The 106,730-nt window shown below is 68.5% G+C and carries 108 protein-coding genes (1 of these 108 cut by a window edge); 59 read left to right on the forward strand and 49 right to left on the reverse strand.

Features of this window, described 5'->3' with window-relative positions; genetic code table 11:
- Both ON33_RS07640 and uvrA read left to right on the forward strand, forming a co-directional pair.
- On the forward strand, window positions 1–537 hold the 3' portion of the coding sequence (locus tag ON33_RS07640; protein ID WP_063710955.1) for a sigma 54 modulation/S30EA ribosomal C-terminal domain-containing protein. Its footprint begins 291 nt before the window's first position; 537 of the gene's 828 nt are visible here — the last part of the coding sequence; the start codon falls outside the window, past its left edge; its stop codon occupies window positions 535–537.
- A gap of 207 nt (window positions 538–744) precedes the next feature.
- On the forward strand, window positions 745–3,744 hold the full coding sequence (gene uvrA, locus ON33_RS07645; protein ID WP_051151755.1) for an excinuclease ABC subunit UvrA: 3,000 nt from the start codon (window positions 745–747) through the stop codon (window positions 3,742–3,744).
- Between the two features lie 45 nt (window positions 3,745–3,789).
- Here the strand turns inward: uvrA and ON33_RS41010 are convergent, their stop codons facing one another.
- Complete coding sequence (locus ON33_RS41010) at window positions 3,790–3,936, reverse strand: hypothetical protein (protein WP_157184445.1); 147 nt, start codon at window positions 3,934–3,936, stop codon at window positions 3,790–3,792.
- A 196-nt stretch (window positions 3,937–4,132) separates the two neighbouring features.
- On the opposite strand from ON33_RS41010, the gene ON33_RS07650 reads away from it, so the two are divergent.
- Complete coding sequence (locus ON33_RS07650) at window positions 4,133–4,504, forward strand: RidA family protein (protein ID WP_373281019.1); 372 nt, start codon at window positions 4,133–4,135, stop codon at window positions 4,502–4,504.
- A 65-nt stretch (window positions 4,505–4,569) separates the two neighbouring features.
- Here ON33_RS07650 and ON33_RS07655 read toward each other — a convergent pair whose 3' ends face one another.
- The 5 genes from ON33_RS07655 to ON33_RS07675 all read right to left on the reverse strand — a co-directional run bounded on the left by ON33_RS07655 (window position 4,570) and on the right by ON33_RS07675 (window position 11,449).
- On the reverse strand, window positions 4,570–6,492 hold the full coding sequence (locus ON33_RS07655) for an ATP-binding cassette domain-containing protein (protein ID WP_051151756.1): 1,923 nt from the start codon (window positions 6,490–6,492) through the stop codon (window positions 4,570–4,572).
- A gap of 37 nt (window positions 6,493–6,529) precedes the next feature.
- Entirely contained in the window at window positions 6,530–7,669 is a 1,140-nt protein-coding gene (locus ON33_RS07660; protein ID WP_051151780.1) for a type III polyketide synthase, read from the reverse strand.
- A 160-nt stretch (window positions 7,670–7,829) separates the two neighbouring features.
- Window positions 7,830–9,338 (reverse strand): fatty acid desaturase, encoded by a 1,509-nt coding sequence (locus ON33_RS07665; protein ID WP_083868701.1) that lies wholly within the window; start codon window positions 9,336–9,338, stop codon window positions 7,830–7,832.
- Window positions 9,339–9,612: 274 nt separating this feature from the next.
- On the reverse strand, window positions 9,613–10,443 hold the full coding sequence (locus ON33_RS07670) for an LppX_LprAFG lipoprotein (protein ID WP_040856892.1): 831 nt from the start codon (window positions 10,441–10,443) through the stop codon (window positions 9,613–9,615).
- A gap of 304 nt (window positions 10,444–10,747) precedes the next feature.
- Window positions 10,748–11,449: an alpha/beta fold hydrolase gene (locus ON33_RS07675; protein ID WP_040856894.1), complete on the reverse strand. Its 702-nt coding sequence runs from the start codon at window positions 11,447–11,449 to the stop codon at window positions 10,748–10,750.
- A 126-nt stretch (window positions 11,450–11,575) separates the two neighbouring features.
- Here ON33_RS07675 and ON33_RS07680 point away from each other — a divergent pair, with 126 nt between their 5' ends.
- Both ON33_RS07680 and ON33_RS07685 read left to right on the forward strand, forming a co-directional pair.
- Complete coding sequence (locus tag ON33_RS07680) at window positions 11,576–12,412, forward strand: class I SAM-dependent methyltransferase (protein WP_040856896.1); 837 nt, start codon at window positions 11,576–11,578, stop codon at window positions 12,410–12,412.
- Between the two features lie 6 nt (window positions 12,413–12,418).
- Entirely contained in the window at window positions 12,419–13,042 is a 624-nt protein-coding gene (locus tag ON33_RS07685) for a TetR/AcrR family transcriptional regulator (RefSeq protein ID WP_040856898.1), read from the forward strand.
- Between the two features lie 30 nt (window positions 13,043–13,072).
- Here ON33_RS07685 and ON33_RS42685 read toward each other — a convergent pair whose 3' ends face one another.
- The gene (locus ON33_RS42685; RefSeq protein ID WP_040856900.1) at window positions 13,073–13,441 is read right to left on the reverse strand and encodes a DUF1844 domain-containing protein; all 369 of its coding nucleotides are present in this window, start codon (window positions 13,439–13,441) and stop codon (window positions 13,073–13,075) included.
- A 344-nt stretch (window positions 13,442–13,785) separates the two neighbouring features.
- On the opposite strand from ON33_RS42685, the gene infC reads away from it, so the two are divergent.
- The 4 genes from infC (at window position 13,786) to ON33_RS07710 (ending at window position 16,096) form a co-directional block, all read left to right on the forward strand.
- Window positions 13,786–14,502 carry a translation initiation factor IF-3 gene (infC, locus tag ON33_RS07695; protein WP_083868729.1) on the forward strand — a complete coding sequence of 239 codons (717 nt, stop codon included), beginning with the start codon at window positions 13,786–13,788 and terminating at the stop codon, window positions 14,500–14,502.
- Between the two features lie 64 nt (window positions 14,503–14,566).
- Window positions 14,567–14,761: a 50S ribosomal protein L35 gene (rpmI, locus tag ON33_RS07700; protein WP_040856904.1), complete on the forward strand. Its 195-nt coding sequence runs from the start codon at window positions 14,567–14,569 to the stop codon at window positions 14,759–14,761.
- Window positions 14,762–14,880: 119 nt separating this feature from the next.
- The gene (gene rplT, locus ON33_RS07705) at window positions 14,881–15,261 is read left to right on the forward strand and encodes a 50S ribosomal protein L20 (RefSeq protein ID WP_040807291.1); all 381 of its coding nucleotides are present in this window, start codon (window positions 14,881–14,883) and stop codon (window positions 15,259–15,261) included.
- Window positions 15,262–15,271: 10 nt separating this feature from the next.
- Complete coding sequence (locus tag ON33_RS07710; protein WP_051151757.1) at window positions 15,272–16,096, forward strand: TrmH family RNA methyltransferase; 825 nt, start codon at window positions 15,272–15,274, stop codon at window positions 16,094–16,096.
- A 38-nt stretch (window positions 16,097–16,134) separates the two neighbouring features.
- On the opposite strand, the gene ON33_RS07715 is transcribed toward ON33_RS07710, so the two are convergent.
- A complete protein-coding gene (locus ON33_RS07715; RefSeq protein ID WP_040856908.1) occupies window positions 16,135–16,710 on the reverse strand; it encodes a TetR/AcrR family transcriptional regulator in 576 nt (191 codons plus the stop codon).
- A 104-nt stretch (window positions 16,711–16,814) separates the two neighbouring features.
- Between ON33_RS07715 and ON33_RS07720 the strand changes: the two genes are divergently transcribed.
- Together ON33_RS07720 and ON33_RS07725 are read left to right on the forward strand one after the other, a co-directional pair.
- Window positions 16,815–18,269 carry an MFS transporter gene (locus ON33_RS07720; protein ID WP_051151782.1) on the forward strand — a complete coding sequence of 485 codons (1,455 nt, stop codon included), beginning with the start codon at window positions 16,815–16,817 and terminating at the stop codon, window positions 18,267–18,269.
- A gap of 27 nt (window positions 18,270–18,296) precedes the next feature.
- Window positions 18,297–18,821, forward strand: a complete 525-nt coding sequence (locus tag ON33_RS07725; RefSeq protein WP_040856909.1) for a DoxX family protein — start codon at window positions 18,297–18,299, stop codon at window positions 18,819–18,821.
- An 86-nt stretch (window positions 18,822–18,907) separates the two neighbouring features.
- Here the strand turns inward: ON33_RS07725 and lipB are convergent, their stop codons facing one another.
- On the reverse strand, window positions 18,908–19,579 hold the full coding sequence (gene lipB, locus ON33_RS07730; RefSeq protein WP_245550346.1) for a lipoyl(octanoyl) transferase LipB: 672 nt from the start codon (window positions 19,577–19,579) through the stop codon (window positions 18,908–18,910).
- A 118-nt stretch (window positions 19,580–19,697) separates the two neighbouring features.
- Here lipB and ON33_RS07735 point away from each other — a divergent pair, with 118 nt between their 5' ends.
- The 3 genes from ON33_RS07735 (at window position 19,698) to pheT (ending at window position 24,213) form a co-directional block, all read left to right on the forward strand.
- Window positions 19,698–20,507, forward strand: coding sequence for an ion channel (locus tag ON33_RS07735; RefSeq protein ID WP_051151758.1), 810 nt, complete (start codon window positions 19,698–19,700; stop codon window positions 20,505–20,507).
- A gap of 113 nt (window positions 20,508–20,620) precedes the next feature.
- On the forward strand, window positions 20,621–21,679 hold the full coding sequence (gene pheS, locus ON33_RS07740) for a phenylalanine--tRNA ligase subunit alpha (RefSeq protein ID WP_040856911.1): 1,059 nt from the start codon (window positions 20,621–20,623) through the stop codon (window positions 21,677–21,679).
- Window positions 21,680–21,711: 32 nt separating this feature from the next.
- Window positions 21,712–24,213, forward strand: a complete 2,502-nt coding sequence (pheT, locus tag ON33_RS07745) for a phenylalanine--tRNA ligase subunit beta (RefSeq protein WP_040856914.1) — start codon at window positions 21,712–21,714, stop codon at window positions 24,211–24,213.
- 49 nt (window positions 24,214–24,262) lie between these two features.
- On the opposite strand, the gene ON33_RS07750 is transcribed toward pheT, so the two are convergent.
- Window positions 24,263–24,796 (reverse strand): hypothetical protein, encoded by a 534-nt coding sequence (locus ON33_RS07750; protein WP_040856916.1) that lies wholly within the window; start codon window positions 24,794–24,796, stop codon window positions 24,263–24,265.
- A 33-nt stretch (window positions 24,797–24,829) separates the two neighbouring features.
- On the opposite strand from ON33_RS07750, the gene ON33_RS07755 reads away from it, so the two are divergent.
- A complete protein-coding gene (locus ON33_RS07755) occupies window positions 24,830–25,213 on the forward strand; it encodes a hypothetical protein (RefSeq protein WP_040856918.1) in 384 nt (127 codons plus the stop codon).
- Between the two features lie 433 nt (window positions 25,214–25,646).
- Here the strand turns inward: ON33_RS07755 and ON33_RS39440 are convergent, their stop codons facing one another.
- From ON33_RS39440 to ON33_RS38040, 3 genes are read right to left on the reverse strand one after another with little or no spacing between them, the layout of a single operon-like run.
- On the reverse strand, window positions 25,647–25,991 hold the full coding sequence (locus tag ON33_RS39440) for an HNH endonuclease signature motif containing protein (protein ID WP_281033191.1): 345 nt from the start codon (window positions 25,989–25,991) through the stop codon (window positions 25,647–25,649).
- Window positions 25,988–26,704 carry a DUF222 domain-containing protein gene (locus ON33_RS39445; RefSeq protein WP_281033194.1) on the reverse strand — a complete coding sequence of 239 codons (717 nt, stop codon included), beginning with the start codon at window positions 26,702–26,704 and terminating at the stop codon, window positions 25,988–25,990. Before ON33_RS39445 ends, ON33_RS39440 begins: the two co-directional genes overlap by 4 nt.
- A 12-nt stretch (window positions 26,705–26,716) precedes the next feature.
- The gene (locus tag ON33_RS38040) at window positions 26,717–27,097 is read right to left on the reverse strand and encodes a hypothetical protein (protein WP_157184447.1); all 381 of its coding nucleotides are present in this window, start codon (window positions 27,095–27,097) and stop codon (window positions 26,717–26,719) included.
- Between the two features lie 184 nt (window positions 27,098–27,281).
- Between ON33_RS38040 and ON33_RS07765 the strand changes: the two genes are divergently transcribed.
- A complete protein-coding gene (locus tag ON33_RS07765) occupies window positions 27,282–28,067 on the forward strand; it encodes an alpha/beta hydrolase (RefSeq protein ID WP_040856920.1) in 786 nt (261 codons plus the stop codon).
- Here the strand turns inward: ON33_RS07765 and rho are convergent.
- Window positions 28,054–29,244 carry a transcription termination factor Rho gene (gene rho, locus ON33_RS07770; protein ID WP_083868707.1) on the reverse strand — a complete coding sequence of 397 codons (1,191 nt, stop codon included), beginning with the start codon at window positions 29,242–29,244 and terminating at the stop codon, window positions 28,054–28,056. The two genes, ON33_RS07765 and rho, sit on opposite strands and share 14 nt — an antisense overlap.
- Before the next feature lie 56 nt (window positions 29,245–29,300).
- On the opposite strand from rho, the gene ON33_RS39030 reads away from it, so the two are divergent.
- The 4 genes from ON33_RS39030 (at window position 29,301) to ON33_RS43150 (ending at window position 33,309) form a co-directional block, all read left to right on the forward strand.
- Window positions 29,301–30,083 (forward strand): hypothetical protein, encoded by a 783-nt coding sequence (locus tag ON33_RS39030; protein WP_245550348.1) that lies wholly within the window; start codon window positions 29,301–29,303, stop codon window positions 30,081–30,083.
- A 36-nt stretch (window positions 30,084–30,119) separates the two neighbouring features.
- Window positions 30,120–31,172 (forward strand): hypothetical protein, encoded by a 1,053-nt coding sequence (locus ON33_RS07785; RefSeq protein WP_040857092.1) that lies wholly within the window; start codon window positions 30,120–30,122, stop codon window positions 31,170–31,172.
- 127 nt (window positions 31,173–31,299) lie between these two features.
- Window positions 31,300–31,728: a hypothetical protein gene (locus ON33_RS07790; RefSeq protein ID WP_040856922.1), complete on the forward strand. Its 429-nt coding sequence runs from the start codon at window positions 31,300–31,302 to the stop codon at window positions 31,726–31,728.
- A 99-nt stretch (window positions 31,729–31,827) separates the two neighbouring features.
- Complete coding sequence (locus ON33_RS43150) at window positions 31,828–33,309, forward strand: type III PLP-dependent enzyme domain-containing protein (protein ID WP_051151763.1); 1,482 nt, start codon at window positions 31,828–31,830, stop codon at window positions 33,307–33,309.
- A gap of 196 nt (window positions 33,310–33,505) precedes the next feature.
- On the opposite strand, the gene ON33_RS07800 is transcribed toward ON33_RS43150, so the two are convergent.
- The 9 genes from ON33_RS07800 to ON33_RS07840 form a co-directional block, all read right to left on the reverse strand.
- Entirely contained in the window at window positions 33,506–34,576 is a 1,071-nt protein-coding gene (locus ON33_RS07800) for a GlxA family transcriptional regulator (RefSeq protein ID WP_051151785.1), read from the reverse strand.
- 38 nt (window positions 34,577–34,614) lie between these two features.
- Complete coding sequence (locus tag ON33_RS07805) at window positions 34,615–35,490, reverse strand: alpha/beta fold hydrolase (protein WP_051151764.1); 876 nt, start codon at window positions 35,488–35,490, stop codon at window positions 34,615–34,617.
- Window positions 35,491–35,610: 120 nt separating this feature from the next.
- A complete protein-coding gene (locus ON33_RS07810) occupies window positions 35,611–37,167 on the reverse strand; it encodes an FAD-dependent monooxygenase (protein ID WP_245550350.1) in 1,557 nt (518 codons plus the stop codon).
- A gap of 249 nt (window positions 37,168–37,416) precedes the next feature.
- Window positions 37,417–39,048 (reverse strand): AMP-binding protein, encoded by a 1,632-nt coding sequence (locus tag ON33_RS07815; protein WP_040856923.1) that lies wholly within the window; start codon window positions 39,046–39,048, stop codon window positions 37,417–37,419.
- The gene (locus ON33_RS07820) at window positions 39,038–39,976 is read right to left on the reverse strand and encodes an SDR family NAD(P)-dependent oxidoreductase (protein ID WP_281033192.1); all 939 of its coding nucleotides are present in this window, start codon (window positions 39,974–39,976) and stop codon (window positions 39,038–39,040) included. The genes ON33_RS07815 and ON33_RS07820 overlap by 11 nt, the downstream gene beginning before the upstream one ends.
- The gene (locus tag ON33_RS41015; RefSeq protein WP_169336787.1) at window positions 39,976–40,671 is read right to left on the reverse strand and encodes a TetR/AcrR family transcriptional regulator; all 696 of its coding nucleotides are present in this window, start codon (window positions 40,669–40,671) and stop codon (window positions 39,976–39,978) included. The genes ON33_RS07820 and ON33_RS41015 overlap by 1 nt, the downstream gene beginning before the upstream one ends.
- 46 nt (window positions 40,672–40,717) lie before the next feature.
- A complete protein-coding gene (locus ON33_RS41020) occupies window positions 40,718–41,281 on the reverse strand; it encodes a hypothetical protein (protein ID WP_040856924.1) in 564 nt (187 codons plus the stop codon).
- A 21-nt stretch (window positions 41,282–41,302) separates the two neighbouring features.
- Window positions 41,303–41,713, reverse strand: coding sequence for a hypothetical protein (locus ON33_RS07835; RefSeq protein WP_040856926.1), 411 nt, complete (start codon window positions 41,711–41,713; stop codon window positions 41,303–41,305).
- Between the two features lie 39 nt (window positions 41,714–41,752).
- Window positions 41,753–42,241, reverse strand: a complete 489-nt coding sequence (locus ON33_RS07840) for a nitroreductase/quinone reductase family protein (RefSeq protein ID WP_051151766.1) — start codon at window positions 42,239–42,241, stop codon at window positions 41,753–41,755.
- A gap of 145 nt (window positions 42,242–42,386) precedes the next feature.
- Between ON33_RS07840 and ON33_RS07845 the strand changes: the two genes are divergently transcribed.
- Window positions 42,387–43,265, forward strand: coding sequence for an RNA polymerase sigma-70 factor (locus tag ON33_RS07845; protein ID WP_040857109.1), 879 nt, complete (start codon window positions 42,387–42,389; stop codon window positions 43,263–43,265).
- Window positions 43,266–43,319: 54 nt separating this feature from the next.
- On the opposite strand, the gene ON33_RS07850 is transcribed toward ON33_RS07845, so the two are convergent.
- Window positions 43,320–45,053, reverse strand: a complete 1,734-nt coding sequence (locus tag ON33_RS07850; RefSeq protein WP_040856928.1) for an LCP family protein — start codon at window positions 45,051–45,053, stop codon at window positions 43,320–43,322.
- An 88-nt stretch (window positions 45,054–45,141) separates the two neighbouring features.
- Between ON33_RS07850 and argC the strand changes: the two genes are divergently transcribed.
- From argC to ON33_RS40510, 7 genes are all read left to right on the forward strand, one after another.
- Window positions 45,142–46,203, forward strand: a complete 1,062-nt coding sequence (argC, locus tag ON33_RS07855; RefSeq protein ID WP_040856930.1) for an N-acetyl-gamma-glutamyl-phosphate reductase — start codon at window positions 45,142–45,144, stop codon at window positions 46,201–46,203.
- Window positions 46,200–47,408, forward strand: a complete 1,209-nt coding sequence (argJ, locus tag ON33_RS07860) for a bifunctional glutamate N-acetyltransferase/amino-acid acetyltransferase ArgJ (protein WP_040856932.1) — start codon at window positions 46,200–46,202, stop codon at window positions 47,406–47,408. The genes argC and argJ overlap by 4 nt, the downstream gene beginning before the upstream one ends.
- A complete protein-coding gene (argB, locus tag ON33_RS07865) occupies window positions 47,405–48,304 on the forward strand; it encodes an acetylglutamate kinase (protein ID WP_040856934.1) in 900 nt (299 codons plus the stop codon). The genes argJ and argB overlap by 4 nt, the downstream gene beginning before the upstream one ends.
- Window positions 48,301–49,494, forward strand: coding sequence for an acetylornithine transaminase (locus ON33_RS07870; RefSeq protein ID WP_040856936.1), 1,194 nt, complete (start codon window positions 48,301–48,303; stop codon window positions 49,492–49,494). Before argB ends, ON33_RS07870 begins: the two co-directional genes overlap by 4 nt.
- A complete protein-coding gene (argF, locus tag ON33_RS07875) occupies window positions 49,491–50,435 on the forward strand; it encodes an ornithine carbamoyltransferase (RefSeq protein ID WP_040856938.1) in 945 nt (314 codons plus the stop codon). The genes ON33_RS07870 and argF overlap by 4 nt, the downstream gene beginning before the upstream one ends.
- Window positions 50,432–50,962, forward strand: a complete 531-nt coding sequence (locus ON33_RS07880; RefSeq protein ID WP_051151767.1) for an arginine repressor — start codon at window positions 50,432–50,434, stop codon at window positions 50,960–50,962. Before argF ends, ON33_RS07880 begins: the two co-directional genes overlap by 4 nt.
- 90 nt (window positions 50,963–51,052) lie before the next feature.
- Complete coding sequence (locus ON33_RS40510) at window positions 51,053–51,709, forward strand: hypothetical protein (protein ID WP_157184448.1); 657 nt, start codon at window positions 51,053–51,055, stop codon at window positions 51,707–51,709.
- 56 nt (window positions 51,710–51,765) lie between these two features.
- On the opposite strand, the gene ON33_RS07890 is transcribed toward ON33_RS40510, so the two are convergent.
- The 3 genes from ON33_RS07890 to ON33_RS07895 form a co-directional block, all read right to left on the reverse strand.
- Window positions 51,766–52,068 (reverse strand): hypothetical protein, encoded by a 303-nt coding sequence (locus ON33_RS07890; RefSeq protein ID WP_040856942.1) that lies wholly within the window; start codon window positions 52,066–52,068, stop codon window positions 51,766–51,768.
- A 196-nt stretch (window positions 52,069–52,264) separates the two neighbouring features.
- Entirely contained in the window at window positions 52,265–52,423 is a 159-nt protein-coding gene (locus ON33_RS41025) for a hypothetical protein (protein WP_157184449.1), read from the reverse strand.
- A 128-nt stretch (window positions 52,424–52,551) separates the two neighbouring features.
- Complete coding sequence (locus tag ON33_RS07895) at window positions 52,552–53,319, reverse strand: trans-aconitate 2-methyltransferase (RefSeq protein WP_040856944.1); 768 nt, start codon at window positions 53,317–53,319, stop codon at window positions 52,552–52,554.
- A gap of 254 nt (window positions 53,320–53,573) precedes the next feature.
- On the opposite strand from ON33_RS07895, the gene ON33_RS07900 reads away from it, so the two are divergent.
- Genes ON33_RS07900 through argH form a run of 3 tightly spaced genes read left to right on the forward strand, consistent with a single transcriptional unit; the run spans window position 53,574 to window position 57,149 of the window.
- Window positions 53,574–54,776 (forward strand): argininosuccinate synthase, encoded by a 1,203-nt coding sequence (locus ON33_RS07900; RefSeq protein WP_040856946.1) that lies wholly within the window; start codon window positions 53,574–53,576, stop codon window positions 54,774–54,776.
- Between the two features lie 40 nt (window positions 54,777–54,816).
- On the forward strand, window positions 54,817–55,731 hold the full coding sequence (locus ON33_RS07905; RefSeq protein ID WP_040856948.1) for a class I SAM-dependent methyltransferase: 915 nt from the start codon (window positions 54,817–54,819) through the stop codon (window positions 55,729–55,731).
- The gene (gene argH, locus ON33_RS07910) at window positions 55,728–57,149 is read left to right on the forward strand and encodes an argininosuccinate lyase (protein WP_040856950.1); all 1,422 of its coding nucleotides are present in this window, start codon (window positions 55,728–55,730) and stop codon (window positions 57,147–57,149) included. The genes ON33_RS07905 and argH overlap by 4 nt, the downstream gene beginning before the upstream one ends.
- Before the next feature lie 60 nt (window positions 57,150–57,209).
- Here the strand turns inward: argH and ON33_RS07915 are convergent, their stop codons facing one another.
- The 4 genes from ON33_RS07915 to ON33_RS41030 form a co-directional block, all read right to left on the reverse strand.
- Window positions 57,210–57,392, reverse strand: a complete 183-nt coding sequence (locus ON33_RS07915; protein ID WP_040856952.1) for a hypothetical protein — start codon at window positions 57,390–57,392, stop codon at window positions 57,210–57,212.
- A gap of 197 nt (window positions 57,393–57,589) precedes the next feature.
- Window positions 57,590–58,063 carry a peroxiredoxin family protein gene (locus ON33_RS07920; RefSeq protein ID WP_040856954.1) on the reverse strand — a complete coding sequence of 158 codons (474 nt, stop codon included), beginning with the start codon at window positions 58,061–58,063 and terminating at the stop codon, window positions 57,590–57,592.
- A gap of 53 nt (window positions 58,064–58,116) precedes the next feature.
- Window positions 58,117–58,656, reverse strand: a complete 540-nt coding sequence (locus ON33_RS07925; protein WP_040857113.1) for an RNA polymerase sigma factor — start codon at window positions 58,654–58,656, stop codon at window positions 58,117–58,119.
- A 169-nt stretch (window positions 58,657–58,825) separates the two neighbouring features.
- Complete coding sequence (locus tag ON33_RS41030) at window positions 58,826–59,053, reverse strand: hypothetical protein (protein WP_157184450.1); 228 nt, start codon at window positions 59,051–59,053, stop codon at window positions 58,826–58,828.
- 63 nt (window positions 59,054–59,116) lie between these two features.
- On the opposite strand from ON33_RS41030, the gene ON33_RS07930 reads away from it, so the two are divergent.
- The gene (locus ON33_RS07930; RefSeq protein ID WP_040856956.1) at window positions 59,117–59,440 is read left to right on the forward strand and encodes a DMT family transporter; all 324 of its coding nucleotides are present in this window, start codon (window positions 59,117–59,119) and stop codon (window positions 59,438–59,440) included.
- A 51-nt stretch (window positions 59,441–59,491) separates the two neighbouring features.
- Here ON33_RS07930 and ilvA read toward each other — a convergent pair whose 3' ends face one another.
- A complete protein-coding gene (ilvA, locus tag ON33_RS07935) occupies window positions 59,492–60,706 on the reverse strand; it encodes a threonine ammonia-lyase (protein WP_373281020.1) in 1,215 nt (404 codons plus the stop codon).
- A gap of 206 nt (window positions 60,707–60,912) precedes the next feature.
- Here ilvA and ON33_RS07940 point away from each other — a divergent pair, with 206 nt between their 5' ends.
- The 3 genes from ON33_RS07940 to ON33_RS07950 all read left to right on the forward strand — a co-directional run bounded on the left by ON33_RS07940 (window position 60,913) and on the right by ON33_RS07950 (window position 64,305).
- On the forward strand, window positions 60,913–62,403 hold the full coding sequence (locus tag ON33_RS07940; RefSeq protein WP_040856960.1) for an NCS1 family nucleobase:cation symporter-1: 1,491 nt from the start codon (window positions 60,913–60,915) through the stop codon (window positions 62,401–62,403).
- 187 nt (window positions 62,404–62,590) lie between these two features.
- Window positions 62,591–63,049 carry an RrF2 family transcriptional regulator gene (locus ON33_RS07945; protein WP_040856961.1) on the forward strand — a complete coding sequence of 153 codons (459 nt, stop codon included), beginning with the start codon at window positions 62,591–62,593 and terminating at the stop codon, window positions 63,047–63,049.
- Between the two features lie 8 nt (window positions 63,050–63,057).
- The gene (locus ON33_RS07950) at window positions 63,058–64,305 is read left to right on the forward strand and encodes a globin domain-containing protein (protein WP_040856963.1); all 1,248 of its coding nucleotides are present in this window, start codon (window positions 63,058–63,060) and stop codon (window positions 64,303–64,305) included.
- 39 nt (window positions 64,306–64,344) lie between these two features.
- Here the strand turns inward: ON33_RS07950 and idi are convergent, their stop codons facing one another.
- The 5 genes from idi to ON33_RS07970 all read right to left on the reverse strand — a co-directional run bounded on the left by idi (window position 64,345) and on the right by ON33_RS07970 (window position 68,927).
- Complete coding sequence (idi, locus tag ON33_RS07955; RefSeq protein ID WP_245550352.1) at window positions 64,345–64,911, reverse strand: isopentenyl-diphosphate Delta-isomerase; 567 nt, start codon at window positions 64,909–64,911, stop codon at window positions 64,345–64,347.
- Window positions 64,908–65,780 (reverse strand): geranyl diphosphate 2-C-methyltransferase, encoded by an 873-nt coding sequence (locus ON33_RS07960; protein ID WP_040856965.1) that lies wholly within the window; start codon window positions 65,778–65,780, stop codon window positions 64,908–64,910. The genes idi and ON33_RS07960 overlap by 4 nt, the downstream gene beginning before the upstream one ends.
- A gap of 65 nt (window positions 65,781–65,845) precedes the next feature.
- Window positions 65,846–66,367, reverse strand: coding sequence for a terpene synthase family protein (locus ON33_RS43155; protein WP_245550354.1), 522 nt, complete (start codon window positions 66,365–66,367; stop codon window positions 65,846–65,848).
- Window positions 66,262–67,395: a hypothetical protein gene (locus tag ON33_RS43160; protein WP_245550355.1), complete on the reverse strand. Its 1,134-nt coding sequence runs from the start codon at window positions 67,393–67,395 to the stop codon at window positions 66,262–66,264. The genes ON33_RS43155 and ON33_RS43160 overlap by 106 nt, the downstream gene beginning before the upstream one ends.
- 236 nt (window positions 67,396–67,631) lie before the next feature.
- Window positions 67,632–68,927 carry a family 2B encapsulin nanocompartment shell protein gene (locus ON33_RS07970; RefSeq protein WP_040856966.1) on the reverse strand — a complete coding sequence of 432 codons (1,296 nt, stop codon included), beginning with the start codon at window positions 68,925–68,927 and terminating at the stop codon, window positions 67,632–67,634.
- Between the two features lie 456 nt (window positions 68,928–69,383).
- Between ON33_RS07970 and ON33_RS07975 the strand changes: the two genes are divergently transcribed.
- From ON33_RS07975 to ON33_RS07990, 4 genes are all read left to right on the forward strand, one after another.
- Window positions 69,384–72,347 (forward strand): AMP-binding protein, encoded by a 2,964-nt coding sequence (locus tag ON33_RS07975; protein ID WP_051151769.1) that lies wholly within the window; start codon window positions 69,384–69,386, stop codon window positions 72,345–72,347.
- A gap of 112 nt (window positions 72,348–72,459) precedes the next feature.
- Window positions 72,460–73,092, forward strand: coding sequence for a TetR/AcrR family transcriptional regulator (locus tag ON33_RS07980; protein WP_051151770.1), 633 nt, complete (start codon window positions 72,460–72,462; stop codon window positions 73,090–73,092).
- A gap of 86 nt (window positions 73,093–73,178) precedes the next feature.
- Complete coding sequence (locus ON33_RS07985; RefSeq protein ID WP_040856972.1) at window positions 73,179–74,051, forward strand: sterol desaturase family protein; 873 nt, start codon at window positions 73,179–73,181, stop codon at window positions 74,049–74,051.
- A gap of 230 nt (window positions 74,052–74,281) precedes the next feature.
- Window positions 74,282–75,463, forward strand: a complete 1,182-nt coding sequence (locus tag ON33_RS07990; protein ID WP_040856973.1) for an alanine--tRNA ligase-related protein — start codon at window positions 74,282–74,284, stop codon at window positions 75,461–75,463.
- Window positions 75,464–75,477: 14 nt separating this feature from the next.
- On the opposite strand, the gene ON33_RS07995 is transcribed toward ON33_RS07990, so the two are convergent.
- Window positions 75,478–76,953: an MFS transporter gene (locus ON33_RS07995; protein WP_040856974.1), complete on the reverse strand. Its 1,476-nt coding sequence runs from the start codon at window positions 76,951–76,953 to the stop codon at window positions 75,478–75,480.
- 143 nt (window positions 76,954–77,096) lie between these two features.
- On the opposite strand from ON33_RS07995, the gene ON33_RS08000 reads away from it, so the two are divergent.
- Window positions 77,097–77,543, forward strand: coding sequence for a MarR family winged helix-turn-helix transcriptional regulator (locus ON33_RS08000; RefSeq protein ID WP_085996696.1), 447 nt, complete (start codon window positions 77,097–77,099; stop codon window positions 77,541–77,543).
- Window positions 77,544–77,586: 43 nt separating this feature from the next.
- Here the strand turns inward: ON33_RS08000 and rffA are convergent, their stop codons facing one another.
- Together rffA and ON33_RS08010 are read right to left on the reverse strand one after the other, a co-directional pair.
- Window positions 77,587–78,726 carry a dTDP-4-amino-4,6-dideoxygalactose transaminase gene (rffA, locus tag ON33_RS08005; RefSeq protein WP_040856976.1) on the reverse strand — a complete coding sequence of 380 codons (1,140 nt, stop codon included), beginning with the start codon at window positions 78,724–78,726 and terminating at the stop codon, window positions 77,587–77,589.
- Complete coding sequence (locus ON33_RS08010; protein WP_051151789.1) at window positions 78,716–79,759, reverse strand: glycosyltransferase; 1,044 nt, start codon at window positions 79,757–79,759, stop codon at window positions 78,716–78,718. Before ON33_RS08010 ends, rffA begins: the two co-directional genes overlap by 11 nt.
- A 352-nt stretch (window positions 79,760–80,111) precedes the next feature.
- Between ON33_RS08010 and ON33_RS08015 the strand changes: the two genes are divergently transcribed.
- Genes ON33_RS08015 through ON33_RS08025 form a run of 3 tightly spaced genes read left to right on the forward strand, consistent with a single transcriptional unit; the run spans window position 80,112 to window position 83,063 of the window.
- Entirely contained in the window at window positions 80,112–82,346 is a 2,235-nt protein-coding gene (locus ON33_RS08015) for a membrane protein (protein WP_040857119.1), read from the forward strand.
- The gene (locus ON33_RS08020) at window positions 82,343–82,831 is read left to right on the forward strand and encodes a GtrA family protein (RefSeq protein ID WP_040856977.1); all 489 of its coding nucleotides are present in this window, start codon (window positions 82,343–82,345) and stop codon (window positions 82,829–82,831) included. The genes ON33_RS08015 and ON33_RS08020 overlap by 4 nt, the downstream gene beginning before the upstream one ends.
- A 10-nt stretch (window positions 82,832–82,841) precedes the next feature.
- The gene (locus ON33_RS08025; RefSeq protein ID WP_040857121.1) at window positions 82,842–83,063 is read left to right on the forward strand and encodes a Trm112 family protein; all 222 of its coding nucleotides are present in this window, start codon (window positions 82,842–82,844) and stop codon (window positions 83,061–83,063) included.
- 363 nt (window positions 83,064–83,426) lie between these two features.
- Here the strand turns inward: ON33_RS08025 and ON33_RS08030 are convergent, their stop codons facing one another.
- Window positions 83,427–83,660, reverse strand: a complete 234-nt coding sequence (locus tag ON33_RS08030) for a hypothetical protein (RefSeq protein ID WP_040856978.1) — start codon at window positions 83,658–83,660, stop codon at window positions 83,427–83,429.
- 130 nt (window positions 83,661–83,790) lie between these two features.
- Here ON33_RS08030 and ON33_RS08035 point away from each other — a divergent pair, with 130 nt between their 5' ends.
- Together ON33_RS08035 and ON33_RS08040 are read left to right on the forward strand one after the other, a co-directional pair.
- Complete coding sequence (locus ON33_RS08035) at window positions 83,791–84,690, forward strand: helix-turn-helix domain-containing protein (protein WP_281033193.1); 900 nt, start codon at window positions 83,791–83,793, stop codon at window positions 84,688–84,690.
- Between the two features lie 24 nt (window positions 84,691–84,714).
- Window positions 84,715–85,545 (forward strand): SAM-dependent methyltransferase, encoded by an 831-nt coding sequence (locus ON33_RS08040; RefSeq protein ID WP_051151771.1) that lies wholly within the window; start codon window positions 84,715–84,717, stop codon window positions 85,543–85,545.
- Window positions 85,546–85,595: 50 nt separating this feature from the next.
- Here ON33_RS08040 and ON33_RS08045 read toward each other — a convergent pair whose 3' ends face one another.
- The 3 genes from ON33_RS08045 to ON33_RS08055 are packed head-to-tail and all read right to left on the reverse strand — an operon-like array spanning window position 85,596 to window position 87,743.
- Window positions 85,596–86,207, reverse strand: coding sequence for a TetR/AcrR family transcriptional regulator (locus ON33_RS08045; RefSeq protein WP_040856979.1), 612 nt, complete (start codon window positions 86,205–86,207; stop codon window positions 85,596–85,598).
- Window positions 86,208–86,223: 16 nt separating this feature from the next.
- A complete protein-coding gene (locus ON33_RS08050; protein WP_083868720.1) occupies window positions 86,224–87,012 on the reverse strand; it encodes an ABC transporter permease in 789 nt (262 codons plus the stop codon).
- On the reverse strand, window positions 87,009–87,743 hold the full coding sequence (locus ON33_RS08055) for an ABC transporter ATP-binding protein (protein ID WP_040857129.1): 735 nt from the start codon (window positions 87,741–87,743) through the stop codon (window positions 87,009–87,011). The genes ON33_RS08050 and ON33_RS08055 overlap by 4 nt, the downstream gene beginning before the upstream one ends.
- A 205-nt stretch (window positions 87,744–87,948) precedes the next feature.
- On the opposite strand from ON33_RS08055, the gene ON33_RS08060 reads away from it, so the two are divergent.
- A complete protein-coding gene (locus ON33_RS08060) occupies window positions 87,949–89,007 on the forward strand; it encodes an NAD-dependent epimerase/dehydratase family protein (RefSeq protein ID WP_040857131.1) in 1,059 nt (352 codons plus the stop codon).
- A gap of 15 nt (window positions 89,008–89,022) precedes the next feature.
- Here the strand turns inward: ON33_RS08060 and ON33_RS08065 are convergent, their stop codons facing one another.
- On the reverse strand, window positions 89,023–90,408 hold the full coding sequence (locus ON33_RS08065; protein ID WP_245550362.1) for a hypothetical protein: 1,386 nt from the start codon (window positions 90,406–90,408) through the stop codon (window positions 89,023–89,025).
- 125 nt (window positions 90,409–90,533) lie between these two features.
- On the opposite strand from ON33_RS08065, the gene ON33_RS08070 reads away from it, so the two are divergent.
- The 4 genes from ON33_RS08070 to ON33_RS08085 are packed head-to-tail and all read left to right on the forward strand — an operon-like array spanning window position 90,534 to window position 93,641.
- Complete coding sequence (locus ON33_RS08070) at window positions 90,534–91,199, forward strand: glycosyltransferase family 2 protein (protein ID WP_040856980.1); 666 nt, start codon at window positions 90,534–90,536, stop codon at window positions 91,197–91,199.
- Window positions 91,196–91,885 carry a TIGR04282 family arsenosugar biosynthesis glycosyltransferase gene (locus ON33_RS08075; protein ID WP_083868722.1) on the forward strand — a complete coding sequence of 230 codons (690 nt, stop codon included), beginning with the start codon at window positions 91,196–91,198 and terminating at the stop codon, window positions 91,883–91,885. The genes ON33_RS08070 and ON33_RS08075 overlap by 4 nt, the downstream gene beginning before the upstream one ends.
- Window positions 91,886–91,908: 23 nt before the next feature.
- Window positions 91,909–93,192 carry a molybdopterin-dependent oxidoreductase gene (locus ON33_RS08080; protein WP_245550367.1) on the forward strand — a complete coding sequence of 428 codons (1,284 nt, stop codon included), beginning with the start codon at window positions 91,909–91,911 and terminating at the stop codon, window positions 93,190–93,192.
- Entirely contained in the window at window positions 93,189–93,641 is a 453-nt protein-coding gene (locus tag ON33_RS08085; protein WP_051151772.1) for a hypothetical protein, read from the forward strand. Before ON33_RS08080 ends, ON33_RS08085 begins: the two co-directional genes overlap by 4 nt.
- Here the strand turns inward: ON33_RS08085 and ON33_RS08090 are convergent.
- A complete protein-coding gene (locus ON33_RS08090; RefSeq protein WP_040856982.1) occupies window positions 93,568–94,599 on the reverse strand; it encodes a sensor histidine kinase in 1,032 nt (343 codons plus the stop codon). The genes ON33_RS08085 and ON33_RS08090 overlap by 74 nt on opposite strands.
- Entirely contained in the window at window positions 94,589–95,290 is a 702-nt protein-coding gene (locus ON33_RS08095) for a response regulator transcription factor (protein ID WP_040856984.1), read from the reverse strand. Before ON33_RS08095 ends, ON33_RS08090 begins: the two co-directional genes overlap by 11 nt.
- A 309-nt stretch (window positions 95,291–95,599) precedes the next feature.
- Here ON33_RS08095 and ON33_RS08105 point away from each other — a divergent pair, with 309 nt between their 5' ends.
- On the forward strand, window positions 95,600–96,808 hold the full coding sequence (locus ON33_RS08105) for a low temperature requirement protein A (protein WP_245550369.1): 1,209 nt from the start codon (window positions 95,600–95,602) through the stop codon (window positions 96,806–96,808).
- Window positions 96,809–96,814: 6 nt separating this feature from the next.
- On the opposite strand, the gene ON33_RS08110 is transcribed toward ON33_RS08105, so the two are convergent.
- Window positions 96,815–97,534, reverse strand: coding sequence for a DsbA family oxidoreductase (locus tag ON33_RS08110; protein ID WP_040856988.1), 720 nt, complete (start codon window positions 97,532–97,534; stop codon window positions 96,815–96,817).
- Between the two features lie 177 nt (window positions 97,535–97,711).
- Between ON33_RS08110 and ON33_RS08115 the strand changes: the two genes are divergently transcribed.
- From ON33_RS08115 to ON33_RS08135, 5 genes are all read left to right on the forward strand, one after another.
- A complete protein-coding gene (locus ON33_RS08115; protein ID WP_040856990.1) occupies window positions 97,712–98,899 on the forward strand; it encodes an NAD(P)/FAD-dependent oxidoreductase in 1,188 nt (395 codons plus the stop codon).
- Between the two features lie 120 nt (window positions 98,900–99,019).
- Window positions 99,020–99,943, forward strand: coding sequence for an RNA polymerase sigma-70 factor (locus tag ON33_RS08120; protein WP_051151774.1), 924 nt, complete (start codon window positions 99,020–99,022; stop codon window positions 99,941–99,943).
- A 123-nt stretch (window positions 99,944–100,066) separates the two neighbouring features.
- Window positions 100,067–100,360, forward strand: a complete 294-nt coding sequence (locus ON33_RS08125) for a DUF3761 domain-containing protein (protein ID WP_083868724.1) — start codon at window positions 100,067–100,069, stop codon at window positions 100,358–100,360.
- A gap of 136 nt (window positions 100,361–100,496) precedes the next feature.
- On the forward strand, window positions 100,497–101,120 hold the full coding sequence (locus tag ON33_RS08130; RefSeq protein WP_040856992.1) for a DNA-3-methyladenine glycosylase: 624 nt from the start codon (window positions 100,497–100,499) through the stop codon (window positions 101,118–101,120).
- Window positions 101,121–101,232: 112 nt separating this feature from the next.
- On the forward strand, window positions 101,233–101,808 hold the full coding sequence (locus ON33_RS08135) for a Clp protease N-terminal domain-containing protein (RefSeq protein ID WP_051151775.1): 576 nt from the start codon (window positions 101,233–101,235) through the stop codon (window positions 101,806–101,808).
- Window positions 101,809–101,818: 10 nt separating this feature from the next.
- On the opposite strand, the gene ON33_RS08140 is transcribed toward ON33_RS08135, so the two are convergent.
- The gene (locus ON33_RS08140) at window positions 101,819–103,426 is read right to left on the reverse strand and encodes a 2-isopropylmalate synthase (RefSeq protein ID WP_051151776.1); all 1,608 of its coding nucleotides are present in this window, start codon (window positions 103,424–103,426) and stop codon (window positions 101,819–101,821) included.
- A 213-nt stretch (window positions 103,427–103,639) separates the two neighbouring features.
- Here ON33_RS08140 and ON33_RS08145 point away from each other — a divergent pair, with 213 nt between their 5' ends.
- The 3 genes from ON33_RS08145 (at window position 103,640) to tyrS (ending at window position 106,340) form a co-directional block, all read left to right on the forward strand.
- Window positions 103,640–104,314 carry a FadR/GntR family transcriptional regulator gene (locus ON33_RS08145; protein ID WP_040856993.1) on the forward strand — a complete coding sequence of 225 codons (675 nt, stop codon included), beginning with the start codon at window positions 103,640–103,642 and terminating at the stop codon, window positions 104,312–104,314.
- A gap of 103 nt (window positions 104,315–104,417) precedes the next feature.
- Window positions 104,418–104,840, forward strand: a complete 423-nt coding sequence (locus ON33_RS08150; RefSeq protein WP_040856994.1) for a DoxX family protein — start codon at window positions 104,418–104,420, stop codon at window positions 104,838–104,840.
- A gap of 210 nt (window positions 104,841–105,050) precedes the next feature.
- Window positions 105,051–106,340 carry a tyrosine--tRNA ligase gene (tyrS, locus tag ON33_RS08155; protein ID WP_373281021.1) on the forward strand — a complete coding sequence of 430 codons (1,290 nt, stop codon included), beginning with the start codon at window positions 105,051–105,053 and terminating at the stop codon, window positions 106,338–106,340.
- The last annotated feature ends 390 nt before the right edge of the window (window positions 106,341–106,730 follow it).

Genomic DNA, 106,730 nt, shown 5'->3' on the forward strand with positions numbered 1-106,730 from the left:
CTGGGCTGCCCGCCGGACGAATTGTCCAGGCCCTGGCCGGATCCCGCGCGGCCCTCACTGTCCGCGGTGACCGAGCCGCGGCCGATCGTGCGGCGCAAGGACTGCCGACTACAGGTGGCCACACCCGCCGCGGCGGCGCGGGTGCTCGATGCCATGGACTATGACGCGCACCTGTTCATCGACGCCGGGACCGGATCCGAGGCGGTGGTCTGCTGGACCGGCCCGCTCGGAGTGCGGACCGTCGGGCGGATACGCGACGGCGTGCCGGTCCTGCTGGAGGACGAAGCGGTGACCCGGCTGTGCCTGGGCGGGCTGCCCTATCTGTTCTTCACCGATGCCGACACCCGGCGGGGCCGGCTGCTCTACCGCCGCTTCGACGGCGATCTTGCCCTGGTCGCCGCAGTCGGCGCCGAGGACCGCGCGCGCGATCGGGACCGGGATCGCGGCCGGCAGCCCCGGGCCGTCGCGAGCTGTGGGCGCAGGACGCTTCCCGCAAAATTGCCCGAGGTGGCGACTGATTTCGTGAGTCGAAGGTAACTCAGCGGGTCCGTCCGGAATCGGTTCGGGACCCAGCCGGCGGCACGGGTTGCCAGGTCGACGGCTCTCTGCCGGCCGCTGAAGGCGCGGGGAGGGAGGCGGGGACAGTGACCAGCGTTTCAGCACGCGCAGACGAACTTGTCGGTGGGTGCCCCTAGCATGGCGTCGGGGGTATGCCTGGATGCTGAAACGTTGGAAGGATGGCCAGTGGCGGATCGCCTGACGGTGCGCGGAGCCCGGGAGCACAACCTCAAGGGGGTCGATCTCGACCTACCTCGCGACAGTCTCATCGTTTTCACTGGTCTGTCCGGGTCCGGTAAGTCGTCGCTCGCCTTCGACACGATTTTCGCCGAGGGCCAGCGGCGGTACGTGGAATCGCTGTCCGCGTACGCGCGCCAGTTCCTCGGGCAGATGGACAAGCCGGATGTGGATTTCATCGAGGGTCTGTCCCCGGCGGTGTCCATCGACCAGAAGTCGACCAACCGCAATCCGCGGTCCACGGTCGGCACCATCACCGAGGTCTACGACTATCTGCGTCTGCTGTTCGCGCGCGCGGGCACCCCGCACTGCCCGGTCTGCGGTCATCTGATCGCCAAGCAGACGCCGCAGCAGATCGTGGACCAGGTGCTGGCCATGCAGGAGGGCACCAAGTTCCAGGTGCTCGCGCCCGTGGTGCGCACCCGCAAGGGCGAATTCGTGGACCTGTTCGAGTCGCTGAACTCGCAGGGCTATTCGCGTGTCCGAGTCGACGGCGTGGTGTATCCGCTGACCGATCCGCCCAAGCTGAAGAAGCAGGAGAAGCACGACGTCGAGGTGGTCGTGGACCGTCTCGCCGTGAAGCCGAGCTCCAAACAGCGCCTGACCGATTCGATCGAGACCGCGCTGCGGCTGGCCGACGGCATCGTGGTGCTGGACTTCGTGGAGCGTGACGAGCACGCCCACGATCGGGAGCGGCGCTTCTCCGAGCGGCTGGCCTGCCCGAACGGGCACCCCCTGGACATCGAGGATCTGGAACCGCGGTCGTTCTCCTTCAACTCGCCCTATGGCGCCTGCCCGGACTGCACCGGTCTGGGTATCCGCAAGGAGGTCGACCCGGATCTGGTTGTGCCGGACCCGGATCTGAGCCTCAATGACGGCGCGATCGCGCCGTGGTCGCGCGGGCAGACCGCCGAGTACTTCACCCGCCTGCTGTCGGGTCTGGCCGAGGCCATCGGTTTCTCCATGGACACGCCGTGGAGCCAGCTGCCGCTCAAGGCACGGAAGGCCGTGCTGGAGGGCAGCTCCGAGCAAGTGCACGTCTCCTACACCAACCGCTACGGCCGGAAGCGTTCGTACTACGCCGATTTCGAGGGCGTGATGCCGTTCCTGCAGCGGCGCATGGACGCTACCGAGTCGGAGGCGATGAAGGAGCACTACGACGGGTACATGCGGGACATCCCGTGCCCGGTGTGCAGCGGCGCGCGACTGCGGCCCGAGATTCTGGCGGTCACGCTGTCGGCGGGTCCGGAACAGAAATCCATTGCGGATCTGTCGGATCTGTCGATCGGGGACGCGGCGAAGTTCCTCAATACGCTGACCCTCGACGATCGGCAGGCGGCCATCGCCGCGCAGGTGATCAAGGAGATCCAGGCGCGCCTGGGCTTCCTGCTCGATGTCGGCCTGCAGTATCTGACGCTGTCGCGGGCCGCGGCCACGCTGTCCGGCGGTGAGGCGCAGCGTATCCGGCTGGCCACCCAGATCGGGTCCGGCCTGGTGGGCGTGCTGTACGTGCTGGACGAGCCGTCCATCGGCCTGCACCAGCGGGACAATCGCCGGCTCATCGAAACCCTCACGCGCCTCAAGAGTCTCGGCAATACCCTCATCGTGGTCGAGCACGACGAGGACACCATTCACGCCTCGGACTGGGTGGTCGACATCGGCCCGCTGGCCGGTGAGCACGGCGGCCAGGTGGTCTACTCGGGTCCGTACGAGGGCCTGCTGAAGGACAAGGGATCGCTCACAGGCGCTTACCTTTCCGGCCGCGAGCAGATCGAGGTGCCGCTGGTGCGCCGGCCGATCGACAAGAAGAAGCAGCTCACGGTGGTCGGCGCGGTCGAGCACAATCTCCGGGATATCGACGTGAGCTTCCCGCTCGGCGTGTTGACCGCGATCACCGGCGTCTCGGGTTCGGGTAAGTCCACGCTGGTCAACGACATTCTGGCGACCGTCCTCCAGAACAAGCTGAACGGTGCGCGCCAGGTGCCGGGCCGCCACACGCGAGTGAACGGTCTCGACCATCTGGACAAGCTGGTCCAGGTCGACCAGTCGCCGATCGGTCGCACGCCGCGCTCGAATCCAGCAACGTACACAGGCGTTTTCGACAAGATCCGCACCCTGTTCGCGGCCACGACCGAGGCCAAGGTGCGCGGTTACCAGCCCGGCCGGTTCTCCTTCAACGTGAAGGGCGGCCGCTGCGAGGCGTGCTCGGGTGACGGCACGCTGAAGATCGAAATGAACTTCCTCCCGGACGTGTACGTCCCGTGCGAGGTGTGTCACGGTGCGCGCTACAACCGCGAGACCCTCGAGGTGCACTACAAGGGCAAGACCATCGCCGAGGTGCTGGACATGCCAATCGAGGAGGCCGCGGAGTTCTTCGAGCCGGTGACCTCGATCCACCGCTATCTCAAGACCCTGGTGGACGTCGGTCTCGGCTATGTACGCCTGGGTCAGTCGGCGCCGACGCTGTCCGGTGGTGAGGCGCAGCGCGTCAAGCTGGCCGCCGAACTGCAGAAGCGTTCCACCGGCCGCACCATCTACATTCTCGACGAGCCGACCACGGGTCTGCACTTCGAAGACATCCGCAAGCTGCTGTCCGTCATCAATGGCCTGGTCGACAAGGGCAATACGGTCATCGTCATCGAGCACAACCTCGATGTCATCAAGACCTCGGACTGGGTCATCGACATGGGCCCCGAGGGCGGCTCCGGCGGCGGCACCGTCATCGCCCAGGGTCCGCCGGAAGACATTGCGGCCGTTCCGGAAAGCTACACCGGTCAGTTCCTGAAGCACGTTCTCGCCGCCCAGCCCGCCTCCCTCGCCGAACCGAAACCGGCCAAGAAGGCAGCGAAGAAGGCCCCCGCCAAGAAGGCCGCCCCGAAGACCGACGCCCAGGCCACCGCCGCCAAGAAGGCCGCCGCCGCCCGCCGCAAGGCCGCCGCCTTGCGCTGACACCGAGATTCGCGGTGGCCCCACCGCATGGCTGTGAGGCCACCGTCATGCGGGCGGTGCGCCGTCGAATTGACGTTTCGGGCCCGTCGGTTCGTCGCAGGTTGGCAGCTTCGGGACCGCTGACGCATCGACGGCATTGTCGAAGTCGAAATGCGGGTTCTCGAGGCGGAAGTCCTCGCGGTTGAACTCCATGACGATCCTCCTGTGCCGATTCCCATTCTCAAAATAGCGGCGCGAACGGAATGCCATTGTTCAGAAAGCGGAAGGGCTGGTCATGGGTGTTGTGGCGGATCGGTTGGCGGAGTTGGGGATCCGGTTGCCACCGGTTGTGAAGCCACCGCCCGGTCTGAATGTTCCGTTTGCGTGGGTTCGGGTTTCGGGGCGTCGCGTGCTGGTGTCCGGGCACGGTGCGCTGACCGCGGATGGTCGAGCCGCCGGGCCGTTCGGCAAGGTGCCGAGTGTCGTGTCACCGGCCGAGGCGAGCGAATCCGCGCGCGGTGCGGCGCTGGCGATGATCGCCGCCCTGGAGGTCGAGCTCGGTGATCTGGATCGGATCTCGGCGTGGCTCATGGTCAATGGCATGGTGAACGCCGATCACGGCTTCGCGGGCACGACCACCGTCATCAACGGCTTCTCCGATGTCATCCTCGAGGTCTTCGGCGCCGAGATCGGCCGGCACGCCCGTACGGCCGTCGGCTTCACCACGCTGCCGCTCGGCTACTGCGTCACCGTCGCCGCGGAAGTGGAGATCGACGGCTGAGCGCAGCCGAAAGGCCCCGCACCGGAATCGGTACGGGGCCTTCGTATTTCGTGGTTACCGAGCTGTTACTCCGCGGTCGCGAGCGGCGGGCTGAGTTCCTTGACCTCGGCGATGCGGCCGAAGTCGAGTTTCACGATCTGGTCGGCGCAGTCGAAGTACCGGTCGTCGTGGGTGATCACGATGACGGTCTTGCCGCGTTCCTTGAGCTTCACCAGGATCTCCCGATAGAAGACGTCGCGGAACTTGGGTTCCTGATCCGCGGCCCACTCGTCGAACATGTAGATCGGGCGATCCTCGAGTAGTGCGGTCAACAGCGCCAGGCGCTTCCGCTGCCCCTGGGACAGCGCGATCGTCGACAGCCGGCCGTTCTCCACGGTGACCTTGTGATCGATCTGCAGTTCCTTCAGGTACTTCCGGACCTCGTCGTCGACGCCCTCGTCGAAGCCCAGGTAGTCCTCGAACAGGTGGAAGTCGGTGAAGACCGCCGACGAGTTCTGCCGGAACCACTCGATGTTCTCGTGGTCGATCGTCTCGCCATTGAGCGACAGGTGGCCGTGCTGCGGGACGTAGAGGCCCGTGATCAGCTTGGCCAGCGTCGATTTGCCGCTGCCGTTGCCGCCCACGATGAAGCTGATCTGGCCGGGCGAGAAGGTCAGGTCCAGCGGTCCGAGGTGGAAGCCCGACCCGTCGGCCTGGGGCGGGGCCATGGGCGCGCCCACCGGGACGGGGTGGCCGCCGTGGTCGATGAACCGGTGGCCGTTGACATCCGGCCGATCGGTCCCGCGCGGGCCGTGGCCGGGCGGCGGGCCGGCGGGTCGTCCACCCGGATGCGCTCCGGGCCGTCCGCCCGTGGGCGCGCCGGGTGCGCCGGGGCGCTGGCCCCCGCCCGGGTGCGGCCGCGCACCGCCACCCGGGTGAGGTCCGGTGCCCGGCGGCGGTCCACCCGGTACGGGCGGGAACGCCGGCGGCGCTTCGGTCAGATAGTTGTAGCTGACGTCATTGAGCTCCAGCCGCGCTGCCGTGGCGGCGGGCCGCTCGGTGTAGGGCAGCGTCGATTCGTCGTGCGCGGTCTGGATGGACAGGTTCAGCGAGCGAATCTTGGCCAGCGCCACATCGCCGCGCAGCAGGTCGGGAATGCGGTGCATGAAGTTCTGCATGGGCATCGAGAGGAACGTAGTGACCAGGACATAGCCGACCATGACGTTCTGCGGCAGGTCCAGCGCCCGCGCCAGGCCGAACAGGATCAGGGCCATGGTGCCCAGCTGCAGCAGCTGGCCGAAGCCCTGGGCGAAGGTGAACTTCGAGCCGGCGTCGACGTTCTGCACCCGCAGCTTCTCGGCCGAGCCGAGCAGCTGCCGGTCCATGAAGTCGCGTCGCCGCCCGCGGTGCAGCTTCAGCTCCTTGATGCCGAGCGACACCTCCTGGAAGGACCGCAGCAGGCCGTCCTCGTTCTCGCGGGCGTCCTGGTACAGGTGTCGCACCTTCTTGAGAACCGTTTCGACACAGGCGATTCCGAGCAGGGTGCCCGCGACGGTGGTGGCGAAGATCGGGCCGGACACGATCGCGAGGAACACGAAGCAGCCGATGATGGTCGCCAGGTCGATGCAGATGCTCGGAATAGCGGTGACCGCCTGTGACAGTGACCGCACGTCCTCGGTCAGGGTCGCGATGAGGCGGTGCTGCCCGAGCCGCTCGAGGTGTTCGAGCGGCGCGGACACGATGCGGGCGCTCAGGTCCGCGCGCAGGCGGTAGATGGCCTCCTGCGCGAGCCGGATCAGCAGCACCTGCGAGATCACGCCGCTGATCAGGATGATCAGCGCGGTCGCGACGAACGCCTGGACCGTGACGCCCGGATGCGGTTCCGGTGACACCACTCCCCGAATCAATGTCACCAGGTAGGTATTGGCCGCACCGCAGACCAGACCGGAGGCGATGACGCCGGCGATCCGCATCCACGAGATGGAGATGAGGAATCTGAAGAGTTGCATGGCTGCTGGGCTCTCTGGACGAAAAACTGATGCCCGGTCAGGGGCGGATGATGTCGAAGACGACGCCTTCGAGGGTGACGCCCGGTGCGAAGGAGAACGCCACACCGGTCGAGATCGGCTGCGTGGCCTGCTGCGCGATCATCTGCTCGAGCACGAAGATCAGTGAGACGCTGAGCATGTTGCCGTACTCGGCGAGCACGTCCCAGCTGGTCGCCGCCTGCTCGGAGCCGATGCCGAGCGAGCGCACCGATTCCTCGATGATCTTCGGGCCACCCGGGTGGATCGCCCACAGGTCGACGTCGGTCTTGGTCAGGCCGTTGCGCTCCAGCACGCCGGTCACCACCGGGTCCACCCCGCGCAGAATGTACTGCGGCAGGTTCTCCGACAGCTCGCAGGTGATGCCATTGTCGTTGACGCCCAGGACGATTCCGTCCTCCGCGTCGTCGAACAGGTAGCTGAAGCTGTCGCGGATGACGACCGCGCCGGCGGGCAGCGGCTGCTGCGGCTGGCTGGCGCCGATGACCACCGCGCCGCAGCCGTCGCCGAAGAGGCTGTGGATGATGACATCGTTGATGTTGTCGTCGAACACGGCGTTCACCGAGCTGAGTTCGATGCAGACGACCAGTGCCTTCTTGTCCGGGTGCGCCCGGACGTAATCCACCGCGGCGCGCACGGAGTTCATGGCCGCGGCGCAGCCCATGAAGTTCACGATGACGCGGTTGACGGCGGGGGACAGGCCCAGCTGCTTGACCACGGCCACGTCCACGCCGGGCGCGATGAACCCGGTGCTGGTGGCGAAGACCAGCATGCCGATCTCCGAGGCCGGGTCCTCCAGATGGGCGATGGCGCGTCCGGCCACGTCCACGGCCAACGGCACCGCGTGCTCGTAGAAGGTGTTCATCCGGTCCCGGATGGTGCCGACTTCCTTGCTGTAGGACAGGAATTCGGGGTCGACCGGGTCCACCGCGAGGTGGCGGGTGGTGATGCGGGTCTTCTGGTAGATCCGCGGGATCCGGGCCTGCTGCACCGGATCGGCGAACAGTCCCGCCACCTGGGCGGCGGCGTCGGCCTGCGAGAAGATCCGGGCCGGCGAACCGGTCGCGATGGACTCGATCACGCCGACGGCGGTCGGCGGGGTCGGCGGCAGTGGGGCCGGTGCGAAGCCTTCCCGGTGCAGGAAGGCCGGACCGTGCTCGCCCCCCGCGAGCCGGGCAGCCGCCGAAGGGCGGGCGCCCTCTTCATCGATGGTGATAGACACGAAATACTCCCCTCGTTTCGAGATGACGACCCGCGGTGCGGCCGGCGCATGTGCGAACGCACCGCGGTATGGAATCGGTTCAGACGGTTCCGATTCCGGTGAAGCCCTGAACCGTGTAGACGGCGCAGGTCTTCAGGGCAAGTGGTGAGAAGTGCTCCTTGACGAACCCCCACTTGCGCTCCACCGCGTCGTCGGACGGCGCGAGAATGTAGGTGCGGATCTGCTTGGGGAAGCGGTCGGTGAAGAAGCTCTTGGCCGGCAGCCACTCCACCCCGAACTTCGCGGACTCCTCGCGCAGCACGTCCTCGGTCGCGATGTTCGCGAAACCACTGCGCTGGTAGGGCAATACGTGATGGACCCGGTGTGAGCTCAGGCCCGCGGACAGGAAGCAGTCGACGTAGCGGTTGCCGACCACCTTGAGGTCGTAGGCCTGCTCGATCTGGTTGACGCCCCAGTCCTCGGAGTTCGACTCGATCTCCTCGGTCTCCAATTCGAAGTCGTGGCTGGCCACCACCAGGAAGGTGGAGATCCACAGCGTGATCACGAATTGCAGTGCCCAGGCCCAGAAGTCGCCCATCACGGTGAACACGATCAGCTCGCCCAGCAGCAGGAACCGCACGCCGAAGGAACCGATGAAGTGCGGCAGCGCGCCGCCCCAGGTGCCGTACATGTCCTTGATGCCCACCTTGCGGGTGAGGCGGCAGACGTCGAGCAGGCGGATGGTCATGCCGGTGATGGTGTGACCGAACTTGTGCAGGGTGTGGATCGGCACCCGGTACAGCCGCGGGATCCGCATCATCATGGTGAAGACGTTCTTCTTGATGTCGACTTCACTCTGGGTGTGCGGGTGGTGCAGCAGCGCGTGGCCATCCGCGGTCACGAAAGCCAGTGCGACGTAATTGAAGTCGAAGGCGTTCGTGTAGATCTTGTTCATGCCCTTCTGGGCGCGGTGGATGGCGTAGTGCCCGAAGCCGGCCAGCGAGCTGCGCAGCAGCACCATGGCTATCACGAACACCGGCAGCGGCATCCAGCTGCGCTCGAACAGCCGCAGGCCCTGCACCGCGAAGTACAGCACCGCCAGCGTGGCCACCACGATGTTGAAGTAGGTGTCCATGCGCCGGATACGGGCGGCCAGCTCGGGTTCCTTGAGCCGCGCCTTCACCTGGTGTAGCAGGTCGTCCTTGTTGTCGAAGGTGAACTTCGGGGTGTCGCGCCAGCTGTCGAAGCCCTCGTTGAAGAGGAAGGCGGGCGCGTTGGCCTTGGGGTGGATGTCCTCGGGCAGGGCGTCGCGATCCAGCGCGTACTTCTTCAGGATGCGGCCGATGGCCTCCGGATTCTTGTGGTACGAACCGACGATCGAGGTGATGTCGCGATTCTTGGTCCGGCCGATGAAGAACTCACCGCCCGGATGCTTGGAAATCCAGTCGCTGAGGTCGTAGGCTTTGCCGTTGTAGACCCAGACATTCGACACCGGCGGCGGGCCGTCGAGCGGGGGCCGGCGGAACTCGCCTTCAGGCTCTTGGCCTTCGATCGTCGCTTCGGCTTCCGTGCGGTCGATCGGCTCGGCCTCGGGTCGTTCGATCGTCATAGCATCCCTCCACACGCAGGCACGACGTTTGAACTTTCAGACGAAATCGTCGGTGCCGCGCCTTGCATTTCACTGAACAATCTCTTAAGCAGTGCAGCCTTGGTTAGCTGCGGACCAACCAGCTCGCGGATGAGCTGGAATTCGTTGTGAGCAATGGCATTTCGAACCGTGCGCTGAAATGCGAAAGCCGGTCCGGGGTAGGCGGACGACAGCCGTTGCCGCCGTTGCTTTTTCCCGAACCGGCTCCGAACTCACATGACAGGGGTACGCGTGATCAGCTGCCGGGCTTGGTGACGTGCACCGGCTTCGCCCAGTCGGACAGGGTAACCGTGACGGTGCCCGCGTCCTTGGTCACCACGGCGCGCACCAGGTTGGGTCCGGTGCCCGGCGAGGCGGCGGTGGACGGCAGCGTGGTGCCCGAGCCGCTCGGCGGGGCAACGTCCTTGATGTACAGGGTGATCGGGAAGGAGCCGCCGTCCTTGCCGATCTGCGGGACGATCGGGTCGAAGGTCGCGGCGTCGATGGTGCCGGTGACCTTCACGACGTCGACGCCGTCGATCTTCTCGCGGTCCACGGCCTTCGCGTCCTTGACCTGGCCGATGGCGAAGGCCAGGCCCTTGTCCTTGTCCAGGAGAACGCCCGGGTCGTAGACCTTCTCGGCGGGGCCGACGGGCGAGTACTTGCTACCGTCGCCCGTGTAGAGGGTCTTGTCGACGACCATGAACTTGGTGTCGGTGAAGTCGGCGTCCGGCTTGACCTTGACCTTGGCCTCACCGATGGCCTGGCCCTGGCCCTGCGGCTGGTTGGTGACGTCGGCCTTGAGGCTCTCGACCGGGAGGGTCGGGAGGTTCTTCACATCCATCACCACGTGCACCGACTGCAGGGTCTGGGTGGTCTTGGACGACTCGGCGACGATCTGCGCGCCGTCGGGCAGCTGCGACGGCGGGGCCGCCTGCGAGGTGGTGGCCTTGCTGTCCGAGCTGGAGGACGAGGAGCAGCCCGACACCAGCGCGGCGGCCGCCGCGGCGGCGATCACGATGGGTAGGACGGTGTTCCGGACGCGGCGTCCGGACGCGCGCTTGCCGTGGGACATCAGTTCATTCATGTACAACCCCCGAAGAGTCCATTCGATCTCGTGGTGAGGACAGCCTTGCCGCTGTCCGTCGTAGTATGCAGGACTTCGCCCCCGTTCGCGTCGAACGCGGGCGATACTCCGGCATCCAACCAGCACCACCTTCGTGATGCCAAAGCTTTTGATCATCCAGCCGCGCAGGCGATTCGCCTGCAACTCAGGAATGTCCCACGTGGCGGCGAGTGTTAACGGCTTCGCTGAGCTGAGAGCAAGCCGAGTGGCCGCCAATTCGTAGGCGTTCCGTCGCTGGGTATTTGCCGCTCGGTCGCTGCGGGTTTCAGCGGCGCGCTGCCGCGTGGATCAGCTCCGCCAGTTCTGCGGGCTTCGACCACATCGGCCAGTGCCCGGTCGGCAGATCCAGGTACTCCGCGTCGAGGTTGCGTAGCTCCCGGAACAGCGGCGGCTCGCCGGCGTCACGGAGCTGCCGGACCACCTCCGAGGGGAAGCTGCAACAGATTACGGTGGTCGGAACCTCGAGTCGCGCAACCGAATCGGAGAGCGTGACCGGGCGTCCCGCCACCCCGGCCGGGACCGGCACCGCCCGCTCGCGGAAGCGCGCCAGCATCGCCTCGTCCAGGCCGGCCAGGCTGTTGCCCATCGCCTCCACCTCTGCCCAGGTGTCCGGGATCGGAAACTCCGCCGCGTCGCCCAGGGCGGGATTGAGGACGAACCCGTCCGGCATGGGCGCGCTGTCTGCGTAGACGACGCGCGAAAAGAGTTCCGGCGCCAGATCTGTCGCCATGTACCCGGCCGCGCCACCGCCCGAATGGGCGACGAGGACATCGCCCTCGCCGGCCGCCGCCACGATCGCGCGCGCCTGTGTCTCCAGGGTTGCCGAGAGCCGCTGCGGGTCCGCCGGATCCAGGCCCGGCAGGGTCAGCGCCTCGACCTCGTCCCCGAGTGACCGCAACTGCCCGGCCACTTCCTCCCACGCCCAGGCGCCCAGCCAGAAGCCGGGAACCAGCAGTATCCGTGCCATGTCCCGAGGATTGCACAGCCCACCGACAGTCGAAACCCATGTACCCCTGGGCTCTTGACGGCAACGCACAATGGGGCGCATTATGAACGCACGTTCATGAACATTCGTTCATAATAGGAGTCGATCATGACCGAAATCGTCAATCTCGCCCAGTCCGATGCCTGGAACGGCTACGAGGGCGAACACTGGGCCGGCAACCATGACCGCTACGACGCGGTGAACCACGGCTTCAACCAACCCCTGCTGTCCGCCGCACGTATCACCGACGGCGACCATGTTCTCGACATCGGTTGCGGCAATGGCCAATTGACTCGCGCCGCCGCCCGCCGCTCCGGCACCGGCTCCGCCACCGGCGTCGACCTGTCCGGCCCGATGCTCGGCCGCGCCCGCATCCTCGCGGCGAACGAGGCCGTCGCCAACGTCACCTTCACCCAGGGCGACGCCCAGGTTTTCCCGTTCCCCGACAACGCTTTCGACGTCGCTCTCAGTCGCTTCGGCATCATGTTCTTCGCCGACCCGGTGGCCGCCTTCGCGAATATCGCCCGTGCCCTCCGCCCCGGTGGCCGCCTGGCCTTCGTCACCATGCCGCCCATGCCCGGCACCGATCTGGGCGCCGTATTCAGCGCCGCCGCACAGCATCTCGCCGACTTCGAGATCACCCACACTCACGGCCCGCTCGCCGACCCCGATACCATCCGGGACCTGCTGGCCGCCGCCGGTTTCCGCGACATCGACGTCGAATATCGTGAGGCCGAGGGCATCTGGGGCCGCGACATCGACGACGCCGCCGATTTCATCATCGAGTGGGGCCCACTGCGCTACCACCGTTCCCTGGCCGGCTTCGCCACCGACGACGCGGTCCGCACCGCCATCGCGAACGCCCTGGCCCCCTTCGCCACCCCCGGCGGCGTCCGCCTCCCCAACTCGGCCTACCTCGTCACCGCGACGACCCCGCTACCGTAAACACCCATGTCCCCGAGAAAGGCGGCAGCGCTGCGCGGCGCCGATGACGACCGCAATCTCCGCGACCACCTCGTCGCCACCGCGCAACGCCTGCTCGCCGACCAGGGCGCGGCCGGTCTCACCGTGCGCGGCATCGCCCGCGCCGCGGGCGTGGCCGACGGTGTCCTCTACAACCACTTCCCGGACAAGGACGCGTTGCTGGCCGCCGCTCTCGGCGCTCATGTCGGCGCCGCCCACGCCGATCTCGGGCCGCTGCCCGCACCGGGCACCGGAACCGTGCACGAGAACCTGGCCGTGTATCTACGCGCCGGCCTGGCCCTGCATCGCGCCGTCCTCCCGGTCTTCGCCGGCCTGCTGGCCAGCCCGTCCGTGCTGACCCGCTTCGCCGAATCCGAAGCCCGCGGCGATGATTGGCGAGCTCTGCTCGCCGCCTACCTCCGCGCCGAACGCGACCGCGGCCGCCTCGCCCCGGCCGCCGACACCGCCGCCGCGACCGCCATGCTCGTCGGCATCTGCCACGACGTGGTGCTCACCGCGGTCCTCCCCGGCGCGCCACATGGCCACGCCGAGGTGGACGTCGACGCGGTGATCACGACTCTGCTCGCTGGAATAGCCCTGCCCGGCAACTGATCTCGCCGAAGGGTCGGCGCCGCGTGCAGCTCAGTACACCGGGCCGGTGTACTTCTCGCCCGGGCCCGCGCCGGGGGCGTCGGGGTAGGCGGAGGCTTCGCGGAAGGCGCGCTGGAGCGACTGGAGACCTTCGCGGATGGGGCCGGCGTGGGGGCCGAGGTATTCGACGGAGGCGGTGACGAGGCCGGCGAGGGCGGTGATGACGCGGCGGGCCTCGTCGAGGTCGAGGTGGGGGCTGCTGGCGGGATCGGGTTCGCCGAGGCCGAGCTTCTCGGCGGCGGAGCTCATCAACATGACGGCGGCACGGCTGATCACCTCGACAGCGGGGATGTCGGCCAGTTCGCGGACGACCTCGCCCTCGATGAGGGACGATTCGTCGTTCATGATTGCCTCGCTCATGGGTTATAGCATCCCATCGCGCGGGTCGGCGCTGGTCGCGGGGGCCGCCGATTCGGAGCCCACGGCTATGAGTGCTAGACTCTTCGCGACGACCGTCCCGGACTGGTTCCTGCAACCGAATCGGGGCATCAAGTGGAGCCCGACTCCCACCGTCGATCGACCCGTTTTTCAATGAACACCGCGGTCAGATCAGACGGTCCGGTCGCCCATCATTTGCCTGATGGGTTCTGCACGTGGGTTCGCCCTGCGTGTGGTGCGATGCGAGTTGTTTGCGTCGTGGATCGGTCGACTCGGGCCCCGTGGTGGTGAAATACCAGCACGGGGCTTTTGTGTTGGAATTGGGGTTGCAGTTATTGCTTGCGGTCGTTGACGAACCGCTTGACCTAGGAGGCCCCATCAGCACTGAGACCCGCATCAACGATCGCATCCGCGTTCCCGAGGTCCGACTCATCGGACCGGGTGGCGAGCAGGTTGGGATCGTGCGTGTTGAAGATGCACTACGCGTCGCTCAGGAAGCTGACCTCGACCTGGTCGAGGTCGCGCCGGATGCACGCCCGCCGGTGTGCAAGATCATGGACTACGGCAAGTTCAAGTACGAGACCGCGCAGAAGGCGCGCGAGTCCCGGAAGAACCAGGTCCAGACCGTGATCAAGGAGCAGAAGCTCCGGCCGAAGATCGATGACCACGACTACGCCACCAAGCGCGGCCATGTGATGCGCTTCCTCGAGGCCGGGTCGAAGGTCAAGGTCACCATCATGTTCCGTGGTCGCGAGCAGTCGCGTCCGGAACTCGGCTTCCGGCTCTTGCAGCGACTGGCCGCCGACGTCGCCGACCTCGGTTTCGTCGAAACTTCGGCCAAGCAGGACGGCCGGAACATGACCATGGTCCTCGCGCCGCACAAGGGCGCGAAGACGCGGGTGAAGGCGCAGAACGACGCGAGCTCGACACAGCAGCGTAATAGTGTGCCCGCGGCTGCGGCTCCGGCCGAAGCGCCGGCTGCCGGAGCGGCCCCGGCCGAGACCGCAGCCCCGGCTGCCGAACCGGCCACCCCGCAGCAGTAATAACGAGAAGCTCCGAAGGCGCGTGGTACACGCGCGCCTTCGGCACGACAGATATGAGGAATCCATGCCGAAGATGAAGAGCCACAGCGGCGCCTCGAAGCGATTCAAGGTGTCGGGCAGCGGCAAGCTGCTGCGTCAGCAGGCGAACCGTCGCCACCTGCTCGAGCACAAGCCGTCCACCCGGACTCGTCGTCTGGACGGCGTGGAGGTCGTCGCGAAGGCGGACGTCGCTCGCGTCAAGAAGCTGCTCGCCAAGTAATTCGGCTGAGCCAGCCGATCGCGATCCGTTCGCGGAACGCATCACCGACCAACCTCGGGCGCCGATATCCGGGTTCACGCGAAAGACCCAGCGCCCCTCAATCGATCAAGGACTGACAAGTGGCACGCGTCAAAAGGGCCGTCAACGCTCAGAAGAAGCGCCGTTCCGTTCTCGAGGCCTCCAAGGGCTACCGCGGTCAGCGGTCGCGCCTGTACCGCAAGGCCAAGGAACAGCAGCTGCACTCGCTCACCTACGCCTACCGGGATCGCCGGGCGCGGAAGGGTGACTTCCGTCAGCTGTGGATCACTCGTATCAACGCCGCCGCGCGTCTGAACGATATGACCTACAACCGCTTCATGCAGGGCCTGAAGGCCGCCGGCATCGAGGTGGACCGCAAGATCCTGGCCGAGCTCGCCGTCTCCGACGCCGAGGCCTTCGCCCAGCTGGTCGCCGCCGCCAAGGCCGCGCTGCCCGCCGACGTCAACGCCCCGGCCGCCTGATTCGGCCTGCGTGACGACGCAACACTCGAAACGACCCGCGGACGTGCTCTCCGAGCACAACCCGCGGGTCGTTTCTGCGGTCAAGCTCCATCGCGCGCCGGTGCGCCGCAAGACCGGCCTGTTCCTGGCCGAGGGCGCGAATTCGGTGGAGGCCGCACTGGACACCGGGCGGATCGAGGAGCTGTTCTACTCCTCCAAGGCCGCCGAACGCGAGCACGAGCTGGTGGCGGGCGCTGCCGCGCAACGGGTGCGGACCACGCTGGTCAGTGACCGTGCCGCGGAGTTGCTGGGGGAGACCGTGACCCCGCCCGGCCTGATCGCGGTGTGCCGCCAGGTGGATGTGCCGCTGCCGGAGATCATCGACGCCGCCCCCCGCATGCTGGCCGTCCCGGTCGAGATGGCCGACCCCGGCAACGCCGGCACCCTGATCCGGGTGGCCGACGCGGTCGGCGCGGATGGCGTTGTGCTGGCCGGTGACTCGGTCGATCCGCACAACGGCAAATGCGTGCGCGCCTGCGCCGGAAGCCTTTTCCACGTTCCGGTGGCCCGCTCCCGCGATATCGACGCCACCCTCGACGCCCTCGAGCAGGCCGGGATCGCCGTGCTGGCGACCACCGCCAAGGGCGAGGTCGACCTGGACGATGCCGACGAGATCCTGCGCGGCCCGGTCGCCTGGCTGTTCGGCAACGAGGCGCACGGCCTGGACAAGGCCATCGCCGCCCGCGCCACCCACCGGGTCCGCATTCCCATTCACGGCCGCGCCGAGAGCCTGAATCTCGCTGCCGCGGCGGCCATTTGCCTCTACGCGAGCTCCAGGGTCCAGCACGCCGAGTGACGCTGACCGAATCTGCCCGGGAGCCGCTCCGGGTCTGATCAGATGCCGTCCTCACTGAGATTGGCGAGGATCTCGGTGGCCCACGGCGGGGTGCCGGCGTCGTCGATATCGGTGACCTGGAGCGCAGTCAGGTCGATGAGTAGCATGCCGGTGCCGAAGAAGCGGCGGACCTCGTAGGTCGTCGCACCGGTGAGCTCCTTGGCCAGGTTGTAGAGGCGTCCGAAGTGATCGCGGATGTTCTCGCCGATGGCCGGTTCGCTCGCCGCCGCGATGCCCTGGAGGAAGACCCTGGGCAGATCGCGGTCGGTGAGGAAATGGTCGCCGAAGTGGCTGCCGAGGGAATCGAGGCGGTCTTTGGGGGAGGCGTCGGGTGCGGCCTCGGTGGCCCCGGTGCGGAAGAGCTCCTCGATGCGTCCGCACACCTGGTCCAGCACTGCCAGGAACAGCTGCTGCTTGGTGCCGAACAGTCGGATCACATAGGGCTGCGAAACCCCCGCCCGGCGCGCGATGTCGTCGGTTTTTGTTGCGGCGTAACCGGATTCAGCGAAGGCGGAGGTTGCCGCCGCGAGGACTTCCGCGCTGCGTTCGGTCGCCGTCATCCGGGTCCTGGTCATGGCTGTCGTGCCTCCTCGTCGTTGCGATCCAGTGTGCCATTGACATGTTATCAGTCGATGCATACTCTCTAGTTATCAGTCGATAACAACAAGGATTGGTCATCATGGCTGAAACACTCGAAACCCCATCTCTCACCGACAAGGTCGTCGATGTCGCCCGGCAGCGGCCGCTGGGCGCGGTCCTGGCGGCCGTGGGCATCCCGATGTTCATGGTCACGCTGGACAATCTCGTGGTCACCAACGCGCTGCCGGTGATCCGCACCGAACTGCACGCGTCGCTCACCGACCTGCAGTGGTTCGTGAACGCCTACACACTGTCCTTCGCCTCGCTGCTGCTCACCGCCGCGGCGCTCGGTGACCGGATCGGCCGCCGGCGGATGTTCGTCATGGGCATCGCGCTGTTCACGGCGGCCTCGGCGGCGTGCGCGCTGGCCACCGAGCCGTGGATGCTCATCGCCTCACGGGCGGTGCAGGGCTTCGGCGGGGCGGCGGTGATGCCGCTGTCGCTGACCCTGCTGTCGGCGGCGGTGCCGGAGCGGATGCGCAGTGCGGCGATCGGCATCTGGGGCGGCATCTCCGGGCTCGGCGTGGCGCTCGGACCCGTGGTCGGCGGCGCGGTCGTCGACGGACTCAGCTGGCAGTGGATCTTCTGGATCAACGTTCCGATCGGCATCGTCGCCGCTCCGCTGGCCGCCCGCATCCTGAACGAATCCTTCGGTGGTGCAAGGAAATTGGACCCGTTCGGCCTGCTGCTCTCGGCGGGCGGCGTGCTCGCGGTGGTGTGGGGCGTGATCCACGGCGCGGACGACGGGTGGACCTCGGCCAAGGTGCTGACCGGCCTGATCGGCGGCGCGGCATTGCTGGCGGCGTTCGTGCTGTGGGAGAAGCGCTCGGTCGATCCCATGCTGCCGCTGCGGCTGTTCCGTTCGCGCAGCTTCACCGCGGTCAATACCGTGCTCTTCACCTTCTCCCTCGGCGTCTTCGGCTCGATCTTCCTGCTGGCCCAGTACTTCCAGGTGGTGCAGGGATACACGCCGCTGCAGTCCGGTATCCGGACGCTGCCGTGGACCATGGCTCCGATGGTGGTGGCGCCGCTCGCCGGTCTGATCGTCGATCGGGTGGGTGTGCGGCCGCTGATCGCGATCGGTCAGGTGTTCCTGTCGGCGGCGCTGCTGTGGATGGCTCTGATCGTGACCGCCGACGTCTCCTACGGGTCCTTCGTCCTGCCCTTCGTGCTGGGCGGCATCGGCATGGGCCTGACCTTCGCGCCCACCGCCACCGCCGTGATGGCCAGCGCGGCCCCGGCCGATCAGGGCATGGCCTCCGGCACCAACAACACCATCCGTGAGGTGGGTGTCGCCATGGGCGTCGCGGTGCTGGCTTCGGTGTTCGCCTCGCACGGCTCGTATCTGAGCCCGCAGGAATACGTGGACGGCCTCATTCCGGCGGTCAAGGTCGGCGCGGCAATCGTCGCGGTCGGCGCGCTGGTCGCATTGCTGCTGCCCGGTCGCCAGGCGATCGCCGAATCATCCACCGGTGCATCGACTTTCGCGCACTGACCGGCCTGTCCCAACCGAGGTGCCCTCATGTACGAGACCCTGCTCCTGCTGTCCGTCCCCACTCTGACCCTCCGCCTCCTGGGCGCGCTGGGCGTCGCCCGCTTCGCCACCTGGCAGGCGTCCGCCGCCCACGGCCTCGCCTTCATGCTCGTCATGACCGGCACCGCCCACTTCGTCCCCGACTCGGTGACGGTCATGCCCCACCACAGCGACCTGGTCGCCATGGTCCCGTCCTTCGTCCCGTTCCCCGATTTCACCGTCTACGCCACCGGCGTCCTGGAGTACCTGGGCGCCTTCGGCCTGGTCCTCGTCCCGGCCCGCCGCCTGGCGGGTCTGGCCCTGGCCCTGATGTTCGTCCTGCTGCTGCCCGCGAACATCCACGCGGCCGTGGACCACGTTCCCTTCAACGGTCAGCCGGCCACACCGCTGTGGTTCCGCATCCCCGAACAACTGGTCTACATCGGCGTCGCGTTGTTCGCCGCTCTCGGATCGGCGTCGACGATCCGATCCGCCCCTCGAACGGCGTCTCTGGCGCCCGGTGCGCCGGAGTAACGCCGAAACGAACCGCGTTGCGCCCCTTTCGGACCGGTCCGAAAGGGGCGCAACGCGGTTCGGGTGCGCTCGGGAGGCGGCGCCGGCTACGGCGCCGGGCTCGGAGCAGCGGCGGCCTCGAAGGCGGTGGCGACGGTGGCGACCACCTGCTCCATCGTCGGCGGCTCTTGCCCCGCGAGTTCCCGCTCGACGGAGGTCATGTCGACATCGGGCATGCCGCAGGCGACGGCGAGCTTCCACGGGGTGAGGTCGCCGGTGACATTGATGGCGAAACCGTGGGTGGAAACGTTGCGGCCGACGCGCATCCCGATGGACGTGATCTTGCGGCCGGTGTCGCGGGTCCAGACCCCGGTGAGGAGTTCCGAACCGGCCGGGGTGTCGCGACGCTCGGCGGGGATGCCGAGGTCGGCCAGGGCCGTCACGATCCGGAGTTCGACATCGCGGATCAGATCGACGACGCCCTCGCCGGGCTGCAGCTTGACGATGAGATAGCCGACCAGCTGGCCGGGCGCGTGATAGGTGAGCTGGCCGCCGCGGTTGGTGGTGAAGACCGGGATGCCGGTCTCGGGCGCGGGCAGGTGTGCTTCCGGGGTGCGGCGGCCGATCGTGAAAGTCTGCTCGTGGCTGAGCAGCCAGAGCGTGTCGGGCCGCTGGTCGGCGACCCGCTCCTCCCACATCTGCTGCATGCGGTCCATCGCCGCCGAGTACTCGATGAGGCGGTCGGTGTCGTCGATGAGGGTCAGGGGCCGGGACTTCACGAGTTCATTCGTACCACCGCTGCCCGCCGTGTCAGGGCCCCGGCCGGCAATGCGATCCTGCTGTATGTCGACGTCGCTTCCTCGACGTCCAGCCGATCCGACATGAGATGGTCAGCCCATGCCCGAGACCGATACCGCGGTCGTGATGTTCGTCCGCCACCCGAGCCGGCGTGTGCTCTGGGAGCGGGCGACCACCGTCCCCTTCACCATCCTGGCCGTTGCCTTCCTGGTCTCCTACGTGTGGCAGGTGCTCGACCACGGCCGTACCCCGTCGCTGGATGCCTGGCTTACCCGGGTCGATATCGGGATCTGGCTGCTGTTCTCCGCCGACTTCCTGTTCCGTCTGCGCATTTCGACCGATCGAAGGCGGTTCCTGCGCAACAACTGGCTGGACCTGTCGATCGTGCTGGTGCCGCCGCTGCGCCCGCTGCGACTGCTGCGTGCGGCCCTGCTGATCATCGACGCGGTCGACCGTCACACCCGGTTCCAGGCGCGGGTGCGTTTGTCGATGTTCGTCGGGGTGAGTTCGTTCCTGCTCGTATTGCTGTGCAGCGTCGCGATGTTCGACGCCGAACGGGATGCCCTGGGTAGCAATATCCACACCCTCGGTGAGGCGGCCTGGTGGTCGGTGGTGTCGGTCACCACGGTCGGGTACGGCGACTTCTACCCGGTGACGGTCGAGGGCAAGCTGATCGCGGTGGTGCTGATGACCGTCGGAATCGGCTTGATCTCCTTCGTCATCGGTACCGTCACCAGCTGGGTCATCGACCAGCTGCGCACGGTGGACGAGGGCGTCGAACGGGCCGACCGCGAACTCGACGAGCTGATCGGCGAGGTGCGGTCGTTGCGCGCCGACATCGCCGAGCTGCGTGCCGAGCTGGGTACACCGCGCCAGGAAGGGGCCCGCGAGCTGGGAAAATCCGGGTGAGGTGGCCTGATTACAAGGATTACGATGCGACCAGCAAGAATGGGTACGCAATACCGATGCTGACAAAGAGTATCCGCCCGACCCGTAACCAGCCTGGGGAGTGACGAACCATCGTGGCCGATGACAACAGTGCCGAGCAGACCGCCGCGTTGAGCGAGGAGTCGCTCTCCGCCGCCGCGGAAGCTGCTGAGAAGGCGTTCGCCTCCGCCTCGACCCTGGACGAGCTTGCCGCCGCCAAGACCGAGTACATGGGTGGCAAGTCGCCGATCTCGCTGGCGCAGCGGTCGCTGGGTACGCTGCCCAAGGAGGAGAAGGCCGAGGCCGGCAAACGCGTGAATGTCGCGCGCGGCCGGGTGTCGCAGGCCTACGAGACCCGTCAGGCCGAGCTGCTCGCCGAGCGCGACGCGGCGGTCCTGGTCGCCGAGACCATCGACGTCACCCTCCCCGCCCGCCGGCACGCCGAGGGTGCGCGGCACCCCATCTCGGTGCTCTCCGAGCGGGTCGCGGATGTGTTCGTGGCCATGGGCTGGGAGGTCGCCGAGGGTCCCGAGGTCGAGACCGAGCACTTCAACTTCGACGCCCTCAACTTCCTGCCGGACCACCCGGCCCGCACCATGCAGGACACCTTCCACATCGCGCCGGAGGGTTCGCGGCAGGTGCTGCGCACACACACCTCGCCTGTTCAGGTGCGCTCCATGCTGTCTCGCGAGCTGCCGATCTACGTGGTGTGCCCGGGGCGGACCTTCCGCACCGACGAGCTGGACGCCACCCACACCCCGGTGTTCTCGCAGATCGAGGGTCTGGCCATCGACAAGGGCCTGACCATGGCGCACCTCAAGGGCACCCTGGACTCGTTCGCGCGGGCCCTGTTCGGTCCCAACACCACCACGCGCATGCGGCCCAGCTTCTTCCCCTTCACCGAGCCGTCCGCCGAGGTGGACGTGTGGTTCGAGGACAAGAAGGGCGGCCCCGGCTGGGTCGAGTGGGGCGGCTGCGGCATGGTGAACCCGAAGGTGTTGATCGCCAGCGGCATCGATCCGGAGGTGTACAGCGGCTTCGCGTTCGGCATGGGTCTGGAGCGGACCCTGCAGTTCCGCAACGGCCTGCCGGACATGCGCGACATCGTCGAGGGCGATGTGCGCTTCACGCTGCCGTTCGGCATCCAGTCCTGACCTGACCCCGATACGAGGAAGCGAAACGTCAAGTGCGAGTAGCGCAGTCCTGGCTGACGGAAATGCTGCAGCGCACCACCCTCGGGTGGTCGGTGACGCCGGAGGAGCTCGACGCGGGGTTCGTCCGGGTCGGTCTGGAAGTCGAAGAGGTCGACCCGCTGGCGCCGGTCACCGGTGACATCGAGCACCCGCTGGTGGTGGGTCGCGTCGCCGAGATCACCGAGCTGACCGAGTTCAAGAAGCCGATCCGCTTCTGCAAGGTCGACGTCGGCAATCCCGAGCTGCAGGAGATCGTCTGCGGCGCACGGAATTTCGCCGTCGGCGACCTAGTGGTCGTAGTGCTGCCCGGTGGCGTGCTGCCGGGCGGCTTCCAGATCGCGTCGCGGAAGACCTACGGCCACACCAGCAATGGCATGATCTGCTCGGTCGCCGAACTGGGGATCGGCAAGGACCACAGCGGCATCCTGGTGCTGGAGCCCGGCACCGCCGAGCCTGGCACGGACGCCAATGAGCTGCTGGGCCTGGACGATACGGTCATCGAGCTGGCCATCACCCCCGACCGCGGCTACGCCTTCTCGGTGCGCGGCCTGGCGCGGGAACTGGCCTGCGGTTTCGACCTGGAGTACGGCGACCCGGCCGGGCGGCTGCTGCCGGACGACGAGGCCGAGGCGTGGTCGGTGAAGATCGAGCCCGAGTCGCTGTGCACCCGCTTCGCGGTGCGCCGGGTGACCGGGATCGACCCGAAGGCCGTGAGCCCGTGGTGGCTGCAGCGTCGCCTGCTGCTGTCGGGCGTGCGCCCGATCTCCCCGGCCGTCGATGTCACCAACTACGTGATGCTCGAGCTGGGTCAGCCGCTGCACGCCTTCGACGCCGCCAAGGTGCAGGGTGGTTTCGTGGTGCGTCGCGCCCACAAGGGCGAGACCCTGCGCACCCTCGACGACGCCGAGCGCACCCTCGATGCCGAGGATGTGGTGATCGCCGACGACACCGGCGTCATCTCGCTGGCGGGCACCATGGGTGGCGCCAGCACCGAGGTGTCGGACGGCTCGACCGACATCCTGCTCGAGGCCGCGACCTGGAACCCGGTCGCCATCGCCCGCACCGCGCGCCGCCACAAGCTGTCCTCGGAGGCCAGCCGTCGTTTCGAGCGCATCGTGGACCCCGAGGTCAACCTGGCCGCCCTGGATCGCGCGGCCACCCTGCTGGCCGAGATCGCCGGTGGCACAGTCGAATCAGTGCTGACCGACGTGCGCGTGCCCACCCCGGCGCGGCAGCCGATCACCATGGACATCGACCTGGCCGACCGCACCGCGGGCGTGCACTACGCGCCCGGCGCCGCCACCCGCCGCCTGCAGCAGGTGGGTTGCGCCATCGAGGTCGGCGTCAGCGAGTCCGGGCACGGACAGCTGGTCGTGACCCCGCCGAGCTGGCGGCCCGACCTCACCCAGCCCGCCGACCTGGTGGAGGAGGTGCTGCGCCTGGAGGGTCTGGACAAGATCCCATCGGTGCTGCCCACCGCACCGGCCGGCCGGGGCCTCAGTGCCCAGCAGCGTCGCCGTCGCGCGGTCAGCAAGGCGCTGGCGTTCGAGGGTTGCGTGGAGGTGCCGGCGCCGGTCTTCATGCCCGGCGGTGTCTTCGACACCTGGGGCCTGGACGCCGACGACCAGCGTCGCAACACGCTGCGCGTGCTCAACCCGCTCGATGTCGAGCGCGCCGAGCTGTCCTCCACGTTGCTGCCCGGTCTGCTGGAGATCGCGGCCCGCAATATCTCTCGCGGTGAGCGGGATCTCGCCCTGTACGGCATCGGGCAGGTCACGCTCCCGACCGAGCAGACCGTGCCGGTGGGTCCGCTGCCCGTCGACCGCCGTCCCACCGACGACGAGATCGGCGTGCTGCTGCGGTCGCTGCCGGAGCAGCCGATTCACATCAGCGCCGTGCTCACCGGTCGCCGCGAGCCCCGTGGTCCGTGGGGTGCCGGTCGCGCGGTCGAGGCGAGCGATGCCTTCGCTCTCGTGGACGCGGTCGCCGACGCCTCTGGCCTGGTGATCGAACGTCGTGCCGCGCAATACCTTCCGTGGCACCCGGGCCGTTGCGCCGAACTCGTCGTCGACGGTGTCGTCGTCGGCCACGCCGGTGAACTCCACCCCGCCGTCCTGGAGCGCTCGGCCCTGCCCCCGCGCACCTGCGCGGTGGAAATCGATCTCGACGCGCTGCCGCTCCGCGAAATCCGGCCCACCCCCGTGGTTTCCGCGTTCCCCGCGGTGCTGCAGGACGTGTCGGTCAGCGTCGACAAGGCTGTCCCGGCCACTGCTGTCGAAGACGCTCTTCGTACCGGCGCAGGCGACCTGCTCGAAAACATCTCACTGTTCGATGTTTACGAGGGCGCCCAGGCCGGCGAGGGCCGCAAGTCCCTGACCTACGCCCTCCGTTTCCGCGCCATCGACCGAACCCTCACCGAGGACGAGGCCAGCGCCGCCCGCGATGCCGCGGTAGCGGCCGCCTCCACAGCGGTGGGAGCGGTCATCCGCGCCTGACCTGAAGCGGCAAGACAACGGAGGTTCCCGAAAAAGGGGGCCTCCGTTGTCATTTCCCGGTATGAGCCGGCCTCTTCCCAAGGTCAACGGTAGTGATCGCGTTGTTCCGAGTGATTGCGGCGGTTGTTCCACTCCGGCTCAGATCTTCCAGTAGCTGCCTCAGGATGTTGAGTGCTTCCTGTTCCTGCGCGATCCGGCTTGCCAGCCGGCTGCGCTCCTCGTCGTCCTCTTCGCCGATGAGTTCGGTTTTGAGATGCGCGATGGCGATTTTCCTTTCGGCGATGTCTACGCGCAGAGCGCGACGGATTGACGGCAGCTCCGCGATCGCGTCGGCTTCCTCGGTCTCGATCGTGCGTTGGAGGACGTGTGTTTGCTCGTCTCGCACGGTCCGCAGGCGCTCCTTGGCCTGGTCGAGGCGGTGCCAACCGTTGACAAACCCGGTGACGACGGAAGGGAGATACGCACCGAGCTTTTGAGGGTGCTTCGCCAAGGTTCGGATCGCGATGCCGAGAGCAGGCAGCGATGCGATCTCGGCAATTGCGCGGAGGGCATCCGGATTGCCCGTGCCGGAGGGAGATTCCACGTCGTCTGGTCCATCGGACGGGATCGGCGACCAGTGGCGTTCACTGTCGCTATTGATCAGCTCGAGTACTTGGATTTCGTCGAGACCTCCGAGGCCTACGGGGAAGGCGTTCCTACCCAGTGCAACGGTCCACTGCTGCTGTGGAGCGAAGTAGGCATGGATAATGGCTGCGACGCCAGGGAGCCCAGGCAGGCCCGGGTCGATCGTCGCAATCCTGAGAGCTGGAGTTCGCTCGTCTTCAGTCGCTGCAGCTACCGTGATCTCGCCGGTCTGGACAAGAGGGTGTTGTTGCGAAGCATGGACGAACTGTGCGGTTACCTTTCGTGGGAGCCTCAGGTGTACGAGTGGCGCGGCGTCAGGGCGGTGCTCGATCACAAGCCGACCGTGGCGGCCCTTGCCGGTGTCGTCAGGCATTAGCGCAAAGAGGTCCACAGGCCCCCTCAGATGAGTTCGATTGTGTCTCAAAAGGTTCCACGGCGGATCCGGGTTGTCCACTCCATCCTGTTGCTTTCCGAATCGACAGGTGGCCGGGCTTGGGGACGCGCCTTCACCTCCAAGCCCGCTCCGCCAGCGGCTACCGGGTCGAGTCTGCCACTGCAGCCACCCCGATGACTCTCATTAGGCGACGCAACAGTGATGATCGAACCGGTGGCGTCGCCTATGGTTCTGACCCGCGACGCAACCGACGCCTCGGCTGTCTTTGTGGATCTGTCGGATCGTCGGTGGCGCCACCGTTGTGTGCCACCGATCGGGCGTCGTGACTTCATAGGAGCTCGGCCAGAAGCCCCATCACTGGTCTGTCCGCCCGCCCGACCGGTGGCACGCCAGCAGGACACGAGCAGCCGGGAGTTCATGCGGCCCGTGAACCCCACCCCAGGCAACTCGATTCGATCGCAGCAGCGACCCGCTCCCCGACGTGATGCCTGTCGTTCACGCGCGGGATACCGGTGGGGTCGAGACTTGTCGGGGCGATCCACCCGGTGCGTCCCCTGTATGGGGAATCTTTGCCCATCACAACGGTTTTCCAGCCCTCGGCACTGTCGTTGACCAGTGCGTGGCAGTGGTCGCAGGCCAGGGTCAGGTTGTCCAGGTCGGTGGGCCCGCCCTGGACCCAGTCGGTGACGTGATGCACCGCGCACATCGAAGCCGGGGTCTCACAACCCGGACGGGTGCAGCCCTTGTCGCGGGCGATCAACGCAACCGCTGCGCCGGGCTAGCCAACCGCTCGCAACGACCCAGATAGAACGGCAGCCCGTTCGAGTCCAGGACCGCCAGGACCGGTTTGGTGCCCGCCGCCATCTTCAGGGCTTCGTTGATCGAGACATGACCACCGGAGGCGGTGGTCGCCACCCCCGCGCCGCGCTCCAGGTCGTCGAGGGACATGGTCACGATCGCCTGGACCGGCAGGCCACGGTGGGAGCCGAGTTCGGCGGGGCCGGCACCGGGCTGCAGCACCGCGTACACAGCGTCGTGGGTGCGCTGACCCGCGTCACGACGATCACGACACGCGGCAGCGTCCAATACCTTCGAATCGACGGCCTTGGTGGTGGCGATGCTGTCGACATCGTCGATGTTGCACATGCCCGGACGGGCGAGCTTGGCGAACACGGCATCGAGCAGCGCACGCAACTCCGGGGTGAGCCAGCCCTCGATCCACGACATCCCATCCACCCCCGGACGACCCAATATCAGGCCCCGACGGCGACGACGATCGGCGTCGGAGACGACCTTCCCGTCGGGGTCGATACGGGCGAGGATGTCACGCCCGATCTTGGGCAAATCATCGGGCCACCCGACACGCGAATGGCCGACCAGGATGGCCTCGGCCTCGACACGGCTTTCGGTGGGGATGCTGGTGGGCAGGTGGTTCATCACGTCGATGATGTTGCGCACATGATCGCGGGAGATATCTCGCCCGCCTCAAAGGCCTCGGCGGTCCTGGCGAGGGTGGCCGGACGCAGGTGCCCGGTCGGTTCGAAGAATTCCCCGCACTGCAGGGCGATCTTCACCCGCACCGACGCGGTCGTACCTCGACAAACCCAGGGTCTGACGCAGGAACGGTACGACATCCTTCGCCGCACTGCCCTTGGGCGGGGAGCGGTTGCAGGCTTCGATGATCAGCCGTGAATCCAATGCGGACAGCTGCCTTTTGCAGGTCTCCAGGCGCTGCATCAACTCCACCACATCACCATCGGCGAACGTGTCGAGATTTGCGTGGAGGACGGAATTCGACAGGGCCTCGACGACGGTAGCCAGTTCGGCGATACCGCACGTGTCCAGTGTCACCCCCATCGAATTCATGCCCCCATTCTATCGCATTCACATGCCAACAATAGGCGAATTACTATGTGAATCAAGGGGTTTCGGATCTCTGACCTCGTATATTATGTCGAGCCAGGAGGGTTGGGGGCTGAGCGGCCAGCTGAGGTGGTCGAGGCGAGGGGTGGTGGGTCTCGAAGTGGGGGTCAGGGGGTATGAAAGAACCATGTGGCATCCGGCGACCCCTATCCTCAATGCGCTCAGTTATCAACCGGGTGACCGGCGGATTCTGGAGACTCCGGAGACGTATGGCCTCGATTATCAGGAGCTGTCGCTGCGGACCGCGGATGGCGAGACCATCGAGGCCTGGTTCGTGCCGGCGGTGGGGGAGTCGCTGGGGCACATGCTGTTCGCGCACGGGAACGGCGGGAACATAGGGGATCGGTCGCCGATGCTGGGCATGCTCGCGGCGGTCGGGTTCGATGTGATGGTCTTCGACTATCGGGGGTATGGGCGCAGTACCGGGCGGCCCAGTGAGCGGGGGACGTATCTGGACGTGCGGGCGGCTCGGGAGGCGTTGCTCGCGCGGCCCGGGGTGGATGCCAACCGGTTGGTGTATCTGGGAAAGTCGCTCGGCGGCGGAGTCATGCTCGAGCTGGCGAATGCCTTTCCGCCCGCCGCGCTGCTGCTCATGTCGACGTTCACCGGGATGCGCGATGCGGGGACCACGGTGTACCCATTCCTGCCGAAGCTGTTCGTGCCCAACGCTTATCCCAGCCTGAAGCGCATCCACACCCTCGGCTGCCCGGTCATGATCATGCACGGCGACGCCGACGAACTCCTGCCGGTGCAGATGGGCCGCGACCTGTACGCCGCCGCGCCCGAGCCCAAGCAGCTGGTGGTCTATCCGGGCGGCCTGCACAACAACCTGATCGCATTCCCGGGCTGGGCGGAGACGGTGGCGAGCTGGGCGGCGGGGGTGCTGCCGCCCAAGCGGCTCACTTCAGGATGATGTTGGCGAGGAATTCGGCATTGCTGCCGGTCTTGCGCAATCCGTCGAGGAGCAGGTCGAGGGCGCGCTGATCGTCCAGTTCGGCCAGGGTACGGCGCAGCCGGTCCACGGCCAGCCGCTCGTCGGGGGCGAACAGCAGTTCGTCGCGCCGGGTGCTGGACTTGGCGATATCCACGGCCGGGAAGAGGTGGCGGCTCGCCAATCCGCGATCGAGTTTGAGCTCGGCATTGCCGGTTCCCTTGTACTCCTCGAAGATGACTGTGTCGGCGAGCGAGCCGGTTTCGACCAGCGCGCTCGCCACGATGGTCAGCGATCCGCCGTCCTCGATATTGCGGGCCGCGCCCAGGAACCGCTTCGGCGGCAGCAGCGCGGTGGAATCCACTCCGCCGGAGAGGATTCGGCCCGAGGCCGGTCCGGTCATGTTGTAGGCGCGGGCGAGCCGGGTGAGGGAATCGAGCAGGACGACGACGTCCCTGCCCTCCTCGACCAGCCGCTGTGCGCGCTCGATGGCCAGTTCGGCCAGGGCGGTCTGTTCGGCGGGGGAGTGGTCGAAGGTGGCGGCGACGACCTCGGCGGGAACGCCGCGCGAGAGGTCGGTGACCTCCTCGGGGCGCTCGCCGACCAGCACCAGCATCAGGTGCGCCTCCGGGTGGTTGGCGGCGATGCTGTGCGCGATCGCTTGCAGCACAGAGGTTTTGCCAGCCTTGGGCGGCGCTACGATCAGGGCGCGCTGTCCTTTGCCGATCGGCATGACGAGATCGGTGACGCGGGTGGTGAGCTTGTTCGGCGCGGTTTCCAGCCGCAGCCGCTCATTGGGATGGATCGGGGTCAGGTCCTGGAAGTGCGGCCGGGTGCCGAGTTCGGCGAGGGGCCGGCCATTGACGGTGTCGACCCGCACCAGGGGAGCGAGCTTGCCGCCCTTGGGATTCGGCTGTGCGAGTCCGGTGATGAGGTCGCCGCGGCGCAGTCCGAGTCCGCGGATCAGGCGGGTCGGCACGTGCACGTCGTCGGGCCCGGGCAGGTAGCCGTCTCTTCGCAGCACACCGTTCTGGCCAAGCGCGGGGAGGCGGAGCGGGATATCCAGGATTCCCGTTGCGGGCGTGAGTGTTTCGATGTGTTCGAGGGCCGGGGTCGCGTCGTCGCGGGCGACCCGTGGCGTGGGATCGATGGTGGTCATGAGATGTTCTCCTTGAAAGGATCGGGTGACTTGTGCACCGGGAGTGAGCGATCGGTGTGGCCGGATACGGCCGAAGGCGGCAGGAGGCCGCCGGTGAATCCGAGCGGGTTCGCGCAGTGTGCGAAGGCAACGCAATCCGCGAGATTCAACGCTGCCGGGTAACCGGCTCGGGGAGGGAAGAAATCGCGTGGGAGGGATTCGGTGTCGACCTGCATCCACGGGATTGCGACGCCTCCCACCGTACGCCGTCCCCGAAATCCGCGCAATGGACCGACGTCGGCGCGCCGCGTACGGTCCCCGGCGGCCCCGGGATGCGTAGCCTGGAACCCATGAGCGATGCCAAAGAACTCGTGGCGTTGTTGGCGCAGCTGCCGGACACCGAACTCGCGGGTGTGGTCGAGGCCGCCACCGACGGCAAGCCCGCGCTGGCCGCGTTGCACGCGGTGGCGCAGTCACTGGCCGCCACCCTGGGTCATGCGCCAGATGTCATCGATGTGACTCCGGACACGTTGCCCGCGGAAGGCTACTCACAGTCTGAGACGGTTCCGGCATCCGGGCAGGTGGGAGCGGGTCCGGTGGCCGGTCGGATACCGGTACCGCCTGCGGGTATCCCGTCGGCCGGGTCGATCGGCGGGTACAGCTCCAGCGGCGTCCCTACTTTCGAGTCAGTTCGCGATAAGGTCGAGCAGCGCTACGGGACATCGCAGGGGATGGGCGAGCTCGATCGGCAGACACCAGTGGGCCGTAGCGTCGAGGAACAGTGGGATGCGCGGGCGAAAGCCGCGCGGGAACGTCTGGAACAGATTCGAAAATCGGTGCACGGCAACGATTCCGAGTGATCCGGCCGTTCCGTCGTCAAATTGATGGGTGGAACCTTGACCGAGTCCGATACGCCGTCCCGGGCGCCACGTGAAATCGCCGAGAAGCTCCTGGATCTCCAGGTCGACTTCATTGTCGCCGAGGTCAGCGGTGACCGCTTCGCCGAAGTGATCGCCCGCGATGTGGAAGCGGTGATCGGTGTCGCCGACACCATCGTCTTCCGCGACGTGGTGGATATCGATCAGGCCAAGCAGACCGTCGCCAACGTCATCGACCTGATCGGCGGCAGCCCGGTACTGGGCGAAATGGTCGGCACGCTGGCCGATTCGCTGTACGAGAACATCGCCGGGAACCACGACTACACCCTCGGTGACGTCGTGGACCGCGAGCCGGTCGAGCAGCTGCTGGAGAAGCTCTTCGGCATGCACCAGGCACAGGAACGCATCCTGGAACGGCTGACCGAGAGCCCCCTCATCGCCACCGTGGCCGCCAAGTTCGTGGACAAGCTGGTCGACGATCTGATGGAGACCAACAAGCAGATCGCCTCGAAGATTCCCGGCGTCGGCTCCCTGGTCTCCATGGGTACCAATGCCGCCAAGTCCGCGCGCAAGGCGGCGGAGAAGGCCGGCGGCACCTTCATCGGCGAAATGGCCGGCAAGGGTGCGCAATTCGCGCTCAAGCGCACCAACAACGCCATTCGCGAAATGCTGCGCGACGCTCCGGTGCACGACGCGGCCATGGAATTCTGGGACCTGCACGCCGGTGAGCCGGTCAGCGGCCTGCGCGAGTACCTGTCCCAGCAGGACCTCCGCGATCTGGCTCTGATCATCCACCGGATCGCGCTGACCACCCGCAACAAGGAATACGTCGGCGTGCTGGTGGACCAGGGCGTCGAGGTGTTCTTCGAGAAGTACGGCGACCACACCCTGGCGGCCATGCTGCCGGAGCTGGGTCTTTCCGAGGCGGTCATCGCCGAGGAGATCCTGCGCTACGGCCCGGCCGTGGTGGAGGCCGCCAAGCGGAACGGCGTGCTGGCCAAGCTGATTCGCGAGCGGCTGGAGCCGTTCTTCCTGTCCGAGCCGGTGCTGGCGGTGCTCGCCGGGAACTGACCCGAGACCTGCGAACAGGGCCGCCCGCTGAAACCGCGTGCGGCCCTGTTTCATTCCCTGACGGGAGAATCCGCTCATTCCCCGGAGGGAATCGCGCAGCGTATCCAACCCACGCAGACTCGATGCCATGACGAACATCGACATCAACGAACTCGCCGACCGATACCTGGCCATGTGGAACGAGCCCGACCCGGAGCCGCGGCGCAAACTCGTTCGCGAACTGTGGGCCGAGGACGGCGCCCAGATCCTCGTCGATCCGCCGGAAGATATGCGAAATGCCGCCACCCGCTTGAACTTTCCGATCCCGCCGCTCGAGGTGCGCGGCCATGTCGCGCTGGAACGACGGGTGGAACGGGCCTACGAGATGTTCGTCGGCCCGGGCGAGCACCGTTTCGTCCAGCGCGGGGAGGCGACGCTGCTGCTGAAGCAGGTCGTCGCCTGCACCTGGTCGATGGTGACCCAGGACGGCACCGTGGTCGGCGGTGGAATGGATGTCCTCGCGCTGGACGAGGCCGGCCGCATCCGCACCGACCATCAGCACATCGGCGTCGAGTAGGGCCCCGAGCTCGCGAGTGGGTGCACGCGTCGCGGATCGTGCCGTGCATGATTGCTTCGATTCGAGCAATGCAAGGTTGCTTCGACCGAAAGGAGCGTCGTGGCCCTCGACAAGGGAGTCTCCACAGCTCTCAGCGACAGCGTCCTCGCCGGTGGCGACGCTGTTCTGGGCCCGCGGCACAAGTCGCTGCCCCCGGCCGCCTGGGGGCTGACCGTCCGCGAATACCTGGCCACGAATCCCCATCTGGACGACCTGCAGACGCCGGTGCTCACCATGGACCGCTCGGCGCTGGACTCGAACCGGGCCGTCATGGCCGACTGGGCGCGCGCCGCCGGCGTCCGGCTCGCCCCACATGGCAAGACCTCCATGTCGCCCCAGCTGTGGGCCGAACAGCTCGAGGCCGGCTCCTGGGCTATCACCCTTGCCACCGGCTGGCAGGCTCAGGTCGGCCGGTCGTTCGGCCTCGACCGCATCGTGCTGGCCAACACGCTTGTGGATCCTGTCGGATTGCACTGGGCGGCAAAGGAAATCGCGATAGACCCGGACTTCGAGCTCTACAGCTGGGTCGACGGCGTCGATGCGGTCCAGGAAATGGAGCGGCATCTCGAGTCCGCGCCCGACGGGGTCCAGCTGAACGTCGTCGTGGAACTCGGTGGCCCGCACGGCCGTACCGGCGCCCGCGGTCTGGCCGCCGCCCATGCCGTAGCCGAAGTGGTCCACAGGTCATCGCGCCTGCGCCTCGCCGGGGTCGGGGGTTATGAGGCCGCACTCGCTCATGACCGCACCCCGGAAGCCATTGCGGCCGTGCGGCACTACCTGGACGAGCTCGCGACCCTGCACCAGGAACTCATGGCCGCGGGCAGATACGACGAGTTCGTATTCCAGCCTGTGGTCGGCCGCGCGGAGGAAGCCTCGCTTTCGGCGGCGGATCCCATGGCCGATTCGTCCGCGCCCGCCGATTCCGCCCCGGATGGATCGAATTCCCGGACTGATCGAGCCCGCCGTCGTGCGATCGTGACCGCGGGTGGCAGCGCATATCCGGACCTCGTCGTGGAGCGGCTGGCGGCGCTGGCGGATGAGGAAGGCGTACAAGGGGTTCCGACCACAGTGGTGCTGAGGTCCGGTGCGTATCTGGTGCACGATGACGGCTTCTACTCCGGGATCTCACCATTGGCCGCGGGGCACGCGGAGCATCCGCTGCGGTCGGCCATGCATGGATGGGCACGCTGTGTGTCCCGCCCGGAAGCGGAACTCGCGCTGCTCGATGCCGGACGGCGCGATGTTCCGTTCGATCTGGGATTGCCGGTCCCGCAGCGAATGGCGGGACCGGCGAACACCGGGTTCTCGGCAGGCGCGCCCACTTCGCTGCCTGCTGGCGCGCATGTTTCGGCGTTGAACGATCAGCACGCCTTCCTGCGGCTGCCGGGTGCGTCGGACGACGAGGTTCCGGTGGGAAGTGTGGTGCGACTGGGCCTTTCGCATCCCTGCACCGCGTTCGACAAGTGGCGGCTCATCCCGGTGATCGACGACGCCGACGCCGAGCGGCCGCGGATCGTCGACTTCCTGCACACGTATTTCTGAGCGGGATGCCCACGCGCCCGACCGGCTGGCGGCCATCGTCGAGCGCTGCGGTGCCGCGCCGGAGTGGGATCGCTTCTGGTCCACCGAGGTTCCGCCGGAGAAGGTCGCCCGCCGGCCCCTGCGGGTGCGCTCGCCCGAGACCGGCGACTGGATCAGCTATCACAAAATTCGAACTGCCACAACGCCCCTGGTGGATCTACTCGCTCGTCCCCGCCAATTGAGCCGCGCCGGTGGCGAAATGCTGCCGGTAGCGTTCGGGCGTGGTGGCGAGGCGGCGGGCGAACACCCGGTGCAGCGTCTCACCGTGCCGGTAGCCGACCTGGCGGGCGATCGCGCCGATGGTCAGCTCGGTGGATTCCAGCAGTCGGCGGGCGGCCTCGACGCGCAGATCCTCCACGAAAGCCGCGGGTGTGCTGCCGGTTTCGAGTCGGAAGGCGCGGGCGAAATGGCGTTCGCTCATGCCCGCGCGCCGGGCCAACTCGGCCACCCCGAGGTCCGCGTCGAGATGATCGGGCAGCCACTGCTGCACCGCGCGGATGGCGGGCGTGCGCGCGGGCTGGGTGCGCAGTTGCGCGCTGAACTGGGCCTGCCCGCCGGGGCGTCGCGTGAATACCACGTACAGCCGCGCGATCATGGCGGCCACCTCGCGGCCGTAATCGTCCTCGACCAGGGCCAGCGCCAGGTCGACGCCCGCCGACATGCCCGCCGACGTCCAGCGATTGCGGTCACGGACATAGATGCGATCCGGTTCTACCGTGACTCGCGGATAGTGCTGGGCCATCAGGTCGGTCGAGGCCCAGTGGGTGGTGGCCCGGTAGCCGTCGAGCAGTCCGGCGGCGGCCAGCAGCAGCGCGCCCGCGCACACCGACGTCACCCGCCGTGCCTTGCGGGCCAGGGCGGGCAGCTCCGGCACCACCTCGGCGCCGGACGGGCCCGAGACCATGCCGCCCACGACGATCAGGGTGTCGAAGTCGTCGCCGGCGGCGATGTCGTGCAGCGAATGCTCCACGGAGAGGGTCAGTCCGCCGTCCGCGGTGATCGGGCGGCCGCCGGGTGAGGCGGTCAGCAGCCGGTAGGGCAGCGGCGCCGGTGCACCGTCCGGGCCGTCCGCCGCGCTGATCGGATGCTGCCGCAGGACCGGCGGCAGCAACTCGGGCGGTGTCTCGCGGACACCGTTGAGCAGTGCGAAAACATCCAGCGGCCCGGCCAGCTCGGACAGCTGCATGCCTTGGTAGACAACGAAGACGATGGTGCGGGGCGCGGGCACCCCGCCATCATCGCAGTCGGGCCGGGTGGCGGCCATGGTCAGCGGCTGATCGATTCGGCCGTGTGCCGGATGGTGTGGCGATCCAGGAACGGGATGACCAGTTCGGCCACCCGATCGGCGCACTGCGCGTGTGGGTAGTGGCCCGCGCCCTCGACCATGGCGACCTGACCCAGTCCCGGCGGCATGGCCGCCACGACCGCTTCCGCCTCGGCCCGCGGATCGGCGAAGTCCGGGTCGTCTACGCCCATGAGAACCAGCGCGGGACAACGGATATCGCCGATGCGGGCATGCGCGTCGGCGGGCGTGGTCGCGCCGGTCTTCATGAATTCCGTCCAGCGCCCGGGCCGGCGCAGGACGGTCCGCAGTCCGTCCAGATAGCTGTCCTGATCGGCGGGCTTGGTCGGATAGGCGATGTCGAGGTAGCGGAACCACCAGGTGAAGGACTTGAAGCCCTGTGTGGCGAACAGCCGCAGCATGCCACGGCGGTACCGGCGGCTGGTGACCATGGTGCCCAGGTGCAGCCGCTGGGTGAGGGTGAACGGGTCGATCTCGACGATCGCGCTCACCAGCTCCGGGGCCTCGGCCGCGGCGATGGTCGCTGAACCTCCCGAGAGCGAATGCCCGATGATGACCGCGGGTCCCCCGAAATGCCGGATGACACCCAGCAGGTCGCGGGCCACGTCGGTCCGGCTGATGGCTTCCTTCCCCGTCACCGAAGGCCAGCCCGGACTGGATTCGCCATGCCCCCGCATATCCGCGTTCACCACCCGATACCCAGCACCGACCAGCGGCCCGACCAGATGCCGGAACTCCTGCCGCCATGTCCCCATTCCATGTGACAGCACCACCAGCGGCCCGTCCCCGACCACATCACACGCGATCCGCCCGTGCTCGAGCGCCACGAACTCGGTCATTTCCCGTTCCTTCCAAGCGATTTCGTTCCGGCCGCACTTGCGGCATGCCGAAATTGAACGCCGGAAACCGGACCGGTCCGAGCGCTCGGTCCGGACGAATCAGCGGTGTGGCCGACCTAGTCAGTCGCTGACCGTGTTTGCCGCGCTCGGCACCGTCTCCCGCGTCGGTGCGCCGAACCAGGTGGCGAGTGCGGCTCGTAGTGCGGGGGCGGCGGTGTCGGGGGATTCGGCGGGGGTTGCGGCCCAGGCGATGTGGGCGTCCGGGCGGATGAGGATGGCGTCGGCGGGGTGGGCGTCGGTGGTGGTGGTTCGAATGTCGATGCGGTCGCTCCACTGCTCGGCGATATCGCGGAGGTCCGCGCGGTCGGCGAGATCGAGGAGGACTGGGCGGGGGGTGGGTAGGAGCGGGGCGGTATCGGTGTGCGGAAGCAGGTCGGGGGTGAAGGCTCCGGTCAGGGGGTGGCCGTTGGGGTTCGGCAGGGGATAGCAGATGTCGGCGCCGGCGATCATGGCGCCCAGGCGTCGCAGGGCGGGGTCGTCGGTGAGGAGTTCCTGGAATACCGTGCGCAGTGCTTCGGCCGCTGGGTCGTCGCCGCGGCGGAGGGCCGCCTGCGCCTGGGTGTGGATCATGGTGCGGGCGGCCGCGAGGGAGCGTTCCTCGTGGTAGGTGTCGAGCAGTCCGGCCGGGGCGCGGCCGTCGATGTCGGCGGCCAGTTTCCAGGCCAGGTTGACCGCGTCGAGCATGCCCGCGTTGAGGCCGACACCCGTGGCGGGAAAGGTGTGCGCGGCATCACCGGCGACCAGAATCCTTGCGGCGCGGAAGCTTTCGGCCTGCCGGGCCTGGAACTGATAGCGCGACAGCCGGATCGGATCGCCCAGCGGCAGATCGACGCCCAGGACTCGGCGGATGCTGTCGCGCAGCTCGTCCAGGGTCAGGGGCTCGTTGTCGTCGGTCTCGGTGGCGGTGTCCTCGGTGGTCTGCACCATGAGCATGCCGGTGGCGAGGGAGCCGACCGCGAACACGCCGCGATCGGTCCGGGTGAACCCGGCCGGGACGACGCCGTGCCCCTCGATGTCCAGATCGCCGGTGTCCCGCACGGTCACGGCCGCCACGGCGACCTGGCCGAGGCGGTTGACCTCCGGATAGGTGATGCCGGGGTAGGGGATTCCCGCCAGTTCGCGGACCTTGCTGCGCGCACCGTCGCAGCCCACGACATAGTGTGCGGTCAGCTGATATTCGCCCTCCGGGCCCGACACCGTCACGGTGACCCCGGCGTCGTCCTGGTCGATCCCGGTCACGGTGTGCCCGCGCCGGATCTCCCCTTCGCGCTCACGCACCAGGTCGTCCAGCAGCTGCTCCAGTCGTGGTTGCGGGAGGTGCAGGGCGCGCAGCGGTGGATCCGGCAGCGGGCTCAGGTCCACGTGCAGTCCGCCGAACGGGAAGGCCGCGGCCGGGGCGACCGCCGCGCCGACCGCTTCGAACCGGTCCAGCAATCCGCGATAGCCCAGCAATTGCAGGATCTGCCCGCTGAAACCATTGGCCTTCGGCACCGTCCGCAGCTGCGGGCTGCGCTCCAGGACCACCGGCCGTACCCCGGCCGCCAGCAGTTCGGCGGCCAGCATCAGGCCCGTCGGGCCCGCGCCCGCGATGATCACGTCGGCACTCGTCACACGCACTCGCGCTGCTCCATTCCACGGATTCCGGCTACGGCCAGCGATTCTGCGGTATGCGGGGGGTCTTGCCGCAAGCCCAGGGGTGCGATATACGTTGAAGAGGGAAGCGGATCACCGAATCCGTGTTTGCTCGTCGTCCGTTGCCCGATGGGCTGTTTCGGTACCGGCCCAGTCGCATGAACGCCACCGCGAAAACGGGCTGGGCCCTGGCCATCCGGTTGTGGTGGCAGTGGGAGGCCGCAACCTCCGAAATCAGGAAGCGGCCTGCTCGCCGAGCTTGTGGCGCAGCACTTTTCCGCTGGGATTGCGGGGGAGCTCCGGCAGGCGGACGAACTGCTTGGGCACCTTGTAGCGTTCGAGGCGGGCGCGGATGTGCTGTTTGAGCGCATCGTCGCCCGGGTCGGCGGTTGTGGTGACCAGATAGGCCCGCAGCACCTGCCCGTACTCGGGGTCGGCGACGCCGACCACGATGACATCGGCGACGGCGGGGTGCTCGGACAGCGCGTTCTCGACCTCACGGGGATAGATGTTCTCGCCGCCGGAGACGATCATCTCGTCGTCGCGGCCGACGATGTAGAGACGGCCCTGCGCGTCCACGCGGCCCATGTCGCCGACATTGACGTAGCCGTCGCGGACCTCCTTGACAGGGGCGGAGCCGGCGCCATCGGCGGTATAGCCATTGAATCCCAGGCCGCCGCGCACGAAGATCGTGCCCGTCTCACCGACCGCGGCCAGGGTGCGGTCGGCGCGCAGGATGCGTACGGAGACACCGAGAATGGGGCGTCCGACAGTCTTGGCGGAGTGCTCGAGATCGGCCGGAGTGGCGATGGAGATGACGCCCGCCTCGGTGGAACCGTAGCCGTTGACCAGGCGGGGACCGAAGTGGCGCAGGAACTTCGCGATGGTGTCGGGCGAAATCGGCGCCGCACCGGTCAGAGCCAGGCGCAGGGACGACAGGTCGTAGCGGCGGCGGATGTCGTCGGGGAGGGCGGCGAGGCGCTGGATCATGATCGGGACGCCGATGAACACGGTTGCTCGGTGTCGCTCGATATCCGCCAGGGCGAGTTCGGGATCGAATCGGCGGCGGGTAACCGCTGTCGCGCCCAGGGCCAGCTGACCGGCCAGCGCACCGAGGCCGAAACCGTGGAAGAACGGGGGCGCGACGACGGCGATATCGCGATCGGACAGGCGGGCGGCCGAAGCCAGGGAGGCTGCCGCCTCCAGCGCGGGACGCAAGCCGATCTTGCGGGCGACACCCTTGGCCATGCCGGACGTGCCCGAGGTCAGCAGGGTGATTCGAGCGGGCTGCCGGGCCGGTGGCGGAGATGGATGTCTTTGCCGCGCAAGTTGATCCAGGGTCGGCAACTCGGATTTGACCTCGGCTTCACGCCAGCCGCGCAGCTGCGTGCCGGGATAGCCCGCCTCGGCGATCGCCGGGAGGTACTCGTCGTCGTGGACGAGGACATCGGGCGCGTGCCGTTCCAGAATGCGGGCCAGCTGGGTGGCCGGCAGTTCCGTATTGAGGAAGACCAGCTCACAGCCGAGGCGGCTGCCCGCGATCACCGCCTCGAGGAAGCCTCGGTGATTGCGGCACAGAATGCCCAGCGTTCGCAGGTTCGGTGAGAGTGAATGCAGCGCTGCCGCAATCGTTTCGGAGCGAATCATGAGCTCGCGGTAGGTGACCGCGCCGGATTCGTCGATCAGGGCGATCCGATCCGGATGCCGGGCCGCGGACACCGCCAGGAGCAGACCGAACGACGGGCCGTACGCCTGGTAGCCGCGCGCGATCGAGACCGCGGCCGTCGGGCCGATCGGGCGTAGCGCACCCGAAGTCGTGATCGCGGAAAGAGCTGTGGCCCAATCGAAGAGCGTTCTAGTGCGCATCGCCCGCGCCCTTCCCGTTCACAGCGCGGAGAGCGGCGTCGGTGTCCCCGAGTCGCTGGTAGACGGCGGTGAAGGCGACCTCCAGCGGTACCCGAAGAATCGGGGTGAGAACCGAGGTCGCGTACCCGTAGGCGGGAATCATGATGCGCGGCTTGGTGATCAGCGCCCGTGCCACGCCGGTGGCCGCCTCGGCGGGGGACTGGCCCGGCATCGCGGACATCCAGCGGCTGGGCGCGCTCATCCGAGTGTGCATGAGTCCCGCGTAGATGGTGGTGAGGGTGACCCCGTCGGGCCGGGCCTCCATGCCCACCGCGCGCAGCCACACGTCGAAGGCGGCCTTGGAGGACAGGTAGAAACCCCACTTCGGCACGGCCGGGAAGAGCACTCCGACCGTGGAGATGTTCACGATGTGGCCGCTGCGGCGGGCCCGCATGCTCGGCAGCAGGGCGAGCGTGAGTCGGATCGGGCCGAGGTAGTTGGCGGTCGAGGTGGCGACGAGATCCTTCGGCCGGTCGTAGGACAGATGGATGGAGCGGCGTAATGACTTGCCCGCGTTGTGAATCAGATAGTCGACATGGTCGAAGCGGGCGAGGATGTCCTCGGCGAAAGCCGAGATCGAATCCGGGTCGGCCAGGTCCAGGCGGATCGCCACCGCTTTGCCGCCCGCCGTGGTGATCTCCCGCGCCACCGCTTCGAGCTGATCGACCGAGCGCGCGCCGAGCACGACGGTCGCCCCGGCGGCGGCCAGCATGCGGGCGGTCTCGGCGCCCAGACCGTGCGAAGCGCCGGTGACCACGGCGATCTTGCCCTCGACCTCGCGGCGCAGCCGGTCGGGGTCGGAGATGCCGCGCGGGCCGATCAGCCAGGCGGCGGCGCGGCCTATGGGCCCGGCCGCCAGAGCATTGTTGGGTCGGTGGAGAAGGTCCACTAGCTCGTCTCTCTTCGTTCGGTGCGTTGCGCCCCGTTCAGGTCCAGCAGGGCGGCGATGGTGCGGGAGGTCAGGGTGATGGACGGGTCGAGCGCCAAAGTCGTTTGCACCGTGGCAAATCCGGCGGCGAGCACCAGCGTCTGCAGCTGAGCGCGATTCCGGTCCGGCTCGGCGAGCCAGCGCGCGGTCGCGCCCTCCACGAACGCCAGCCACCCGTCCATCCCGATCCGGATGGCGGAACCGTCACCCGCGGAAACGATTTCGGTGAGCAGCGCCGCCACCAGCCGGTCGCGATGCCGCTCGTGCTGAGCCAGCAACCGCTCATCGGCCCCGGCGCGCGGCGTCATGATCAACGCGGTCCCGTGCTGCTGTACGAAATCCAGGTAGATCCCGAACCCCAGCGTCAGCCGCTCCATCGCGGGCCCACGCAACTCCTGCAGCCGATCCCAGAAGTCCTCGAACACCGCCTCGTGCACGGCCAGATACAACTCGAACTTCCCCCCGAAGTGATATCCGACCGACCCCACCGCGGCCCCCGCCGCCGTCGCGATCTCCGCGATCGACACTTCCTCGTACCGCTTGGCCGAGAACGCGGTGCGCCCGGCCTCCAGTAGCGCCGCCCGAGACTGCCGCCCCCGCCGATTCACCTGAACCGCCCGCGACCCACTTTTTGAATCCCGTTCAAGTTCAGCCACCCGCGCAGCATAACCAACTTTTTGAACCAGATTCAAGAACTGATTCTCACCAGCTTCCGCCCAGGTCGTAGCGATACCACTCCCGCGGACTACCCAACTTCCACAACCACAGCCCGGAATCCCGCCCGACCTTGCCAATCGGCCAACCGCCGGGCCGCCGTCCATCGGGCAGCAACAACTCCTCCCGGCCGATCTCGACGATCGCGCCTCCTTCCCGCCGGGCACGGACGATCTCCCACCCGGTCGGATCATTGCGACCCGCATGCGGATGGAAGAAGGCGAAGTCATCACCCGATACCGCCACGCCGTGGCAGTACTCGACCGAAGTTGCTGTGGTGGAACGGAATCCACGGGATTCGAGCTCGACCAGTGGAAAGTCGGGGTACGGGCAGGCTCGAACGCGCGCGCGGCCCACATTGAGCGCGTAGCAATCCGGCGAGAACACTCCGGAGGTGTGCCGGGCGGCCGGCCAGGGCGCGGCATCCCAGGTGTCCCAGCGGGCCGGGCCGACCGGAAGTTGCAGGGAGCGAGTGCCGTTCGCGTCGGGCGCCCAGAAGCCGGCCTCGTCGAAATAGCTGATCCAGATTCGACCGGCTGGATCGGTGATCATCTCGTCGATGGCGTCGCCGGCCTAGAACGACCCGGTCGGCTCTCCGGAGGCATCGAAGAGCCGGACATTGTGCGTGAGGTTCAGTTCGTCCGCGGGGACTGGCCCGTGGCCGGTCCGTTCGTCGGGGCAGGCGCGGGGGATTCGGGCCGCGGCGAGGACGACGCCCGTGCCGAGCGTGTCGAGCGCCGTGAAGCGGAGATCGAGACGCCGCAGCGGGATCTCGGTGATGTGGCCGGCGTCGCAGATGACAACGGTCGCATCGTAATTCGGGCCGGAGAGAGGTGATGTGGAGGCCGGTGGCACGGGCTGAGCCGGATCGGCGAGCAATGCCGGCAGGCGGCCACGGAAATCGATGGTGGAGGCGAGGAGCTCGAGGTGGGCGTAGCGGTCCGGGAGCCGCGCGTGGAGCGCGAGGACATGCCTAGCGGCCATGAGCCTTTCGGGTCGTCATGGCGGTGATCATCGCATGGTTCAGCTGGCGGGGGTGAGGACGGCGATGGGGAAGTGGCGGGGGCTGAGGGCTCGGTAGGTGTTGAAGTGGGGGTAGGCGGCGGTGAGGGTTTGCCAGTGGGTGGCGTATTCGGTGTCGTCGGTGACTACGCGGGTGGTGACGGGAAAGGTATCGCGGCCGATGCGGACGTGGGGGGTGTCGGCGGCGAGGAGGTTCTTCCACCAGTTGGGGGTGCCGGGGTGGCCGCCGTTGGAGCCGCAGACCAGGAGGTCATCGCCGGAGCGGACCAGCATGAGCATGACGGGGCGGGGCTCGCCGGATTTGCGGCCGGGGACGATCAATTCGAGGACCGGGTGGCCGAAGAGGGTGGCGAAGCGGGTGCCGCCGAAACGGTCGAAGAGGCGGCGGTGCAGGCGGGCGTAGAAGCGGGCGACTCCGCCGAGATGGGTACTGGAGTAGTAGTTGAATCGACCCGCCAGGGTCAGCGGGCCGGAATCGGTGCCGGTCATTGGAGGTCCCCTCGGGTCAACGGTCGTACCGGGCTCACTGTACATGGCGTCCAGTGAGTTGACGTAGCGGTCCTTTTCGCGGGTGCCGGGGCGACCGGTTCGTGATTAGGCTGCGGATATGAGCATCGGCGCTGACACCGGACCGATGAGCGGGGTGGACGCCTTCGATCGGCTGCGGCCGCTGCTGTTCACCATCGCCTACGAGCTGCTGGGCAGCGCCGCCGACGCCGAGGATGTGTTGCAGGACAGCTATCTTCGCTGGCGCGACACCGATCCGGAACGCGTCGAGCATCCGCGCGCCTACCTCACCACCATCGTCACCCGGCAGGCGCTCAACCACCTGCGCACGGTGCGCCGCCGCCGCGAGGACTATGTCGGCAGCTGGCTGCCCGAACCCATCCGCACCGAAACCGACGCCAGTACGGATGTGCTGCTGGCCGAATCGGTCTCGATGGCCATGCTGCTGGTGCTCGAAACCCTCGGCCCCACCGAGCGTGCGGTGTTCGTGCTCTCGGAGGTGTTCGGCCACAGCCTCGTCGAAATCGCCGGCATGGTCGGCAAATCCGATGCCGCCGTGCGCCAGATCGCGCACCGGGCTCGTGCGCACGTGCAATCGCGGCGTAAGCGATTCGAGCCCGACTCCGAGACCAGTCGCGAGGTGATCGGCCGGTTCCTGCACGCCACGCAAACCGGTGACCTGCAAACCCTGATGGATGTGCTGGCCCCCGACGTCGTCCAGATCGCCGACGGCGGCGGCAAGGTGAGCGCGGCGCGCCGCCCGGTCGTCGGCGCGGACCGCGTCGCCCACTACCTGATCGGGCTGAGCCGCCGGAACCTGACCGACATGACCGTCGAATTCGGCCTCTACAACGCCCTGCCCGCCCTCCTGCTGCGCACCCGCGACGGTCGTCTCGACACAGTCGAACTGATCGAGACCACCGGCGACCGCATCACCGGTCTCTACGCCGTCCGCAACCCGGACAAGCTGAGCACCGCCGAACTGACCCGCGCCCTGGAGCGCTGAACCGGCTGCTGAATCCCTGCGTGACCGAGGATTTCGACGGCCGGTCGGGAATGATCAGTTCACGCAGGGGATCTTCGAGCCGATCTGTGTGGTGACCGGCTTGCCGGAATCCGGTGCGTCCGTGGTGGTGTCGGTGGCCGCGGCGCTGGTGGAGGAGCCGCCCGCGGTGGTGGTCGGGCTGGTGGTGGCCGCGGTCGGGTCCAGGGAGGACGGGATCTCGAGGTCCGAGCCGACGACGAGCTTCACGTGCCCGCTGGACACCTCGGTGGACGGGCTCACCGGGATGCCGCCGAACATCTCCGACAGCTGCTTGGCGTCGGTGTCGGCGCCGGTGCCGTAGTAGACGGTCGAGGTGGTGCCGTCGGCGTACGTGGCGTTGGCGACGTCACCGGCCGGGAATCCCTTGGCGGTCAGCAACTTCGACACCTTGGCGGCCTGGCCTGGGGTGCCGCTGGCATTGACCACGTCCAGCGTCGAGGTGGGCGTTGTGACCGGGGCGCTGGGCGCGGCCGGGGTGGAGACGCCGAACGCCTCGCGCACCGTCTTCTTGATGGCCACCGGATCGATGACGTTCACGTCCTGGCCGTCGACGGTGTCGTAGCGCAGCACCGGCAGCGTCCGGAACTCCACGGTCGGGCTCTCCGCGCGGCCAAGGGTGGTGGCGAAATCGGTGAGGCTCCAGCCGTCGGAGAGCACGACGTCCTTGTGCGCCACATCCATCAGCGCCTTGAGCCGGCCCGGATTGGCCAGCGTGCCCGAGCTTTTCATGGAGTTGGCGACCGAGGTCAGGAACGCCTGCTGCCGGTGGGTGCGGTCGAGGTCGCCGTTCTCCAGCCCGTGCCGCTGCCGCACGAACGCCAGCGCGTCGGAACCGTCCAGGTGCTGGGGGCCGGCCGGGAACTGCGCGCCGGAGTAGTAACTGTCGTCCACGGCGTGATTGAGGCAGACGTCGACGCCGCCGAGCGCGGTCGCCAGATCGTAGAAGCCGGCCAGGGAGATCTCCGCGAACCGGTTGATAGGCACGCCTGTGAGGGCTTTCACAGTCTGAACGATGCTGGCGCGGCCCGCCTCCCGGCCCTGACGCTCCAGATCGGGGCCCTCGGTCGCGCCCTTCGCCTTGAGCTTCTCCTCGACCGTGTACTTCTTGAGGCCGTAGGACTCCTTGATCTTGGCGTGGTCGTAGCCCGGGATGCCCTGCACCGGCACGTAGTCGTCGCGCGGGATGGAGAACGCGATGATGTGCTTCAGGTCCTTCGGAATGTGCACCAGGATCAGCGAATTGGCGTTGTAGCCGCCCTCGGTGCCGTCGCCGGCGTGCAGCTGGTCCAGGATCTCCTTGGGAAGATCGTTGCCGTTCAGGTCTTTCCGGGTGTCCAGGCCGATGAGCAGCATATTGATGTCGCCGTCGAGGTTGACGTCCTCGGGTGCGATCGCGCCGGAGCGGACGAAGCCCTGATCGAAGTCGTTGCGGCCGTACCAGACCAGACCGGTGACCCCGATCACGCCCGCCGCCACCAGGGCCGTGATGCCGCGTCCGGCCAGCCGCAGCCGCTTGTCCCGCTCGAGCTGGGCCGCGGTGCGCTCGGGCTTGCCGCCGCTGTGATCCTTCTTGCTGTCGGTGTTGTCACGCTTGCCTGCGGTGCGCCGCTTGTCCGCGCGCCGGCTGGTGGAGTCCGCCTCGGCACGCCGTGAACGGCGGGGAGTCGGGTTTGGCGTCTCCGATGCCCGGCGGGTGCGGCCCGGCTGGGGGCCGACGACCGGCAGCGGTTGGGTGGCGTCGTCGTACATGGCGCTGTCGAGTGTGCCGTAAGCGGCGCGCTCTGTCAGATTTCCGCCCGGTTGTGAATGAGCTTGCACAGTCGTGCATAATCATCACATGGTGGATACCTCGAACGGGCCCCTGCGGGTCGCGGTAGCTGGTGCGAGCGGGTACGCGGGCGGTGAAGTCCTGCGCCTGCTCCTCGGTCATCCAGCCTATCGAAGCGGGCGCCTCGAGATCGGGGCGCTGACCGCGGGATCCAATGCCGGTACCACCCTGGGTGAGCTGCAGCCGCATCTGCTGCCGCTGGCCGATCGGGTGCTCGCGCCCACCACCGTCGAGGAGCTGTCGGGCCACGATGTGGTCTTCCTCGGCCTGCCGCACGGGCAGTCCGCGGCGATCGCCACGGCGTTGCCGGAATCCACGATCATCATCGACTGCGGCGCCGACTTCCGGCTCACCGACGCGGCGGCGTGGGAGAAGTATTACGGCACCCCGCACGCCGGCCACTGGCCCTACGGGTTGCCCGAGCTCCCCGGCGGCCGAGAGCAGCTGCGCGGCGCCACCCGGATCGCCGTCCCCGGCTGCTACCCGACCGTGTCCAGCCTGGCGCTGGCCCCCGCCGTCGCGGCCGGGATCATCGAACCGCGCGTGAATGTGGTTGCGGTGAGCGGCACCTCGGGTGCGGGCCGCAAACTCGATGTGGGCCTGCTGGGTTCGGAGGTGATGGGCTCGCTGCGTGCCTACGGCATCGCCGGCGCGCACCGCCACACCCCCGAGATCGCGCAGAACCTCAAGGCCGCCAACGGATCCGGCACCGACGTGAGCGTGTCGTTCACCCCGGTGCTGGCCCCGCTGCCGCGCGGCATCCTGGCCACCTGCACCGCCCCGACCACCGTCGACGCCGCGACGGCCCGGGCCGTCTACGAGAAGGCCTACGCCGACGAGCCGTTCGTGCACCTGCTGCCGGAAGGCGTACTGCCGCAGACCGGTTCGGTGCTGGGCTCCAATGCCGTCACCCTCCAGGTCACCGTCGACACCGACGCCGGACTGCTGGTGGTCATCGGCGCGATCGACAACCTGACCAAGGGCACCGCGGGCGCCGCGGTGCAATCGATGAACCTGGCGCTCGGAATCGACGAGACCGCAGGACTTTCCACCGTAGGAGTGGCACCGTGACTATCGACAACGGCAAGCTGGTGCGGACCCAGGGCGTCACCGCACCGCTGGGCTTCCGGGCCGCGGGCATCGCCGCGGGCATCAAGAAGAGCGGCAAGCCGGACCTGGCGCTGGTGTTCAACGAGGGCCCGGAGTACGCGGCCGCGGGCGTGTTCACCCGCAACAAGGTCAAGGCCGCGCCGGTGCTGTGGTCGCAGCAGGTGCTGACCGGCGGCCATCTGCGCGCGGTCATCCTGAACTCCGGCGGCGCCAACGCGTGCACCGGCCCGGGCGGCTTCCAGGACACCCACGCCACCGCCGAGGAACTGGCGAAGGCGCTGAGCAACTGGGGCACCGAGACCGGTGCGGGCGAGATCGCGGTCTGCTCCACGGGGTTGATCGGTGACCGGCTGCCCATGGACAAGCTGATCCCGGCCGTCACCGAGATCGTGCACGAGATGGGCGGCGGCCTGTCCGGCGGCGCGGAGGCCGCGCGGGCCATCATGACCACCGACACCGTGCCGAAAGAGGCGGCCTTCCACCACCGGGACAAGTGGAACGTCGGCGGCATGGCCAAGGGCGCGGGCATGCTCGCGCCGTCGCTGGCCACCATGCTCGTGGTGATCACCACCGATGTGGTCGCCACGCCGCAGCAGCTGGACGAGGCGCTGCGCGACGCCGCGAAGTACACCTTCGACCGGCTCGACGTGGACGGCTCCTGCTCCACCAACGACACCGTGCTGCTGCTGGCCAACGGCGCCTCCGGCGTCACCCCGAGCCAGGCGGATCTGAACGCGGCCGTCCTCGCGGTCTGCGACGACCTGGCCGAGCAGCTCATGTCGGACGCCGAGGGCGTCACCAAGCGCGTGCACATCACCGTGAAAGGCGCTGTGAGCGAAGAGGAGGCGCTCATCGGGGCGCGGGCGCTGGCCCGCGACAGCCTGGTGAAGACCGCCTTCTTCGGCTCCGACCCGAACTGGGGCCGGGTGCTGGCGTCGATCGGCATCGCGCCCATCGAACTGGATCCGAACCGGGTCTCGGTGTCGTTCAACGGATCTCCGGTGTGTATCGACGGCGTGGGCGCGCCGGGCGCGCGTGAGGTCGACCTGTCCGGCCCTGACATCCAGGTGCTGGTGGAGCTGGGCCTGGGCGACGGCGAGGCCACCGTCCGCACCACCGACCTCTCGCACGGCTATGTCGAAGAGAACTCGGCCTACAGCTCATGAGCGATGTGGTGAAACAGCTTTCGGCCTTCGACAAGGCGCACGTCCTCGCCGACGCGCTGCCCTGGCTGCAGAAGTTCCGCGACAAGATCGTGGTCGTCAAATACGGCGGCAACGCCATGATCGACGACGAGCTCAAGCGGGCCTTCGCCGCCGACATGGCGTTCCTGCGCACCGTCGGCGTGCACCCGGTGGTGGTGCACGGCGGCGGCCCGCAGATCAGTGCGATGCTGAAGAAGCTCGGCATGACCGGCGAATTCCGCGGCGGCTTCCGCGTCACCACGCCCGAGGTCATGGACGTGGTGCGGATGGTGCTGTTCGGGCAGGTCGGCCGGGAACTGGTGGGGCTCATCAACGCTCACGGCCCGTACGCGGTCGGCATCTCCGGCGAGGACGCCGGGCTGTTCACCGCCACCCGCCGCACCGTGCAGGTCGACGGCGAGGCCACCGATATCGGCCTGGTCGGCGACGTCACCGAGGTGAAGCCGGAGGCCGTGCTGGATCTCATTGCGGCGGGCCGGATTCCGGTGGTCTCCACCATCGCCCCGGACGCCGGCGGCGTGGTCCACAACATCAACGCCGACACCGCCGCGGCCGCGCTGGCCGAGGGCATCGGCGCGGAGAAGCTGGTCATCCTCACCGATGTGGAGGGCCTCTACACCGACTGGCCCGACCGGTCCTCGCTGACCTCGCGCATCGACACCGGCGCGCTCGCCAAGTTGCTGCCGTCGCTGGATGAGGGCATGGTGCCCAAGATGGAAGCCTGCCTGCGCGCCGTCGAGGGCGGCGTCCCCACCGCACACGTGATCGATGGGCGCGTCGCCCACTCGGTCCTGCTGGAACTGTTCACCGGGGAAGGCATCGGCACGATGGTCACCCCCGCACAGGAGATCTCATGAGCACAGCCGACATCCAGCAGCGGTGGAACGCCGCCCTGATGAACAACTACGGCACGCCGAAGGTGGCGCTGGTGCGCGGCGCCGGCGCGGTCGTCTACGACGCCGACGGCAAGCGCTACATCGACTTCCTGGGCGGCATCGCGGTCAACAGCCTCGGCCACGCCCACCCGGCCATCCTGAACGCGGTCACCCAGCAGCTCGGCACGCTCGGCCACGTCTCGAATCTGTATGCCAGCGAACCGGTGATCGAGCTGGCCGAGCGGCTGCTCGCGCACTTCGGTGACGGGCACGGCAGGGCGTTCTTCTGCAACTCCGGCACCGAGGCGAACGAGGCCGCCTTCAAGATGGCGCGGCTCACCGGGCGCAAGAAGATCATCGCCTGCGAGGAGGCCTTCCACGGCCGCACCATGGGCGCGCTCGCCCTCACCGGTCAGCCCTCGAAGCGGGAACCGTTCGAGCCCATGCCGCCCGGCGTGATCCACGTGCCCTACGGCGACGCGCTGGCGCTGGCCGCCGCGGTCGACGAGGACACGGCCGCGGTGTTCCTCGAGCCCATCATGGGCGAGAGCGGTGTCGTCGTGCCCCCGGCCGACTATCTGGCCAAGGCCCGTGCCATCACCAAAGAGCAAGGCGCGCTGCTCATCCTGGACGAGGTGCAGACCGGTATCGGCCGCACCGGCGCGTTCTACGCGCACCAGGCCGCGGGCATCGTGCCCGATGTCATCACCCTGGCCAAGGGGCTCGGCGGCGGGCTGCCCATCGGCGCCGTGCTGGCCCAGGGCCCGGCCGCGGAGCTGCTGCAGCCCGGCATGCACGGCACCACCTTCGGCGGCAATCCGGTGTGCGCGGCGGCCGCGCTGGCCGTGCTGCGGACCATCGACGAGGAGGGGCTGCTCTCGCACGTGGAGACGGTGGGCAAGATCCTGGTCGACGGGATCGAGCACCTCGGTCACCCGCTGATCGACCACGTGCGCGGCGCCGGTCTGCTCATCGGCATCCAGCTGACCGCCGACGCCTCCGCCGAGGTCGAACTGGCCGCCCGGGAGGCCGGCTACCTGCTGAACCCGGCCAAGCCCAATGTGATCCGCCTCGCTCCGCCCCTGGTGCTCACCGAGACCCAGGCCGAGAACTTCCTGTCCGACCTGCCCGGCATCCTCGATGCCGCCCAGGCCCTGAAGGAGTCCAAGTGACCATCCGGCATTTTCTGCGTGACGACGACGTCACCCCCGCCGAGCAGGCCGAGATCCTGGCGCTGGCAGCGGAATTGAAGGCCGCGCCGCAGTCGCGCCGGCCGTTGGCAGGCCCGCGCGGCGTCGCGGTCATGTTCGAGAAGAACTCCACCCGCACCCGGTTCTCCTTCGAGATGGGCATCGCCCAGCTCGGCGGGCACGCCGTCGTGGTCGACGGCCGCGACACCCAGCTCGGACGCGAGGAGACCCTCGCCGACACCGGCCGTGTGCTGTCCCGGTACGTGGACGCCATTGTCTGGCGCACCTTCGAGCAGGCGCGCCTGGACGAAATGGCAGGCGCCGCAACGGTTCCCGTTGTCAATGCGCTGTCCAACGAATTCCACCCCTGCCAGGTGCTGGCGGATCTGCAGACGCTGCGCGAACGCAAGGGCGACGACCTGCGGGGCCGCAACCTCACCTTCCTCGGCGACGGCGCCAACAATATGGCGCACTCGCTGATGCTGGGCGGCGTGACCGCGGGTATGAACGTGACCATCGCCGCCCCCGAGGGTTTCGAACCGTTCGGCTGGATCGTGGACGCCGCCCAGAAGCGGGCCGCCGAGACCGGCGCGACCATCACCATCACCCACGACCCGCAGGCCGCGGCCGAGGGCGCCGACGCGCTGGTCACCGACACCTGGACCTCCATGGGCCAGGAGAACGACGGCCGCGACCGGGTAGCCCCGTTCCGTTCCTTCCAGGTCAATGCCGAGCTGCTGGCCCGCGCGGCCGCGGATGTGACCGTGCTGCACTGCCTTCCGGCGCACCGCGGCGAGGAGATCACCGACGAGGTCATCGACGGCCCGCACAGCGCGGTCTGGGATGAGGCCGAGAACCGGCTGCACGCGCAGAAGGCGCTGCTGGTGTGGCTGCTGGAGCGATTCGCGCGAGGCGAGAGGTGAGCAGCGGCGAACGACGCACGGCCGCACCGGCATCCGGCAGGTCGGGTGCGGCCATCGCCCGCACCCGCGCCGGACGGCAGGCGCGGATCATCGCGATCCTCTCCCAGCACGAGGTGCGCAGTCAGTCGGAACTGGCGGTGCTGCTGTCCGCCGAGGGCATCGAGACCACCCAGGCCACGCTGTCCCGCGACCTCGACGAACTCGGCGCGGTGAAGCTGCGCGCGGCTGACGGCGGAGCGGGCGTCTACGTGGTCCCCGAGGACGGCAGCCCCGTCCGCGGCGTCACCGGCGGCACCGAACGCCTCTCGAAACTGCTGGGGGATCTACTGGTTTCGACCGACGCCAGCGGCAATATCGCGGTCCTGCGCACCCCGCCGGGCGCCGCCCACTTCCTGGCCAGCGCCCTGGACCGCGCGGCGCTGCCCGAGGTGGTCGGCACCATCGCGGGTGACGACACCATCGCCGTCATCGCCCGCGAGCCCATGACCGGCGCGGAACTTGCCGCCAAGATCGAACAGCTGGCCTGAATCGGGCTGTGCCGCAGGTTAATTGCGACAGCGGTAGCGGCATGCGGGCGTACGCTCGGTAGGAAGGACATCCCCGAGCAAGGAACGCACATGTGCGAAGGCTATGGACTGATCGGATCCTTCGAAGCCGGGACGGGGGAGCGGCCTCACGTCCCCGAGGTGGTCCGGCCCAGCCTGCGCCGCACCGATGACGGGGTCTGGGTGGTCCTGGCCCGCAAGGTCGCCAGGCACCTCGACGGGGATCGGTTCGTGCCGGCGACGGGCGGGGCGCCCTACCCGCGCGACGCCATCGCCGAATGCCGTCGAGGCCGCGGCCACCCGGTGCCGGATGCGGACTGCAGCTGCGGTTTCCACGCCGTCTCCGAAGCCGCGCCGGAACCCTACGGCGGCCGCTTCACCGTGCTCGAGGTCGCCCTGTCCGGGCGCATCCTGGCCTCGCACTGGATCCAGGGCGGCGTGCTCTTCCGCGCCGAACGCCAGCTCGTGCTCACCTGGTCGGATATCACTGTGCCGCAACCGGTTCGACTACCGGACCGACCGCCCCAGCCCCCGAATCCGCCCCTGGAGCCAGGCGGCCGGACCGCGCGCCTGCGCCCGCCCGATCCCCGTGACCTCGACCGCGCGGGCCTGCGGCTGCCGGACCGCGAACCCCAGCTGGTCCGCCTCGCCGACGACGCCGGCTACTGCCTGCGACATCACGCCCGGAGACGCGCCGACCGTGCTTTACCCATTTCTGTTATGGCGTAAGGAGTTTCGCCGAGAGCGTGACCGCCCGGGTTTCGCTCTCGACGTGGTGGGCCGGGTCAGTTGATGGTGAAGCTGCCCGCCATCGGGGGAGTGCCGTCGGTGCCGGCGGCGACGGTGCCGATAGGGTCGCCCGAGCAGTCGGTGCTGGCGTAAAAGGTGGCGTCCTGGTCGGTGCCGTTGGACACGGTGGTGGTGCTCAGGTCGGTGAGCAGGATTCGGACGCAACCGGTGGGATCGACCAGGACCCGGCCGTTGGAGACCAGGGTGCCGGTCGCTGCGCCGGCGGTGCCGGGGACGAGCACCGCCGCCATCCCGGCCAGTGCGGCAGCGCCCAGAACTCCAGCAATACGCAACTTCATCAAATCCTCCGTGGTGAATCTGCGCCCGATCGCTCGAGCAACGTGATCCTGGCAACTGGCCGCCATCCTCGCAACGCGATGTAGCCGGGAGGATACGGCCATGTTTCGGAATCCGGCCCGGAGGCTGCGGCCGAATGCCTTGCCTGCACAGAAGAATTCCCGCGTTCGGTGCGAACGCGGGAATTCGTGTCGGTGCTCAGTTGAGCGGGTACTGACCGGGCGGGTAGGCGCCACCGCCGCCCTGGCCGGTGCCGCCGGAAATGAGGAGATCCTGGGCGAACTGGAGGGCCGCGCCTCCGATGGACAGGATGTCGCGGCCGAGGGTGCCGACGTTCTGAGCGAGTGTCGAGAGCATGGCGGAATCCTTCGGTTGACCCGGAAGTGTCCACCCCAGCGTGGCACAGCGGGGTACCTGATGATCGTGAATCGAACCGATGGGCCGGTTTTCGGCGGATTGTCGGAATTGATGCCGGGCGGTCGTTCTCACCCGATCTTCTGCGCCACCGCGAAGACGCGGCGGAACGGCAGCCAGGTCGTGCCGTCCGCCTGCTGCGGGTAGACGGAGCGCAGCCGCGGCGCGAGGTCGGCGCGGAAGTCCTGCCAACCGGCGTCGTCGAGGGCGTCGCGCACCGGACGCAAGGCGGTGCCCGTCACCCATTCGAGGACAGGATCATTCCCGGTGAGCGGCTGCAGATAGGTGGTCTCCCAGGCGTCCACGCGACAGCCTGCGGCCGTCAGTACTCCGGCATACCCGGCGGGATCCGGTACCGCCTGGCGGTCGAGGATCCCCACCGCCCCCAGTCGTTCTCGCCACCGCGGCGAGGACGCGAGTTCCCGGATCGCGACATGCGAAGGCGCGTCGAAGTTCCCGGGTACCTGTATCGCCAGCCAGGCTCCTTCGGGAAGCGCCGACACCCAATCCGGCAGCAGCGCACAGTGATCCGGTACCCACTGCAGCACCGCATTGGTCACCACCACATCGGTGTCCGGGGCGGGCCGCCAGTCGCGCACGTCGGCCACGGTCGCGTCGATGCCGTGTTCCCTTGCCGCGGCGACCATTTCGGGTGAGGAATCGAAGGCATCGAGGGCTGCGTCCGGCCATCGGCTGGCGAGCGTCGCGGTGAGATTGCCCGGGCCGCAGCCGACATCGGCCACGCGCCGGGGCTTGTCCGCGCCGACCCGTCCGACCAGGTCGAAGAACGGCCGTGCGCGCAGGTCGTCGAAGGCGAGGTACTTGTCCGGATCCCACATGGGCCCCTCCGCATGAACGTCGAATTTTCCCAAACCGTACGTCCGTACTGTATTCCTCCTCGAGTTGCGATGCAAGGATATGGCGTGCGGCCGCGCCGGGATCCACGCAGGCGGGGACCCCGGTTATGAATGGGATTGCATCGTCATGCATAATCATTTGCAGGACGACGGAGCGCGCCAGAGGGACCGGGACGGGACCGCGGGGCAGCGCACCGGTCGAGGGCCTATACGAACAATCGAGGAGCACACGGACTATGACCAAGCGCGTCGTACTCGCCTACTCCGGCGGGCTGGACACATCGGTCGCCATCAGCTGGATCGGCAAGGAGACCGGCGCGGAGGTTGTCGCCGTCGCCATCGATCTCGGCCAGGGTGGCGAGGACATGAACGACGTGCGCCAGCGCGCGCTGGACTGCGGCGCCGTCGAGTCCATCGTCGTGGACGCCCGCGACGAGTTCGCCAACGAGTACTGCCTGCCGACCATCCAGGCCAACGCCCTCTACATGGGCCGCTACCCGCTGGTCTCGGCCATCTCCCGGCCGCTGATCGTCAAGCACCTGGTCGAGGCCGCCGAGTACCACGGCGCCGACACCGTCTCGCACGGCTGCACCGGCAAGGGCAACGACCAGGTCCGCTTCGAGGTCGGCATCGGCGCGCTCGCGCCCGACCTGAAGGTCATCGCCCCGGTCCGCGACTACGCCTGGACCCGTGAGAAGGCCATCGAGTTCGCCGGCGAGAACAAGCTGCCGATCAACGTGTCCAAGAAGTCGCCGTTCTCCATCGACCAGAACCTGTGGGGCCGCGCGGTCGAGACCGGCTTCCTCGAGGACCTGTGGAACGCCCCGACCAAGGACGTCTACGACTACACCGTCGACCCGACCGTCAACTTCGAAGCGCCCGACGAGCTCATCGTCACCTTCGACAAGGGTATTCCGGTCGCCATCGACGGCCGCCCGGTCACCATGCTCGAGGCCATCACCGAGCTGAACAAGCGGGCCGGCCGACAGGGCGTGGGCCGCCTCGACATGGTCGAGGACCGGCTCGTCGGCATCAAGAGCCGCGAGATCTACGAGGCCCCGGGCGCCATCGCGCTCATCACCGCGCACCAGGAGATGGAAGCGGTCACCATCGAGCGCGAGCTGGGCCGCTACAAGCGGCAGGTCGAGCAGCGCTGGGGCGAGCTGGTGTACGACGGCCTGTGGTACTCCCCGCTGAAGCGGGCGCTGGACGCGTTCGTGGCCGAGACCCAGCAGCACGTGTCCGGCGATGTCCGGATGGTCCTGCACGGCGGCAGCGTCGTGGTCAACGGCCGTCGCTCCGACGAGTCGCTCTACGACTTCAACCTCGCCACCTACGACGAGGGCGACACCTTCGACCAGTCGCTGGCCAAGGGCTTCGTCCAGATCCACGGCCTGTCCTCCAAGGTCGCGGCGCGTCGGGATCTCAACAGCAAGTAGTAGCCTGCGACCGGAGACCCCGGCCGAAGGAGACGCGCCCATGCGAACCGATGACGACAGTTGGGACATCACGGAGAGCGTGGGCGCGACGGCGCTCGGCGTGGCCGCCATCCGCGCCTACGAGACGAGTCGCGAGGACGCGCTCTTCCGGGATCCGTTCGCGGCGAAGCTCGTGAGCGCGGTCGCCTCGCCGGGCTGGGACTCCCTCATGGCGGGGTCGCTGAGCGGACAGAACGTCAGCGACGGCGACCTGCGCGGCTGGTCGATGGGCAGCGTCCTCATCGCCCGCACGCTCTACTTCGATGAGTATTTCGCCGCCGCCGTGCGCGCCGGGATCCGGCAGATCGTGATTCTGGCCGCCGGTCTCGACGCTCGCGCGTACCGGCTCGAATGGCCTTCGGGTACCCGGATCTTCGAGCTCGACCAGCCGAAGGTCCTGGCGTTCAAGGCCCGGGCGCTGGCCGACGACGAGCCGGCCGCTGATCGTCGCGAGGTGGCGATCGACCTGCGGCAGGATTGGCCGAAAGCGTTGCTGGACAAAGGTTTCGAACCCGGCGAGCCGACCGCCTGGCTGGCGGAGGGGCTGCTGCGGTATCTGCCCGGCCGCGCCCAGGACAAGCTGCTGGAGCAGGTGGTGGAACTCAGTGCGCCCGGCAGCCGGATGGCGCTGAATCTGGGCACGGACAAAGACATGGCCGACGAGTTCCGCGAGCGGCGCAAGAAGGTCATGGCGGAGGCGGGCATCCACATCGACCTGGAAAACCTGTTCTACCCGTGGGAGAACCGCAAGGATCCCCGCGACTGGTTCGCCATGCACCGCTGGCTGGTGACCGAGGGCGACCCGGTCGCCCTGCTCGAGGACCACGGCCGTACCGTCCCCGAAGCGGCTCGGGCCGGTATGGGCGCACACATTCTGATGACCGCGACGAAACCGCGAGGAGACGACACGCTATGACCCAGGGCGGCAGCACCAATGAAGGCGCGCTGTGGGGTGGACGCTTCGCGTCCGGCCCGGCCGCGGCGATGGCGGCGCTGAGCAAGTCGACCCATTTCGACTGGGTGCTCGCGCCGTACGACGTCCGCGCCTCCAAGGCGCACGCGCGCGTGCTGCACAAGGCCGGGCTGCTGTCGGAATCCGACCTGACCGGGATGCTGGCCGGCCTGGATCAGCTGGCGGCGGACGTGGAATCGGGCGCGTTCGGCCCGCTCGAATCCGATGAGGACGTGCACGGCGCGCTGGAGCGCGGCCTGATCGACCGGGTCGGCGCCGAGCTCGGCGGCCGCCTGCGCGCGGGCCGCTCCCGCAACGACCAGGTGGCCACCCTGTTCCGCATGTGGCTGCGGGATGCGGTGCGGCGCATCGCCTCCGGCGTGCTGGACGTGGTGGATGCCCTGGTCGAACAGGCCGCCGCGCACCCGGACGCGGTCATGCCGGGCAAGACCCACCTGCAGGCCGCCCAGCCGGTGCTGCTGGCCCACCACCTGCTCGCGCACGCGCACCCGCTGCTGCGCGACATCGAGCGGATCCGCGACTTCGACAAGCGGGCCGCGGTGTCGCCGTACGGTTCCGGCGCGCTGGCGGGCTCCTCGCTGGGCCTGGATCCGGAAGCCATTGCCGCGGAACTGAATTTCGATTCCTCCGCCGCGAACTCCATCGACGCCACGTCTTCTCGCGACTTCGCCGCCGAGGCCGCGTTCGTGCTGGCCATGATCGCGGTCGACCTGAGCCGCATGGCCGAAGAGGTGATCATCTGGAGCACACCGGAATTCGGCTACATCACGCTGGCCGACGCCTGGTCCACCGGCTCTTCGATCATGCCGCAGAAGAAGAACCCGGACGTCTCCGAGCTCACCCGCGGCAAGGCCGGCCGCCTCATCGGCAATGTCACCGGTCTGCTCGCGACGCTGAAGGCGCAGCCGCTGGCCTACAACCGTGACCTGCAGGAGGACAAGGAGCCGGTCTTCGACTCGGTGGCCCAGCTGGAGCTGCTGCTGCCCGCCATCGCCGGCCTGGTCTCGACCCTGACCTTCCATACCGACCGCATGGCCGAGCTCGCCCCTGCGGGCTTCACCCTCGCGACCGATATCGCCGAATGGCTGGTCCGCCAGGGTGTTCCGTTCCGGGTCGCGCACGAGGCGGCGGGCGGTTGCGTCCGTGCCGCCGAGGCCCGCGGAGTCGGCCTGGACGAGCTCACCGACGCCGAGTTCGCCGCCGTCGACCCGGCACTGACCCCCGGCGTCCGTGAGGTCCTCACCGTCGAAGGCTCCATCGCCTCGCGCAATGCCCGCGGCGGCACCGCCGGCACCCAGGTCGCCAAGCAGCTGGAGGAGGTGCGCGGCACCGCCGCCACCCAGCGCGCCTGGCTGAGCTGACCCGCAGCGACGAGAACGGCCCGTCGAGGTTCCGCACCGGAAACCTCAACGGGCCGTTCGTCATCCGCGACGATAGTTCATGTGCTTCGTGGCGGGCACAGTGGCGCGACCGGAATCGTGCACCTTGCCGCCACCGATCTGCTGTTGCTTCTTATCGCCCTTGCCGCGCCGCTCGCGCCGCGACAGCGGGCGATCTGCGGGCTCCTCAGCCGGGATTTCGGGCAGCGAAAAGCGCTCGGGCACAGGTCCTCCTAGAAATTTACGAGACCGACTCACCGGATCGGGTGCCGGTCGGAATCGGGAATGCCACGCGCGGTCGATTCGACCGACCGCTGGGCGTCAGACGCGTATCGCGCTCAGGAGAACAGCTGCAGCCACATGCCGAGCACCTTAACCACAGACTCGTATCCGCCGCATCCTATTTTTCGCCGGGTCCGGGGTCACGAGTTGGCGCGGTCGAGCATGGCATCGATGGCCGCGGTGATGCCCTTCTTGTCGTAGCTGCCGGTCGGCATGGTGGCGCCGTGGGCGTGGCGCACGATGCCCTGGCCATCGACGAGCACCGTCCCGGACTGCTGCATCGAGCCGAAGAGTCGGCGGGTCAGTCCGACCGACTCGTGCGGGCTGCCGGTCGGGCCGGTCAGGACGGGGAAGGGAATGCCCCGCTCGGTCTTCCATGCCAGACCGGCCGTGCGTTCTTCCGGCACGACGATGGCGACCCGAATGCCCTCGGCATCGAAGTCGGCGCGGTTCGCGACGAGATCGCGGACGTGCCGGTTGCAGATCGCGCACGAGGTCGATCGCATGAAATACAGCAGTGTGCCGCGCATTCCGGGTTTGTCCGACAGCCGCCAGGGCTGCCCGGCGGTGTCGACGAGTTCCAGGTCCGGCGCGATGGATTCGGATGTGAGCATGGCGGGGTCACCCTTCGAGTGGCGTGGGGCGGGAGGACGGTCGGGTCCGGCGATCACGGCCGGGTGCCGAGGTCCGCTCGGACAGCGGCGCGGGCACGGTGCAGATGCGACTTCATCGCCGCGGTGCTCAGTCCCAGCGCGTCGGCGGTCATGCGTCCCGGATAGCCCAGCACATCGCGCATGATCAGGACTCGGCGCTGGGTCTCGGGCAGGGCCGTAATCGCCTGTGCGAGTTGGCCGGCGTCGAGGCGGCGCAGCACTTCGTCCTCGGCGGAGAGCATCACGTCGAGGTCCCCGCCATCGGTCCGCGGGCCGTGATCGAGCAGATGCCGGGCGCGGCGCAGGCATTCGTTGCGGACGATGCGGAACATCCAGGACGCGAGCGCCGTGGTCGCCCGCAGCGTTCCGATCTTGCGGTACAGGATGATCAGCGCTTCCTGCGTGGCGTCCTCGGCGTCGGCGGGGGAGGCGCACAGGTGTTGCGCGAACCGGCGCACATGGGGATGGGCGCCGTACACGACGGCGGCGATCGCCTCCCGGTCGCCGTGCTGGGCCGCCGCCACCAACTGCTGACCGGCCCAGCCACGCTCCATGCCCGCCCCCGTCGACGACTCGTGCCGCCTGATCCTTGCATTGTGCGAAGCCACCGCGATGTCGTGGTCCTCCGCTTCGATTCGTATGTTCACCACCATAAGAGGGGTCCCGGCCGGAAAAGGATTCGAATGGATCCGAAGTGGCACGACCCGCGTGCCCGTGCCGATGTCAGCTCAGGGCCTTCTGCAGGAGCTCGGTGATGCGGGATTCGGTCTCGTCGCGCATAGCGCTCGGTTCCTCGAGGCGTGGCATCGGGAGGAACGGCCGGCTCGATCGGCGCTCCGCGAGGCTGTGGCGGGGCGCATGATTCACGGTTTGCGCGACGAGTTCGACGCCGAGCGCGAATGGACCGGCGTGCTCACTGGTGCGGCAGCGGCGGGAAGAGCTCGGTCTCACGCAATCCGACCTCGCGGATCGGGCGTTGCCCGAAGCGGGGTGACGGGTCGTTATTGTGCGGCAATGACCTTGTTGTTGCTGGCGTTGGCGATCGCGTGTGAGGTGACGGCGACTGTTTCGCTGAAGATCTCGGAGGGGTTCAGCAGGCTGGTGCCTTCGGTCATCGTGGTGATCGGGTATGGGGCCGCGTTCTTCTTCCTGTCGCAGGCGTTGAAGCGGGGGATGGCGATCGGCGTGGCGTACGGGATCTGGTCGGCGGTCGGTGTGGTGGCGGTGGCGACGATCGGGGCGCTGTTCCTGGACGAGCGGATCACGCCGGTGCAGATCGGGGGGATCGTGCTGGTGATCGCGGGGGTGCTGGCACTGGAACTCGGTGGGGCGCACTGACTGTCGTCCGACACCCCGGACGGCCGATGGGCAGCCCGGTTGCCGCCGGGGTCAATCCTGGACGCGCACCAGGTATCCGGCGTCCGCGAGGGCGGTGAGCATCTCGTCACGGTGGGCGGGGCCGCGGGTTTCGAGGGTCAGCAGGACCTCGACCTCGTCGATGGCGAGCCACGCGCCGGTGCGGGAGTGGACGACATCCAGGACGCTGGCCCCGGTGCGGCCGAGTTCGGCGAGCAGGCGGGACAGGCTGCCAGGGCGGTCGGAGATGGTGACGCGGGCGGCGAGGTAGCGGCCGGCCGCGCTGAGGCCGTGGCCGATGACCCGGGTCAGCAGTAGCGGGTCGATATTGCCGCCCGAGAGTATCGCGCAGACCGGCCCCTCCAGCGCGAGTTCGGCTGGGCCGCAGGCCATCAGGGCCGCGACGGCCGCCGCGCCGGCGGGCTCGACGATCAGCTTGGCCCGCTCCATGCACAGCAGCAGCGCCTCGGACAGCGCATTCTCCTCCACGGTGACGATGGCAGGCGCGTACGCCACGATATGCTCGAACGGCACGTCACCGGGTCGGCCGACCGCGATGCCGTCGGCCATGGTGGACATCTGCTCCAGCGCCACCGGCTTCCCGGCCGCGAGTGAAGCGGGCCAGGCGGCCGCCTCGGCGGCCTGCACCCCGATCACCCGGACTTGCGGCTTGCGTCGCTGCACCGCCGCGGCCACCCCGGCGAGCAGGCCGCCGCCGCCCGTCGGCACCACGATCGTGCCGACATCCGGGAGTTGGTCCAGGATTTCGAGTCCGGCCGTCGCCTGGCCGGCCACGATATCGATGTGGTCGAACGGGTGCACCAGCGTCGCCCCGGTGCGCTCCGCGAAATCCCGTGCGGCGGCAAGGGATTGGTCGATGGTGTCGCCGACCTGATGCACGGTCGCGCCATATGCCCTGGTGGCCACCAGCTTCGGCAGCGCCGCACCGACCGGCATGAACACCGTGGAGTCGATGCCGAGTGAGGTCGCCGCCCACGCCACCCCCTGCGCGTGATTGCCCGCGCTGGCCGCCACCACCCCGTGCGCCCGCTCGGCCTCGGACAGATTGGCGATGCGGTTGTAGGCGCCGCGCGGCTTGAACGATCCGGTGCGCTGCAGGCTTTCGCATTTCAGCCAGACCTCGTGCCCGATGCGCTCCGACAGCACCCGCGAGGCCACCACGGGAGTCCGCCGGATCACCGGTGCCAGCAGGGTCGCCGCCGCTTCGATCCGCGCCATGAGCTCCATGCGGGCCATGTTGCCAGGTATTCACCCATCCGGCGCGGGGGGCGGTCGCACGGCTCGCCGCCGCCGGAGTGTGAAGCAGGTCCGCCCAGGGTGGTCGCGAAAGATATACGGATCACGCAATGACGCGGAAACCGAAAAGCAATCCACGGGGAACGGCTCGTTCCTACCTTGAGCCAACCACCAATGGCTCCCGGATCGGATACCCCATGACCGACATCGACTCTCCCGCCTCGGCGGGCGCGGAATCCACCGCGGCGATTCCCGCTCCAGACTACGACCCCAGGCTGACCAATGACGATCTCGCCCCGCTGAAGAAGCAGACCTGGGGCTCGTACCACATTTTCGCCTTCTGGATGTCGGATGTGCACAGCGTCGGCGGATACGTCACGGCGGGCAGCCTTTTCGCCCTCGGCCTGGCCGGCTGGCAGGTGCTCGCGGCCCTGCTGATCGGTATCACGATCGTATATTTCCTGTGCAATCTGGTCGCCGCGCCCAGCCAGCGCGCGGGCGTGCCGTATCCGGTCATGTGCCGCAGCGCGTTCGGCGTGAAGGGCGCGAACATCCCGGCCATCATCCGCGGCCTGATCGCGGTGGCCTGGTACGGGATTCAGACCTATCTCGCCTCGGCGGCCCTGATCGTGGTGGCGGTCAAGCTCTTCCCGAGCCTGGCGCCCTACACGGTGTCGGGCGACTACGGCTTCCTCGGCCTGTCACTGCTGGGCTGGTGCGCGTACCTGGTGCTGTGGGTGGTGCAGGCGGCCGTGTTCTGGCAGGGCATGGAGTCCATCCGCAAGTTCATCGACTTCTGCGGTCCCGCCGTGTACGTCGTGATGTTCTTCCTGTGCGGCTACCTGATCCACAAGGCCGGCTGGAGCGCCATCGACCTGCAGCTCGGCTCGGTGAAGTACCACGGCTGGGACGCGCTGCCCGTGGTGCTGGGCGCGATCGCGCTGGTGGTGTCCTATTTCTGCGGACCGATGCTGAACTTCGGTGACTTCTCCCGCTACAGCAAATCCATGGCGGCGGTGAAACGTGGCAACCTGCTCGGGCTGCCGGTCAACTTCCTGGCGTTCTCGCTGCTGGTGGTGATCACCGCGTCGCTGACCATTCCGGTGTACGGCGAGCTCATCACCGATCCGGTCGAGACGGTCTCCCGCATCGACTCCACCTTCGCCATCGTGCTGGGCGCGCTGACCTTCACCATCGCGACGGTCGGCATCAATATCGTCGCCAACTTCATCTCCCCGGCCTTCGACTTCTCGCACGTGAGCCCGCAGCGCATCAGCTGGCGCATGGGCGGGATGATCGCGGCGGTCGGGTCGGTGCTGATCACGCCGTGGAACCTGTACAACAACCCGGACGTCATCCACTACACCCTCGAGGTGCTGGGCGCGTTCATCGGCCCGCTGTTCGGGGTGCTCATCGCCGACTACTACCTGGTGCGCAAGCGGACCATCGTGGTCGACGACCTGTTCACCATGGCCGAGAGCGGAAAGTACTGGTACCGCAAGGGATTCAATCCGGTCGCGGTGACCGCCACCGTGATCGGCGCCATCGCGGCGGTGTTCCCGGTCCTGGCCGATGACGTCTACGGCATGCACACCGCGGCCCAGTACAGCTGGTTCATCGGATGCGGTCTGGCGCTGGTCGTCTACTACGCGCTGGCCACGCGCAGCAAGCTCATGGTCGAAGCCTGAGGGGATGTCCCTGGCGGCGGTGCCGGCTGCTGCCAGGGATTTGCTGAATTATCAATAGGTGTCATGAGTATTAATAGGTGCCATGCTGAAAATGTGTTCTGGGTAACATAATCCGTACGGGGTCGAGTATTTAAGCGCACAGTAGGAAAACCTGCTTTTCCCAATCGGAATTAGTACGGTTGGTCCCATGCAGCTCTCCCGGTTCACAGATCTCGGCCTACGGTCGCTCATGCGGCTGGCGGTCAGTAGTGGAGCCGAGGACAGGGTCACCGTCAAACTCATTGCGCGACAGGTGAATGCTTCCGAAAACTACGTTGCGAAAGCTGTCTCCCGGCTGGCCGAACTGGGCTATGTCGAGTCTCAGCGCGGACGCACCGGCGGGATCTTCCTGACCGAAGCCGGTAGAAAAACGACCATCGGCACTATTGTTCGTCAACTCGAATGTGATAACGAAGTCATCGAGTGCGGCGGCGACAATCCGTGCCCATTGTCGAATGCGTGCCGTTTGCGAGGCGTTCTCGCCACCGCGCAGAAAGCCTTCTACGCCGAACTGGATCGGTACCTCCTGTCCGATCTGGTGGATCAGCGCACCGTGGAGCTGCTGTATATGCCGGTATTCCCGGCGGCTTCACTCATCGACACCTAGGAGACCTCATGAGGCTCGCGCCGGATTCCACGCTGAACAATCTCCCCGAGCTGGAACCGGAGCACGCTGAGGTGATCCGCGCGACCCTGCCCTTGGTGGCCGCGCACATCGACCAGATCACCCCGCTGTTCTACTCCAAGATGTTCACCGCCCACCCCGACCTGCTGCGCGACCGCTTCAACCGCGGCAACCAGCATCAGGGCGCACAGCAGAAGGCGCTCGCGGCCTCCATCGCCGTCTTCGCCACCCACCTCGTCGACCCGGCCCTGCCGCATCCGCGGGAACTGCTGGCCCGCATCGGCCACAAGCACGCCTCGCTGGGCGTCACCGAGCCCGAATACCGCATCGTCCACGAGCATCTGTTCGCCGCCATCGTGGAGGTGCTGGGCGCGGACGTGGTGACCGCGGAGATCGCGGCGGCCTGGGATCGCGTGTACTGGCTGATGGCAACCACTCTCATCGATTTCGAGCGGGAGCTCTACGACGCCGCGGGCGTCGTGCCCGGTGACGTGTTCCGTCAGACCCGGGTGGTGCAGCGCATCGACGATCCCTCCGGGGTGGCCACCTTCGTGGTGGAGTCGGCCGACCCGTCCGAGCCGCTGCCGGGATTCGTTCCGGGACAGTACATCTCGGTCGGCGCTCGGCTGCCTGACGGCGCCCGTCAGCTGCGGCAGTACAGCCTGGTCAATCGCGGCGGTGACGGCCGGCTCGCCTTCACCGTGCGCCGGGTGCCCGCCGACGCGGACATTCCGGCCGGTGAGGTCTCTAACTGGCTGCACGACACCATCGGTGCGGGCGACGCTCTCGAAATCACGCTGCCCTTCGGCGATCTGACCATCGACACCGAGGCCACCACGCCGGTCGTGCTCATCTCCGCGGGTATCGGTGTCACCCCGATGGCGGGCATCCTGGAATACCTGGCGGCCGAAACCCCTGCGCGCCGTACCCTCATCCTGCACGCCGACCGGTCCAGCACCGCCCACCCGCTGCGCGAAACAATCGACGAACTGGCCCACCGGTTGGCGGACGTGTACTCCCGCGCCTGGTACGAGGCCGACGGCCACGGCCTGCTGGACGTGACCGGAGTCGATCTGCCGAACGACGCGGACTACTACCTGTGCGGCGGCACCGGCTTCCTGCAGTACGTCCGCGCCCAGCTCATGTCCGCCGGAATTCCGTCGGACCGAGTGCATTTCGAGCTCTTCGCGCCGAACGACTGGCTGCTCGACGCCGATCAGGAGCCCGCTCTCGCCTGACCGCGAGCGCGATCGATCCCGGCCGCCCGCGGCTGATCCTCAGCCGCGAGCGGCGACGACCCGCAGCACTCCGCTCAGCCACGGCGTGTAGCGGGCGGGCTCGGCCTCGACATCCTCGGCCAGGGCGTCGGGCCGGATCCACGCGATATCGGCGACCTCGTCCGGATTCGGATGCGGCGCGGTGCCTGCCAGCCGTCCGATGAGGACGTGGTCGTACTCGAACTCGACGCGGCCGGTATTCGGATCGGTGGCCTGGTAGGTGAAGGTGCCGGCCTCGGACAGCTCGGCGGTGACGCCGAGTTCCTCGTGCAGCCGCTTGGTCGCGGCCTGCACCACCGCCTGTCCCGGCTCGGGGTGCCCGCAGCAGGTGTTGGTCCACAGCAGCGGGAACCGGGTCTTCACGCCCGCCCGCTGCTGCAGCAGCACTCGCCCGGCCGCGTCGAACAGCAGCACCGAGAAGGCGCGATGCAGGCGTCCGGGCGCGGTGTGGGCCGCGGCCACCGACAGCGAACCCCGTGCCCGGCCCTGCTCGTCGACCAGTTCGACGAGCAGGGTCTCACGGTCTACCACCGGGGTTGAGTCGGATGCGTCGAGGGTTCCGGTCACCTGCCCACCTTATCGGCGGTGATCATCAGGTACTGGAAGCTGCCCTCCTTGTACGAGGTCAGGAACGGTTTCTCGACGCCGGTGGCGAGTTCGGACCGGGTCCGCAGCTCCCAGTACGGGATGGTCGCGGGGGTGAGGTCGGTGACCGCGATCGGGGCCAGGCCGTTGGCGGCCAGGGCCTGGAAGTACCGGCTGCGCGGATGGATATTGCAGCCGTAGTGGGCGTCGATCCAGCTCGCCGAGGCCGAGCGGGCACCGAACACGTCATTGGAGCAGCCGGTGATGCAGACGTAGCGGCCGCCCGGCTCGAGCAGCCGGGAGAACTCCGCGAACAGCTCGAACAGGTCCACGTACGTGGTGGTCTCATTGGTCCAGATGCCGCGCCTGGAGCCGGATTCGAAACCGGTGTCGAGCATGTTCTTGAAGTGGAAGCGCACCTTGTCGGCGACACCACGCTGGCCGGCCTGTTCATTGGCGAAGGCCACCTGGTATTCGGAGATGGTGACGCTGTCCACCTGGCAGCCGAAGCGCTGGTTGGCCATGAAACTGGTGCCGCCGCGGCCGGATCCGCCGTCCATCAGCCGATCGCCGGGGCGAACGTCGCCGAGCTGGTCGAGCAGCGCGTCGGCCTGGGCGGTCTCCAGGCGGTGCAGCTCCTTGACCAGCCGTTCCTGCCGGGTGTCCGCGGGGCCTTCCAGGACCGACAGGTCCGGTTCGCCGAGGCCGTAGTGATGGTGATAGAGCCCGTCCACCTCGCCGAGCTTGGTGTTCACCCGGTCGTCGTTGGGGTTGTTGTTCCAGTAGGACGCGACCGATTTCTGGTATTCGGTCTTCAGCACGGCATCCGGCTGGGGGTGGAGCGCGGTCATGGCAGGTCATCCTCTCGAATGGGTGATATGACGCTGGAAGTACTGCGCGCGGGAACTCCTGTGCCTCAGGGGTTGTCGTTGTAGCGGCGGCCGTCCGCGTGCCAGGCCCGGTTGCCGCCCATCCAGGCCCACAGGCCGGTCAGGAAGCGGCGCAGCTCCGGGGAGCCGGTGGCGGCGAGGGCGCCCGCCTCGGCCTCGAAGCGGTGCATCAACTCGTCGTGGACCTCGGCGGTGTGCTGCACGGCCTCCCGGCGTGAGCACTGTTCCTCGGCGGCCAGCACGGTGGGAAGATTGAATTCCCGTCCGTTGGAAAGGTCTTCGCGGGCCATGGAGTAGAGGTCGTTGACCATCTGGGCGGCCAGCGCGGCGGTGGTGACCACCCGCCGCACCCGCGGATCGGTGTACTCCGCGGCCGGCACCTCGTAGCCGCCGACCGCGTCGATCGGGGCCATGCACAGCAGGAAGCTGTGCGGTTGCCGGTTCAGCAGGTATTCCCAGACGGGCGGCATGCGGCGAGCCGTGCGCCAGCCGGCCTCGGCGCCCAGCGCGATGAACCAGCCCGCGATCTCGGTGCGCAGCCGCGCCACCTGGGTCGGGTTGGCGAACTGGGACAGTGCTGGAAGGAGGTCCGGAAGGCCCGCAGAATCGGATCGCTCTGCATGGCCTCCTCCACCTTGATCTGGTACCGCGGCGGCAGGTGCACGGGATCCATGGCGGCGGCGGCCAGTTCGAGCCGCGGCCCGAGTTCCGCCTCCGCGCTGGATCTGCTGCCGTCCGGCGCGATATCGCCGGCGTCCTCCTCGCAGTAGTAGTCGTCCACCGACCACTCCGACACCGCGCACTTGGCCGCCGCCAGCAGGCGATCCGCGTCGTCGCAGTCCGGGTGGGCCAGCATGATCAGCCGCCCGAAGTCGGCCTTGCGCAGATCGTCGAGCCGTCCCTCGTAGAGCCCGATCTCCTCGGCCCACGCGATGATCCCGATATTCACCGCCGCCGCGAGCGCCGGGTTGTCCCGCACCGGGGGCGGGCAGTAGAGCGCCGGGATGATCGGCCCCTGCGCCCGCCGCATGGAGGGGGTCCCGATCCCGCTGGGACCGTGCGCGATCCGCGTGCTCGGAGGTGAACTCGCCGGGGTCCGGTCCAGTTGGGTGATCGCCCCGAGATCCCATGCGGGATCGAGGGTCTGCACCGGTTCCGCCGAGGTCGGTGCGCCGGACCGGGCGGCCGCCGAGGTGAGAACCGCCTGCGCGGCATCCGAGATCTCCCCGGCGGTCCGCTTCGGCTCGGGCACGAGCGCCGCCGCATCGGCGGCATTCGCATTGCCCGGCAGCACATTTCGTCGAAGGCTGGCATTTGTGCCGATTCCCTTGGAGCCGTTCGCCACTCGTCGTGCGGGTCGGCCGGTCGAGCCGACGACCGGCCGCTCCGCGGTATGGGTTTCGGCGGGCGTAGAGAGGAGCCGGCCGGAGCCCAGGGTGCGGGGGATGGGGCGGAGGGGTTGGGCGACAGGGGAGGTCGGGGGCCGGGGCGTCGGCACCGCGCCGCCGTCCGGCGACGGCGGACGCGATGCCTGTCCCGCGAGCTCCGCGATCACCTGGGAGGTGGGTAGGTTCACGCGGAGGCTCGGGGCCCCGAGGCCTACGGGGCCGAGCAGCCGTCGGGGCGAGGGTGTCTCGGCGGCGCCGAGACGAGGATCGTCACCGAGCGCGGCCGCGGCTTCCGTTGCCGCGAGCAGGGTCTGGGGCGCGGTGGTGTCGAGGTGGTCAGCAGGGCGGCGACGGCCGCCGCCACCTCATGGGTGGCAGGCGGGGCCGCGGCGCGTGAGAGCACCGACATGACGGGACACCTCGCTCAGTCGGACTGTCGGGCGACCAGCACATTGTCGAGAATGCCGAGCGCGTCGGGGACCAGGACGGCGGCCGAGTAGTAGCAGCTGACCAGGTAGGAGATGATCGACTGATCGTCGATGCCCTTGAACCGGACATTGAGGCTGGGCTCGTACTCGTCCGGAATTCCGGTCTGGTGCAAGCCGATCACGCCCTGGTCCTTCTCGCCGGTGCGCATGGCGAGGATCGACGTGGTGTGGGTGTCGCTGACCGGGATCTTGCCGCACGGAAAGATCGGCACCCCGCGCCAGGCGGGCACGCGGTGGCCGTCCACCTCCACCGGGTCGGGATAGATTCCGCGCTTGGAACATTCGCGGCCGAACGCGGCGATCGCCTTGGGGTGGGCCAGGAACAGCTTGGTGCTGCGGCGCATGGAGAGCAGTTCGTCCATATCGTCCGGGGTGGGCGCGCCGGATTCGGTGTAGATGCGCTGCTTCAGGTCACAGTTGTCGAGCAGGCCGAAGTCCGGGTTGTTGACCAGGTCGTACTCGCGGCGCTCGTAGAGGGCCTCGATGGTCAGGCGCAATTGCTGCTCGATCTGATCCATCGGGTCGTTGAACAGGTCCGCGACGCGGGTGTGCACGCGCAGCACCGACTGGGCCAGGCTCAGTTCGTATTCGCGCGGCTGGTCGTCGTAGTCGACGTAGGTGCCCTCGAGCATCGGCTCCCCGGAATGACCGGAGGCGATGACGATCTCGGCCTCGCCGTACTTGTTCTGCGGCAGCGCCGGCGCCTGCGCCACGGCGGAAAGATGTTCCGCCAGTGCGGGAATGTTCTCGGTCAGCTGGTTCACGGTGGAGCGGGCCAGCACCAGCATGGTGGTGGGCGTGACCGTCTTGATGGTGACCGGCCAGATGGCGTCCGGATCGGTGAGGGTCTGATCGCCGAAGAAATCACCGCCGCCGAGCATGCCGAGCTTGGTGGCCTCGCCATACTCGCCGGTGCCGATCTTGGCGAGCTTGCCGTGCACGATCAGCAGCACCTGGTCCATGGGGTCGCCGAATTCGGCGACCACGGTGCCGGCGGGCAGATCCCGCTGTTCGAAGCGGCCGGCCACGGTGGCCAGGATCTCCTCGTCGGCGAAGCCGCGCAGCTGCGGCAGTTCCTGCAGCTCGAGCGGGATGACCCGGGCGTTCGGGCCGTTGATGATGTACTCGACCTCGCCGTTGCCGACGGTGTGGGTGAGGCGCCGGTTGACGCGGTAGATACCGCCCTTGACCTGGCTCCACGGCAGCGAACGGGTCAGCCGGCGGGAGCCGATGCCCTAGATCTGCGGTTCGGATTTGGTGGTGCGCCAGCTGGTGGGCGGCGGCGGTACTGAGGGACTTGCGCTGGCCGTTTTCGGTCCGAAGGGGCATTTCGATGGTCATGCTGCGGTCCTCACCTCGAAGGGCCACCGCGCGGGAAGGCGGTGGAGTCCACGGCGAAACAGCAGACCCGAACGGGGCCTGCGTGAATTAGTCAAGTGAGTGAATTGACAAGCGCGACAGTGCGTTTCCAGCGATACCGATGGTAGGGCCCCTGATCAGCCCGGCGTCCCGAAATTCCAAAACATGATGCCTGGAATGTTGCTGTGTCGCGTATGCCGCGAATGGCCGGTTTGTTCTGGCGCGCGGGGGGCCGCATGGTGCTGGTCACAGCGCCAGCGCAGTAGGCTGGACCTATGGCAAGCTCATCGGGACGCGTCGGGGCGGGTGACGCTGGTCAAGGCCAGGAAATGTCTGGGAGAGAAGCCGTGAAATTCAATGCGAGGTCCGTCGTGGGTCCGATCGAACGACTCGTCGCGACCGCACAGAACGGGCTCGAGGTGATCCGGTTCGGGGGGCTGGTTCACGAGATCGAATCGTCGCCCTATGAGGTGGTGGAGCGGAAGCGGATGTATCGGCTGCGGCACTACTTCCCGGACGACGGCGGGGCGGACCGTCCGGTGGTGGTGCTGGTGCCGCCGATCATGGTGACCGCCGAGATCTGGGACGTGAATGCCGCCGACGGTGCGGTCGGTATTCTGCACAAGGGCGGAATCGATTGCTGGGTCGTCGATTTCGGCTCGCCCGCCACCGAAGAGGGTGGCTGGGACCGGGATCTGGCCGATCATGTGCTGGCGGTCTCGAGCGCCATCGACACCGTCACCGAAACCACCGGGCGCCCTGTGCATCTCATGGGGTACTCGCAAGGCGGCATGTTCGCCTACCAGACCGCGGCCTACCGCTACGGCAAGGGCATCGAGTCCATCGTGACCTTCGGCAGCCCGGTCGACGCCGTCGCCGGCATGCCCTTCGGCCTGCCGCACGGGCTGGTATCCGACGCCGCCGACCTCCTCACCGATCACGTGCTGAACCGGCTGCCCATCACCGATTCCATGGTGCGCCTGGGCTTCCAGGCCCTGGACCCGGTCAAGACGGTGCGCGCCCGCATCGACTTCCTGCGCCAGCTGCACAACCGGGAGGCGCTGCTGCCCAAGGAGCGGCAGCGCCGCTTCCTCGAGGCCGAGGGCTGGCTCGGCTACCCCGGTCCCGCGCTCACCGACCTGCTCCAGCAGTTCGTCAAGCACAATCGAATGATGCTGGGCGGCTTCGTGATCCGCGATCAGCTCATCTCGCTGGCGGAGATCAAGTGCCCGATCCTGGCCTTCGTCGGCGAGGTCGACGACATCGGTCAGCCCGCCGCCGTGCGCGGCATCGTGCGGGCCGCCCCCAACGCCGAGGTGTACGAGACCAGCATCGTGGCCGGGCATTTCGGGCTGGTGTCGGGTTCCACCGCCACCAAGCACACCTGGCCCGTGGTGCGCGACTGGGTGAACCACCTCAGCGGCCGTGCCGACCTGCCCGAGCAGGTCCAGCGAATGAGCACCGAGGTGGTCCGCAACGGCCCGCGCACCGGGCTCACCCGGGTCGTGCACGCGCTCGGCACCCTGGCCGAGGCCGGGACCAGCGTCGGCAAGACCATCGAGGGCGTGGCCGGGCAGACGCTGCGCGGCACCGTCGAACTCACCAGCGAGGCCGCCCGCGCGCTGCCCCGGCTGACCCGGCTGGGCATGATCCAGCCGCACACCCGAATCTCGCTGGGCCGCTTGCTCGCCGAGCAGGCGCGGCGCGCGCCGCAGCGCGAGCTGTTCGTCTTCGATGACCGCGTGCACACCCAGGAAGCGGTCAACGAGCGCATCGACAATGTGGTGCGCGGGCTGATCTCGGTCGGCGTGCGACCGGCCACCCGGGTCGGCGTGGTCATGGAGACCCGGCCGAGCGCGCTGGCCGCCATCGCCGCGCTGTCGCGGCTGGGTGCGGTCGCGGTGCTGCTGGCGCCGGGCAGCGAGCTGTCCAAGGTCGCGGATCTGACCGGGACCCGGCTGCTCATCGCCGATCCGGAGAACCTCGCCAGCGCGGCCGCCACCGGCCACCGGGTACTGGTGCTCGGCGGCGGCGACTCGCGTGACCTCGTCGTTCCGCGCGGCGCCGACGTGGTCGATCTGGAGCAGATCGATCCCGCGCGGGTGGAGCTGCCCGCCTGGTACCGGCCGGATCCGGGCCTGGCCCGCGAGCTGGCCTTCATCCTGGTCACCGGCACCGGCGACAAGTACGACATCAAGCAGGTCACCAATCACCGCTGGGCGCTGTCGGCCTTCGGCACCGCGTCGGCGGCGGACCTGGGCCGTCACGACACCGTGTACTGCCTTGCGCCGCTGCATCATTCGTCCGGATTGCTGGTGAGCCTGGGTGGCGCGGTGGCCGGCGGCAGCCGCATCGCGCTGGCCCGCTCGCTGGAGCCGGCGCGGTTCGCCGAGGAGGTGCACCGCTACGGCGTCACCGTGGTCACCTACACCTGGACCATGCTGCGCGACATCCTCGACGCCGACACCTTCGCCGACGGGCACCCGCACCCGATCCGCCTGTTCATCGGCTCCGGCATGCCCAGGGGCCTGTGGCGGCGCACCGAGGAGCGCTTCGCGCCCGCCAAGGTGCTGGAGTTCTACGCCTCCATCGAGGGAGATGTGGTGCTGGCCAACGTCTCCGGCGCCAAGATCGGCTCCAAGGGCCGTCCGGTACCGGGCACCGCCAAGGTCGAGCTCATCGCCTACGATCCCCAGACCGACGAGATCCTGGTCGAGGACAGCGGTTTCGCGCGCCGCTGCGCCGACAACGAGGTGGGGCTGCTCATCGGCACGGTATCCGATCTGGTCGACCTCTCCGCGGGCGGCCTGCGCGGCGTCTTCGCGCCCGGCGACGCGTGGATGCCCACCGAGAATCTCTTCCGCCGCGACAGCGACGGGGACTACTGGCTCATGGACCGCCGCGACACTGTCATCCCGACTCCGCGCGGCCCGGTCTACACGCAGCCGATCGTCGATGTGCTGAACGACATCACCGCCGTCGACATGGAGGTCGCCTTCGCCCTCCCCACCGGTGACCGCGTGCTCGCGGTGGCCGCGGTGAGTGTCCGCACGGGCTTCAGCCTGGCCCCCAAGGACGTGACCGAGGCGGTCCGGGCCCTGGCCCCGGATCAGCGGCCCGACATCGTCTACGTCGTGGACGACATCCCGCGTAGCTCCACCTTCCGGCCGTCGACGCGGGCGGTCCAGGCCGCGGGTCGCGCCGAGCCCGACGATCGCACCTGGTGGTACAACCGCACCACCGAGGCGTACGAGGTGCTGACTCCCGACCTCGCCTCGCGACTGTTCGCCTGAACGACCGCACGCGCCCCGGCGCCGCGTCGTTCCGACCGTGGAACGACAGGGCCGGGGCGCGTTCGCATTTCGCTTTCGATCCGGTGAATTGACCGAATGGTAATTTTCGGGGATGGGATCGGATGCGGGAGGTCGTGGCGCAGCGGTGAAGCGGGCCGGCACGGCGGGGACCAAGGGGGTGCCGCGCGCCGAGCGTGAGGCGCAGATCCTCGACGTGGCGGCCGCGGAGATCGCGCGGGTCGGGTACGCCGGGCTCTCGCCGGCCGTGGTGGCGGCCGGTGCCGGGGTGTCGAAACCGTTGGTGTACGGGTACTTCGGGTCCAAGGACGGGTTGTACGTGGCCTGTGTGGAACGGGCCGCGGGGGTGCTCGGGGACGCGATCGACGAGGCCATCACGGGGACGGCCTCGCTGGCGATGGCCGAGCGGACACTGGCCGCGATCTTCACCGCGCTGGAACCGCGGCCCTCCGACTGGAAGGTCGTGCACGACCAGACCTATCCGGCCGAGGGGCCCGCGGCGGAGGCGGTGCGGGCCGCGCGCGCCCGCATCGACGCACAGACCGATCAGGGTGTGGGGGCCTTCGTGGCGGGGCACGGGCTGACCGATCCGCGCGATCTGTCGGCGCTGATCGCGGTGTGGACCGGGCTGGTCGCCGCGCTCGTCGACTGGTGGCTGAACCATCCCGACGAGACGGCCGAGGCGATGATCGCGCGCAGCGCCCGCCTGTTCGCCGCTGTTCTCTGATCCGTGAGTGGTCCGAACCGGGTTCACCTCTTGCCATCAAATTGACCGATTGGTAACTTACGAATCGGTCAGTTCGAGGAGGTGCGATGTTCTCGCAGGTCTGGCATGAGATCAACACGCCGCTGCTGTACGCGGTCCCGGTTTTCCTGCTGTGTATCGCCGTCGAGATGGTGTCGCTGCGTGAGAGCGATCCCGAGCAGGCAACCGGCTATCTGGCCCGCGACACCCGCACCAGTCTGAGCATGGGGCTGGGCTCGATCGTGTCGTCGTTCGTGTTCAAGACCCTGAGCCTGGTGGTGTTCGTGCTGCTGTGGACCTACGTCGCGCCCTGGCACATCCCGACCGGCGCCTGGTGGAGCTGGGTGCTGCTGATGGTGGTCCTGGACCTGCTCTTCTACCTCAATCACCGCTTCTCGCACCGGGTCCGCATCGGCTGGGCCGCCCATCAGGCCCACCACTCGAGCGAGTACTTCAATCTCGGAACGGCCTTGCGGCAGAAGTGGAATCCGTGGTCCGAGGCCATCTTCTGGGCGCCGCTGCCGCTGCTCGGCTTCGCCCCCTGGACCATCTACATCGCCTTCACCTGCAACCTGATCTATCAGTTCTTCACCCACACCGAGACCATCGGAAAACTCTGGGGCCCCATCGAATTCGTCTTCAACACGCCGTCGCACCACCGCGTCCACCATGGCAGCGACCCCGAATACCTCGACAAGAACTACGCCGGCATCCTCATCGTCTGGGACCGCATGCTCGGCACCTTCCAGCCCGAAATCCACCGTCCCACCTACGGTCTCACCAAACCCATCGGCACCTACAACCTCCTGAAGCTGCAATATCACGAGTACGGCAACATCATTCGCGACGTCCGCGCCGCCCGCGGCCTGCGCGACAAGCTCGGCTACGTCTTCGCGCCGCCCGGCTGGGAGCCCCGCGAACTCCGCGACCAGCCCGCCTGAACCCGCCTCGATAATCGGTCGTGCTCCGGGCGGTGCGTTGTTACCTTGAGGCCATGGAGGTCTCCCCGCGCACCGCGACCGCGCGAGCTAACAGCTCGCCGGTCGCTGTCGCCTGACCTCACTGTCCTTGTCGGCGACCGGAAACGGTCCGCCGACGGGTGACGGTCTTCTGGCCTGATCCGCCTCGTGCGGTCGCTTCCGGTCGATTTCGAGTCGATGGAGCACTCGCCATGATCACTACCGATCAGACCGTTCAGACTTTCCTCGAGTTCTTCCGTGAACGCGGGCACCAACTCACACCGGGGCAATCGCTGATACCGCCACCGGGGGATCCGGTGCTGTTCACGACCTCCGGGATGCATCCGCTGACGCCGTATCTCGAGGGGCGGCCACATCCGCTGGGACAGCGGCTCACCGGCCTGCAGAGATGTTTGCGCACCACCGATCTGGACGAGGTCGGGGACGAGACCCATCTGACCGTGTTCGAGATGCTCGGATCGTGGTCGCTCGGTGACTACGGCGGACCGCAAAGTCTGCGATGGGGCTTCGAACTGCTGCACGACGGGTTCGGCCTCGATCCGCGGCGGATGCACGTCACGGTCTTCGGCGGGGACGACCGGGTCGAGCCGGACCACGAGTCCTGGCGCACCTGGGATGAACTGGGTGTGCCGGTCGAACCGACGGTTCACGAGAACTGGTGGTCGAACGGGCCCACCGGGTTGTGCGGGCCCGATTCGGAGATCTTCGTCTGGACCGGGACCGGGGTTCCGCAGGGCACACCGACCGGTGACGATCGCTGGGTGGAGGTGTGGAATCACGTCACAATGCGGTATGTCAGGCATCCGGACGGCGGCCTGGAACCCCTGCGCCGCACCGGCATCGACACCGGGCTGGGCCTGGAACGCCTGGTGCGAATCCTGCAGGGCACCCGATCCGTCTACGAGATCGATCTCTTCCAGCCCTGGACGACCACCCTGCCCCGGCTCTGGCCCACCCTCGGCGAGTCCTCCGTGCGGCTGGTATCCGACCATCTGCGATCCGGCATCGTCATCGTCGGTGACCGAATCGTCCCGTCTCCCAACGGCCGTGGCCACGTACTCCGCCGGCTGATCCGGCGCGCGCTGACCACCCTGTGGCGCGACGACCCGACCCGCACCCTGTCCGACCTGCCGATCGAACTCATCGACCACACCCTCGGTCACTTCGGCCAGCCGCGAAGTCCGCACGATGTCCGGACAGTTCTCCTCGACGAGGAACGGATGTTCCTGCGTCAGCTGGACCGAGGTCGGAAAGTCCTGTCCCACCGGCGTTTCGGCGGTTCGCTGACCGAGGGCGACTACCGGTACCTCTACGAGACCCATGGGCTGCCGCGAGATCTCGTGGAGTTCCTCGGCTCGGAGCGCCGGCCGTGAGCCGGCGCGGCGGTTCAGTTCTCCGCCAGCACCCTCTGCGGCTCGGCCGCCGCGGCGGTGCGGGCCGCGACCGCCTTGCGGACCGGGATCATGAGGGCGATCACCGCGGACACCAGGCAGGCCACGCTGCCGATCACGAACACCGTGCGGAAGCCGTTCTCGGTCGGAATGGCATGGCCGCCCACCGAGATGGTCAGCTGGGCCAGCACCGCGCCCACCACCGCCGAGGAGACCGAGGTGCCGATCGAGCGCATCAGGGTGTTGAAGCTGTTGGCGGCGGCCGTCTCCGACAGCGGCACGCCACTCATGATCAGCGCCGGCATCGCGCCGTACGCGAGCGCCACACCCGTGCTGCAGATGATGTTCACCAGCTCCAGACCCCAGGTGGAGCCCATGGTCAGCTGTGCCACTCCGTAACCGGCCGCCATGGTCAGCGCGCCGGTGAACAGGGTGATCTTCGGGCCGCGCGCGGCGGACAGTCGGGCTCCGACCGGCGAGATGAGCATCATCATGATGCCGCCGGGGGCCATCCACAGACCCATCATGACCATGGACTGGCCCAGGCCGTAACCGAGCGACGTCGGCAGCTGCAACAGCTGCGGCACGCTCAACTGCAGGGCGTACATGCCCACACCGATCGCGATACTCGCGAGGTTGGTGACCAGCACCTGCGGACGCGCGGTGGTGCGCAGGTCCACCAGCGGCTCGGGCGACCGCAGTTCCCACCAACCCCAGGTGAGCAGGATGACGACCGCCGCGGCGAACAGGCCCAGCGTGGTCCCGCTGGTCCAGCCCCAGCTCGCGCCCTTCGACACCGGCAGCAGGAACGCCACCAGACCGCCGCCGAGCAGCACCGCGCCCGGCAGATCGAAGCGTCCCGACGGTCCTTCCGAGCTGCCCTCGGGCACCAGGGTCACGATCAACGCGGTGGCGATGCCCACCAGCACCGCTGCGACCCAGAACATCACGCGCCAGCTGCTGTATTCGGTGACCGCCGAGGCGATCGGCAGGCCCAGCGCGCCGCCGATGCCCAGCGACGAGCTGATCAGCGCGATCGACGAGCCGAGCCGTTCGGGCGGCATGACATCGCGTAGCAGGGCGATGGCGAGCGGGATGATGCCGACGCCGAGCCCCTGCAGGCCGCGGCCCACGATCATCGGCACCAGCGATTCGGAGACCGCGCACACGACCGACCCGATGATGAGCGGAATGGTGGAAGCGATCATCATGCGCCGCTTGCCGTACATGTCGCCGAGCCGGCCCGCGACGGGGGTGGCGACGGCCGCGACGAGCAGCGTGATGGTGACGACCCAGGTGGTGTTCGAAGCCGACGTTTTCAGGATGCGGGGTAGTTCACCCAGCAGGGGCACCACCAGTGTCTGCATGAGCGACGCGATGACACCGGCGTAGGCGAGCACCGCGAGGGTGCGGCCCGCGCCCGTGCGCTCCGGCGTCGGGCCGGACGCCGGAGCGGAATCGGGTTGGGACATGGAATCTCCTCACGATGCGAGCAATCTTGTGTACTGTACACATAAAGTGCAAGATGCACATGCAATGGAGGATGCGCACCGCTAGGGTGTGGGTGAACAGGGGTCGAACCCGCAGGTCGATGCGGATCGCGGAAGGACGGGAAGTGCCCAAGCCCACCGAACTGCTGGAATTCCAGACCATGCTGATGGGTCGTTTCAGCCTCATCGCGCGCAAGGCGACCGACACCAGCCTCGACCGCAGCGCCTACCTGCTGCTGAGCCTGCTCGAAGCCGACGGCCCGATGTCCATCGGCGGGCTCAGCGAAATCCTCGGCCTCGACGTCTCGACCCTGAATCGGCAGACCGCGGCGCTGGTCCGCGCCGGCCTCGCCGACCGCATCCCCGACCCCGACGGCGGCATCGCCCGCAAGTTCCGCCTCACCCCAGAAGGCGCGTCCCGCCTGAACGGCGAACGCGCGCAGAGCATCCGGCACCTCGACGCGATCGTCGCCGACTGGACCGACGAGGAGATCACCGCCCTCGCCGACTCCCTCGCGCGCCTGAACGCCGACATCGACCGCTACCGGAGCAGCATCTCTCCACGCCCCTGACCCGTTGTGCGGCAACGGCATCCGCGATGCCGCCGGGCCGGTACTAGACGGTGAAGCTGGTGACGCCTTCGACGACCCGGTTCAGCTGCTCCTCGGTCAGGCCTGGCCACAGCGGGAGGCGGACCAGGGTGGCGGAGAACTCGGCGCTGTGCACACAGGGGAACGGCGTGCGGCCCAGCTTCAGACCGGCGGGGGAGGAGTCCAGGGGCACGTAGTGGAAGGGCGCCACGATACCGCGCCGGGACAGGTGCGAGATCAGGTCGTCGCGGCGATGCTCGGTGGGGACGCGCAGGTAGTAGAGGTGCGCGGTGTGCTCGCGGTCCGACGGCACCTGCATGAGGCGAATGTCGTTGCGCGCGGCCCAGTCCGGGAGCGCGGCGGCGTAGGTGTCCCACACCCGGTGGCGGTTTTCCTGGATGGTGGTGAACTCGGCGAGCTGAGCGTCGAGGACCGCGGCGTTCAATTCACTGGGCAGGTAGGAGGATCCGATGTCCTGCCACGAGTACTTGTCCACCGCACCGCGCAGGAAGCGGGCCCGGTCGGTGCCCTTCTCGCGAATGATCTCCGCACGCGCCATGAGGATTTCGTCGGTGAGCAGCACCGCGCCGCCCTCGCCGCAGTGCACGTTCTTGGTGTCGTGGAACGACAGCGCCCCCACGGTGCCGATGGTGCCCAGCGGGCGGCCGCGGTAGGAGCCGCCCAGGCCGTGCGCATTGTCCTCGATGATGGCGAAGCCGTGCGCGTCCGCCAGCCGCTGCAGGCCGTCCATGTCGGCGGCCACGCCGCCGTAGTGGATGACCATGACGGCCTTGGTGCGCGGGGTGACCACCGCGGCCACCGATTCCGGATCCAGATTGCCGTTGGTGTCGTCGATATCGGCGAACACGACGGTCGCGCCGCGCAACGCCATGGCCGTCGCGCTGGAGGTGAACGCGAAACTCGGGACGATCACCTCGTCCTCGGGCCCGAGTTCCAGCAGCAGCCCGGCCATTTCGAGCGCGTGCGTGCACGAGGTGGTGAGCAGTGCGTGCGGAGCGCCGGTGATGTCCCGCAGTTTCGCGGTGGCCGTCGCGGTGAAGGGACCGTCGCCGTGGCTGTGGTCCGAGGACAGCACGGCCTCCACATTCGGCAGCTCCCGCGTGGCGCGGAACGGGCGGCTGAAGATGATGCGGTCACTGCTCACGCGCGGAGATCCCCCTCGAGGCCTGGTCGTCGAACCGTTTCGTGCTGTCGTCGTAGCGCATCCGGGCCAGCTGCTCCGGGCGCGGTGTCGGTGAATCCACCGTCAGATACAGCGGCTTGCCGACCAGCACGTGCAGGGCCACGCCGAGGTACTCGGCGATCAACCCGAGCGAGAACAGCACCGCGCCCGAGCACAGCAGCAGCACCGTCATGAGCGACGCCCAGCCTTCGGGGTCGGTGCCGCTGTCGGTGAGCGCGTGGTACACCACCCACCCCGCCATGCCGAGCCCGCCCAGCGCCAGCGTCACGCCCAGCATGCTCACCAGGCGCAGGCCGCGAGTTCCGCTGCACAGCACCATCTTCCAGAACAGCGAGAACAGCCGCCGGTAGTTGTAGCCGGACTCCTCGCGGCCCTCCGCGCGCAGCTGGACCGGCACCTGCGCCGCCTCGCCCACCACCCAGGTGAGCGCCACGTCCAGGTACACACCGTTGGAGGCGACCTGCGCCAGCTGTCGCGCGATATCGCCGCGGATCAGCCGGTAGCTCTCGAAGCGAGTCGAGTCCGGGAACGCGAACAGGGTCGCAAGCACGATCTTTGCGCCACGCGAGGTGACATTGCGCAGGAAGCCGTGCGGGCGGGTGTTGACCGGCTTGGAGTAGACCAGGTCGGCGCGCTGCTCGAGCGCCGTGTCCAGGAAGTCGGCGATGAAGGCCGGATCGTGCTGGCCGTCCTCGTCCATGGTGACGGTCCAGTCGCCCTGCGCGGCCGCCATACCGGCGATGGTGGCGGCGTCCTGGCCGTAATTGCGGCTCAGCCACACCACCCGCACCTGCGGGTAGGTTTCGGTGAGCTCCTGCAGCACCACGTCCGAGCGGTCGGGACCGTGATCGTGCACCAGCACGATCTCCCCGACCCGGAAGATGGCGCCCTGCGGCGTCGTGACCGGCTCACCGAGCTTGTCCAGCTCGCTGACCAGGGAGGCGATCGTCTCCTCGCCCCGGTACACGGGCACCACGACGGAGACCGCGTGCACCCGCGCCGGGCGCTCGCTGCCGGAGGTCACGCTGGGGTCGCTCGCGTAGGTGCGGGCGGACGGAATCGGCATCAGCTGAATGTACTTTCGATGACGGTGTGCGCCGGTACTCCACACCGGAAACCGGAGCCCGAGCCGCGCTGAACTCTAACACGCTGCTCGGCGCGGCATTCGGAGCGAACTGTCGACACCCGCCCCATCATTCCCCATGTCCCTGCCCCACAACCGGCCGGCGTAAGTGCCATCGACATCGCCCGCCCTGTAGGGTCTGGAACTCGTGGTGGAAAGCTCAGTTTCCAAGGTGGTCGGGGCCGCCGATTCCGGGCAGGACGAGAAGGCCGCTCGGCGTGAGGTGTACCGCTGGGGCATCGTCACTTCGGTCGGGGTGATCCTCGGTTATCTGGCCGTCATTCTGGCCAACTCCCGCCACTTCTTCACCGACGACACGGAATCCCAGTACACGGGTCTGTGGGTGTTCTTCGGCCGCGCCTTCCGCGACGGCCACTTCCCGCTGCTGATTCCGGATCAGTGGATGACGGGCAACTACACCAATGAGGAAGCGGGACTGTTCAACCCGCCGCAGCTGCTGATCGATCTGATCGCGCCCTCGGTGCCCAACCTGGCCGTGTACGCCACCATCGTGAAGCTGATCTTCGCGATCATCACCGGGCTCGGCGTGTACCGCGTGTGCCTGGTCTACGGCGCACGCCCGCAGTGGGCCGCGGTGGCCGGGGTGGCCATGCCGTTCACCGGTTTCTTCCTGTTCTTCGACTCGGCCAGCTGGTTCACCGCCATGGCCGGCACCGCGTGGATGATCCACGCCTGGGCGTCCTCGGAGCGCTACCTGCGCGGCCAGGGCGGGCCGATCCCGGTCTTCGTGTACCTGTACCTGGCGATCTCGGTGCAGTACGTGTTCCCGGCGGTCGAGGCCGTGCTCATGCTCGTCGCGGTCGCGGTCGGCTACCTGGTGGTCCGGGGACCGCGGTCGTGGCCGCAGTGGCGCCAGGCGCTGGGACCGCTGGTGCGCCTGGCTCTCGCGGCGGGCTTCGCGGGCATGGCCGGTCTGCTGACCTTCCTGCCGTCGATGCTGTCGGCGCAGGTGAGCTGGCGTGGCAACTCGCAGATCAATAACGACCAGTTCCTGACCGTGCCGTGGTCGGAGTCGCTGAACGCCGGCCTGCCGACCACCATGCCGGCGTTCACCTCGTGGTGGGGCTACATCCAGCCGCTGCCCATGACCTACATCGCCTGGTTCCTGATTCCGGCGCTCGCGTTCGTGGATTGGAGAGCGGCGCAGAAACACTGGAAGCAGTTCGTCGCGATCGCCCTGTTCGCCCTGATGGCGCTCATGTGGACCGCCGGGCCCGGCACCGTCGGACCGCTGCGCTGGCCTGCCCGCGTGCTGCCCATGCTGGCGCTGGGCCTGCTGGTGCTGGTGTGCGTGCTGCTCGGCCGCTTCGCCACGCTGCGCGAGCGCAAGAAGCGGATCATCTCGGCGCTGGTGCTGGTTCTGGCGCTGTGGGTGCGCACCTTCTCCGCCGACCCGCACGATGTGCTCTGGCATCTCGGCTCGGCCGCGGTGGTGATCGCGCTCGGCTTCGGCGTGGTGTGGCTGGGCCGCACCCGCGGCGTCTCGGCGGCCACCGCGCTGGTGATCGCGGCCATGGTGCCGATCGCCTGGTTCCAGGTGTGGTGGGTGCAGCCCACACCCATGTCGTGGAACCTGCCCGCCGATCGCAACGAGGCCATGGCGGCCTTCCCGAAGTTCACGACCGGCACCACCCTGCAGCTCTCCGACCGCGGCCTGCTGCAACCCGCCGACAAGAGCCTGCAGGGCGCGTACGGGTCGCTGGTGTGGGGCAACTACGCCAAGGACCTGCAGCAGGACTACGTCAACGGCTATACGCCAAACGGGCACTTCTATTTCGGCGAAATGCTGTGCATGCGCTGGGACTCGAGCGTCTGCCCGGACGCCTACCGCCGCCTGTTCGCCGCCGAGCCGACCACCGGCCGCACCCTCGCCGACCTCATGCTCATCGACCGGGTCGTGTTGCAGCGGGCGATGTTCCCCGACGCCGGCGACCAACCGGCGCCCGAGGGCTGGCATTTCGTCGACGTGCCCGGGCACGAGAAGTACATCCGGGTGCTCGAACGCGACAACGGCCCGATCTCCACGGTGAACGGCCGCGTCGGTGACGCCCACGACGTCACCGCCACCTCGCTGGAGGAGACCGACACCACCAGCCGCGTGCGGGTGTCGTCGGAGACCGGCGGCCGCGTCACCTTTGCGCGTCTGGGCTGGCCCGGCTACCGCGTCACCCTCGACGGCAAGACCGTCCCGTTCCACACCGTCGCGAAAGTGTTCGTGGCCGTGGACATTCCGGCCGGCACCGACAAGGCCGAGCTCGAGGTGAGCTGGCGGCCGCCGGGCTGGAAGATCGGAATCGGCAGTGCCGCGGCCGGACTTGTCGGCGTCGGGCTGCTGCAGTGGCTCTACATCCGCTCGCGTCGCCGTGGCCGGGACGCGCCCGCCGCCGAACAGGTCGACGGCGATCCGGACCGAGAACTGGTGGGCACGGCCAAGTGACCGGCACCCACCCACCCGTCACCGATGCCGCGGCGGCCCCGGCCGGGCCGCTGCTGCGGCTGGTGCGCCGGCAGGAGATCGCCTTCGCCCTGGTAGGCGGGTTCAACACGCTGCTGGGCATGGCGCTCACCATCGTGTGGCTGACCGTTCTCGGCGACCTGGTCGCCAAGGACGTGGCCGCGGCGCTGTCGGTGGCGCTGGCCTACGCGGTCAGCATGGTGGTGGCCTTCGTACTGCACCGCACCCTGGTATTCCGGGTGCGCGGGCACCTGCTGCGCGATTTCGTGGCCTTCGTCGGCGTGAACGCGGTCGGCATGGTGCTGAACATGGTGCTGCTGCAGCTGGCCGTCTCCCTGCTGCACGCCCCCGCCAAACCGGCCGCCGTGGTGGTCATGGGCCTGGTCGCGGTGGCCAGCTACTTCGGCCACCGGCACATCAGCTTCCGCCGCCCCGCCGATTCCGCTCCCGCGGACGCCGACCGGTAGGTTGTCGGACATGTCGGAGGAAACCCTGGACGCCACCCTGTTGAGCCTGCTCGCCTGCCCCCAGGACAAGGGCCCCCTGCAGCTGGTCCACACCGCCACCGGTGACACCGTGCTCTACAACCCGCGCCTGCGCCGCGCCTACCCGGTCGACCACGGCATCCCGGTCCTCCTCGTCGACGAGGCCCGCGACGTCTCCGACGACGAACACGCCCTCTTCCTCGCCCAATCCTGATTCCCCCACCGCCGCTACGGTTTTCCTGACGCGCCGCCCAACCCGGATTGAACTGTGGACCCCGGGTGAGCACTTTCGGGGGACCGGGCCCATCGCAGAATCCGATTGGCCCACTGGAGAATTCGCTCAACGACCCCCCGCCGGGTGCGCCCACGCCAACCTGAGCCGAGTTGGCCCGCCGCGGCAGTGCTGAACCCGGCCGCGTGGCCCTTCTCGGGGGGACGGACGTTTCCAGCGCCTGGTGCACCATAGCCGTACGGGCCTTGGCCGGTTGTGCCGAGTGGGCAGCGCCGGCGGTGCCGGGTGGATCGGCGTCGCTGATCTCCGGACAGGTAGCGCCGGTTCCGGCCAGGGGTCCGTCGGTCAGTGACTGCTGGAGGATTCCAGTGAGGTCGGCCGGCGGGCGGGGTGCTGGACGCTGTGGGCGTCGAGTTCGTGTTCGATGGCGTGGGCGGCGTAGGACTGGCCGGTGGCGTGCAGGTGGGCGATTCGGCGGCGGACCTCGTGGAGGCCGTAGGCGCCGATGACATCGGCGATGCTGATCCGGTGATCGGTTCCCGAGCCGAATCCTCGTGTAGTGCTGGGTGTTTCCATCATTCCCCCAAGCTGATCCCACTCGCAGTGTAACCGGATGCACGTGCATCGGCACGTGCTGCGGCTCGACAGGTGAGATGGAATTCGTTGTGGCACACTCTGATACGCAATGCCTATGCCGACGGGAGTGTCAGTGATCAACGAGGTCGTCGATACGGTGTCCGGTGAGGCGGAGGAAGATCCGGCGCTGCTGCGGCGAGCGGTCGGGCTGCGCCTGCGGAGACTGCGGGAGGAGGCCGGTATCAGCGGCGAATCGGCCGGCCGGGCCATCCGCGCTTCGCATTCGAAGATCAGCCGGTTGGAGGCGGGCCGGGTGACGTTCCGCGCGGTGGACATCGAGGACCTGCTGACCAGGTACGGCGTCGTCGACGGCGACCTGCGGGCGGATCTGCTGCGAATGGCGAACCGGGCGAACGCGGTCGGGCGGTGGCAGGTGGGCGCTGATCTGACCAAGGCACGTGCGGAGACCTATCTGGCGCTCGAGGACGCTTCCTCCCTGATCCGTTGCTACGCACCATGTCTGGTTCCCGACCTGGCGCGGACCCCGTCCTACGCGCACACCGTGCTCGCGCTCGCCCACTGTGCCTCGGCGATCGACATCCATCGGCGCGTCGAGCTGCTGGTCCGCCGCCAGCAGCTGCTCGACCGCGACGATTCCCCGCGGGTCTGGCTCGTCATCGAGGAGGCCGCCCTGCGCCGCCCGCTCGGTGGATTCGAGGTCTGGCAGGGGCAATTGGAGCATCTCGCCGAGCTGTCGGCCCGGCCCAACATCACGGTGCAGGTGGTGCCCGACCACGTGGGCGGCCCCGCCATCAGCGGCTCGGCCTTCACTCTGCTGCGGTTCGCGGCCCCGGAATTCGGTGACATCGCCCATCTGGAGCATCCGAACGGCATGCAGTTCCTCGACAAGCGCGGTGACCTGGACCGTTTCAACGAGGTCTGGGACCGGCTGTGCGTGTGCGCCGCGCCGCCCGCGCGCACCGGGGATTTCCTCGATCGACTTCGCAGCGCCCAACCCTCCGACGCGCTCTAGCGTCTCGACGAGAACAGAGAGTCCATGTCCGACAGTCCCTTCGACGGACATCTGCCGATCGAAATCGACACCACCGTCGCCCACGAAGCCCGCGTCTACGACTACTGGCTCGGCGGCAAGGAGAACTACCCGGCCGACCGGGCGCTGGGTGACGCGATCGCCGAGCATGTGCCCACCATCAAGACCATGGCCCGCGCCAATCGCGCGTTTCTGGCGCGGGCGGTGCGCTATCTGGTCGCCGAGGCCGGGATCACCCAGTTCCTCGATATCGGCACGGGCATCCCGACCGCGGGCAACACCCATGAGGTCGCGCAGGCTCTGGATCCCGGGGCGCGGATCGTCTACGTCGACAAGGATCCGATCGTGCTGGCCCACGCGCGGGCGCTGATGGCGAGCACCCCGCAGGGCCGCACCCGCTTCATCCACGCGGACCTGCACGATCCCCGCTCGATCCTGGACCACCCGGACCTGGCCGAGACCCTCGACCTGTCCGAGCCGGTGGCGATCATGCTGATCGCGATCATGATGTACTTCCGTGACAGCGACCACCCGTACGACATCATCGCCACGCTGCTGGACGCGGTCCCGTCCGGCAGCTACGTCGTACTCACCCACCCCACAGCCGATTTCGCGCCCGAAGCCATGGCGGGCGTCAAGGCCGCCGCCGAAGCCTCGGGAATCTCCTTCGAACCGCGCAGCAAGTCCGACACCGCGAAACTGTTCGCCGGTACCACCCTCGCCGACCCGGGCCTCGTTCCGGTCGCCGCCTGGCGCCCCGAACTCACCGACCGCCCGACCCCCGTCGCCGACGCCGAAAGCGCTTGGTACTGGGCGGGAATCGGTCGCAAGCCCTGAGCTCGTCGCGAACTCCGGGGTGGCGCGCCCCGTCACCGGAGGCGCGGTGTTCAGCCGCGCTGCGGGAGATCGCCGGTGAAATAGCGCTGGAGCGTGGGCCCGATGCTGTTGGCCAGGTCCTCGATGGTCATGGAGGCAATGGGTTCCAGGCGGAGGATCTTGCGGGTGACGAGGAGGCCCGCCAGCTGGGAGGCGGCCAGGGCGGCGCGCTGGGCGCCGGTGCCGGGCGGCGAATCGACCAGGGGGCGAATCTCTTTCAGCACCACCTCCAGCAGGAAGGCGCGGGCCAGGGTCGGGTCGTCGCTGGCGAGGAGACTGCGGAAGGCGGCCACGGCGGGCATGCCGACGGGGGAGTCCCAGATGCCGACCACCGTGCGGATGATGTGCACGCCGAGGTTTTCCACCGGCACGGCGGCGAATCCTGCCAGGATGTCCTGCGGGTCGACGGGCAATTGCAGAGCGGCGGCGAACAATTGGTGTTTGGTGCCGAAATAGTGGTGGACCAGCGCGGGATCCACGCCCGCCGCGGTGGCGATGGAGCGAATGGACGCCCGGTCGAATCCGACCTCGGCGAAGCGCGCCCGGGCGGCGTCCAGAATCGCCTCCCGGGTGCCGGAATTGCCCGGACGCCGTCCGCTGCGGGTTCCGTTGCCTCCGCTCACGCCGCGCGTCTCCCGGTCATGCGGTGCGCCGGCGTAGGGTGGCCGCGCCCGCTCCCAGTGCGACGGCCGTGAAGGCGGCCACGATCAGCACGTCCCGCCACATCTCATTGGTGGCCCCGGTGTGCGCGGACACCTGCTCGAGGGCGTCGACCGCGTAGCTGAGCGGCAGGACATTGCTGATCGCCTCCAGCCAGCCCGGCAGCTGCCCGCGCGGCACCAGCAGGCCGCACAGGAAGAACTGCGGCAGCACGATCACGGGCATGAACTGTACGGCCTGAAACTCGGTGCGCGCGAACGCGCTTGCCAGCAGGCCCAGCGCCACGCCCAGTACCGCGTCGATCACGGCGATGAGGACCACCAGCCCTGGACTGCCCGCCGCCTTCAGCCCCAGCAGCCAGAACGCCACCAGGCAGGCCACCCCGGCCTGCACCGCGGCCGCGACCGAGAAGGCGGTGCCGTACCCGGCCAGCAGGTCCAGCTTGGACAGCGGCGTGGTCATCAGCCGTTCCAGCGTGCCCGAAACCCGTTCGCGCTGCATGGCGATGGCGGTGATGAGGAACATGACCACGAACGGCAGGATGCCGAGCATGGTGATGCCGATCCGGTCGAACAGCCGGGGCGCGCCCGGCCTGACCGGATAGTTCTTGTACACGAAGTACAGCAGCGTCATGAGCAGCGCGGGCACCAGCACGATCATGGCGACGGTGCGCCTGTCGGCGCGCAACTGGCGCAGGATGCGCACGGTGGTGGCGGTGTAGCAGCCCAGCGGACGCGCGCCCGCCGGGCGGGAAAGGGTCGCGGTCACAGCTCTTCTCCCATCCGGATCAGCTTGAGGAAGGCGTTGTCCAGACTGGATTCGCCAGTGTCGGAGCGCAATTCGGCGGGCGTGAGCTGAGCCAGCAGCCGGCCCTCGCGCATGAGCAGCAGCCGGTCGCAGTGTTCGGCCTCGTCCATGACGTGGCTCGAAACCAGCAGGGTCCGGCCCTGTTTCGCGAGGGCTTGGAACTGCTCCCAGAGGTCGGCGCGCAGTACCGGGTCCAGGCCGACGGTCGGCTCGTCCAAGACCAGCAGTTCGGGATCGGCCACCAGGGCGCAGGCCAGTGACACCCGGGTGCGCTGCCCGCCGGACAGCTCATTGCCCTGATATCCGGAGTGACTGCTCAAACCGACGGCGGCCACGGCGGTTTCGACGTCGGCGGCCGAAGCCCCGTACAGCGCACCGAAATACGCGACATTGTCGGCCACGGTGAGGTCGTCGTAGATGCTGGGCGCCTGGGTCACGTACCCGACCCGCCGCCGCAGCCGGCGCGATCCGGCGTTGTCACCGAGCACGGTGACCGATCCGGATTCGATGATCTGCGTGCCGACGATGCTCCGCATGAGTGTCGTCTTCCCGCACCCCGACGGCCCCAGCAGCCCGGTGATGCTGCCCTCGGGGACGGTCAGGGAGATGTCCTGCAGAACCTGCTGCCCGCCACGCCGCACTTCCAGGTGCTCGATAGCGATGGCGTCGGTGGTCGTCGCTGGTGCCGTCACGGTCACCCTCAATTCATCGAGTGTTGAATTCACTACGTGATGAATAGTGCGCCCATCCGGGACTCCCGGCAAGACCTCGCCGCGTGTCGTTTTCGGCGTGGCGATCCGGCCGCATCCGGCCGATTCGGCTGACCAAATCGTGACGAATCACGCGAGGTCCGCCAGTCCGGGCGCATTCCGGCGGCGGGCCGTCCAGAATCGCCGCATGCGTGTACTTCTGACCGGCGCAGCCGGATTCATCGGCTCGCACATCCACCGCGCGGCCCTGGCCGCCGGACACGAGGTCGTCGCGGCCGACATCATGCTCGCCGCCGCTCACGGCACCGCCGCCGTACCCCCGCCCGGCGTCGCCCGGGTGGACGTGCGCGACCCGGACACCCTCGCCGACCTGCTGCACGGCATCGACGTCGTCTGCCATCAGGCCGCCGTGGTCGGCGCGGGCGTCAGCGCCCAGGACGCTCCCGCCTACGCCAGCCACAACGACCTCGGCACCGCCGTCCTGCTGGCGGCCATGGACCGCGCCCACTGCCGGCACCTGGTACTGGCATCCTCGATGGTGGTCTACGGCGAGGGCCGCTATGTCGACTCCGCGGGCGTGGCCACCGACCCGGCCCCGCGCACCCGCACCGACCTCGACAACGGCTGCTTCGATCACCGGGGCCCCGACGGCGGCCCCCTCATCTGGACGCCCATCGACGAGGAGGCGCCGCTGCGCCCCCGCAGCCTGTACGCCGCCTCCAAGGTGGCGCAGGAGCATTACGCCATCGCCTGGGCCGCGGCCACCGGCGGGACCGTCACCGCGCTGCGCTACCACAATGTCTACGGCCCCGATATGCCCAGGGACACACCGTATTCCGGGGTCGCCGCCATCTTCCGCTCCGCGCTGGAGGCGGGCGACGCCCCGCGCGTGTTCGAGGACGGCACGCAGGCCCGCGATTTCATCCACGTTCGCGATATCGCGGAAGCCAATGTCGCCGCTCTCGAGCACCCGCTCGGGGCGTTCACCCCGCTCAATATCGCCTCGGGCACGCCGATCACGATCGGCGAGGTGGCGACCATCCTGGCCCGCGCCTATGGCGGCAAGCAGCCCGTGGTGACCGGCGACTACCGCGCCGGCGACGTCCGCCATATCGTGGCGAGCCCCGAACGTGCCCGCCGCACACTGGGTTTCGTCGCCGAGGTCACTCCGGGCAAGGGTCTCGCCGAATTCGCGACGGCGCCGTTGCGCTCCGTTTCCGGGAACGGGGCGCCCACCTGGCGGTGAACCCGGCTGTGGCGACTACCAATTCGTGAGGAGCAGATGGTTGATCAATAGCGCCCCCGCCGCCTGCGCGACGAGCCAGAAGCGCGTGCTGTGACGGGGGAGCAGGGCGGTCGCCGCCAGCGCCCACACATCGAACGGCAGCCAGATGCGTTCGGTCTCGGCCTTGCTCAGGCCGCTGATGTCCGCGACGAGGATGGCGCCGATTCCGGCGGCGGCCAGCAGCGCCGCCGGATCCACGCGGGATCGCCAGCGCGACAGCCAGTTCCGCCACGGCTGTATCGGCAGGAGTTCCAGTTCGGCCAGGACCCGGGCGCTCGCAGCGGCGGTGGCCAGTCCCACCGCGCACACCGTCGCCGCGATATTGCCCCAGACCCAGTACGCGTACGGCCGGTCACTGGCAATGCCCTGGTAGTAGCGCTGCACCACGAGGTGATAGCCGGTGGGCCACCAGAATCCCGCCGCCGCGAAGACCGCCACCACGGCCAGCGCGCCCGCGAGCGCCGGAATCGCCGGGTGCAGCGATCGGGCCAGCAGCACCGCCGCGGCCGGAATCACCAGGAGCACCAGGCCGTAACTCAGGAAGAGGACGAACCCGAACAGCACCCCGGACACCAGTGCGTCGAGGATCCAGCCCCGTTCCAGCCGGGTCGCCGCCGCCAGCAGCGCCACCGCCCAGGCCCCGACCCCGGCGAAGAGACCGTCGGCGGAGACGGCGATCCAGATGACCGCCGGCATGAGCGCCAGGAAAGGCGTTGCGGCCCGGGCCCGATGCTCGGACCCCAGCACCCGGATGGTGAACGGCACCGCCGCCGCGGCGCTGGTCCCGGCCAGCAGGCACAGCAGTCCCGCCCACGCGCCGCCGCCCAGCCCGATCCGGTCGAGCAGCACGAACACCAGCAGCGCGCCCGGCGGGTGCCCGGACACGTGCGTGGTCCACGAGTCGGGCTGGAAATCCAGGATGCGCCCGGAGAATCCGCGCAGCATGCCCCCGATGTCGTGGACCCCGCCGACCTCGTGCAGGTATTCGTCGCGGGTGGTGAGCCGCCCGGCGAAGCCCCGCTGCCAGCCGTCCACCATCGCCAGCGCGAACGCCCACGCCGCGGCCGTCGCCCACGTCGCCAGCAGCAGGCGTCCCCATGACAGCCGCCGCGCCAGGTCCGGCCCGTACCGCACCACGGCCGCGGCGAGGGCGATCGCCGGGACCGTGCCCCACCCCAGATGCGGTAGCCAGCCACCGAAGATCGGTGCGGCCCCGGCGTACAACCGGTCCCGCCATGGTTTGCCTTCGATTCGCGGAATCAGGAAGGCGGCGAGAACCAACAGGAGGGCCGCGAGCGCGCAGTAGCCGTCGACGCGGGTGGAGACGTAGCGCGCGACCCGGGTCGCCGAAGCGTTCGCCATGCCGGAAACCCTAGGCTCCGAAACCCGCCGGAACTGTCCGGATCGGTGTTTCTCCTGCTCTTGTCATACTTTCGTCATGCGTGTCCCGGGGCCGGAACGCCCCGATTGGCCGTACGGTCGAGGCCATGACCGAGTTGGACTCCGTGCCCGGGGTCACGGTGGTGATCCCGTGCCGGGACGAAGCGGAAGCGCTGCCCGGCGTACTGTCAGCAATTCCGGTGGGCTACCGGGTGATCGTGGTCGACAACGGCTCCACCGACGGCACCGCCGAAGTCGCACGCGCCGCCGGGGCCACCGTGGTGACCGAATCCACCCCCGGCTACGGCAGCGCCGTACACGCCGGCGTCGACGCCGCCCGCACCGATCTGGTCGCCGTGCTCGACGGCGACGGTTCGCTCGATCCCGGCGAACTACCCCGGCTGGTGGCCGAATTCGTCCCCGGCGTCGACATGGTGGTCGGTCGCCGCCGCGCCGCGGTCCCCGGCGCGCTACCCCTGCACGCGCGAATCGGCAACTGGGCCTTCGCCTTCCGGCTGCGCCGCCGCTACGGCCTGCCGGTGCACGATATCGCCGCCATGCGGGTGACGCGCCGCGACCGGCTGCAGGCGCTCGGCCACCTGCACGCCCGCTCCGGCTACCCGCTGGCCCTGCTCACCGGCGCGGCCCGCGCGGGCTGGCTGGTGCTCGAACGCGACATCACCTATCGGCCGCGGACTCACGGCGAGTCCAAGGTCTCCGGTTCCTGGCTCGGCACCGTGCGTGCCGCCCGAGACTTCTGGAGTGTGCGATGAACCCGACCGACGTCCCCGCCACCATGCTGGTGGTCGCCAAATCGCCGATCCCCGGATTCGCCAAAACCCGTCTCACCCCGCCGTTCTCGCCGGTGGACGCCGCCTACCTGGCGGCCTGCGCCCTGCTCGACACCCTGGACGCGGTGCGCGAGAGCGGGATCAGGCATCTCGTCGTCGCCTGGACCGGCGACATCGACCGCGCCGAGCGCTCGGTGGAACTGGCCGCCGCCCTGCGCGACGTGACCGTGGTGCCGCAACGCGGCGACAGTTTCGGCGAACGCCTCGCCAATGCCCACGTCGACGCCGCTGAATTCGGTGTCCCGGTGCTGCAGATCGGCATGGACACCCCGCAGGCCGACGCCGATCTGCTCAACCGCTCGGCCGCCCGCCTGGTGGCCACCGGCGACACCGTCCTAGGTCCCGCGGCGGACGGCGGCTGGTGGGCGCTCGGCCTCCCCGAACCGCGGCCGGCGCATCTACTCACCGACGTGCCGATGTCGACCGATCGCACCGGCGAGCTCACCGCGACGGCGCTGCGCCACAGCGGATTCCGGGTGCACTCTCTGCCCACCCTCACCGATGTGGACACCTACGCCGACGCCGTATCGGTGGCGGCGGTGTCCCGGGGGCGGTTCGCGCGCGCCGTCACCGACCTGGTGACGACCAAAACCCCTGTCACACTCTGAGTTTCGAGTCTCGAAAGGAGCCCGTGGCCGTCGGCCGAATCGGCCGGGTCGCGGACGCCATGCCAGAACACTCCGCACTGCCCGATCAACCCGCACTGCCCGATCGACCCGCGCTGCCCGATCGACCCGCACCAACCGGGGGGCCGCTCCCACTGTTGCTGCCGGCCGCGCTGTCGGATCGGCTGAGTCCTGCCCGCTCGACCGCCGTGGCCGCGCGGACGGGCATTGCCCTGGGCGTCGGCATCACGATCCTGTTCGTGACCGGACTGATCAGCCATCTGATCCAGCATCCGCCGGACTGGTTCCGGTGGCCCGCGCACCCGGTGTGGCTGTACCGCCTGACACAGGGCACGCACGTGACGGTCGGGGTCATGATGATCCCGGTGCTGCTGGTGAAGTTCTGGTCGGTGTACCCGCGGTTCTTCCGCAAACCGGCACTGCGCCGGGCGCTTCCGGAGGCGCTGGAGCGGCTGTCGGTGGCGGTGCTCATCGGCGCGGTGCTGTTCCAGATCGTGACCGGGTTGTTCAATACCGCGCAGTTCTACCCGTGGAAGTTCTTCTTCACCACGACGCATCACGCCATGGCGTATGTGGCCTTCGGCGCGGTCGTGGTGCATCTCGCGGTGAAGCTTCCCTCTGTCCGGCACGCGCTTTCGCGGTCGATCGATGACCCGGATGTCGCATCGGCCGGAGAACCGGAACACCGGCAGCAGGGTGTGTCGCGGCGGGCGGTACTCACCGCCGCCGGGCTGGGTGCGGTGGTCGCCGGTCTGGCGGTGGCGGGCCAGACGATCCCGTTCCTGCGCTGGGCTGCGCTGCTCGCGCCGCGCAGCGGCCAAGGCCCGCAGGGTGTTCCGATCAATCGGACCGCCACCGCCGCCGGGGTCACCGACTCCGCCCGCTCACCTCGGTACACGCTGACGGTGAAAGTCGCCGGCCGCGAGCACAAGTTCTCCCGCGCCGACCTGGAGGCCCTGCCGCAGTCCGACAGCGCGCTGCCCATCGCCTGCGTCGAAGGCTGGAGCGCCCAGGGCCACTGGTCCGGCGTCCGCCTGCACGACCTGCTCGCCCGGGTCGGCGAATACGGCGGCGGCGACGTGCGTTTCGTGTCCCTGGAAACGTCCGGCATCTACAGCTCGTCGGTCCTGCCGCGCACCCACGTGGTGGATGACGCCACACTGATCGCCCTGCGGCTCAATGGCGAAGACCTGGCCCTCGACCACGGCTACCCCTGCCGCCTCATCGCGCCCGATCGCCCGGGCGTCCTGCAGACCAAATGGCTGGCATCGATCGAGGAACTGTCATGACGATCACCCGAATCCTGCTGGGCGCGACGGGCGTCGGCCTCGCGGCGTACGGCCTCGACCTGCTGCTGAAGATGAGCACCCCCGACCTGCGTTCGGTCGCGGTCTGGTTCGTCGGCGTCATCCTCGCCGAGAATCTGGTCTTCGGCCCGGTCGCGGCTCTCGCGGGGCTGCTCGGCCGTCTCGTGCTCCCCGCCCGCTGGTGGCCCGCCTACGCCGTGGGCGCGTTCCTCAGTCTCACGCTGCTTCTCATCGCAGTCCCGGTGCTCGGCCGCGAGGGCGCGGTCCCCGGCAACCACACCATCCTCGACCGCGACTACACCGCGGGCCTGCTGATCGCGCTCGCCCTGGTGTGGGCCGGGGTGGCGGCCGCCCTGCTCATCGGCCGGCGGTCGTCGGCAGCGGCAGCCGGATCTCGAATCGCGCGCCATCCTCACGATTCCGCGCGGTGATGGTCCCGTGGTGCGCCGCCACCAGCCCGGCCGCGATGGCCAGTCCCATGCCGCTGCTGCTGCCGAGTTCGGCGGCGCCGGGGGAGCGGGCGGAGCTGCCGCGGTAGGCGACCTCGAAGATGCGCGGCAGATCGGCCTCGGAGATGCCCGGCCCGGTGTCATCGACCCGGGCCCAGGCCTGCCCGTCGTCTGTACCCGCCGAAATATCGATGCGCCCGCCCGGCGGGGTGTGCGCGATGGCATTGGCCACCAGATTGGTCAGCACCCGCCCCAGCGCGCGATCGCTGCCCGTCACCAGGATCTTGTCCTCGGGTTCCGTTGCGGCCAGGGTGATCCGGGCGCGTTCGGCCGTCGGCCGGTTGGTGGCCAGCACCTCGTCGATGATCTCGCGCAGGTCCACCGGCTCCATGTGCAGCCGCAGCGCCCCGGCGTTGATCTTCGACATCTCGAACAGGTCGTCCACCATGGCCGAGAGTCGATTCGCCTCGCGCACAATCTGTTCCGCGTACCGCTGCACGTCCCCGGGATCCGACACGACACCGTCGAGCAGCGCCTCGCCCATGGCGCGAATCCCCGCCAGCGGGGTGCGCAGATCATGGCTCACCCAGGCCACCAGCTCCCGGCGTGACCGTTCCGCCGCCCGCTCCTGCTCGAGCATCTCGCGCTCCCACACCATGGCGCGGGCCTGCGCGCGGCCGAGCAGGATCGCCGCGGGCACCGTGACGGCGGTGACGACGGCCAGCACCACGGCCGTCCGCTCGAATTCGGCGCCGAACATGAGCCCGCTCACCGCCACTACCCCGCACAGCGTGGCCAGCGTCGGAATCAGCACCAGCACAGCCATGCTCGTGGTGATCGCGCGATTGCGGGTGTAGCGCAGCAGCAGCGCGCCGACCACCACCACGGGCAGGGTGCCCGCCAGCGCGTACCCGATCAGCCCGGGTGTGTCAGTCGGCACCGGAACCCTCCTCAGTCCCGGGATCGACACGGCCCCAGGCATATCCGCGACCCCACACCGTCTCGATCCGGTGCGCGGCACCCAGTTTGGCGCGCAGCCGCTTCACGTGCACGGTGACCGTGGACAGGTCCCCGAAGTTCCAGCCCCACACCTCGGCCAGCAACTCCTGTCGGCTGAACACCCGGCGCGGATGCGTCAGCAGGAAGGCCAGCAGATCGAATTCCCGCGCGGTCAGCTCCACGGGCGTCCCGCCCGCCAGCACGCTCCGAGCCGCCCGGTTCACCTCGACCCTGTCGACGCGCAGCACCTCGTCGGCCACCGGCTGCGGATGCGTGCGCCGCAGCACCGACGCCACCCGCAGCGCCAGCTCGCGCGGGCTGAACGGCTTGGTGACGTAATCATCGGCGCCCGCCTGCAACCCGATCACCCGGTCGTCCTCCTCGCCGAGCGCGGTCAGCAGGATGATCGGCGTCTCGGGATGCGCCCCCGCCCGCACGGCCCGCGTCAGCTCGATGCCGTCCGGCGGCGGCATCATCACATCCAGGACGGCCAGATCGATCTCGTTGCGCTCCAGTTCGGCCGCCGTCGAAGGCCCGTCGGCGGTCTCGATCACCTCGAGCCCGTCCCGCTCCAGATAGCGCCGCACCACCTCACGCACCACGGGATCGTCATCCGCCACCAGAATCCGCATCGCCCTCACACTCCCGACTAGGCCACCCCGATCCACCCTAGGCTGGGCACACCCCAAACCGCCTGGTCCGGGCCGCTGCCGGAACCGAATTCATGGTTTCGCCACCCGTACCGTCGTGTTCCGGAACGCGACCCGGCCATATCGTCGAAGCCCCCGACGGAGTCGTCATCGTCGAGTTCGGTCCGGCCGGAACGGTTTCGGCGGTCCGCCCACCCCGCCGGCACGGTGCTGGAGCGGTTCGCCACGGGATCGCCGACGGCGAGCGCGGCGAGTGCGGCGGGCGGGGCGCGGCGGCTCTAGGCTCTGCACGTGACCAGCGATATTCCCGGTTCGGCGGCCGAGGTCGAGGCGGAAGGCGGACAGGTCCGGGCCTCTACCCTGGAACTGTTCTTCGACCTCGTCTTCGTCTTCACCATCACCCAGCTCACTCACGCCTTCACTCATCACCCCGGCTGGTCCGAGCTGGCGCACGTGGCGCTCATGTTCGCCATCATCTGGTGGATGTACAGCGGGTACGTCTTCCTCACCAACGAGGTCGCCCCGAACAGCTCGTCGCGACGCACGTTCCTGCTCATCGGCATGTTCGGCTTCTTCGTCATCGCCATCGCGATCCCGAGCGCGTTCCAGGGCTCCGGGTTGGCCTTCGGGATCGGGTACTTCGTGATCAACACGGTGCACACCGTCATGTTCGCGACCTCGGGCGGCAAAGGGGCGAGCTCCGCGATCCTGCGACTGGCACCGCTGAACGCCCTCTCCGCGGTGCTGGTGCTGGCGGGCGGCATCGGCGACGGCTGGATGCGCGCCGCGCTGTGGACGATCGCGGTCGCGGTGCAGGTGGTGTCGCCGTATCTGGCGCGCACCGAGGGTTTCGTCATCCGCCCCAGCCACTTCTGTGAACGCCACGGCCTGGTCGTCATCATCGCGCTCGGTGAATCCGTGGTGGCCATCGGCGCCAACCTGACCGGGATGGATCTCACCGTCGGCCTGGTCGCGACCGCCGGCCTCGGCCTCACCCTCGGATATGTGCTGTGGTGGGCCTATTTCGGTTTCGACGACGAGCGCGGCGAACATCAGCTGCGGGCCATGCCGGGCCCGGCGCGGATCCGCCCCGCTGTCCTCGCCTACGGCTATTCGCTGTTCGTGCTGGTGCTCGGCATCATCCTGACCGCGGCCGGCATCTCCATGACCATCGCGCACGGCAACGAACCAGCGAGTGTGGCTGCGGCACTGGCGCTTTCGGGCGGCGTGGCCCTGTTCTTCCTGGGGCAGTGCCTGTTCCGGCTGGTGTTCGGCATCCCGCGCGCGGGTCTGCGGCTGGCCGCCGCGGTCGCCGTCCTTGCCACTGCCCCGATCGGCATCGTCTGGGTGGCCTGGGGACAGCTGGTGCTGCTGACGCTGGTCGCCTACGGCTTCGTGATCGCCGACGACCTGCTCGGACTCCGATCCGGCGAGCGTAGCGCCTACCTGCAGACCGTCTCGCCGGTCGGGCACCGGATCATTGGCGACGGCAAACGCTAGCGACGCTCAATCCCGTTGCGGCAGTTCGCAACCGTCGGGTCCGCAGGCGTCACCGTCGGCGACGATCTCGAGCGCCGGCGCGTGATCGCTCCAGGCCCGTTCCAGCGCCCGCGCGAACACCTCCGACGGCTGCGCGCCCGACACCCCGTACTTGCGGTCGAGCACGAAGAACGGCACGCCGCGCGCGCCCAGCCGCGCGGCCTCGGCCTCGTCGGCGCGCACCGCGTCGGCGTAGGCGTCGGGATCGGTGAGCACATCGCGCACGGCCGCCTCCTCGAATCCGGCCGACACCGCGACCTCGACCAGCCGTTCGGCGTCGCCGAACAGCGGCTTGTCCTCCGCGAAGTTGGCCGCGTACAAGGCATCCAGCAGCCGCTCCTGTTTGCCCTGCTCGAGCGCGAAGTGCAGCAGCCGGTGCATGTCGAAGCTGTTGCCGAAGTCGCGGCCCGAGGTCAGATAGGGCAGCCCGATCGCCTCGGCCTGCGCCCCGATCCCGCGCTCGTTGGCGGCGGCCTGGGCCTCGCTGATGCCGTACTTCTCCGCGATGTGCGGCACCACCGCGTCGCTGTGCTCGCGGGGCAGCGTCGGGTCCAGTTCGAAGGACCGATGCACCACCGTGACGGCATCGCGGTGCGGGAACGCCGCCAGCGCCTCCTCGAATCGACGCTTGCCCAGATAGCAGAACGGGCAGTTGATATCGGTCCAGATCTCGACCTGTACGGCCATCACACCTCACACTCCGACGCTGTTTCCGCAGGCCGGAGGTCCGGCCACCCAGTGCCAACCGGCGGCCGGGCCCGAATGTTCCACTGTGATCCAGTTCACAACGGCGGGTTGTCACGTTCCGGAGGGCTGTCCTGTCTCATGCCCGACCCAGCAGGAACGAGCCCCACGGAGCCGACCATGAACGCCACCACCAACACTCACAAGATCGTCGTCCTCGGCGCCGGCTACACCGGCATGCTGGCCGCCATCCGCCTGGCCCGCCGCACCCGCAGGCTGGACGCGCACATCACGCTGGTGAACCCGTCGGACCGCTTCACCGAGCGGTTGCGCATGCACCAGATCGCCGCCGGACAGGAACTCGCCGACCACCGCATCCCAGAGCTGCTGGCCGGATCGGGCGTCGACTTCCACCGAGCGGCCGCCGTCGCCCTCGACGCCGAGGCCCGCGTCGTCACCCTCGACGACGCCACCGAGCTGCGCTACGACACCCTGATCTACGCCCTCGGCAGCACCACCGACACCTCGATCGTCCCCGGCGCCGACCTGCACGCCTGGACCCTCAACGACCCGCGCCAGGCCCGCCGCTTTTCGCACCGGCTCACCGAGATCGCCGCTGCCGCAGGCACTGTCACGGTGGTCGGCGGCGGTCTGACCGGCATCGAGGCCGCCACCGAGATCGCCGAGGCCCACCCGGGACTGAGCGTCACCCTGGTCTGCGACCGGGAGCCGGGCCACATGATGGGCGACAAGGCCCGCGCCCACCTGAACCGCGCCCTCGACCGGCTCGGCATCGTCCGCGAGATCGGTGTGCAGGTCGCCAAGGTGCTGCCCGACGCCGTGCGCCTGACCACCGGCGAGCTGATCGCCTCGGACCTGACCCTGTGGACCGCGGGCGTCAAGGTGTCGCCGCTGGCCGCCCGGGCCGGCATCGCCGTCGACGAGCGCGGCCTGATCGTCACCGACACCACCCTGCGCTCGGTCTCGCACCCGGAGATCCTGCCCATCGGCGACGCGGCCGCGGTCCGCATGCCCTTCGGCGTCCTGCACGGCACCTGCCAGAGCGGCATGCCCACCGCCGCCTACGCCGCCGACAGCCTGGCCCGGCGGCTGCGCGGAAAGACCGTGAAGCCCTTCCGCTTCGGCTACCTCCACCAGCCGGTCAGCCTGGGCCGCAAGGACGCGGTCATCCAGTTCACCAAGGCCGACGACACCCCGCGTCGCTGGTACCTGAAGGGCCGCGCCGCCGTCGCCTACAAGGAGACCGTCAGCAGCAGCCCGGTGCCGACGTACAAGATGAGCAAGCACATGACCATGCAGGTGCAGTTCACCAACGGCGGCCGCGCCACCCGCGCGATCGCATGCTGAGCTCATCCGAACGACCCGAATCGCCGTCCGGTTCGCGTCCGCCCAGGTAGCCGGGATATCTTCGGGATATCCCGGCTCTCTGATGGATTCGTTTCGCAAGACCCGGTAGGTATGAGTCCCATGCAGGACCACACGCCCGACCAGCCCACACCCGCTGCCCGGCAGGACGATTCGATCGATCCCTTCGTCGCCCACCGCCGACTGCTGTTCGGCACCGCGTATCAGATGCTCGGCACGGTCACCGATGCCGAGGACGTCCTGCAGGACGCCTGGATCAAATGGCACGAGGTGGACCGGGACACGGTTACCCACCCCAAGTCGTATCTGGTCCGCACCGTCACCAATCTGGCGCTCAACCGCCTCACCTCGGCGCGCGCCACCCGCGAGACCTATGTCGGGCCATGGCTGCCCGAACCCCTGCTCACCACCAGCGCCGACGCCGCAGAGGAGACCGAGATGGCCGACACGGTGTCGACCGCCATGCTGGTCGTCCTCGAAACCCTGAGCCCGGTCGAGCGCGCGGTCTTCGTGCTGCGCGAGGTTTTCGGTTACTCGCACGCCGAGATCGCCGGATTCCTGGATCGCCCCGAGGCCACCGTCCGTCAGATCTCCCACCGTGCCCGCTCGCACGTGCACTCGCGCCGCCCGCGCTTCGACACCGACGTCGCCATCCGCTCGGAGGTCACCGAGAAGTTCCTGGCCGCGGCCCAGGGGGGAGATGTCAACGCGCTCATGGAACTTCTCGCGCCCGACGTGACGCTGTGGAACGACGGCGGCGGCAAGGTCACCGCGGCCCGCCGCCCGCTGTACGGCCCGGATCATGTGGCCCGCTGGATGCTCGGCGCCATGGCCAAGCCGATCAGCGCGGGCATCCGCCTCGAATCCGCCTACATCAACGGCGAACTCGGTCTGCTGGCGATGATCGGCGACTACAGTGTCGGCGCCCTGACCTACGACATTCGCGATGGTCGAATCGAAAACATTCGCTTCCAGGTGAATCCAGACAAACTGGCCGGTATTCAGAAGCAGGGTGGTAGCGAATAGGCCGCTGAATCGGTCGATAGACCGAGAACCAGGTGTCTCGCCGGTAGCCGCCCAGTAGTATTCGGCGCTCGTCGGGAGCATCCGCTCCCGCCTCGATACCGTATTTCTGCAAGGGATTTCGTAGTGATCCGCCAGACAACGCGCAACCTCGCGCGCCATATCCTGCCCTGGGCCGCGGCGGCCTTCATCGGTGCGAGCAGTGTGCTCGCCGGTCCGGCGGTAGCCGCACCGGTACTCCACACCGCCTGCGCGGCAAGCGAGTACGAGAACGTGGACGGCGCGTGCGTGCCGCGTCCGGAGCAGTCTCCCACCGTTCCCGACGGTGCCACCGCCCGTTGCCGGGACGGCGCCTACAGCTTCAGCCGGCACCGCAGCGGCACCTGCTCGGGCCACGGCGGCGTCTCCGAGTGGCTCTAGCCCTCGATCGCCCGCCACGGCTGCTCGATCACCGGTCGCGGGTACGAGACCGCCCGGCTGGGTGCTGGGCCGTCCTGACTTCGCACGGCCGTCCCGGCACTCCGGGCGGGACGGCCGTGCGGAACAATGGGTCGGCGTGAGTGCCGAAGAGCTAGCCGTCGAACCCCTGCGCGCCGCGCGGCGACTGCTCGGCGGCACACTCCGGTCAGGGGAGGTCGGCCTGCGCATCGTCGAGGTCGAGGCGTACGGCGGCGACCCCGCCGGACCGTGGCCCGACCCGGCCGCCCACTCCGGCCGCGGCCGCACTCCGCGCAACGCGATCATGTTCGGCCCGCCCGGCGTGCTGTACGTCTACTTCAGCTACGGCATGCACACCTGCGTGAACGTCACCAGCGGACCGGACGGCGTCGCGAGCGCGGTCCTGATCCGGGCGGGGGAGATCATCGCGGGCCACGAGCTCGCTCGCTCGCGCCGCCCGTCCGCCAAGTACGACGCCGACCTGGCCCGCGGCCCGGGCAATGTCGGCAGCGCCCTCGGAATTCACCTGGACGACTACGGAACTCGCCTCTTCGACCCGGACGCGCCGATCCGCCTGGAACTCGGCCCCGAGATTACCGACATCGCCGCGGTTTCCGTCGGTCCCAGGGTCGGGGTCAGCCTCGCCGCCGACCGGCCATGGCGATTGTGGCTGCCGGATTCTGCGGCGGTATCGGCCTACCGCCGCAGCCCGCGCGCGCCCAAATTGGATCGTTCCGCCTAGACCGGACTGTGCCCGTGCACCGGGCGAGGCCGGTCCGCCGGAGTCCGTATCGGCGGGCGGACCGGAGGACTACGGTGGACGGATCGACAGCTCACCCTAGGTGGAATAGCCCATGTTCGAACGGTTCACCGACACTGCCCGCCGCGCCATCGTGCTCGCCCAGGAGGAAGCCCGGCTGCTCGGGCACGACTGGATAGGGACCGAACACCTGCTGCTCGGCATCATGAGCGGCGGCGACCCGATCGCCGGGCGAACCCTGGGGGATGTGGGCCTGGACCTCTCCGGCCTCCGCGAGCGGGTCGATCAGGCGGTCGGGGTCCAGGAGAACCACGCCCCCGCCGGGCACATTCCGTTCACGCCCCGCTCCAAGAAGGTCCTGGAGATGTCGCTGCGCGAGGCAATGCGCCTGCAGCACAACTACATCGGTCCCGAACACCTGCTGCTCGCGTTGGCCGCCGAAGGCTCCGGTGTGGCCTCCCAGGTCCTCATCAGCGAAGGCGCCGACCCCGACGACCTCCGTGGCCGCATCGAGGCCCGCCTGGCCGCGAGCTCCGGCCCGTCCGCCGCGCCGTCCGTGGAAGCCGAACTCCGCCGGCGCATCGTCGAACTCGAACACCGGGTGGCCGAACTCGAACGCCGCCTGGACGGGCCCGGCACCGGGCCCGCCCACGGCGACGTCATCGGGTAGCAGCGGCGCGTCACAAGCTCGCCGGTACGACCCGGGCCGCTCGACCCTGTGCCGTCAGCAGGGCGGAAACCATTGCCCGGGTGGGGTTTTCACCCGTTCCGAAGGCCCATGTCGCACCGTCGTCCGCACGGTATTCCAGATAGGCGACGGCCGGATCGGCTCCGGCGTGGTCGACACTCTGGTGCGTCACCGACAACACCTCGACCGAGAACCCTTGCCGTCCCAGCAGGTCGATCGCCTCCTCGACCGTCGCGTCGGCGGGAATGCCCGCATCGGCCGAGTTCCCCGCGTAGGTGGCGGTGAACAGCTTCCACAGCGTCCGCGCCGACACCTCGGTCCCGGTCCGATCGGTGTGGTGCTGGACGTGGCGGGCGAAGTCGATCTGCAGCCGGCGCGGCAACTCCAGGCCGTACTCGGTTTCCAGCAGATACGCGATCCCACCTTTGCCGGACTGTGAATTGACCCGGATCACGGCATCATAGGAGCGGCCGACATCGGCGGGATCGATCGGCAGATACGGTACCTCCCAAGTGATTTCACGCTCCGGCCGGCCCAGCCGCGCCGCCCGCTCCCGATGCGCGGCGAACCCCTTCTTGATCGCGTCCTGATGCGTCCCCGAATACGCCGTGTACACCAGATCACCGGCGTAGGGGTGGCGTTCGTGCACCGGCAGCCGCGTGCAGTACTCCACGGTCCGCCGCACCTGGTCGATATCGGAGAAGTCGACCATCGGATCCACGCCCTGCGCATGCAGATTCAAGGCCAGCGTCGCCAGGTCCACATTGCCGGTGCGCTCGCCATTGCCGAACACGCATCCCTCGACCCGCTGGGCCCCGGCCAGCACCGCCAACTCCGCGCACGCGATTCCGGTCCCACGGTCATTGTGCGGGTGCACCGACAGGATCACGCTCTCGCGGCGCGCCAGATTCCGGTGCATGTACTCGATCTGATCGGCGTACACGTTCGGCGTCGCCACCTCGACGGTCGCGGGCAGGTTCAGGGTCACCGGACGCTCGGGGGAGGCGTCCCACAGTGTCGTCATGCGGTCGCAGACATCCAGCACGAAGTCCGGCTCGGTCAGCATGAAGACCTCGGGGGAGAACTGGAACCGCACATTCGGCATGTCCCCGGCCAGTTCCAGCACATCCCGCCCGCCGGCGGCGATCAGCTCGGCCAGCTCGTCACGGGTCTTGCCCAGCACCACATTCCGCCAGGCCGGCGCGGTCGCCGTGTACATGTGGATCACCACGTCGTTGGGAATGCCGCGCACCGAGTCCACGGTCCGCTCGATCAGATCCCGGCGGGCGGGGGTGAAGACGACGATGGTGACATCCTCGGGGGCCAGCCGCTCGGCCCCGATCAACCGCACGAAATCGAAGTCGGTCTGCGAGGCGCTCGGATAGCCGACCTCGATCTCCTTGTAACCCATGGCCACCAGCAGTTCGAAGAACCGTCGCTTGCGGTCGGGATCCATCGGCTCGGCCAGGGCCTGGTTGCCGTCACGCAGATCCACCGGCACCCACAGCGGTGCGGTCGTGATCCGGTGGGCGGGCCAGGAACGTTCGGTCAACGGCACCGAAACCCGCTGGTACACATCGCGATACCGATGCGAGGGCATGACGGACGGCTGCTGACGATTCCAAACGGGGGAAGTGCTCACGGTGAGCTCGCTTTCGCGTCGCGGGAGGTGACCGGCGCAGCACAGCGAGCCCGCTAGCGGGGTGCCGGTCGGTCAGACCCCGCCGCGGCGGCGAAGGAGAAGCAGGGCACCCAGAAGCATGTGGCTAGACTAGAGGGGAACGACTCCTCAGACAAGTAGAGAGGCCGAGCAATAGTGGCGCAGGTACACAGGCATCCGCTCGCCGCCCAGGCCGCCGAGGTCCTGCTCACCCGAATTCGCGCGGGGGAGTGGCAGCTGGGTCATCGCCTCCCCGGCGAGACCACCCTCGCCGCCCAGCTCGGCGTCGGCCGCTCCACCCTGCGCGAGGCGATCCGTGAACTCGCGGGCCGCGGCGTCCTCGAAAGCCGCCAGGGCGCGGGCGTTTTCGTCACCGCCCTGGATGCCGCCGAGGACTGGGACACGGTGCTGCGCCGCTCCGACATCGTCACCGTCATCGAGGCCCGCATCGCCATCGAGGCCGAGGGCGCCGCTCTGGCCGCCCGCCGCCGCACCCCCGCCGACCTGCGCGCCATGCTCCGCGCCCTGGCCGCCCGCGCCGAAAGCGGAGACTCCGTCGAAGGACTGGTCGACGCCGATACCGCCTTCCATCGCACGGTCGTGGCCGCCGCTCACAACGACATCCTGCTCGAGCTGTTCAACGCCTTCGTCCCGCGCTCGCGCCACGCCATGATCGACATGCTCCGCATCCGCCCCATGCGCGACCCGTCCGTCGATCACGGTGCGCACGAACAGCTCTACGACGCTATCCGCGGTCGCGACCCCGAGGCCGCCGCCACCGCCAGTCGCGTCCACCTGACCAGCCTCAAAGCGGCCTTCGACAGCTAGCCGAAAATTCTTCCGCGGCTGCGATGAGTTTCGGCGACGGCCCCCGTCCTATGGAGCAAGCGAGTTCGACACCGAACCGACAAGCCCCGGAAGGACATTCGACATGACCGCCATCGCCGCCACCCCGACCGTCTCCGTCGCCACCCCGAGCAAGCTGCGCAACCGCGTGCTGTGGACCCTGCAGATCGTGCTCGGCCTCTTCTTCATCGTCGCCTCCGGCCTGCCGAAGTTCGTCGGCCAGGCCGACGCCGTCCGCGTCTTCCACCAGATCGGCTGGGGTGAATGGTTCCGCTACTTCACCGGCCTGGTCGAGGTCTCCGGCGGCATCGGCCTGCTGGTGCCCCGCCTGAACGGCCCCGCCGCCGCGGGCCTGTCCATCACCATGGTGTGCGCCGCCGCTACCCAGGCCTTCGTTCTCGATGCCCCCGGCCTGGCGATCTTCCCGCTGGTCCTGGTCGGCGTCTTCGCCTGGATCGCCTACGAGCGCCGCGCCTCCTTCGCCACCTTCATCGGCCCGGTGAAGTGACCCCGAACAATCAGTCGCCTCCGAGACCCGTCGCTGATCACCATCGGCGACGGGTTTCTTCGTATGTCACGCGACGCCTGATTTCGTTGCTACAGGGGCAACTCGCCGGGTACGTCCGAAATTGTCTCGGCTTCTGACCACAGGCCGCATGCAGTGCCGGCTACGGCACCACGGCCGGGCGAAAAAGTCGCGGGGAGGCGGAATGGAAAGATGAGACGCGTGAGCGGCGACATCATCGATGAACTGACCTGGCGCGGACTGATCGCGCAGTCCACCGACCTGGACGCCCTGCGCGCGTCCGCGGCGAAGGGCCCGATCACCCTCTATGCCGGGTTCGACCCGACCGCGGCCAGCCTGCACGCCGGACACCTGGTTCCCCTGCTGGCGCTCAAGCGCTTCCAGCGCGCCGGCCACCGCCCGATCGTGCTGGCCGGTGGCGCGACCGGGCTCATCGGCGATCCCCGCGATGTCGGCGAACGCACCATGAACTCCACCGACACCGTCGCCGAGTGGGCCGGCCGCATCCGCTCCCAGCTCGAGCGCTTCGTGGATCTGGACGGCCCGAACTCGGCGATCATCGCCAACAACATGGACTGGACCGGACCGCTGAGCACGGTCTCGTTCCTGCGCGACATCGGCAAACACTTCTCGGTGAACGTCATGCTGGCCCGCGACACCGTCAAGCGCCGGCTGGAGTCGGACGGCATGTCCTACACCGAGTTCAGCTACATGCTGCTGCAGGCCAACGACTTCCTGCAGCTGCGCCGCGAATACGGCTGCACGCTGCAGGTCGGCGGCTCCGACCAGTGGGGCAACATCATCGCGGGCGTCGAGCTCAACCGCCGCGTCGACGGCGAGCACGTGCACGCTCTCACCGTCCCGCTGGTGACCTCGGCCGACGGCAAGAAGTTCGGCAAGTCCACCGGTGGCGGCAGCCTCTGGCTGGACCCGGAGATGACCAGCCCCTACGCCTGGTACCAGTACTTCGTGAACACCGCCGACGCCGACGTGGTCCGCTACCTGCGCTGGTTCACCTTCCTCTCCCGTGAGGAACTCGACGAACTCGAGAAGGCCACCGCCGAGCGGCCCTTCGCCCGGGAGGCCCAGAAGCGCCTGGCCGCGGAGATGACCACGCTCGTGCACGGCGAGGCCAACACCCATGCGGTGCAGCTGGCCAGCCAGGCCTTGTTCGGCCGCGGCGACCTGCGCGAGCTCGACGAGTCCACGCTGTCGGCGGCCCTGGCCGAGTCCGCGGTCGACGGCAAGGTCGCCGAGGCGACCGGCGCCTCGACCATCGTGGATCTGCTGGTCGACTCGGGTCTGTGCGAGGGCCGCAGCGCGGCCCGGCGCGCGGTCAACGAGGGCGGCGCCTCGGTGAACAACGAGAAGGTGTCCGACCCCGAGTGGACTCCCTCGGACGCCGACTACCTGCACGGACGCTGGCTCGTGCTGCGCCGCGGCAAGAAGAACTTCGCCGGCGTCCGCCGCGCGGCCAACTGATATCTCCGCTGCAAGCGACTGACCGGTTCATCGAGCCGGTCCATCGATACGGAAACAAGATCGAAATGACCTGGGTCACAAACCAGTGGCTCAGGTCGCCGATCGGCCCGGTCAGCGCCCTGTTTACCTGCGTAAACGCATCCGCGACCAGCGGATTTGACCTTGCGTTATCCGCCGCGTAACTTAGTCCAGGTCAGAGCGACACGGACACCAACCGGGACCGAAAAGCCCAGCTCAGAGGCTGGAAATCGGAACCGGATACGAGGTTGGACGAGGAGCGCCGGACACGAACACAACCAGTCAGAAGATTGGCCCTTGACTCTGCGGAGTCCTGCGGCTAGGCTGGAAAAGTTGCCTCGCAGGGAATCCAATCAACTTTGGATCGAATGC

The sequence above is a fragment of the Nocardia niigatensis NBRC 100131 genome, from assembly GCF_000308655.1.
Classification (GTDB): domain Bacteria; phylum Actinomycetota; class Actinomycetes; order Mycobacteriales; family Mycobacteriaceae; genus Nocardia; species Nocardia niigatensis.

Bases quoted from the DNA above. Each gene is read 5' to 3' on its own strand.
- ON33_RS41010 (WP_157184445.1), bottom strand. From the start codon at position 3,936: ATGGAGTTCAACCGCGAGGACTTCCGCCTCGAGAACCCGCATTTCGAC.
- ON33_RS07655 (WP_051151756.1), bottom strand. From the start codon at position 6,492: ATGCAACTCTTCAGATTCCTCATCTCCATCTCGTGGATGCGGATCGCC.
- ON33_RS07665 (WP_083868701.1), bottom strand. From the start codon at position 9,338: ATGACGATCGAACGACCCGAGGCCGAGCCGATCGACCGCACGGAAGCC.
- ON33_RS07670 (WP_040856892.1), bottom strand. From the start codon at position 10,443: ATGAATGAACTGATGTCCCACGGCAAGCGCGCGTCCGGACGCCGCGTC.
- ON33_RS07675 (WP_040856894.1), bottom strand. From the start codon at position 11,449: ATGGCACGGATACTGCTGGTTCCCGGCTTCTGGCTGGGCGCCTGGGCG.
- ON33_RS07680 (WP_040856896.1), top strand. From the start codon at position 11,576: ATGACCGAAATCGTCAATCTCGCCCAGTCCGATGCCTGGAACGGCTAC.
- ON33_RS07685 (WP_040856898.1), top strand. From the start codon at position 12,419: ATGTCCCCGAGAAAGGCGGCAGCGCTGCGCGGCGCCGATGACGACCGC.
- ON33_RS42685 (WP_040856900.1), bottom strand. From the start codon at position 13,441: ATGAGCGAGGCAATCATGAACGACGAATCGTCCCTCATCGAGGGCGAG.
- rpmI (WP_040856904.1), top strand. From the start codon at position 14,567: ATGCCGAAGATGAAGAGCCACAGCGGCGCCTCGAAGCGATTCAAGGTG.
- ON33_RS07715 (WP_040856908.1), bottom strand. From the start codon at position 16,710: ATGACCAGGACCCGGATGACGGCGACCGAACGCAGCGCGGAAGTCCTC.
- ON33_RS07720 (WP_051151782.1), top strand. From the start codon at position 16,815: ATGGCTGAAACACTCGAAACCCCATCTCTCACCGACAAGGTCGTCGAT.
- ON33_RS07725 (WP_040856909.1), top strand. From the start codon at position 18,297: ATGTACGAGACCCTGCTCCTGCTGTCCGTCCCCACTCTGACCCTCCGC.
- ON33_RS07735 (WP_051151758.1), top strand. From the start codon at position 19,698: ATGCCCGAGACCGATACCGCGGTCGTGATGTTCGTCCGCCACCCGAGC.
- ON33_RS38040 (WP_157184447.1), bottom strand. From the start codon at position 27,097: ATGAATTCGATGGGGGTGACACTGGACACGTGCGGTATCGCCGAACTG.
- ON33_RS07765 (WP_040856920.1), top strand. From the start codon at position 27,282: ATGTGGCATCCGGCGACCCCTATCCTCAATGCGCTCAGTTATCAACCG.
- rho (WP_083868707.1), bottom strand. From the start codon at position 29,244: ATGACCACCATCGATCCCACGCCACGGGTCGCCCGCGACGACGCGACC.
- ON33_RS07790 (WP_040856922.1), top strand. From the start codon at position 31,300: ATGACGAACATCGACATCAACGAACTCGCCGACCGATACCTGGCCATG.
- ON33_RS07805 (WP_051151764.1), bottom strand. From the start codon at position 35,490: ATGACCGAGTTCGTGGCGCTCGAGCACGGGCGGATCGCGTGTGATGTG.
- ON33_RS07815 (WP_040856923.1), bottom strand. From the start codon at position 39,048: ATGCGCACTAGAACGCTCTTCGATTGGGCCACAGCTCTTTCCGCGATC.
- ON33_RS41020 (WP_040856924.1), bottom strand. From the start codon at position 41,281: ATGATCACCGATCCAGCCGGTCGAATCTGGATCAGCTATTTCGACGAG.
- ON33_RS07835 (WP_040856926.1), bottom strand. From the start codon at position 41,713: ATGGCCGCTAGGCATGTCCTCGCGCTCCACGCGCGGCTCCCGGACCGC.
- ON33_RS07840 (WP_051151766.1), bottom strand. From the start codon at position 42,241: ATGACCGGCACCGATTCCGGCCCGCTGACCCTGGCGGGTCGATTCAAC.
- ON33_RS07845 (WP_040857109.1), top strand. From the start codon at position 42,387: ATGAGCGGGGTGGACGCCTTCGATCGGCTGCGGCCGCTGCTGTTCACC.
- ON33_RS07850 (WP_040856928.1), bottom strand. From the start codon at position 45,053: ATGTACGACGACGCCACCCAACCGCTGCCGGTCGTCGGCCCCCAGCCG.
- argC (WP_040856930.1), top strand. From the start codon at position 45,142: ATGGTGGATACCTCGAACGGGCCCCTGCGGGTCGCGGTAGCTGGTGCG.
- argB (WP_040856934.1), top strand. From the start codon at position 47,405: ATGAGCGATGTGGTGAAACAGCTTTCGGCCTTCGACAAGGCGCACGTC.
- ON33_RS07870 (WP_040856936.1), top strand. From the start codon at position 48,301: ATGAGCACAGCCGACATCCAGCAGCGGTGGAACGCCGCCCTGATGAAC.
- ON33_RS40510 (WP_157184448.1), top strand. From the start codon at position 51,053: ATGTGCGAAGGCTATGGACTGATCGGATCCTTCGAAGCCGGGACGGGG.
- ON33_RS07890 (WP_040856942.1), bottom strand. From the start codon at position 52,068: ATGAAGTTGCGTATTGCTGGAGTTCTGGGCGCTGCCGCACTGGCCGGG.
- ON33_RS41025 (WP_157184449.1), bottom strand. From the start codon at position 52,423: ATGCTCTCGACACTCGCTCAGAACGTCGGCACCCTCGGCCGCGACATC.
- ON33_RS07895 (WP_040856944.1), bottom strand. From the start codon at position 53,319: ATGTGGGATCCGGACAAGTACCTCGCCTTCGACGACCTGCGCGCACGG.
- ON33_RS07900 (WP_040856946.1), top strand. From the start codon at position 53,574: ATGACCAAGCGCGTCGTACTCGCCTACTCCGGCGGGCTGGACACATCG.
- ON33_RS07905 (WP_040856948.1), top strand. From the start codon at position 54,817: ATGCGAACCGATGACGACAGTTGGGACATCACGGAGAGCGTGGGCGCG.
- argH (WP_040856950.1), top strand. From the start codon at position 55,728: ATGACCCAGGGCGGCAGCACCAATGAAGGCGCGCTGTGGGGTGGACGC.
- ON33_RS07920 (WP_040856954.1), bottom strand. From the start codon at position 58,063: ATGCTCACATCCGAATCCATCGCGCCGGACCTGGAACTCGTCGACACC.
- ON33_RS07925 (WP_040857113.1), bottom strand. From the start codon at position 58,656: ATGGAGCGTGGCTGGGCCGGTCAGCAGTTGGTGGCGGCGGCCCAGCAC.
- ON33_RS07930 (WP_040856956.1), top strand. From the start codon at position 59,117: ATGACCTTGTTGTTGCTGGCGTTGGCGATCGCGTGTGAGGTGACGGCG.
- ilvA (WP_373281020.1), bottom strand. From the start codon at position 60,706: ATGGAGCTCATGGCGCGGATCGAAGCGGCGGCGACCCTGCTGGCACCG.
- ON33_RS07940 (WP_040856960.1), top strand. From the start codon at position 60,913: ATGACCGACATCGACTCTCCCGCCTCGGCGGGCGCGGAATCCACCGCG.
- ON33_RS07945 (WP_040856961.1), top strand. From the start codon at position 62,591: ATGCAGCTCTCCCGGTTCACAGATCTCGGCCTACGGTCGCTCATGCGG.
- ON33_RS07950 (WP_040856963.1), top strand. From the start codon at position 63,058: ATGAGGCTCGCGCCGGATTCCACGCTGAACAATCTCCCCGAGCTGGAA.
- ON33_RS07960 (WP_040856965.1), bottom strand. From the start codon at position 65,780: ATGACCGCGCTCCACCCCCAGCCGGATGCCGTGCTGAAGACCGAATAC.
- ON33_RS07975 (WP_051151769.1), top strand. From the start codon at position 69,384: ATGTCTGGGAGAGAAGCCGTGAAATTCAATGCGAGGTCCGTCGTGGGT.
- ON33_RS07980 (WP_051151770.1), top strand. From the start codon at position 72,460: ATGGGATCGGATGCGGGAGGTCGTGGCGCAGCGGTGAAGCGGGCCGGC.
- ON33_RS07985 (WP_040856972.1), top strand. From the start codon at position 73,179: ATGTTCTCGCAGGTCTGGCATGAGATCAACACGCCGCTGCTGTACGCG.
- ON33_RS07990 (WP_040856973.1), top strand. From the start codon at position 74,282: ATGATCACTACCGATCAGACCGTTCAGACTTTCCTCGAGTTCTTCCGT.
- ON33_RS07995 (WP_040856974.1), bottom strand. From the start codon at position 76,953: ATGTCCCAACCCGATTCCGCTCCGGCGTCCGGCCCGACGCCGGAGCGC.
- ON33_RS08025 (WP_040857121.1), top strand. From the start codon at position 82,842: ATGTCGGAGGAAACCCTGGACGCCACCCTGTTGAGCCTGCTCGCCTGC.
- ON33_RS08030 (WP_040856978.1), bottom strand. From the start codon at position 83,660: ATGATGGAAACACCCAGCACTACACGAGGATTCGGCTCGGGAACCGAT.
- ON33_RS08040 (WP_051151771.1), top strand. From the start codon at position 84,715: ATGTCCGACAGTCCCTTCGACGGACATCTGCCGATCGAAATCGACACC.
- ON33_RS08060 (WP_040857131.1), top strand. From the start codon at position 87,949: ATGCGTGTACTTCTGACCGGCGCAGCCGGATTCATCGGCTCGCACATC.
- ON33_RS08065 (WP_245550362.1), bottom strand. From the start codon at position 90,408: ATGGCGAACGCTTCGGCGACCCGGGTCGCGCGCTACGTCTCCACCCGC.
- ON33_RS08070 (WP_040856980.1), top strand. From the start codon at position 90,534: ATGACCGAGTTGGACTCCGTGCCCGGGGTCACGGTGGTGATCCCGTGC.
- ON33_RS08075 (WP_083868722.1), top strand. From the start codon at position 91,196: ATGAACCCGACCGACGTCCCCGCCACCATGCTGGTGGTCGCCAAATCG.
- ON33_RS08085 (WP_051151772.1), top strand. From the start codon at position 93,189: ATGACGATCACCCGAATCCTGCTGGGCGCGACGGGCGTCGGCCTCGCG.
- ON33_RS08095 (WP_040856984.1), bottom strand. From the start codon at position 95,290: ATGCGGATTCTGGTGGCGGATGACGATCCCGTGGTGCGTGAGGTGGTG.
- ON33_RS08110 (WP_040856988.1), bottom strand. From the start codon at position 97,534: ATGGCCGTACAGGTCGAGATCTGGACCGATATCAACTGCCCGTTCTGC.
- ON33_RS08115 (WP_040856990.1), top strand. From the start codon at position 97,712: ATGAACGCCACCACCAACACTCACAAGATCGTCGTCCTCGGCGCCGGC.
- ON33_RS08120 (WP_051151774.1), top strand. From the start codon at position 99,020: ATGCAGGACCACACGCCCGACCAGCCCACACCCGCTGCCCGGCAGGAC.
- ON33_RS08135 (WP_051151775.1), top strand. From the start codon at position 101,233: ATGTTCGAACGGTTCACCGACACTGCCCGCCGCGCCATCGTGCTCGCC.
- ON33_RS08140 (WP_051151776.1), bottom strand. From the start codon at position 103,426: ATGCCCTCGCATCGGTATCGCGATGTGTACCAGCGGGTTTCGGTGCCG.
- ON33_RS08150 (WP_040856994.1), top strand. From the start codon at position 104,418: ATGACCGCCATCGCCGCCACCCCGACCGTCTCCGTCGCCACCCCGAGC.
- tyrS (WP_373281021.1), top strand. From the start codon at position 105,051: ATGAGACGCGTGAGCGGCGACATCATCGATGAACTGACCTGGCGCGGA.